This window comes from Pelagibaculum spongiae, assembly GCF_003097315.1.
Classification (GTDB): Bacteria; Pseudomonadota; Gammaproteobacteria; order Enterobacterales; family Pelagibaculaceae; genus Pelagibaculum; species Pelagibaculum spongiae.
Window position 1 is genome coordinate 1 of the sequence record NZ_QDDL01000008.1, and the last position, 115,343, is coordinate 115,343.

General features: G+C 43.4%; 92 protein-coding genes and 3 pseudogenes. 42 read left to right on the forward strand and 53 right to left on the reverse strand.

Going from position 1 to position 115,343, the window contains the following annotated elements:
• A pseudogene (locus DC094_RS16230) lies at nt 1-217 on the forward strand (IS66 family transposase); the annotation flags it as partial.
• Nucleotides 218-349: 132 nt separating this feature from the next.
• Here DC094_RS16230 and DC094_RS16235 read toward each other — a convergent pair.
• Nucleotides 350-835 carry a YajQ family cyclic di-GMP-binding protein gene (locus DC094_RS16235; protein ID WP_116688181.1) on the reverse strand — a complete coding sequence of 162 codons (486 nt, stop codon included), beginning with the start codon at nt 833-835 and terminating at the stop codon, nt 350-352.
• A 244-nt stretch (nt 836-1,079) separates the two neighbouring features.
• Between DC094_RS16235 and DC094_RS16240 the strand changes: the two genes are divergently transcribed.
• A complete protein-coding gene (locus DC094_RS16240) occupies nt 1,080-2,501 on the forward strand; it encodes a carbon starvation CstA family protein (RefSeq protein ID WP_116688182.1) in 1,422 nt (473 codons plus the stop codon).
• 83 nt (nt 2,502-2,584) lie between these two features.
• Here the strand turns inward: DC094_RS16240 and DC094_RS16245 are convergent, their stop codons facing one another.
• Both DC094_RS16245 and coq7 read right to left on the reverse strand, forming a co-directional pair.
• Nucleotides 2,585-3,094: a DUF1543 domain-containing protein gene (locus tag DC094_RS16245; protein ID WP_116688183.1), complete on the reverse strand. Its 510-nt coding sequence runs from the start codon at nt 3,092-3,094 to the stop codon at nt 2,585-2,587.
• 101 nt (nt 3,095-3,195) lie between these two features.
• A complete protein-coding gene (gene coq7, locus DC094_RS16250; protein WP_116688184.1) occupies nt 3,196-3,834 on the reverse strand; it encodes a 2-polyprenyl-3-methyl-6-methoxy-1,4-benzoquinone monooxygenase in 639 nt (212 codons plus the stop codon).
• A 205-nt stretch (nt 3,835-4,039) separates the two neighbouring features.
• Here coq7 and DC094_RS16255 point away from each other — a divergent pair, with 205 nt between their 5' ends.
• Complete coding sequence (locus DC094_RS16255) at nt 4,040-4,456, forward strand: secondary thiamine-phosphate synthase enzyme YjbQ (RefSeq protein ID WP_339374129.1); 417 nt, start codon at nt 4,040-4,042, stop codon at nt 4,454-4,456.
• A gap of 37 nt (nt 4,457-4,493) precedes the next feature.
• Here the strand turns inward: DC094_RS16255 and DC094_RS22305 are convergent, their stop codons facing one another.
• Complete coding sequence (locus tag DC094_RS22305) at nt 4,494-6,896, reverse strand: hypothetical protein (RefSeq protein ID WP_178030916.1); 2,403 nt, start codon at nt 6,894-6,896, stop codon at nt 4,494-4,496.
• A gap of 95 nt (nt 6,897-6,991) precedes the next feature.
• A complete protein-coding gene (locus DC094_RS16265) occupies nt 6,992-7,861 on the reverse strand; it encodes a phosphoribulokinase (protein ID WP_116688185.1) in 870 nt (289 codons plus the stop codon).
• Nucleotides 7,862-8,027: 166 nt separating this feature from the next.
• Between DC094_RS16265 and DC094_RS16270 the strand changes: the two genes are divergently transcribed.
• Nucleotides 8,028-8,627, forward strand: a complete 600-nt coding sequence (locus DC094_RS16270; protein WP_133245582.1) for a hypothetical protein — start codon at nt 8,028-8,030, stop codon at nt 8,625-8,627.
• 3 nt (nt 8,628-8,630) lie between these two features.
• Here DC094_RS16270 and DC094_RS16275 read toward each other — a convergent pair whose 3' ends face one another.
• The 12 genes from DC094_RS16275 to cutA all read right to left on the reverse strand — a co-directional run bounded on the left by DC094_RS16275 (nt 8,631) and on the right by cutA (nt 20,791).
• The gene (locus DC094_RS16275; RefSeq protein WP_116688187.1) at nt 8,631-9,116 is read right to left on the reverse strand and encodes an arsenate reductase ArsC; all 486 of its coding nucleotides are present in this window, start codon (nt 9,114-9,116) and stop codon (nt 8,631-8,633) included.
• A gap of 154 nt (nt 9,117-9,270) precedes the next feature.
• The gene (purD, locus tag DC094_RS16280) at nt 9,271-10,557 is read right to left on the reverse strand and encodes a phosphoribosylamine--glycine ligase (RefSeq protein ID WP_116688188.1); all 1,287 of its coding nucleotides are present in this window, start codon (nt 10,555-10,557) and stop codon (nt 9,271-9,273) included.
• A 187-nt stretch (nt 10,558-10,744) separates the two neighbouring features.
• Nucleotides 10,745-12,331, reverse strand: coding sequence for a bifunctional phosphoribosylaminoimidazolecarboxamide formyltransferase/IMP cyclohydrolase (gene purH, locus DC094_RS16285; RefSeq protein ID WP_116688189.1), 1,587 nt, complete (start codon nt 12,329-12,331; stop codon nt 10,745-10,747).
• Nucleotides 12,332-12,408: 77 nt separating this feature from the next.
• Nucleotides 12,409-12,672, reverse strand: a complete 264-nt coding sequence (fis, locus tag DC094_RS16290; RefSeq protein ID WP_116688190.1) for a DNA-binding transcriptional regulator Fis — start codon at nt 12,670-12,672, stop codon at nt 12,409-12,411.
• Nucleotides 12,669-13,682, reverse strand: coding sequence for a tRNA dihydrouridine synthase DusB (gene dusB / locus DC094_RS16295; RefSeq protein WP_116688191.1), 1,014 nt, complete (start codon nt 13,680-13,682; stop codon nt 12,669-12,671). Before dusB ends, fis begins: the two co-directional genes overlap by 4 nt.
• 52 nt (nt 13,683-13,734) lie before the next feature.
• Nucleotides 13,735-15,285: a zinc-ribbon and DUF3426 domain-containing protein gene (locus DC094_RS16300; RefSeq protein WP_116688192.1), complete on the reverse strand. Its 1,551-nt coding sequence runs from the start codon at nt 15,283-15,285 to the stop codon at nt 13,735-13,737.
• 3 nt (nt 15,286-15,288) lie between these two features.
• Complete coding sequence (gene prmA, locus DC094_RS16305) at nt 15,289-16,182, reverse strand: 50S ribosomal protein L11 methyltransferase (RefSeq protein WP_116688193.1); 894 nt, start codon at nt 16,180-16,182, stop codon at nt 15,289-15,291.
• 67 nt (nt 16,183-16,249) lie between these two features.
• Nucleotides 16,250-17,590 carry an acetyl-CoA carboxylase biotin carboxylase subunit gene (gene accC, locus DC094_RS16310; protein ID WP_116688194.1) on the reverse strand — a complete coding sequence of 447 codons (1,341 nt, stop codon included), beginning with the start codon at nt 17,588-17,590 and terminating at the stop codon, nt 16,250-16,252.
• Nucleotides 17,591-17,611: 21 nt separating this feature from the next.
• Entirely contained in the window at nt 17,612-18,055 is a 444-nt protein-coding gene (gene accB, locus DC094_RS16315; protein WP_116688195.1) for an acetyl-CoA carboxylase biotin carboxyl carrier protein, read from the reverse strand.
• Between the two features lie 11 nt (nt 18,056-18,066).
• Nucleotides 18,067-18,513 carry a type II 3-dehydroquinate dehydratase gene (gene aroQ, locus DC094_RS16320; protein ID WP_116688196.1) on the reverse strand — a complete coding sequence of 149 codons (447 nt, stop codon included), beginning with the start codon at nt 18,511-18,513 and terminating at the stop codon, nt 18,067-18,069.
• A gap of 158 nt (nt 18,514-18,671) precedes the next feature.
• Nucleotides 18,672-20,471 carry a protein-disulfide reductase DsbD gene (gene dsbD / locus DC094_RS16325; protein ID WP_116688197.1) on the reverse strand — a complete coding sequence of 600 codons (1,800 nt, stop codon included), beginning with the start codon at nt 20,469-20,471 and terminating at the stop codon, nt 18,672-18,674.
• Nucleotides 20,468-20,791, reverse strand: a complete 324-nt coding sequence (gene cutA, locus DC094_RS16330) for a divalent-cation tolerance protein CutA (RefSeq protein WP_206605685.1) — start codon at nt 20,789-20,791, stop codon at nt 20,468-20,470. The genes dsbD and cutA overlap by 4 nt, the downstream gene beginning before the upstream one ends.
• 252 nt (nt 20,792-21,043) lie before the next feature.
• Here cutA and DC094_RS16335 point away from each other — a divergent pair, with 252 nt between their 5' ends.
• The 5 genes from DC094_RS16335 to DC094_RS16355 all read left to right on the forward strand — a co-directional run bounded on the left by DC094_RS16335 (nt 21,044) and on the right by DC094_RS16355 (nt 25,646).
• The gene (locus tag DC094_RS16335) at nt 21,044-21,334 is read left to right on the forward strand and encodes a co-chaperone GroES (protein WP_116688198.1); all 291 of its coding nucleotides are present in this window, start codon (nt 21,044-21,046) and stop codon (nt 21,332-21,334) included.
• Nucleotides 21,335-21,404: 70 nt separating this feature from the next.
• Nucleotides 21,405-23,051 carry a chaperonin GroEL gene (groL, locus tag DC094_RS16340; protein WP_170114602.1) on the forward strand — a complete coding sequence of 549 codons (1,647 nt, stop codon included), beginning with the start codon at nt 21,405-21,407 and terminating at the stop codon, nt 23,049-23,051.
• 168 nt (nt 23,052-23,219) lie between these two features.
• A complete protein-coding gene (gene msrA / locus DC094_RS16345; protein ID WP_116688200.1) occupies nt 23,220-23,819 on the forward strand; it encodes a peptide-methionine (S)-S-oxide reductase MsrA in 600 nt (199 codons plus the stop codon).
• A 360-nt stretch (nt 23,820-24,179) separates the two neighbouring features.
• Nucleotides 24,180-25,073, forward strand: a complete 894-nt coding sequence (locus tag DC094_RS16350; RefSeq protein ID WP_116688334.1) for a Tim44 domain-containing protein — start codon at nt 24,180-24,182, stop codon at nt 25,071-25,073.
• A 255-nt stretch (nt 25,074-25,328) separates the two neighbouring features.
• Nucleotides 25,329-25,646 (forward strand): putative quinol monooxygenase, encoded by a 318-nt coding sequence (locus DC094_RS16355; protein ID WP_116688201.1) that lies wholly within the window; start codon nt 25,329-25,331, stop codon nt 25,644-25,646.
• A gap of 25 nt (nt 25,647-25,671) precedes the next feature.
• Here the strand turns inward: DC094_RS16355 and DC094_RS16360 are convergent, their stop codons facing one another.
• The 6 genes from DC094_RS16360 to DC094_RS16385 all read right to left on the reverse strand — a co-directional run bounded on the left by DC094_RS16360 (nt 25,672) and on the right by DC094_RS16385 (nt 33,537).
• On the reverse strand, nt 25,672-26,223 hold the full coding sequence (locus DC094_RS16360; protein ID WP_116688202.1) for a carboxymuconolactone decarboxylase family protein: 552 nt from the start codon (nt 26,221-26,223) through the stop codon (nt 25,672-25,674).
• Nucleotides 26,214-26,753 (reverse strand): anaerobic ribonucleoside-triphosphate reductase-activating protein, encoded by a 540-nt coding sequence (nrdG, locus tag DC094_RS16365; protein ID WP_116688203.1) that lies wholly within the window; start codon nt 26,751-26,753, stop codon nt 26,214-26,216. Before nrdG ends, DC094_RS16360 begins: the two co-directional genes overlap by 10 nt.
• 20 nt (nt 26,754-26,773) lie before the next feature.
• On the reverse strand, nt 26,774-28,918 hold the full coding sequence (nrdD, locus tag DC094_RS16370) for an anaerobic ribonucleoside-triphosphate reductase (protein WP_116688204.1): 2,145 nt from the start codon (nt 28,916-28,918) through the stop codon (nt 26,774-26,776).
• A gap of 608 nt (nt 28,919-29,526) precedes the next feature.
• Nucleotides 29,527-30,150, reverse strand: coding sequence for a glutathione S-transferase family protein (locus DC094_RS16375; protein WP_158527362.1), 624 nt, complete (start codon nt 30,148-30,150; stop codon nt 29,527-29,529).
• A 350-nt stretch (nt 30,151-30,500) separates the two neighbouring features.
• On the reverse strand, nt 30,501-33,338 hold the full coding sequence (locus DC094_RS16380) for a DUF2339 domain-containing protein (protein WP_116688206.1): 2,838 nt from the start codon (nt 33,336-33,338) through the stop codon (nt 30,501-30,503).
• Nucleotides 33,328-33,537 (reverse strand): hypothetical protein, encoded by a 210-nt coding sequence (locus DC094_RS16385; protein WP_116688207.1) that lies wholly within the window; start codon nt 33,535-33,537, stop codon nt 33,328-33,330. Before DC094_RS16385 ends, DC094_RS16380 begins: the two co-directional genes overlap by 11 nt.
• A 168-nt stretch (nt 33,538-33,705) precedes the next feature.
• Here DC094_RS16385 and DC094_RS16390 point away from each other — a divergent pair, with 168 nt between their 5' ends.
• Complete coding sequence (locus DC094_RS16390) at nt 33,706-34,263, forward strand: hypothetical protein (protein ID WP_116688208.1); 558 nt, start codon at nt 33,706-33,708, stop codon at nt 34,261-34,263.
• Nucleotides 34,264-34,455: 192 nt separating this feature from the next.
• Here the strand turns inward: DC094_RS16390 and DC094_RS16395 are convergent, their stop codons facing one another.
• Both DC094_RS16395 and tusA read right to left on the reverse strand, forming a co-directional pair.
• The gene (locus DC094_RS16395) at nt 34,456-37,383 is read right to left on the reverse strand and encodes an insulinase family protein (protein WP_116688209.1); all 2,928 of its coding nucleotides are present in this window, start codon (nt 37,381-37,383) and stop codon (nt 34,456-34,458) included.
• 376 nt (nt 37,384-37,759) lie between these two features.
• Nucleotides 37,760-38,020: a sulfurtransferase TusA gene (gene tusA / locus DC094_RS16400; RefSeq protein ID WP_116688210.1), complete on the reverse strand. Its 261-nt coding sequence runs from the start codon at nt 38,018-38,020 to the stop codon at nt 37,760-37,762.
• A 98-nt stretch (nt 38,021-38,118) separates the two neighbouring features.
• Here tusA and glnE point away from each other — a divergent pair, with 98 nt between their 5' ends.
• From glnE to DC094_RS22285, 4 genes and pseudogenes are all read left to right on the forward strand, one after another.
• The gene (gene glnE / locus DC094_RS16405) at nt 38,119-41,118 is read left to right on the forward strand and encodes a bifunctional [glutamate--ammonia ligase]-adenylyl-L-tyrosine phosphorylase/[glutamate--ammonia-ligase] adenylyltransferase (RefSeq protein WP_241504076.1); all 3,000 of its coding nucleotides are present in this window, start codon (nt 38,119-38,121) and stop codon (nt 41,116-41,118) included.
• A gap of 81 nt (nt 41,119-41,199) precedes the next feature.
• Nucleotides 41,200-42,120, forward strand: coding sequence for a branched-chain amino acid transaminase (locus tag DC094_RS16410; RefSeq protein ID WP_116688211.1), 921 nt, complete (start codon nt 41,200-41,202; stop codon nt 42,118-42,120).
• 292 nt (nt 42,121-42,412) lie between these two features.
• Nucleotides 42,413-42,553: pseudogene (tnpB, locus tag DC094_RS22890) on the forward strand (IS66 family insertion sequence element accessory protein TnpB); the annotation flags it as partial.
• A 5-nt stretch (nt 42,554-42,558) separates the two neighbouring features.
• Nucleotides 42,559-42,810 (forward strand): annotated as a pseudogene (locus DC094_RS22285) (transposase); the annotation flags it as partial.
• Nucleotides 42,811-42,872: 62 nt separating this feature from the next.
• Here the strand turns inward: DC094_RS22285 and DC094_RS16425 are convergent.
• The 4 genes from DC094_RS16425 to DC094_RS16440 all read right to left on the reverse strand — a co-directional run bounded on the left by DC094_RS16425 (nt 42,873) and on the right by DC094_RS16440 (nt 45,904).
• Nucleotides 42,873-44,069: a hypothetical protein gene (locus DC094_RS16425; protein ID WP_133245584.1), complete on the reverse strand. Its 1,197-nt coding sequence runs from the start codon at nt 44,067-44,069 to the stop codon at nt 42,873-42,875.
• 32 nt (nt 44,070-44,101) lie between these two features.
• Nucleotides 44,102-44,485 carry a DUF2306 domain-containing protein gene (locus DC094_RS16430; RefSeq protein ID WP_116688214.1) on the reverse strand — a complete coding sequence of 128 codons (384 nt, stop codon included), beginning with the start codon at nt 44,483-44,485 and terminating at the stop codon, nt 44,102-44,104.
• Nucleotides 44,486-44,624: 139 nt separating this feature from the next.
• On the reverse strand, nt 44,625-45,353 hold the full coding sequence (locus DC094_RS16435; protein WP_116688215.1) for a helix-turn-helix transcriptional regulator: 729 nt from the start codon (nt 45,351-45,353) through the stop codon (nt 44,625-44,627).
• Nucleotides 45,354-45,670: 317 nt separating this feature from the next.
• The gene (locus DC094_RS16440) at nt 45,671-45,904 is read right to left on the reverse strand and encodes a hypothetical protein (RefSeq protein WP_116688216.1); all 234 of its coding nucleotides are present in this window, start codon (nt 45,902-45,904) and stop codon (nt 45,671-45,673) included.
• A gap of 50 nt (nt 45,905-45,954) precedes the next feature.
• On the opposite strand from DC094_RS16440, the gene pflB reads away from it, so the two are divergent.
• The 4 genes from pflB (at nt 45,955) to DC094_RS16460 (ending at nt 50,011) form a co-directional block, all read left to right on the forward strand.
• Nucleotides 45,955-48,243: a formate C-acetyltransferase gene (gene pflB / locus DC094_RS16445; protein WP_116688217.1), complete on the forward strand. Its 2,289-nt coding sequence runs from the start codon at nt 45,955-45,957 to the stop codon at nt 48,241-48,243.
• Between the two features lie 192 nt (nt 48,244-48,435).
• The gene (gene pflA / locus DC094_RS16450; RefSeq protein ID WP_116688336.1) at nt 48,436-49,164 is read left to right on the forward strand and encodes a pyruvate formate-lyase-activating protein; all 729 of its coding nucleotides are present in this window, start codon (nt 48,436-48,438) and stop codon (nt 49,162-49,164) included.
• Between the two features lie 89 nt (nt 49,165-49,253).
• The gene (locus DC094_RS16455; RefSeq protein ID WP_116688218.1) at nt 49,254-49,538 is read left to right on the forward strand and encodes a hypothetical protein; all 285 of its coding nucleotides are present in this window, start codon (nt 49,254-49,256) and stop codon (nt 49,536-49,538) included.
• Nucleotides 49,539-49,651: 113 nt separating this feature from the next.
• Complete coding sequence (locus DC094_RS16460) at nt 49,652-50,011, forward strand: DUF4844 domain-containing protein (protein WP_158527363.1); 360 nt, start codon at nt 49,652-49,654, stop codon at nt 50,009-50,011.
• Nucleotides 50,012-50,541: 530 nt separating this feature from the next.
• Here the strand turns inward: DC094_RS16460 and DC094_RS16465 are convergent.
• The 5 genes from DC094_RS16465 to hemB form a co-directional block, all read right to left on the reverse strand.
• Nucleotides 50,542-51,636, reverse strand: a complete 1,095-nt coding sequence (locus DC094_RS16465) for a hypothetical protein (RefSeq protein ID WP_116688220.1) — start codon at nt 51,634-51,636, stop codon at nt 50,542-50,544.
• Nucleotides 51,637-52,095: 459 nt separating this feature from the next.
• Entirely contained in the window at nt 52,096-52,560 is a 465-nt protein-coding gene (locus DC094_RS16470; protein ID WP_116688221.1) for an FKBP-type peptidyl-prolyl cis-trans isomerase, read from the reverse strand.
• Between the two features lie 149 nt (nt 52,561-52,709).
• Complete coding sequence (locus DC094_RS16475; protein WP_116688222.1) at nt 52,710-53,939, reverse strand: formylglycine-generating enzyme family protein; 1,230 nt, start codon at nt 53,937-53,939, stop codon at nt 52,710-52,712.
• Between the two features lie 218 nt (nt 53,940-54,157).
• Nucleotides 54,158-56,230 (reverse strand): polyphosphate kinase 1, encoded by a 2,073-nt coding sequence (ppk1, locus tag DC094_RS16480; protein ID WP_116688223.1) that lies wholly within the window; start codon nt 56,228-56,230, stop codon nt 54,158-54,160.
• 60 nt (nt 56,231-56,290) lie between these two features.
• Nucleotides 56,291-57,304, reverse strand: a complete 1,014-nt coding sequence (gene hemB / locus DC094_RS16485) for a porphobilinogen synthase (protein WP_255420941.1) — start codon at nt 57,302-57,304, stop codon at nt 56,291-56,293.
• Between the two features lie 152 nt (nt 57,305-57,456).
• Here hemB and DC094_RS16490 point away from each other — a divergent pair, with 152 nt between their 5' ends.
• Nucleotides 57,457-57,936 carry a thioesterase family protein gene (locus DC094_RS16490; protein ID WP_116688225.1) on the forward strand — a complete coding sequence of 160 codons (480 nt, stop codon included), beginning with the start codon at nt 57,457-57,459 and terminating at the stop codon, nt 57,934-57,936.
• Between the two features lie 77 nt (nt 57,937-58,013).
• Here the strand turns inward: DC094_RS16490 and DC094_RS16495 are convergent, their stop codons facing one another.
• Nucleotides 58,014-58,607, reverse strand: coding sequence for a hypothetical protein (locus DC094_RS16495; protein WP_116688226.1), 594 nt, complete (start codon nt 58,605-58,607; stop codon nt 58,014-58,016).
• A 275-nt stretch (nt 58,608-58,882) separates the two neighbouring features.
• Between DC094_RS16495 and DC094_RS16500 the strand changes: the two genes are divergently transcribed.
• Nucleotides 58,883-59,500 carry a hypothetical protein gene (locus DC094_RS16500; RefSeq protein WP_116688227.1) on the forward strand — a complete coding sequence of 206 codons (618 nt, stop codon included), beginning with the start codon at nt 58,883-58,885 and terminating at the stop codon, nt 59,498-59,500.
• Nucleotides 59,501-59,534: 34 nt separating this feature from the next.
• Here the strand turns inward: DC094_RS16500 and DC094_RS16505 are convergent, their stop codons facing one another.
• Nucleotides 59,535-60,485, reverse strand: coding sequence for an SRPBCC family protein (locus tag DC094_RS16505; protein ID WP_133245585.1), 951 nt, complete (start codon nt 60,483-60,485; stop codon nt 59,535-59,537).
• A gap of 298 nt (nt 60,486-60,783) precedes the next feature.
• Between DC094_RS16505 and DC094_RS16510 the strand changes: the two genes are divergently transcribed.
• Complete coding sequence (locus tag DC094_RS16510) at nt 60,784-64,467, forward strand: hydantoinase B/oxoprolinase family protein (protein ID WP_116688229.1); 3,684 nt, start codon at nt 60,784-60,786, stop codon at nt 64,465-64,467.
• Between the two features lie 66 nt (nt 64,468-64,533).
• Here DC094_RS16510 and DC094_RS16515 read toward each other — a convergent pair whose 3' ends face one another.
• A complete protein-coding gene (locus DC094_RS16515; RefSeq protein ID WP_133245586.1) occupies nt 64,534-65,367 on the reverse strand; it encodes a hypothetical protein in 834 nt (277 codons plus the stop codon).
• Nucleotides 65,368-66,105: 738 nt separating this feature from the next.
• Nucleotides 66,106-67,608, reverse strand: coding sequence for an aldehyde dehydrogenase (locus DC094_RS16520; protein WP_116688231.1), 1,503 nt, complete (start codon nt 67,606-67,608; stop codon nt 66,106-66,108).
• Nucleotides 67,609-68,048: 440 nt separating this feature from the next.
• Here DC094_RS16520 and DC094_RS16525 point away from each other — a divergent pair, with 440 nt between their 5' ends.
• On the forward strand, nt 68,049-68,693 hold the full coding sequence (locus DC094_RS16525; protein ID WP_116688232.1) for a glutathione S-transferase family protein: 645 nt from the start codon (nt 68,049-68,051) through the stop codon (nt 68,691-68,693).
• 99 nt (nt 68,694-68,792) lie between these two features.
• Here the strand turns inward: DC094_RS16525 and ggt are convergent, their stop codons facing one another.
• Nucleotides 68,793-70,541, reverse strand: coding sequence for a gamma-glutamyltransferase (gene ggt / locus DC094_RS16530; protein ID WP_116688233.1), 1,749 nt, complete (start codon nt 70,539-70,541; stop codon nt 68,793-68,795).
• Nucleotides 70,542-70,831: 290 nt separating this feature from the next.
• Here ggt and DC094_RS16535 point away from each other — a divergent pair, with 290 nt between their 5' ends.
• From DC094_RS16535 to DC094_RS16545, 3 genes are all read left to right on the forward strand, one after another.
• A complete protein-coding gene (locus DC094_RS16535) occupies nt 70,832-71,974 on the forward strand; it encodes a hypothetical protein (RefSeq protein WP_116688234.1) in 1,143 nt (380 codons plus the stop codon).
• 575 nt (nt 71,975-72,549) lie between these two features.
• Nucleotides 72,550-74,043 carry a uracil-xanthine permease family protein gene (locus tag DC094_RS16540; RefSeq protein ID WP_206605686.1) on the forward strand — a complete coding sequence of 498 codons (1,494 nt, stop codon included), beginning with the start codon at nt 72,550-72,552 and terminating at the stop codon, nt 74,041-74,043.
• A 284-nt stretch (nt 74,044-74,327) separates the two neighbouring features.
• Nucleotides 74,328-76,397, forward strand: coding sequence for a prolyl oligopeptidase family serine peptidase (locus DC094_RS16545; protein ID WP_178030918.1), 2,070 nt, complete (start codon nt 74,328-74,330; stop codon nt 76,395-76,397).
• A gap of 92 nt (nt 76,398-76,489) precedes the next feature.
• Here the strand turns inward: DC094_RS16545 and DC094_RS16550 are convergent, their stop codons facing one another.
• The 3 genes from DC094_RS16550 to DC094_RS16560 all read right to left on the reverse strand — a co-directional run bounded on the left by DC094_RS16550 (nt 76,490) and on the right by DC094_RS16560 (nt 79,172).
• Nucleotides 76,490-77,140, reverse strand: a complete 651-nt coding sequence (locus DC094_RS16550; RefSeq protein ID WP_116688235.1) for a carboxylesterase family protein — start codon at nt 77,138-77,140, stop codon at nt 76,490-76,492.
• A gap of 142 nt (nt 77,141-77,282) precedes the next feature.
• On the reverse strand, nt 77,283-77,963 hold the full coding sequence (locus tag DC094_RS16555; RefSeq protein WP_158527364.1) for an MOSC domain-containing protein: 681 nt from the start codon (nt 77,961-77,963) through the stop codon (nt 77,283-77,285).
• A 75-nt stretch (nt 77,964-78,038) separates the two neighbouring features.
• Nucleotides 78,039-79,172 carry a pyridoxal-phosphate-dependent aminotransferase family protein gene (locus DC094_RS16560; RefSeq protein ID WP_116688237.1) on the reverse strand — a complete coding sequence of 378 codons (1,134 nt, stop codon included), beginning with the start codon at nt 79,170-79,172 and terminating at the stop codon, nt 78,039-78,041.
• Nucleotides 79,173-79,393: 221 nt separating this feature from the next.
• Here DC094_RS16560 and DC094_RS16565 point away from each other — a divergent pair, with 221 nt between their 5' ends.
• The 3 genes from DC094_RS16565 (at nt 79,394) to DC094_RS16575 (ending at nt 83,583) form a co-directional block, all read left to right on the forward strand.
• Nucleotides 79,394-80,053 carry a DMP19 family protein gene (locus tag DC094_RS16565; RefSeq protein ID WP_116688238.1) on the forward strand — a complete coding sequence of 220 codons (660 nt, stop codon included), beginning with the start codon at nt 79,394-79,396 and terminating at the stop codon, nt 80,051-80,053.
• A 486-nt stretch (nt 80,054-80,539) separates the two neighbouring features.
• Nucleotides 80,540-82,294 carry a bifunctional isocitrate dehydrogenase kinase/phosphatase gene (gene aceK / locus DC094_RS16570; protein ID WP_116688239.1) on the forward strand — a complete coding sequence of 585 codons (1,755 nt, stop codon included), beginning with the start codon at nt 80,540-80,542 and terminating at the stop codon, nt 82,292-82,294.
• A 695-nt stretch (nt 82,295-82,989) separates the two neighbouring features.
• Nucleotides 82,990-83,583: a TetR/AcrR family transcriptional regulator gene (locus DC094_RS16575; protein WP_116688240.1), complete on the forward strand. Its 594-nt coding sequence runs from the start codon at nt 82,990-82,992 to the stop codon at nt 83,581-83,583.
• Nucleotides 83,584-83,601: 18 nt separating this feature from the next.
• Here the strand turns inward: DC094_RS16575 and DC094_RS16580 are convergent, their stop codons facing one another.
• From DC094_RS16580 to DC094_RS16590, 3 genes are all read right to left on the reverse strand, one after another.
• Nucleotides 83,602-84,663 (reverse strand): ABC transporter ATP-binding protein, encoded by a 1,062-nt coding sequence (locus DC094_RS16580; RefSeq protein WP_158527365.1) that lies wholly within the window; start codon nt 84,661-84,663, stop codon nt 83,602-83,604.
• 115 nt (nt 84,664-84,778) lie between these two features.
• On the reverse strand, nt 84,779-86,437 hold the full coding sequence (locus DC094_RS16585; protein ID WP_116688242.1) for an ABC transporter permease: 1,659 nt from the start codon (nt 86,435-86,437) through the stop codon (nt 84,779-84,781).
• Nucleotides 86,437-87,462 carry an extracellular solute-binding protein gene (locus DC094_RS16590; protein ID WP_116688243.1) on the reverse strand — a complete coding sequence of 342 codons (1,026 nt, stop codon included), beginning with the start codon at nt 87,460-87,462 and terminating at the stop codon, nt 86,437-86,439. Before DC094_RS16590 ends, DC094_RS16585 begins: the two co-directional genes overlap by 1 nt.
• A 276-nt stretch (nt 87,463-87,738) precedes the next feature.
• On the opposite strand from DC094_RS16590, the gene DC094_RS16595 reads away from it, so the two are divergent.
• The 3 genes from DC094_RS16595 to DC094_RS16605 all read left to right on the forward strand — a co-directional run bounded on the left by DC094_RS16595 (nt 87,739) and on the right by DC094_RS16605 (nt 93,806).
• On the forward strand, nt 87,739-89,436 hold the full coding sequence (locus tag DC094_RS16595) for a sensor histidine kinase (RefSeq protein ID WP_116688339.1): 1,698 nt from the start codon (nt 87,739-87,741) through the stop codon (nt 89,434-89,436).
• Nucleotides 89,426-90,154, forward strand: coding sequence for a two-component system response regulator BtsR (btsR, locus tag DC094_RS16600; protein WP_116688244.1), 729 nt, complete (start codon nt 89,426-89,428; stop codon nt 90,152-90,154). The genes DC094_RS16595 and btsR overlap by 11 nt, the downstream gene beginning before the upstream one ends.
• 178 nt (nt 90,155-90,332) lie before the next feature.
• Nucleotides 90,333-93,806, forward strand: coding sequence for an autotransporter outer membrane beta-barrel domain-containing protein (locus tag DC094_RS16605; RefSeq protein WP_116688245.1), 3,474 nt, complete (start codon nt 90,333-90,335; stop codon nt 93,804-93,806).
• 31 nt (nt 93,807-93,837) lie between these two features.
• Here DC094_RS16605 and DC094_RS16610 read toward each other — a convergent pair whose 3' ends face one another.
• Nucleotides 93,838-94,722: a helix-turn-helix domain-containing protein gene (locus DC094_RS16610; protein ID WP_116688246.1), complete on the reverse strand. Its 885-nt coding sequence runs from the start codon at nt 94,720-94,722 to the stop codon at nt 93,838-93,840.
• A gap of 244 nt (nt 94,723-94,966) precedes the next feature.
• Here DC094_RS16610 and DC094_RS16615 point away from each other — a divergent pair, with 244 nt between their 5' ends.
• Nucleotides 94,967-95,869 (forward strand): DMT family transporter, encoded by a 903-nt coding sequence (locus tag DC094_RS16615; RefSeq protein WP_116688340.1) that lies wholly within the window; start codon nt 94,967-94,969, stop codon nt 95,867-95,869.
• Nucleotides 95,870-95,925: 56 nt separating this feature from the next.
• Here the strand turns inward: DC094_RS16615 and DC094_RS16620 are convergent, their stop codons facing one another.
• Nucleotides 95,926-96,381, reverse strand: coding sequence for an OsmC family protein (locus tag DC094_RS16620; protein WP_116688247.1), 456 nt, complete (start codon nt 96,379-96,381; stop codon nt 95,926-95,928).
• 246 nt (nt 96,382-96,627) lie between these two features.
• Here DC094_RS16620 and DC094_RS16625 point away from each other — a divergent pair, with 246 nt between their 5' ends.
• From DC094_RS16625 to DC094_RS16635, 3 genes are all read left to right on the forward strand, one after another.
• Nucleotides 96,628-97,353, forward strand: coding sequence for a hypothetical protein (locus DC094_RS16625; protein ID WP_133245587.1), 726 nt, complete (start codon nt 96,628-96,630; stop codon nt 97,351-97,353).
• Between the two features lie 171 nt (nt 97,354-97,524).
• Nucleotides 97,525-98,991, forward strand: a complete 1,467-nt coding sequence (locus DC094_RS16630) for an ATP-binding protein (RefSeq protein ID WP_116688249.1) — start codon at nt 97,525-97,527, stop codon at nt 98,989-98,991.
• A gap of 15 nt (nt 98,992-99,006) precedes the next feature.
• Nucleotides 99,007-99,678 (forward strand): response regulator, encoded by a 672-nt coding sequence (locus DC094_RS16635; protein WP_116688250.1) that lies wholly within the window; start codon nt 99,007-99,009, stop codon nt 99,676-99,678.
• Nucleotides 99,679-99,792: 114 nt separating this feature from the next.
• Here DC094_RS16635 and DC094_RS16640 read toward each other — a convergent pair whose 3' ends face one another.
• Nucleotides 99,793-100,578, reverse strand: a complete 786-nt coding sequence (locus tag DC094_RS16640) for an RluA family pseudouridine synthase (protein WP_116688251.1) — start codon at nt 100,576-100,578, stop codon at nt 99,793-99,795.
• Between the two features lie 143 nt (nt 100,579-100,721).
• Here DC094_RS16640 and DC094_RS16645 point away from each other — a divergent pair, with 143 nt between their 5' ends.
• The gene (locus tag DC094_RS16645) at nt 100,722-101,129 is read left to right on the forward strand and encodes a hypothetical protein (RefSeq protein ID WP_116688252.1); all 408 of its coding nucleotides are present in this window, start codon (nt 100,722-100,724) and stop codon (nt 101,127-101,129) included.
• Between the two features lie 42 nt (nt 101,130-101,171).
• Here DC094_RS16645 and DC094_RS16650 read toward each other — a convergent pair whose 3' ends face one another.
• The 5 genes from DC094_RS16650 to upp all read right to left on the reverse strand — a co-directional run bounded on the left by DC094_RS16650 (nt 101,172) and on the right by upp (nt 107,952).
• Nucleotides 101,172-103,469, reverse strand: a complete 2,298-nt coding sequence (locus DC094_RS16650; RefSeq protein WP_133245588.1) for an FG-GAP repeat domain-containing protein — start codon at nt 103,467-103,469, stop codon at nt 101,172-101,174.
• A 107-nt stretch (nt 103,470-103,576) separates the two neighbouring features.
• On the reverse strand, nt 103,577-104,953 hold the full coding sequence (locus tag DC094_RS16655; protein ID WP_116688254.1) for a nicotinate phosphoribosyltransferase: 1,377 nt from the start codon (nt 104,951-104,953) through the stop codon (nt 103,577-103,579).
• Between the two features lie 350 nt (nt 104,954-105,303).
• On the reverse strand, nt 105,304-105,612 hold the full coding sequence (locus DC094_RS16660) for a c-type cytochrome (protein WP_116688341.1): 309 nt from the start codon (nt 105,610-105,612) through the stop codon (nt 105,304-105,306).
• 233 nt (nt 105,613-105,845) lie between these two features.
• Nucleotides 105,846-107,126, reverse strand: a complete 1,281-nt coding sequence (locus DC094_RS16665; protein ID WP_116688255.1) for a uracil-xanthine permease family protein — start codon at nt 107,124-107,126, stop codon at nt 105,846-105,848.
• Between the two features lie 199 nt (nt 107,127-107,325).
• The gene (gene upp, locus DC094_RS16670) at nt 107,326-107,952 is read right to left on the reverse strand and encodes a uracil phosphoribosyltransferase (protein ID WP_116688256.1); all 627 of its coding nucleotides are present in this window, start codon (nt 107,950-107,952) and stop codon (nt 107,326-107,328) included.
• A 371-nt stretch (nt 107,953-108,323) separates the two neighbouring features.
• Here upp and DC094_RS16675 point away from each other — a divergent pair, with 371 nt between their 5' ends.
• From DC094_RS16675 to oppF, 6 genes are all read left to right on the forward strand, one after another.
• Nucleotides 108,324-108,884, forward strand: a complete 561-nt coding sequence (locus tag DC094_RS16675) for a hypoxanthine-guanine phosphoribosyltransferase (RefSeq protein WP_116688257.1) — start codon at nt 108,324-108,326, stop codon at nt 108,882-108,884.
• Nucleotides 108,885-109,626: 742 nt separating this feature from the next.
• Nucleotides 109,627-111,258, forward strand: coding sequence for a peptide ABC transporter substrate-binding protein (locus DC094_RS16680; RefSeq protein WP_116688258.1), 1,632 nt, complete (start codon nt 109,627-109,629; stop codon nt 111,256-111,258).
• Nucleotides 111,259-111,380: 122 nt separating this feature from the next.
• Nucleotides 111,381-112,307 (forward strand): oligopeptide ABC transporter permease OppB, encoded by a 927-nt coding sequence (oppB, locus tag DC094_RS16685; protein ID WP_116688259.1) that lies wholly within the window; start codon nt 111,381-111,383, stop codon nt 112,305-112,307.
• A 3-nt stretch (nt 112,308-112,310) separates the two neighbouring features.
• Nucleotides 112,311-113,255: an oligopeptide ABC transporter permease OppC gene (gene oppC, locus DC094_RS16690; RefSeq protein WP_116688260.1), complete on the forward strand. Its 945-nt coding sequence runs from the start codon at nt 112,311-112,313 to the stop codon at nt 113,253-113,255.
• Nucleotides 113,256-113,266: 11 nt separating this feature from the next.
• Nucleotides 113,267-114,250: an oligopeptide ABC transporter ATP-binding protein OppD gene (gene oppD, locus DC094_RS16695; protein WP_116688261.1), complete on the forward strand. Its 984-nt coding sequence runs from the start codon at nt 113,267-113,269 to the stop codon at nt 114,248-114,250.
• Nucleotides 114,247-115,245, forward strand: coding sequence for a murein tripeptide/oligopeptide ABC transporter ATP binding protein OppF (gene oppF / locus DC094_RS16700; protein ID WP_116688262.1), 999 nt, complete (start codon nt 114,247-114,249; stop codon nt 115,243-115,245). Before oppD ends, oppF begins: the two co-directional genes overlap by 4 nt.
• Nucleotides 115,246-115,343: the final 98 nt, after the last annotated feature.

The following is a 115,343-nucleotide window of genomic DNA, read 5'->3' on the forward strand; positions in this document are numbered from 1 at the left end:
CAATAATCAGGGTGAACGGGACTTCCGTATGAGCAAGGTTCAGCAGAAGATATCAGGCTGCTTCCGCTCATGGGATGGCGTGAAAGCGTATTGCAGAATCCGGAGCTATATATCGACCTGCCAAAAACATGGGGTCGGTGTTGGGGAGGCTTTGTCGTTATTATTTGCGGGTAAATGGCCGGACTTTATTCAGGAGAAATTGGATCGGTTGGTGTGACATGCTGAATGGTTACTGTAACTTTTATATTCTATACCAGCATAGAAAAATATTTCAGATTGACAAAGTTATTGAAAAAGCGATGCCCACATCAGAATCAGCAGGCACAGCCATTTAATTATTAAGATCAGATCAATCTTTGAAATTCTTGAACTGCAGTGGCAGTGCAATTTGCTCGCTTTCTTTTAGCAGGCTCATAACTTGTTGCAGGTCATCGCGGGCCTTGCCGGTGACGCGAACCTGGTCACCCTGCAAAGCAGGTTGAACTTTAATCTTACTTTCCTTGATCAGCTTGACCACTTTTCGGCCGAGATCTTTATCAATACCACATTGCATAGTGGCAACCGTTTTCATTTGCTTGCCGCTACCTTGAGGTTCTGAGTATTCCAGGCAGCTGACCTTGATGCCGCGTTTGATCAGACAAGGCTCAAGTACTTGCTTCATCTGCTCCAGTTGAAACTCTTCTGCAGCCAACAATGTAATTGCCATGTCATTCAGTTCAAAGCTGGCATCGACACCTTTAAAGTCCCAGCGGGTAGTCAGCTGTCGCTTGGCTTGATCCACGGCGTTAGTGGCTTCCTGCTTATCGATTTCTGATACCACGTCAAAAGAAGGCATGTTGGTTTTTCCTGTGTTCAAACAATAACGCTAGTGTATTCAAGCTAGCGAGCCTTGACTACTCTCGGCCGCGCTTTGTTTTGCGCTAAAACAATCAAACCCGAGTAATTTTATCAGGCTTACCACTCAGGTTCTGCCATGACCACTAAATAGAGCAGCCGACCACTGACTGTAAATCCGCTAGAGCAGTTTTCAGCAATAAAGAATAATCGCCGCAGATTTTACATTCAGGCGGAGAAACGTCATGAGCTGGTTTTTATTATGTGTGGGTATCCTACTCGGTGGATATTTTATTTATGGCAGGTTTGTAGAGAAGGTCTTTGGGCCAACTCCAGAACGCGACACGCCAGCAATTAGCATGCCTGATGGCGTTGACTATGTTCCTATGTCGAACAAGAAAGTCTTCCTAATTCAGCTATTAAATATTGCTGGTCTGGGTCCTATTTTTGGCCCAATCCTTGGCGCCTTATACGGCCCAATCGCGATGATCTGGATTGTGATCGGCTGTATTTTTGCCGGTGCGGTGCATGACTATTTCTCTGGCATGTTATCGGTTCGTGCCGGTGGTGCTTCAGTGCCTACAGTAGTCGGTAATCACTTAGGTAAAATTGCCAAGCACTTCATGAACTTCCTGTCGGTTGTTCTATTGCTGCTAGTGGGTGTGGTATTTGTTTTAGGCCCAGCTAAATTACTGGGTAATTTAAGTGAAATGAGCGTTAGCTTGTGGGTTGGCATTATCTTCGCTTACTACATTATCGCAACCATCGTTCCGGTGGATAAGATTATTGGCCGCTTGTATCCATTCTTTGGTGGCTTGTTAATGTTCATGTCTATTGGCTTGATCGTTGGTTTAGCGGTTAGTGATAACAGCTTCTACAGCCAAGGTTTGGATTTCGCAGCTAACCTGCATCCAAAAGAATTACCTTTATGGCCACTGCTGTTTATTACCATTGCTTGCGGTGCAATCTCCGGTTTCCACGCAACTCAGTCTCCTTTAATGGCGCGTTGCATAAAAAACGAGAAAAATGGTCGTCAGATTTTCTATGGCGCAATGATTGGTGAAGGCATTGTCGCTTTAATCTGGGTAACTCTGGGTCTGTCTTTCTACGAAACAACTGATGCGCTGCAAGCAACATTATCTAACGGTGGCCCTGCTGCAGTAGTTCATGAAGTTTCAACCAGCCTGTTGGGTGGTTTAGGTGGCATTCTGGCGATATTAGGTGTCATTATTCTGCCAATTACTTCCGGTGATACGGCTTTCCGTTCAGCCCGTTTGATTGTTGCTGACTTTGTAAAAATGCCCCAGCAAGCTTTACCAAAGCGTTTATTAATTGCTATTCCTATGTTTGCGATTGGCTTTTTAATTACTCAGGCGGAGTTTGGTGTGATCTGGAGATACTTCGGCTGGGCTAACCAAACCACTGCAATGATGATGCTTTGGGCAGCAGCGGCTTACTTGTTGCGTGAAGGTAAACTGCACTGGATCTGTACCTTGCCAGCAATGTTTATGACAGCGGTTACTTTTACTTACCTAGGAAGTGCGCAAATTGGTTTTGGTCTGGATATGACGACTTCCACCATCATTGGTTTATCGGCAACCGTTATCGCAACAATCACTTTCTTTTTGAAGGTTCGTCCTGCAACAGCAGTAGCTAGCGTCAAATAAAATACGATTGCGAGTCGCTTTAAAAAATAAAATCCCGTTGACTTGACTGAGTCAGCGGGATTTTTTTATGTTCTTTACAGGGTTTATCCAATCACTCGATAACCATACCAATCAGGCTTTAGCTTTTTAGTTTGACGCTCAAACAATTCGTTTAAATGAATGTAATATTGCCCAATTTTTCGAATGCTTAAGCAATCATCAACATCATATAAATTATCTTTGTGCTGAAGTTCAGAGTTATTTAATAAGCTTTTTAAGGCTTTCTGCTTAGCATTGACCGGCGTGTCTGCGACAAATAAATCGAATTGGTGTAGCTCGGCCATGCTTTCTGGTTGATAGCCGCCAATGTTTACAAAGTATAAATGTGGGCCATCGGTGGCTGGCTGTTCGCTAAGGCTGATTTGATAGCCATCAGCAGAAGCGATGTGGCAGTAACTATCCAGATGCAAACCTTGCACAGTGCCAAACCAATTTTGTTTTAAGGTATCGAAAGTATCATCGATTGATTCACCGACAACGAATTGAATATCATGCAATTCGATATTTGCTTTGGGCGCTTTTCCACCGAGATATACCATAAACAGCTTTGGCATTTTCTATCCCTAAATATTGTTTTTTTATTAGAGGCTAGATAAACAAAACGGCAGAAAAAAATTTCTACCGTTTTAGGTATCGATTCATTGCACGCAAGGGTTTAGATCTTGTAAGTGCTTGTGGTCATCACTTTGCTGATTAAGCCCATGCCGAGACGAATCGGTAATGGTAAGTCTGCACCACCGGCTTGTTTGGCAACTTCTTCGTGATGGGCTTCGTCTTCTTTCATTTGTTCTAAAATCGCCCGGCTTTTTTGATCTTTGCTAGGCATTTGTGACAGATGACTATCGAGGTGTTTTAGTACCTGGTGCTCGGTTTCAGCAACAAAACCAAGGCTCCATTTATCACCCGCTTTACCGGCAAGCGCACCCATTCCAAAAGATAGTGCATAGAAAGCTGGGTTGAGAATGCTGGTATGGCTATCGAGTTCTTCAATTCGAGATTTACACCACTGCAAGTGATCATTCTCTTCAACGGCCGCTTGCTCCATTTGCGCTCTGACTTCAGGTAGCTTGGCGGTTAGCGCTTGGCCTTGGTACAAACCCTGGGCGCAAATTTCACCGGTATGATTAATTCGCATCAGTCCTGCAATGTGCTTTTGTTCCTGATCGGTTAAATCATCACAGGTTTCATCTTCCGCTGGATTGGGCCGTGCGGTGGTTGCTCCCTTGGTTTTCAGGGTAAGCAAGGCGCTATCCAACTGGCTGATCAAATGATCTAAAGGGCTTAAACGACGCATGGGATAACTCCTTGAAAACCGGTCAGGCAACTAATTTTTTGGCTGCAAAGCTGTGGACTAGCTGTGTTGCAGATATCTAGACCGAATAGGATAGGCGGATTCGGCCTCAGGTCAATATCATTGATGAGGTAGTTGATGATAAGTGGCGAGCATTGATTAGACTTCAGCCTACCAATATCTCTAGCTACTTTGTATTAAGAGGGTAATGATTCGCATGATTGAGCGTTTCTCTATCAAGGTTACAGGGCAAGCGCTACATGGGTTTACTCGGCAGCTTGAACACATAGTGATCGATAGTGATCTTGGAGAAGGCTTATGTACTTTGTTCATTCGTCATACTTCAGCCAGCCTTTTGATACAGGAAAATGCCGATCCGAGCGCTAAGTATGACCTTGAACAATGGCTGAATCGGTTAGTGCCAGAAAATGACCCGCTCTACACGCATACATTGGAAGGCTCAGATGGCATGCCTGCGCATATTAAAGCGGCATTAACGGCCAGCAGTTTATCGATTCCATTTCAGCGCGGACGATTATTACTAGGTACCTGGCAGGGTGTTTATTTATGGGAACATCGATATTATTCAGGTGCAAGAGAAGTGGTGATGCATTTAAGCAATTAAAACTAAAACACCATCCTTGGTGTTTTAGTTTTAATAATTAATAAATTTCTAGTTTTACATCACCGGTTTTAAGATAAAAGCTCTCGGCATCCCAAGCTCGGTTTCCTGCACTGTTATATAAGCGGCGAATCGCGCGGGCAACTTGTAATCGTAAATGGGTTTGGCCTGGCTGAATATATTTACTGATATCTAACCAGTAATCTTTAGTTGAATTACCACTCACGCGGATCTCACCGACAAATTCACCCGCTAATCCTAAGCCAGACGTATAATTTTGTGGGATTTCAGATAATACGGTGCTGCTAGCCAAAAAAGTGTTTACCAAACCGGTTGCAGCATTCCAATTAATATCATTTCCAGTCCAATCGCGATCACCTAAATCACGGATCTGTAACACAGGGTCTGCATGGTTACTAGTCGATACTCGTAATGGCAGCTTTACCAATATCTTGCGCGCATCGCTTAAATCGATTTCAGAAAGATCAAACTCTAAGACTGCAAGTTGACGATTGTTAGTTGAGCGCGTTTGAATTCGTAATTCACCGTTAGAAGAAGTAGCACTACCTTGATGAACTAACGCACTTCGATTAAGTGATAATTCACTTGGATTATTTTGCTGCCATTGCCAGATGGCAACTGAATTACTAGCAACGGTTAATCTAGAAACATTGCTGTTAATTTTTGAGGTGAAACCACTGTGGTTTGCACTAATTGTTCCTGACAGAATTTGTGGTAACAAGTTCGCTGCAGGCCAGATTTCATTTCTGTTTAGCGTTAAGTTATTGTTGGTCGGATTGGCTGCGATGATCGTCATGGCTCCATCTCGGCTATCACGACAAGCTAAAGCTTCGGCTGTTCCTGATAATTGCAAAGGATATATTCGACTGGCTTGGCCACAATAAGTATGTACCCAATGCAGCGCCCATGCTGAGCGAGTTAAACCACCAACAAATGATAGACCTTTATTATTGCCGGTATAACCATTCCGATGCAGCCAAATTAAACCATTAGAATTGTTGGTCCAATTAGGTAAGTCACTAATTACAGTATCTCTATGAAGCCCTTCATGACGACCTAACTGAAATGCATAATAACCACCATTTCCAAGGTTTTCACTGTTTGCTGCCAAAATAGAAGAAGCAAAGTTTGCCGCATCGCGGGGCTGATCATTGTCAGTTTCATGGTAGCGACTATAACCATGAGAAATAGAATTTAATTCTGATAAAACAATTGGCAATGGATCACTGTCGCTGTCATTCATTGCTGTTTTAAGATCACGGATATCTTGTTGTAAAATATCACCCCAACGGTAAATGTGATAATCAAATAGATCGAATAATTTGCCACCTTCAACTGCACCGTCACCGAAGGTTGAAGTGTTGTTTTCAAAAATATCTTTTCCCCAAGTAATACCATTTTTAGTGTTGGAGAAATAATTGTGTGCAGTGACTGGTGCAGCAATTTCTGCGATTAGGCTTTGGCCTGTTGCGGTATTGTGATCATTAACTGCGGCATGAATTGCATCACGAGCAATCTGCAGAGCTGCTTCCCAGTCAGAATAACTCCATCTAGAAAGTTGTGGCTCATTTTTAATTTCAATTCGGCTAATACCAAAGTTTTTTGCTAACCAAAAAGTAGAAGTGTAATACTGGTTCCATAATTGCCAGCGGGCATTCCATTGGGTGGCGCTATCATTTGAATTAATAGAGCGTTGCACACGATCAATCGTTGAATTAGCAATTAAAAAAACATTAACGCCATTGTTTTTCAAACTATTAATGACTTGTCTGGTTTGCTGGGTTGCAAAATAATCTTCTGCACGATTTTCTCTACTGCTTCCAAATTGCTGCCATGGATTTTGTCTGACTTGTTGCTTTCTGGTATTAAAATCATTTTGATTATTTGCTGAATAACTAGAACCTGGGAAATAATCAGGCTCAACTCGTATTCTGCTGGCGTTAGCACCAAGGAAATTTATAGCGTTTAAAACACCAGGATCATTAAGCTCATAAGTTCGTAATGCCGATAAAGCGATACCTTGGTGTAAAGGGGCTGCAATATTAGCAACGCTTGGAGCTGGAACAGGCGTAGGCTCTGGGTCAGGCGTAGGCTCTGGATCAGGCGTTGGCTCTGGATCAGGCGTTGGCTCTGGATCAGGCGTTGGCTCCGGTTCAGGTGTAACCTCGGGTTCAGGTGTAACCTCGGGCTCAGGTGTAACTACGGGCTCAGGTGTAACTACGGGCTCAGGTGTAACTACGGGCTCAGGTGTAACTACGGGCTCAGGTGTAACTACGGGCTCAGGTGTTACTTCCGGATCTGGCTCTGTGGCTGGAGTTTCACTTCCGTGTAATCGGGTTCCAGGATTGCTTTCTGAAGGAGCGCTGCAACCTAAAACCATCAAAATTGATAAACAAACGAGTGAGTAAGAAGCAGGCCTCATAATGGATCTCCATATCTGTGTTGCTTCCAGATTAGGAATCTTGCTAGTTTTCCGCCTTGCCTGTTATCTATTTAGTGAACTGTTTCTAGACAGACTTAGAACCAATTCCGATCTTCCAGTAATTGGTGGACCATTGGCGTTAACATTAGCTCCATTGCAAAACCCATTTTTCCGCCTGGAACTACGATCGTATTGGGCTTTGACATGAAAGCGCCATCGATCATTTGCAAGAAATAAGGGAAGTCGATGCCCTTGGGATCTCGGAAGCGAATCACTACGAAACTCTCATCGGCGGGAGGGATTTCGCTCCAGACAAATGGGTTGGAAGTATCCACTGTGGGCACCCGTTGGAAGTTCACGTGAGTACGAGAAAACTGAGGCGTTATATAGTGAACATAATCAGGCATACGGTGAATAATCGTATGGGCAATCGCTTCCGGAGAGTAGCCGCGAGTATTTACATCGCGATGGATTTTCTGAATCCATTCTAGATTGACGATCGGTGTCAGGCCGATTAGCAGGTCGACATATTGCGCTGCATCGATTGATTCGGTCACTACACCGCCATGTAATCCTTCATAAAACAACAAGTCAGTATGCTCAGGCATTTCCTGCCAAGAGGTAAATGTGCCTGGTTGTTGTTTGAGTGGAATGGCTTCTTCGAAGTTGTGCAAATAACGACGAATTTGTCCGGTACCTGTTTCGCCGTAGCTTTTGAATAGCGTTTCTAGCTTGTCCCAGCAGTTGGCTTTAGGACCAAAATGGCTGAGCGTTTTGCCTTCTTGCTCTGCCTTGGTCAGCTGCTGCTCCATTTCCACTCGGTTATAGCGATGAAAGCTATCGCCTTCAACAATTGCCGCATGAATACCCTCACGCACAAAGATTCGTTCAAAGGCTTCTCGAGTGGTGGTGGTACCTGCACCAGATGATCCAGTAACAGCAACTATGGGGTAACGTTGAGACATTAGAATTTATAGGTATCGATGGGTCATAGAAAAACATTATGCCATAACCAACGATTACTCCATGTTTTTCGTAAAACGAGTATTCAAAGCAGCAAGGAAGTTAGGGAAACGCTAGGCTTTGCAGTAGCTAATAAAAATGGTTTGCAAGGGAGCTGCAGGTAACCAAATGAAAAAAAATCTATTTTTTAACGGATTGCTAATTATCATAACTAGTTTTGTTTCTCAGGTTTTTGCTGACTCGCCAAGTATTGAATACCGTCAAGCAGAGTTTGGCTATTTTCAACAAACTCTCAAAGATGTTGAGTTGGGCGATGATTTATCGGGGACCAGCTTCAATTTGATGTTTTCTTTAGCCGAAGATACCTACGCATGGGTGGGACAGCGGACATTCTCAGTTGATTTCACTGAAAGCGGTATCGGGCAAACTAGAGCAAAAGAAGAGTATCGTTTTGGTGCTATGAGGGTGATCCATTTTAATGAGTTTGATCTATTTGCCGGTTTTGGTGTTTTTCGACAGTTGGATAAAACGAATGGCATTCGTTTTTCTAACCAAGGCAATGAGGTTTTAGTGGGCGCCAGAACACTCTTAACTTCATGGAATCTACAAGCAGAATTGTCATTTGGGCATCGAGAAGCGCTGAGTTCGGCTATTTATACTCGAGCAAGTGTTGCCTTGCCACTGGGTCAAAGGTTCTCTTTATTAGCAGCAATTGAAAGTGATGACTCAAACCCAGGCGCAATGCTGGGCTTAAGTTTGAATTATTAGTCTTTAGCTAGCCAGCAGCATCTGTTGGTGAATCTGCAAGCAATGTTGCTGACGCTGTTGTTGATTGAGTTTTGACCAATCGAGCGTTAGCAACTCTTTGATTCGTGCTTCTAGCTCAAAATAAGTTCGATCAAAAGCAGTAGCTATCTCTTCAGCCGTTCCCGTTGCATGTGCTGGATCTTCTAATCCCCAATGAACTGATAATTTATCGGAATTAGGAACGGGGCAGTTTTCTTCTGCAGCGTTGCCACATACGGTAATAATTAAATCAAAATCCTGCTGATACTCATTCCAGCTCTGGCTTGAGAAGTTTTCAATTTGAATGCTGTGGCGTTTTAATACATCAACCGCATTAGGATTGACCTGACCAAGTGGCTGGCTTCCTGCACTAAAGGCTTGCCAGTGAGTGCCTCCAAGATGATTTAAAAGTGCTTCACCGATAATGCTGCGACAGGAATTTCCTGTGCAAAGAAATAGAGCACGCGGCAAGAGATTATCCTCGGTTATTCTTTTGATTATTTAGCAGACACCAATATAACGCTAAGGTTCGCTATTTCTAAGGAAATGTGGTCTTTCAAATGTAAAAAAAAGCCCAAAAGCAAAATGCTTTCAGGCTTTTTTAATTGACAAAAAAACAGTTGCTTTAGCTTTCAGATGTTTCCCGGGCAATTGCCCGATAACCGATATCCTTACGGAAGAAAACATTTTGCCAGCTGATGCTGCTAGCTAATTGATAGGCTGATTGCTGCGCTTGCAACACCGAGTCACCCAGGGCAGTGGCACAAAGTACCCGTCCGCCACTGGTCACTACCTGATCATCAATTAAGGTAGTGCCGGCATGAAATGTTTTTTGGTCAGCGCCTTCCTGGCCGAGGCCAGAGATAACATGCCCTTTGCCATAGTCAGCAGGATAACCGCCGGCAGCGAGAACAATACCGACCGCTTTACGAGGATCCCACTTAGCGGTTGCCTGATCTAATTTGCCATCCAAAGCCAAGTTGCACAGCTCAACCATATCGGATTGCATACGCATCAGAATAGGCTGGGTTTCTGGATCACCAAAGCGGCAGTTGTACTCAATCACTCGAGGTTGACCATCTTCGATCATTAGTCCGGCATACAAAAAACCGGTATAAGGCATACCTTCTGCGGCCATTCCTTCGACGGTTGGAATGATCACCTGCTGCATGATGAGCTGATGGATTTCATCGGTAACCACTGGTGCTGGAGAATAAGCCCCCATGCCGCCAGTATTTGGTCCCATATCACCATCGCCAACGCGTTTATGATCTTGGCTAGTTGCCATAGGTAAAATATTTTTACCATCAACCATCACGATAAAGCTGGCTTCTTCACCCTGCAGGAAGTCTTCGATGACGACCCGACATCCCGCGTCACCAAAAGCATTACCAGACAGCATATCCACAACGGCGGCTTCTGCCTGTTGTAAGGTTTCAGCAACGATAACCCCTTTACCTGCCGCTAAGCCGTCGGCTTTGACAACAATAGGCGCGCCCTTTTTCTTCAGATAAGCCAGTGCTGGTTCAACTTCTGTGAAGTTTTGGTAATCGGCGCTAGGGATGTTATGACGGGCAAGAAAGTCTTTGGTAAATGCTTTAGAGCCTTCCAACTGAGCTGCTGATTGGCTAGGGCCAAAACAACGTAAACCGGCTTTTTGGAAGGCATCGACTACACCAATAACCAGCGGCGCCTCTGGGCCAACAATGGTTAAATCAACCTTATTGGCTGCAGCAAATTCAACCAATGAGGCGACATCTTCTGCGGAGATCGCAACATTCTCAGTTTTACTTTCTGTTGCAGTGCCGGCATTTCCCGGTGCAACAAAAACTTTTTCTACCTGATTATTTTGTGCAACTTTCCATGCTAATGCGTGTTCGCGGCCACCACCGCCTATGATCAACACCTTCATGTTCTGCCTCCGCAATGAATAAGGACGGAAAAAAATCACCATTTAAAAGATACGTAGATTGGATTAAACCGAAAATGATCGTTTCATTTCTCGGTAATTCCACCATTCTTGGCAGTCACCTGCGCCATCTGACTTATTTAATTGTCAGAAGGCGCAGATGTTTTTCTAACCTACATTTTGCATTTTATTAATGACGGAAGTGACGCATTCCAGTGAATACCATCGCCATGTCATGTTCATCAGCTGCAGCAATTACTTCTTCATCGCGCATTGAGCCACCGGGCTGAATGATGGCATGAATACCAGCTTTAGCTGCTGCATCTATGCCGTCTCTGAATGGGAAGAAAGCATCAGATGCCATTACTGAACCGGCAACTTCAAGGTTTTCATCAGCCGCTTTAATACCTGCAATTTTCGCAGAATATACCCGGCTCATTTGACCTGCACCGACGCCGATAGTCATACCGTCACGGGCGTAAACTATTGCATTAGACTTAACAAATTTGCCTACTTTCCAGGCAAACAGTAAGTCAGCAATCTGTTGTTCAGTTGGCTTGCGCTTGGAAACGACTTTTAGATCGCCTTGGGTAATTTCACCCAAATCACGATCTTGAATCAGTAAGCCACCATTGACCTTTTTAAAATCATAATCAGCGGTGGTAGTTTCCCATGCGCCGCATTCCAGCAGACGAAGGTTGGCTTTAGCTGAGACAATTTCTCTAGCTTCAATCGAGACTGATGGAGCGATAATCACTTCAACAAATTGCTGGGAGATGATTGCTTGGGCAGTCGCCGCATCTAATGGTTGGTTAAAAGCAATAATGCCGCCAAAGGCTGAGGTTGGATCAGTTTTAAAAGCCCGTTGATAAGCTTCTAACTGATTTTCACCCGTAGCAACTCCACAAGGGTTGGCATGTTTGACGATGACACAGGCCGGCTCAATAAAGCTCTTTACACATTCCAAAGCAGCGTCGGTGTCAGCAACATTGTTATAAGAAAGTGCCTTACCCTGAATTTGAACTGCGGTAGCAACCGAAGCTTCCTGATGGCCCGCTTCAACATAAAAAGCGGCTTTTTGATGCGGGTTTTCACCGTATCGCATATCAGAATGCTTGGTATATTGGCGGTTAAAGGTACGAGGAAAGTCAGAGGCAGGCTCTTGAGGCTCGCCATTTTGATTGGCACGACAACCCAGATAATTCGCAATTGCTGAATCATATTGAGCAGTATGCTCAAAGGTTTTGGTCGCCAAATGGAAGCGAGTTTGCGAGCTTACTGCGCCGCCATTGATCCGCATTTCTGCCAGAATTAAATCATAATCTGTCGCATCAACCACAACGCTGACATCTTTATGATTTTTAGCCGCAGAGCGCAGCATAGTCGGCCCACCAATATCGATGTTTTCGATTGCCATTGGCAAATCGCAATCATCGCGGGCGATGGTTTGCTGGAAAGGATATAAATTGACCACCACCAGATCGATCGGATTAATGCCATGTTCTGACATGATCTGATCATCTGTGCCACGACGGCCTAATAAGCCACCATGAATTTTTGGATGGAGGGTTTTCACCCGGCCGTCCATCATTTCAGGAAAACCTGTGTAGTCAGATACTTCAACTACAGGAACGCCTTCCTGTTGCAGCAACCGGTAAGTGCCTCCGGTTGATAGCAGCTCAACGCCCATTGCTGCTAAATCTCGGGCAAAACTGACCAGCCCGGACTTGTCTGAAACACTTAATAGCGCACGTTTTATCGGTTTCGCTGAAGACATGGGATACTCCTTTTAACCACTAAGATGGCGAACTGGAGTGGTCCTCTACTGCTCTGTCTCTTTTTTAGAAGTAGAGGTTACTCCAGATCGTAAAGCTTCATTTTTTTTCTGAATGTGCCCCGGTTGAGTCCTAAAACTCGCGCGGCTTTACTCTGATTGCCACCAGTATATTCCAGTGTTTCCTCAATCAGAGGCGCTTCAATCTCTGCCAGTACCATTTGGTAAACTTCGACCGCTTCCTGGCCATCCAGGTGGTGGAAATAATCTTTTACAGCGGCGCGCGCCTGCTCACGTAAAGTGAGAGGGCGGCTATCGGAATGTTGGGTCTTGGCTTTATTCATGATCTTTCAAGGCTATTGATCCATGGTGCTAACTGCTGAGCAGCCAGCGCTTGGAAGAAATTGGTCAAAAGCAGCTGCTGCGCTTCTGTCGTTTGTAGTTGGTTAAAGTGGCGGCGAACTTCGCTACCAAAAGGCTGTTCAGCCAGATACCAACCAACGTGTTTGCGTGCAATACGAGGTCCCATTACTTCACCGTAGTGGTGGTAAAGACCTTCCAGGTGCTGAGTCATTAACTGGTGGATGTGCTCAGGCGCTGGTTCTGCAAGCAATGTATTGTTTTCTAAATAATGATTGATCTGTTGGAAAATCCAAGGTTTCCCCTGGGCGGCACGACCAATCATCAAACCATCAGCGCCGGTTTTTTTCAGCACTTCGGCTGCTTTTTTTGGGCTGTTGATATCACCATTCGCCACTAATGGAATGCTAATACTGCGCTTTATTTCGGTAATGGTGTCATATTCTGCTTCGCCCTTATATAGATCTTCTCGAGTTCGTCCATGAACTGCCAACATAGCGATGCCTTCCGCTTCGGCGATTCGAGCAATATTCAAAGCGTTTTTGTTTTGACGATCCCAACCGGTGCGAATTTTTAGCGTGACCGGCACATCGACTGCTGCTTTTACTGCTTTTAAAATATCAGCAACCAGCGCTTCATCTTTCATTAAGGCCGAACCGGCAAGCTTGTTACAGACTTTCTTGGCCGGGCAGCCCATGTTGATATCGATGATTTGCGCGCCCTGATCGACATTGTATGCGGCAGCTTGCGCCATCGCTTGTGGATCAGTACCGGCAATTTGAATTGAGACAGGCTCTAGTTCGTTATCTTTGGCAGTAATTCGCCGTAAGGTGCTTTTTCTGGAGTTTTTAAGGCTAGGATCTGAGCTGATCATTTCTGATGTCGCCAGGCCTGCACCAAAGTCACGGCAAAGCTTACGAAAAGGACGGTCTGTTACCCCTGCCATAGGAGCGGCAAGTAATTGGCTGGATAGCTGGAAAGGGCCAATTTTCATGTCGTCTAGCGCCGGGATTTTAGGGACGCGCACTATAACCGAATGCGCGAGATCAGAAAAGTGTTGTTCGCTCTGGCTCGATTAGCTTGAGCTCAAAGTTGACTGCGCTTTCACCCGGATCTTTAAGCTCTAGCTGGATTTGCACCGGTAAATCTGGCTTCATCATTTTATTTAACAAGCCTTTGTCACGTAAATATTCTTCTGGTTTGAAGATCCGTTGGGCGATTACTTGCTGCTTGATATCTGAAAAACTTAAGTCGAGCTCTGGTAATTGTTGGTGCCATTGCGCCTTGTTTGTCAGCAATGCATTTAGCTGCAAACCTTGAGGGTCGTCTGGGTGACTGCGCATGTCGCGGTTGCTGATGGCGATTTTTTTCAGATTGCGATAAGCCGGTACTTCACAGCCAATCACGCCACACATGGTTTCTAACCAAGGTCGGCGGTTATCTTGATGAGCAAAGGTATCTCTTTGCAGCCAGATCCATTCACCCGCACCGACTACCACGATAATCGTGGCGAGTAGCAACCAAATTAATGGTCGGACACTGCTGCGTTTTTTGGCAGTCTCTTCACCCATTAACTGCTCAAGTACCTTGTCTCTTTCTTCGTTGCGCTGACGATTCTTAGCGCTGATTGGTGATTTGAGCGGTGCATTAGCCGGTTGAAGCGATTCGCCGTCTTGTTGGTTAAAAAGGTCAAAGTCATCGAGGTGAATATCTTCGTCTTCAAGGCTCAGGTTAGATGCAAACGCTGGATTAGTAGCAAACAAAGCTTCTGCTTCATCGTTGCTTAATTCATCGCTATTTAGATCATGGAGGTTGATATCTTCAACCTGACCCAGAGCAGGGTCATCTTCATTGGACGACTGGTTAACCAAAGCAGCCATATCATCGCTAATATCTTCGGGTGCGGTATTTAAAGAGAAATCAAGATCAGTTTGATCCAATGCATCTGGCCCAACTGTGGCGCGAATATCTGTTTGCTTGCTGGCGGCCATTTTTTCTGTAGCGATAACCGAAGCTTCTTGCTGTGTCGTATGATCGAGTGATTCTTCTGCGTCTAACTGGGCTTCCAGAGCGGCTATTTCCGCTTCAATTGTTGGCTTAGATTTCGCTTTAATCGGCGACTGTTGTACCGCAGCAGGAGTTAGCTTAGGAGCCTGCTGCGGAGCCGCTTTCGGCCGCTTAGGGGCGGCTGGTCGTACTTTCGGATCGGGTTGAATCTGTGTGGTAGGGCTGGTTTCAGCTTCAGACATGACTGGTTCGATACGGTCGTTGTCTGATTTTGTTTGAGGCTGTTTTGGTGTTTCAGGCTGGGGTTCAGGATCTTTAGCAGAGAAAGAAAAGTCTGCCGACAGATCCAAATCACCCAAGCCTTGAGAAGGGGAACCTAGCTCTGTTAATGCATCCAGCTGGTATTGATCAACAATACTTTCTAGCTGGCTGTTGATATCAGAAGGGACATCAATCAGCCAAGCACTGGCATTAAATACCTGTTTACAGTCTCCACATTTGGCTCGGCCATTAGCAATATCCAGTAATTCGGCATCAAAACGGAATGCACTGGAACAGTGAGGGCAACGAGTGTGAAGCTGTTGAGACATGAGCTAGCGGTTTCCTTTTCTGATTCCGTCCAGTCGAGCCCAACCTTCATGGTGGATTTCTGGCTCGGACATTTCAAACCATTGGCTATAACAATCGAGCATTGCCGGTACTTGATGTTCAAGTATACCGGATAACACCAGTTTACCACCTGGTTTTACTCTAGCTGCCATTTCAGAGGAAAGCTCTATCAACGGGCCAGCTAAAATATTGGCGATTAACAGGTCAGCAACCGAATCTGGAGCATGTTCTGGCAACCAGCTACGGATTTGCTGTTCACTCAATGAATTCTTTTCAGCATTATCGCGTGTAGCGAGCAAAGCTTGAGGGTCAATATCAATACAATCAACTACGTTTGCACCCAGTAGTGCAGCGGCTACAGCCAGTATGCCTGAGCCGCAGCCGAAGTCTATTACCTGTAAATCTTGTGGGGGATGATCGGCTAACCATTTTAGACAAAGGAAAGTAGTTGGGTGAGTACCGGTACCAAAAGCCATGCCAGGGTCTAATCTGACATTGACCGCTTCAGGGTGAGGCGCATCAAGCCAGCTAGGGCAGATCCATAACTCACCGCCGCAGTGAACGGGGTGATATTCATCCATCCAAGCGCGATGCCAATCTTTGTCTTCCAACGCTTCAATTTTCAGGCCGGGTAACGGGTCAACTGCAACCTGCTCTTTTAGGAAATTTGTGACCTGATTCACATCGATATCTGCTTCAAACAGGCCGATTACCCGCAACTTCCCCCATAACGGCGTTTCGCCAGGCAATGGTTCCAGAATGGGGGCATCACCATTGTTTTGCAGCGTGACAGAAACCGCACCAGCAGCCAGCAATAAATCTTCAAACTGTTCTTGCTGTTGTTCGGTGGTGGATAATTGAATTTGGATCCAGGGCATTACTACTTCCTAAAACAAAAAAAAGGCCCGGTATAAACCGGGCCTGAGATAATAGCGAAAGGCTCGATTAAAGTCCGAGCTTTTTCTCAAGGTAATGGATGTTAGTGCCACCTTGTTGGAACTGGGTGTCACGCAAGATTTCCTTGTGAAGATCGATATTACTTTTGATGCCTTCGATAACCGTTTCATCCAAAGCAATAAGTGCTTTGCGAATCGCGGCATCACGATCGGTGCCGTAGCTGATGAGCTTACCGAGCAGTGAATCGTAATACTGAGGCACCACATAACCGTTATAGATATGGGAATCAAAACGGATGCCCGGCCCACCAGGAGCATGGAAGAAATCAATCTTGCCAGGGCTTGGGATAAAGGTAACCGGATCTTCTGCGTTGATACGGCATTCGATCGCGTGGCCCTTCACCTTAATATCAGACTGCTTAAGTGATAATGGATGGCCAGAAGCAATCAAAAGCTGCTCGCGAACCAAATCCACACCAGTGATTTCTTCAGTGATCGGGTGCTCTACCTGAATTCGAGTGTTCATTTCGATGAAGTAAAATTCACCGTCTTGGAACAAGAACTCAAACGTACCGGCACCGCGATAACCAATTTCTACGCAAGCTTGTGCGCAACGACCACCAATGCGCTGTCGCACTTCTTCACTAATGCCAGGTGCAGGTGCTTCTTCAACCACTTTCTGACAACGGCGTTGCATTGAGCAATCGCGCTCTGCCAGATGAATTGCGTTGCCTTGGCCGTCAGCCAGTACCTGAATTTCAATGTGACGAGGGTTTTCAAGGAATTTTTCCATGTAAACCATGTCGTTACTGAAGAAAGATAAGGCTTCGCTTTTGGTCAAGGAAATGGCGTTTAATAATGCCGCTTCACTATGAACTACTCGCATGCCACGACCACCGCCGCCACCAGAAGCCTTGATCATCACCGGATAACCAATCTCACGGGCAACTTGTATATTGCGTTCAGGATCATCACCCAATGGGCCGTCAGAGCCTGGTACGCAAGGTACGCCCGCTTTATTCATCGCCGCAATCGCGCTGACCTTATCGCCCATTAGGCGGATGGTTTCTGGCTTAGGGCCGATAAATGTAAAGCCACTTTTTTCTACCTGTTCAGCAAAGTCAGCATTTTCTGCCAAAAAGCCATAGCCAGGGTGAATCGCAACTGAATCAGTGACTTCAGCGGCGCTAATGATCGATGGGATCTGCAAATAGCTGGCAGAAGAATCTGCAGGGCCAATACAAACCGTTTCGTCTGCCAAGCGAACGTGCAGCAAATCACGATCTACATCTGAGTGAACTGCAACAGTTTTAATGCCGAGTTCCCGGCAAGCTCGCAAAATTCGCAGAGCGATTTCGCCACGGTTGGCGATAACTACCTTTTCAAGCATGGGTAGTGAGCCTCCTGCGATTTATTGAATGGTAACCAGTGGCTGGCCGAACTCGATTGGTTGGCCATTTTCAGCCAATACCGCCATCACGATGCCAGATTTGTCTGCTTCGATCTGGTTGAGCATTTTCATCGCTTCGATGATGCACAAGGTGTCGCCTTTTTTGACTTTCTGACCTTCAGTAACGAAAGGCTTAGCACCTGGAGATGGCGCAGAATAGAAAGTACCCACCATTGGGGATTTAACCTGGTGGCCTGCAATGACTTCAGCCGCTGGAGCTGCTTCAACAGCAGCAGGTGCTACAGCAGCAACCGGAGCCGCCGCAACAGGTGCAGCTGCATAATGGGTCGGTGCTGGAGAGTAGCGAGAGATGCGAACAGATTCTTCACCCTCAGAAATCTCAAGTTCAGCAATGCCAGAATCTTCAACCAAGTCGATCAGTTTTTTAATCTTACGAATGTCCATTGATATATCTCTTAACTTGCCGGTTTAGCCAAGCGCTCCAGCGCAGACGCCAGCGCTAGTTGATAGCCTTTGGGACCCAGCCCACAGATCACGCCGATTGCGATATCAGAAAACCATGACTTATGGCGGAAACTTTCCCGAGCATGCACATTAGAAAGATGCACTTCGATAAACGGAATAGAAACCGCCAGCAGGGCATCCCGCAGCGCAATGCTAGTGTGGGTAAATGCAGCTGGATTAAAAATTATAAAATCGATTTCACCGTGGGACTGGTGGATTCGGTCGATCAATAGATGCTCGGCATTGCTTTGAAATGCCTCAAGCTGATGACCTGCCTGCTTTGCTGTGTTAATCAAACCCTGATTAATACTATCCAAGGTGTCCGCACCATAATGACCAGGTTCTCTAACACCCAGCATGTTTAGGTTTGGTCCGTGAAGCACCAGCAATTTGGCCATGAATATTCGTCCCGATGATCCGATTGCGACAAATTTTGCACCAAAGGCTAGTTTTTGTCCAGAAAACCGAAGATCGCTGCACGTTCGCAACATATGCTGACCGTTTGGACAGTCTTTTTGGGCCGCAAAAGGTTGTTTTGCGGCCGTAGAAGGAGGGGCTAAAGAACTGAGTTGAGTTTTTTCAGGTGAGATAAGAACTGCTCACGATCTTTTTCGCCCGTTATGCGAAATTGGCGAAGTTCCATCCCATTTGCATCAAAAAACAGTAATGTTGGCGGCGCGATCACTCCAAAGTTCGACATTAGCCCTTGATCAATTGCATCGTTGGCAGTCACATCGCTACGCAACAGCTTGTAGCCTTGCAGTGCCTGTTGTACCTGAGGGTCGGGGAATACATCTCGCTCCATGACTTTGCAGCTGACACACCAATCGGCATAGAAATCGAGCATTACTGGCTGGCCGTTGCCTACTTCGGCAAGTAGTGCATCTAGTCCCCGAATATCCTTAAAATTTGCATGATCAGCAGTGATTGAAATTGAATTAGCAGGATTAGAAGCGCTACTTGAGTAGGTTTGAGGTACAGAAGTTAAAGGTGCAAGCGGATCTCTATTGCCCAGCGCACCACCGGTAACCATAACGCCGCCCCAAAGCAGAATCAGAATCGCGATGCCTTGGCGGAATCGGCCATTAACTGTGTCGGATTTTTCCAAACCTAACTGACTGGCCAGTAGTACTAATAAAATACCCCATAACACCAATGCAGTCGGGTCACTAATTAATCGGCTGATTAACCAAACCGCAACACCGAGCAGGCCAAAGCCAAGAATCACCTTTATCTTGTCCATCCAGTTACCGGATTTAGGCATTAACTTATTGCCACCGATCGCCAGAACGATCAGCGGAATCCCCATGCCAATACCCATTGCATAGAGTGCAGCCATGCCGGTCGATGCATCACCTTGCGTGCTGATATACAACAGCGCACCAGTTAATGCCGGTGTGACACATGGACTAGCAATGAGTGCTGAAGCCAGTCCCATCACAAAGGCACCCAACAAACTGCCGTTATCACCGATTTGCTGCAATTTGGCTTGAATCGCTGCCGGCATTTGTAGCTGGTAAAAACCAAACATCCCCAGAGCTAAAATGACAAAAATAACGCTGAAGACAATCAATACAACTGGATGCTGCAACGCGCTTTGTAAATTTGCCCCAGCCAAACCAAATACCAGGCCGATTACTGCATAAGCAACTGCCATGCCCTGGACATACATCAGGCTCATGACCAGCGTTTTGCTAAAGGATTTTTTGTTACCGCCCGCAATCAAGCCAGCCAAAATAGGCATCATTGGAAATACGCAGGGGGTAAATGCTAAGCCAATACCGATTAGGAAAAAGATCAGTAAGGTTGAACTCAAGCTAGAATCAGCCAGTTGGCTAGAGAAGAACAAGTCATCGGCATTCGATAATTGATCCAGCGAATAGTTTGTGTTTGCTAGAGCAATCTCACTGGCAACTCCTACAAATTTATCCAGTTCGAAGGTTTTGCTAGCAGGTGGATAACAAAAGCCTGCTTCAGCGCAGCCTTGCCAATGCAAGGTAAACTTGATCGGCTTATTTTCGGCACCACTAAATGGAATGATGATGTCGACTTCTTGCAAGTAAGCATTGAACTCACCAAAGAAATCATCCTTTTTCGGTTTACCTGGAGGCAGAATCAGTTTGCCCGGTTGAATCTGGCTACCTTCTGATACCGTTGCCTTAAAGCGAAAATCGTATAAATAGTAGCCAGGCAAAATGGTAAAACTGGCTTTAACCTGATTTTGCGATATTCGCAGCAGATCAGGAATAAATACCTGCTCCTGAGGCAAAATTTCAGGTTCGTCAGAAAAAAAATTGGCTTGGGCTGCAGGCAGCCAGCCAAGGCTAATAATTAGGAGCAGTAGGCGAACAATCATTGTGTATGCTTTTCTATCCAGCTGAGATAATCGGGAATTCCGTTGCTAATATCGACTGCAATAAGTTCAGGTAGTTCATATGGGTGTTTGTCGAGAATCAGTTTTTCTAATGATTTCCAATTGGCTTTGGTGGTTTTAATCATCAGCATGACTTCTTGGGCATGCTCGATTTCATCTTGCCACTGATAAATCGATTCGATTCCCGGAAATAAACTGACGCAAGCGGCCAACTTTTCTCTTACCATTTGATCGGAAACCCTTCGAGCAATTTCAATGTCGGGGCAGCTGCAAAAAGCAATCATCGGATCTTTAACAGTCATTGCGAACTCCTGTCTACAAGCGGGCTAGTGACCTATCGACTATACCACTTTTAATTTGCAGATATGGTTGCAATTGAGAATCGTTATCACCGATATTTTTTTTTGTTCAACTATTGAAATGGTTTTACATACCCCCAACATCGTGGTGTATCTGGCTGATAGACAATGGCCAAATTTGATATAAACCTGCATTGTCAAGTTAACTAATTACTTAACAAGCAGTTACTGAATATATAGAACCAGGAGATAGAAATGAAAATTCGTCCGTTGCATGATCGCGTAGTAATTCGTCGCAGCGAAGAAGAAGCAACTTCTGCTGGTGGAATTTTACTGCCAGGTTCCGCGACTGAAAAACCTAACCAGGGCGAGATCGTAGCAGTTGGCGCTGGTCGTATTTTGGATAATGGCGATGTGCGTGCGCTGGCTGTTAAAGAAGGCGACAAGGTTTTGTTCGGTGGCTACGGCAGTTCAACCGTTAAGGTTGATGGCGAAGAGTTGCTGGTAATGAGCGAAAGCGACATTTTGGCCATCGTTGAAGGCTAAGCTGAAAAGCTAATCGCTTCGTATTTATTTCATTCCCGTTTTGAACAAAATTTTTTAAAGGATTTTTATCATGGCTAAAGAAGTCAAATTTGGTGATAACGCTCGTAGCCGTATGGTTGCGGGTGTAAATATTCTGGCTGACGCAGTTAAAACAACGCTGGGGCCAAAAGGCCGTAACGTTATTTTAGAAAAATCTTTCGGCGCACCTACCGTAACTAAAGATGGTGTTTCAGTAGCCAAAGAAATCGAACTGGCAGACAAGTTTGAAAACATGGGTGCGATGATGGTTAAAGAAGTCGCTTCCCAGACTTCTGATGTTGCTGGCGACGGTACGACTACTGCAACGGTTCTAGCTCAATCTATCCTGAGCGAAGGCATGAAAGCCGTTGCTGCTGGCATGAACCCAATGGACTTAAAGCGCGGTATTGATAAAGCTGTTAAAGCTGCTGTTGTAGAATTACAAGCGATGTCTAAGCCTTGTAATGATGATAAAGCGATTGCTCAGGTAGGTACTATCTCTGCAAACTCCGATGAAGAAATCGGCAACATCATCGCTGAAGCGATGGGTAAAGTGGGTAAAGAAGGTGTTATCACCGTTGAAGACGGTTCAGGCCTAAACAACGAGTTAGATGTAGTAGAAGGCATGCAGTTTGATCGCGGTTACCTGTCTCCTTACTTCATCAATGATCAGCAAAGCATGACTGCTGAACTAGAAGCGCCTTTTATTCTGTTAGTAGATAAGAAAATCGGCAACATCCGCGAAATGCTGCCATTGCTGGAAGGCGTTGCTAAAGCGGGCAAGCCATTATTAATCGTTGCTGAAGATGTTGAAGGCGAAGCGCTTGCAACATTGGTCGTTAACTCAATGCGCGGTGTAATGAAAGTTGCCGCGGTTAAGGCACCTGGCTTCGGCGATCGTCGTAAAGCTATGCTAGACGACATTGCAGTTTTGACTGGCGCAACCGTAATTGCTGAAGAAATTGGCCTGTCATTAGAGACAGCGACACTTGAGCATTTAGGTACTGCTAAGAAAATTCAGGTTTCTAAAGATGAAACCGTGATTGTTGATGGTGCAGGCGAAGGCTTGGCAATTGCTGGCCGTGTTGACCTGATTCGTCGTCAAATCGAAGAAGCTTCATCTGATTACGATCGTGAGAAGTTGCAAGAGCGCGTAGCCAAATTGGCTGGCGGTGTTGCAGTGATCAAGGTTGGCGCAGCAACTGAAGTTGAAATGAAAGAAAAGAAAGCGCGTGTTGAAGATGCATTACATGCAACTCGTGCTGCAGTTGAAGAAGGCATTGTTCCTGGCGGTGGTGTTGCTCTGGTTCGTGCGCAAAAAGCAATCGAAGGTTTGGTCGGTGACAACGAAGACCAAAATGCCGGTATCGCATTATTGCGTCGCTCTATGTCTTCTCCTTTGCGTCAAATCGCAGCTAACGCTGGCGACGAAGCTTCAGTAGTACAAAATGAAGTCGCTAACGGCGAAGGTAACTACGGTTATAACGCTGGTAAGGGTGTATACGGCGATATGGTTGAAATGGGTATCTTGGATCCTACTAAGGTAACGCGTTCAGCACTGCAGCACGCAGCTTCAGTATCGGGTCTTATGATCACTACTGAGTGCATGGTTGCTGATGAACCAGCTGATGCTGCTGCACCTGCAATGCCTGATATGGGCGGCATGGGTGGAATGGGCGGCATGGGCGGAATGATGTAGCGCTAAACTCTACTTCTTCTTAGCTCGACCCATTTTATAAAAAACCCCGCTTAGGCGGGGTTTTTTAGTTTTTATCAGAACTAAAAATGTTGAATGAACTAATCTTGAAAAAATAAGCCCAAGTACCTATAAGCAAGATTGTTCCATAGAACCACTGAGAATTATAAGATGCTGAAAAAGATTTCCTTGTTGCCCGTTTTATTACTCATAAGCACTTTTTCTGTTAATGCCCAGGAAAAAGCTGAAGCGATTTTCGCCAGTGGTTGCTTTTGGTGTACCGAATCTGATTTTGAAAAAGTTGAGGGTGTGATTGAGGCGGTGAGTGGCTATACCGATGGAAGACAAAGCAATCCAACTTACAAACAAGTCTCTGCTGGTCGTACTGGGCATACTGAGGCGGTAAAGGTGACTTATGATCCGTCCAAAGTGAGTTATGAGAAGTTATTGAGTGTGTTCTGGCATAATGTCGATCCTACTGTAAAAAATCGCCAGTTCTGTGACTCTGGCTCTCAATATCGCAGCGGTATTTATTATCTCAACCCAGAGCAACAAGCAGCAGCAGAAAAAAGTCTGGTTGATTTAAAAGCGAGCGGGCGTTTTGAAAGAATTTATACCGAATTAAAGCCCGCTAGCAAGTTTTATCCAGCAGAAGATTATCATCAGGATTATGCCAAGAAGAACCCATGGCGCTATAAGTATTACCGCAGTGGTTGTGGCCGTGATGATCGACTAAAAAGACTTTGGGGCGAGCTAGCGTTAGAACATTAAGCCAAATTCCAAAAAAAAGCCGAGATGAGAATCTCGGCTTTTTTTGTGAAAATGATCAATGCTAAAACCTAGAAAATTTCAAGTGCGCCAGCCACCGAGAGCTGCTGTTATATCAAGAAAATTAAGTCGGAAAATCTAAATGCTCGAATTGTTAATTAATTCCATATAGTAACCTGATGAAATGTTTCAACTGAGTGATCTCCTGGTGTTGTCAAAAGATGACTTCTGTTTGACGCTAGCTTAGTATGGTTGACTTAATATGTCGGCCAGAGAATTTGAAAAGGCCGTATTGTCCATAAAATTTCTAGGCTTTTTTATATGACTGCTTCCAGTTCTTTTAGGTTATTTTCATTAAAATCAATGACTATAGTTTTTACTAGTTTCTTTTTTATTTTCGCTATGGCAGGCGAGGCTAATGCCAAACGTTTGGGCGGCGGTGGAGGCTTTGGCAAGAGTCAAAAAACTTCACAATTTCAAAATAGCACTCAAAAAAAGCAAGCCACTACTAATAATGCGGCAAATCAATCGTCAAAGAAGGGTTTGCTGGGTGGGTTGCTAGGCGGTTTGCTAGCGGGTGGTCTGATTGCAGCACTGTTAGGTAGTGGTGCATTCGAAGGTCTGCAAATGATGGATATGTTGATGATTGCAGCGATTGCTTTTATTGCCTTTAAAGTTTTGCGAGGTTTGAAAGCGCGTTCAGCCAGCCAAGGCAGGCCCGCATTTGCTGCAGCTGGACAAGGTGCTGAAGCAGGACAAGGCAATTCAAATAATCAGCAGCGACAGGCATTTGAAATGTCACCAGAGAATTCTGAAAGCAATCAATCCCAGTCTTCAACGGCAAATAGTTCGGCAATAGCTGAAAATGAACAAGTACCATTTAATATGCCTGAGGGCTTTGATCAAGCCGCTTTCATTGAAGGTTCTTTAGAGCATTACCGTACGGTGCAAAATGCCTGGAATTCAGGCGAGTTAGATGTGATTGAAACCTATGTCAGTCCAGAGATTTTTGCTGCGCTAAAACAGCAGCGAGATAAGCTGATGGTGGCACCGCAAACTGAAGTAACTCAATTGTCCGCTGAAATTGTTCGTGCCGATCAAACTGGGGATACCGCGGAAATCAGTATTTTATTCCGTGGCGTTTGTAAAGACGTACTGGAAAAATCAGAAGACGGTATTTTTGATACTTGGCATCTTGAGCGAGATATTTCTGTTGAAGGTGCTAGCTGGATTATTGTTGGTATTCAAACCGATTAATTATTTGGCTGTTTGATTAATATAAAAAAGGCGTAGCTCTGGCTACGCCTTTTTTGTAACTGACTGATACAGATGCTAGTTATCGATTACATACCGTAAAAGTTCAGCAGGTCGATTCGCTATAATTACTTGGTTGCAAACAAAGAATGACCTGTATCTAATGTATTCAAAACGCTAAACAGAATATTTTTAGCGGTGCTGTTATCATTCTTAGCAGCAGATAATGCCAACATTCATTAATCCAAGAGTATTGTTATGTCAGATATTAAAATTAACCGTCAACAGATCGTGTGTGTTGCTACCTTTGTCGCCAATCAGGGTAAAACAGATCAGCTGGTTGAAGCGCTGGCATCACTGATTCCTGATACCCGTCGTGAAGAAGGCTGTATTCGATATGAGTTAAATGTAAGTCGCGATAATGACCACAAGGTAACTTTTGTTGAGAAATTTGTTAACTTGGCTGCATTTGAAGCTCATTGTAATAAGCAATCAATCCAGGATTACTTCCATCAAGTAATGCCTGAATTGGTCGCGTCTAGTCATGTTGAGACTTATCATGAAGTAATTGCTTAATAGTGATGCTTGCTAAAAATGCCGGTTACTTTTTAACCGGCATTTCACATAAACCCTGAGACGGTAAGTCCAATGCAGCATTAAAACGGGCTGACATATTTTGAAAAGAGATCAGGGCAGTTAATTCCATAATCTGTTGCTCAGAAAAATGTTGCTTTAAAGTGCTGTGCAACTGATCATCAATTTGACAGCCTTCGCCAGACATGGCTTTAGTCCAGGCCAGCGCAGCTTTTTCAGCTTCAGACAGTTTTGAGCTGTTTTGCCAGTCATCTAGTTCATGTAATTTTTCTTCTCCACCCGATTCGCTAATCAGTGTCAGGCTGTTTAAATCGACACAAAAATGGCACCAAGTTAATTTGGCGACATATACTTGAATTAAAGCGCGTAAATCTGCAGGTAGTGCAGAAGACTTATGGCTTAATCGCGCCCACATGCTGGCAAATAAAACAAACAATGAAGGTTTTCTAGACCAAACTAGAGCGGGTTGAAGCATCTGGCCATATTTTTTTTGCTGCTTGTTAAAAAACCAGCGTAACCAGAAGGGAAGCGATTTAATTTCAGCGGGAGTTATGCGCACTTTCTTTCTCCAGAATATAAATTTGATAGCACTTGCTGGCTACTAACTGACTGAGTACTAATCGGCTGTGTCAGCTGATGAATCTGTTGGTTGCTACTGCCACGCCAGAGTAATTTCGGATTAGCCAAATCTTGCTCAAAGCGTCCATCAATTAATACATCAACCAGCGCTAACAATTCCTGTTGTTTGCTATTGAGTTGATTTAACTCATAACCGGTCCAGCACCAGATATCCTTGTCGGGCAGTTGTCGTTTTACCTTTGAGCATAGTGCAATTAGGGCATCCAGATTAGCGGGATGCATTGGGTCGCCACCACTTAGCGATAAGCCTCGGCGTTTAATTCGATTATCTGATAAATCAGCCAATATTCGATCTTGCAACGATTGATCAAATAAATGCCCTGACTCAGCTTGCCAGGTTTTTGCGTTATAACAGCCTGGGCATTTGTGCTCACAACCTGAGACAAATAATGTACAGCGAGTACCCGGGCCGTTAATAACATCAACTGAAATATATTTGTGATAATTCATTTCGTAGTCAACTCAGCAGGTTACATATGCTTAACGCGACGTTTAACTTCTTCTTGTTTGCCGAAATTAAAAGGGCGTGCATCAGGGCTGCCTAAATAGCCGCAGACTCGACGAGTCACTGAAACTCGGGTTGGCTCATGATTGCCACAGTTTGGGCAGGTAAAGCCTTTACTGGTGCATTCAAATTCGCCGGTGAAACTACAGTCGTAACATTCGTCAATCGGCGTATTAGTACCGTAATAAGGAACTCGGGTATAGGAATAATCCCAGACATTTTCCAATGCTTCGACATTGTGTTGAATATTGGGATATTCGCCATAACAAATAAATCCACCATTTGAAATTTCCGGATAGGGCATTTCAAAATCGATTTTATCGTAAGGGTTAACTTGTTTTTCAACATCTAAATGAAAGCTGTTGGTGTAATAACCTTTATCAGTGACACCGGCGACTGCGCCAAATTCTTTGCTGTCGATAGCACAGAACCGGCTGCATAAGTTTTCACTCGGTGTTGAATAAAGGCTAAATCCGTAGCCGGATTCATCTTTCCATCGATCGACTGTTATTTTTAAATGGCAAACAATATCAATGGCTTTTTGGCGTAATGCTTCATCATCATAAATATGCTGCGATTGATCTGGGTAGAGTGCGTTGATGGTTTCATGCAGGCCAATGTAACCTAATGAAATAGACGCACGACCATTTTTGAAAATATCTGCAACATAATCATCAGCTTTTAACCGAACACCACAGGCGCCTTCCATATAAAGAATCGGAGCGACCCTAGCTTGTACTTTTTCCAGTCGGGAAATTCGGCTATCGAGTGCTTTTTTAGCCAGTTTTAGGCGTTTATTCAAAAGCTTCCAGAATTTGCTTTCATCGCCTTTGGCTCGAAGGGCAATTCTAGGCAAATTCAAACTGACAACACCAAGGTTATTTCGGCCTTCGTGAATCAGCTCGCCATTTTCTTGGTAAGTACCTAAAAAGCTACGACAGCCCATCGGGGTTTTAAATGATCCGGTAATTTCAACGACCTTGTCGTAGTTTAATATATCGGGATACATTCTCTTCGAAGCGCATTCTAAAGCCAGCTGCTTAATGTCGTAATTCTGATCATCGGGCGATCGATTTAAACCTTCTTGTATTGCAAAGACTAGTTTTGGAAATACAGCTGTTTTTTTGTTTATTCCCAATCCATTAATACGATTTTTCAAAATAGATTGTTGAATTAAGCGAGATGCCCAGCTTTCACCAAGACCGAAGCCAAAAGTAACAAAAGGTGTTTGCCCATTAGCTGTATGCAAAGTGTTTACTTCATACTCTAATGACTGAAATGCATCAAAACATTCTTTTTCGGTGCGAGCTTTAGCAAATGCTTCTGCTTGAGGAATTTGCCATTCCAGAGCGGTTTTTAAATGCTTTTCATAACTGCTCTGAACATAAGGCGCGAGTACTTCATCGATTCGATTAATGGTCGTGCCGCCATAAATGTGGCTGGCGACTTGGGCAATGATCTGAGCAGTAACTGCAGTCGCAGTTAAGATAGATTTTGGCGTATCTATCTCGGCATTTCCCATTTTAAAGCCGCCGGTCAGCATGCCATCTAGATCGATTAACATGCAGTTAAACATTGGGAAAAACGGCGCATAGTCTAAGTCGTGGTAATGAATGTCACCACGCTCATGGGCCATTACAATATCGCGAGGGAGAATATGTTGTTTAGCATAATGTTTCGCAATAATACCGGCGAGTAAATCTCGCTGGGTTGGGATAACCTTGCCATCTTTATTAGCGTTTTCATTAATTAATTCTGAATTACTCAAGTCGAGTAATCCTTCAATTTCATTATTTAAACGGCTAGATTTTTCTCTGGAAATATCTCTATCGTGACGATACTCAATATAAGCTCGCGCAACAGATTTGTAGTGACTTACCATCAATAAATCTTCAACGATTTGTTGAATGCTGCTGATATCGACCTGCGACTGGTATTGCTTAGAATATTCGAGTGTGATTAAAGTCTGGCTGCTGATCTCATCAGCTAAAGCCTTGGCTTCCACGTTATCTACTTCGGCTGCAATTGCTGCTGCAAAAACTGCATTGTGGATACTGGAAAGATTGAGAGGTGCCAGTTTACCGTCTCTTTTAACCACAAACTCTGTCATCTGTTTCCCTTGCTATCGTTTTGGCCAAATTTTTTGGCAAAATCGTTTTTTACAGACATAGCAGTACCTACCAAAATGTCGGGCCATTGCTGATTAAAGCACTGAACTTAACGCGGCAATAGATGCTGTATAGATGTATCAATGGTTGTAGAAATTGTTCAGATATGGGCTGCCAAGTTAGTGATTACTTAATCACCAAAAAAGTAATGAATCGAGTGCTTGCAGCTGACTGATTTATCAAATTACCCTATATCTAGGGGTGAGATTATGCGGAGGCTACAACATCTGGTCTACAGCTAATTTCGGCAATCAGTCGTGCGATGATGTAAATCATCTTGCTGGCAGATCCATTGTTATAAATGTTGATCACAGGGTAACTTTCCGACCAACGAACCTTGATTGAATTTTGCTGATTTTTTGAGCATGCGAAAAGAATGTTTAAGAAATAACTTTGAGTTAAATAAGATATGTGATGTTGCTATTGCAGTATTAGCTGGTTAATGAAATGCAAAAGTTAGAGTTTGTTTGGTTGTATTTGTTTTTCTATAAAACTAAAAAGGTAATTTTGGTTTTAAAATTACCTTTTTAGGCTGGCGCAGAATTTGTGTTTAAGCGTTGACGATTTCCAGTGCTTTTATACAGGCTTCTCTTTGATACATCCGGTCACGGTACTTTAGCAGTTTTTCGGGGAGTTCGAATTCAAAGCGCTCAGCCCAATTTAGAGTTTGCGCTAATAAAATATCAGCACAACTGAATTGTTCACCTAATACAAAAGGCTGGTCTTGAATAAAGTTATCTAACGCAGCTAAAGAGCGTTTGAATTCCCACTTCGCGGTTTCAAACATACCATCAAGTCGATGTTCTTCTGGTAAAACAAACTTATGTTTACCTTTGCTCCAAAGCGGCTGTTCTAGGTCGCTCATCATAAAGAAGCAGAAGTCGTCATAGCGCGCTTTTGCTGCAGGATTGTTAATTGGCATAAGCTGTTTTTCTGGAGCGAGTGCCGCAATATAGTTAACCATGGCAGCACTTTCTGTAAGGATTAATGCACCATCAACCAGTGTTGGTGCTTTGCCCTGACAGTTAATCTTCAAATATTCTGGATGCCGAGTGCCGCCTGCATCACTGCTGCCAATTTTGACCTCTTGATACTGGTATTCAACAGCTGCTTCTTCCAAGGCCCACAGCGCACGAAATGAACGAGACTGGCCTGATCCATATAAAGTGATCATTGTTTTTCCTAAGATTGAAGTCGGTTGCATCTTATCGGTTTTGCCGGTAGTTGCCTATAAGAGAGCGCTCAGTGTTCAGAAAAAATTGTGAGGTATGAATCGCTGTGTATGTAAAGCATTTGTTAAACAAATACTTGCAAGTATCGCAATAAAATAAAACTTATGAATGAGTTGGCTGTTATTAACTAGGAGAGGTGGTGTTTATAAAAAACCTTCGACTGGAAAGGTTTTTTGCTAACCTTTGTTTCAAGCTCGCCAAAACTATAGTTTTGACGAGCCTGCATTTTTTGCTATGCCTAGCAAAGTAAATAATTAAGTATAAAGTTTATATTCTATAAACTTGATATTGTTTAACTGTTAATAGCATCATCTTCAGCCACATCGTTTACACTTCGTTTGATAATTTTTTGATACCAGAATGTTGCAGCTAAAATAAAGATACCGATCCCCATAAATAGCATGACTTTTTGCCATAGCAGTACATTTTCAGCATCAATTAATGCTAGTTTCATAATGCCTAGGAAAATAAGACCAAAGCTAAACTTAACGGTGGTTAACCGGCGATCTTTAAGGAACAAAATAAGCGCTCCATGAACAGCAAGTACCGGTGCAATCAATATATCCATGCGATAACTGGTAAGAGTAACCAACAGGCAGGTATAAGTAATAACACCAATAACATGAAGAGATAATTCGCTATTCTCACCTAAAAACTCACCAACCATCGAAAATTTGAAACGTTGTTCCTTTTGGTATAGAGCCGCGGCTATATAGATGATGGGAACCAATACATAATAGAGACTATCGGATAACAACAACCATGAGCCTAAAATAAGCCCGCAGCTTATCAGATGTGCCGCCAAAGTAAGGCGCTTAGCATAGCTCCAAATGTTAACTAGATTAAACAATCCGCCCCAATATAATGCGGCAAAGAGCATTGCTAAAACCATATCGCCATTCACGTTTACTAGCCAAACTGGCCATGCCAGTCCCAGTGCGAATAATCCACAAATGAATACGTACCGATACATGCTATTGGCGCTGTGTTTATTTAATAAAAACGCTACGCCATAACAAATCATAAATAATCCTAGGGTGATTATGCCAGCGAAGTTTGGCAAAAAGCTGAGTCCTAAGATTAATAGCGCACTCGCTAAACCCACCAAAATTTTGGCTTGCCAGACAATAAATTCATGTTTGATTTTTTGGGCGAAGAATAAAGCGATCATGGGTGGTAACCACGACACCATTAAGACATATTCCTCTAGATGACGTATTGCAGATCCAAACCAGCAGATAGGTATAATCAAATAAAAGGCGATCCTTGCACCTTCAGCAACCTTTACCATGGTGCTGTTTGGTTGGAAGCGGCGGTAGTACTCTGCGAATAGCCATAGCTGCGTCAAAACAGAAATTACGGCACATTTAGCTGCAACTGGTAGTGAGTAAAAGTGAAAGCTATTGGTGGTAACTGCAATCTGTAGAACATAAATCACCGGTACCAAAACTAATAAGGCGGCAAAAATTTCAATGCTGGCCTGTTTGCAGGCTGTTGCACGTAATAACAAAGTAAACTGAAGTAGTAGTACTAGCGGTGCAGTCCAGGTACCGAGCCATATGTCGGAGGAAGAAATCAATAAAACAGCTAGCCAAACGGACTCTAGAAGCTGTAATAGCGGCTTTATTTTTTGCATTGTGAACAGATCAAACGGCTTGCTGCCGTCAATTAAGCGTAACCAAATCCCCATGATTAACGCCAAACTAATTGATAGTGTCCAGCCATCAATAGAGGTAAGGGCCGGTAATGGGAAGTAGGGAATTAATGCCATTGCGCCATAAGTCAATGAAATTGCAGCCAGCAATTGCCCTTGGTTAATCACCATTGGTAAGGTGTGGCGTCGGCCTAGGTATAATAAGAATAATCCTTCGACTGCCCATGCAATGCCCCAATAAGCCTGACTTATTGCACTGACAATGGCAAAAGCCGCCCAGATTGCAGCAACTAAAATGATGAAATGGGTTAACGCATGTTTGATTTTATAGAAAATATAACCAGTAGCAGCAGTAATCAATGCGTTGGCAGCAAACACCACACTGACAGAATCTGAAAACAAAGATGTTGCTTGTATAAGGAATAACAGGTTGGTGCCTACCAAGGCTGCTAAAAACAATAACGACTGTTGCTGGGTGTTGCTGTTTTTGATTATGTTAAAGCTGACATAGGAAAAAAATATCAAGTAGAACAGGTTAATAAAGAGCGCAGATAAATGAGTATCATTGACGCCTATTACCCATTCAAGTGCCATCAATACAAAAGCTAAGCTTAAATTAGCCAACCAGGGGCCGACATAACGATAACTAATAATTAAACTACTAATGGTAACAAATAGCAGTGAGACTAGATAATAGCTCGGTTGCGCAACCGTTATATTGGATATTATTGGCATCAGTGCAATGCCAGCAATGCCTAGTGCGGCTACCGTCTTTGTGTCTAACCATAATGTAATCGCGTGGGATGATAATGCGATAAGCAAATACAACATCACAACCACTGTGTAAGGGATTGTATTATAAACGCTACCAGCGAAGTAAACGGTACTATAGAGAAGTAATAATCCTAATGAGACGATGGCAGCGGCAAACTCATGAAATGATGTTTTCTTTTTAAGAACAATACCTATGCCAATTACAGATAGCGCACCAGCAAAAATTAATAGCGATTTGGCGCCCGCGCCGAGCTGATCGATTAACAACTGCATTAAGTAACCAAAACCAGCCAGTGTCAGTCCGATACCTGCTAGCGTTAAAATAAAAATGCCTAGCATTCCACGGTCTTTATAAGATTGATAGATTTTAGTTACCGGTGTAAACCAATCAAATATTGTCGACATTAATGTACTAAAGAGCATTTCGAAAGCAGATGGCTCTTTTGGTATTTCAACTTCAACAGGATTGCTTGCTATCGTTGCTGATCTTGCTTTATTAGGTAATGGCGAAGGTGGTGCGTTGCTATCAATAACTGACGTTACCGCTGATGAAGCAACATTGTTTGCTAGGTTGGTTTTTGAAGTGATGTCAGGTTCGGTGAATTCATTGATCTTAGTTTCAAGGCGGTCAATGCGATCGGTAAACTGAGCCTTTATTTGGCTGAGTTCTGATTTAAGTGCATCAATATCATTATTGTTCAAAGGTTACGTCCTGTAATTCAACAACTCGTGTTGGTGCTTTACCTTGGCAATTAATCAGCAGAGATTCTGGATGGTGGCTGCCGTCTGCGTCACTACTATCAATTTTGCCACCTTGGTAATGGTCTTCAACAGCTGATTTTTGTAAAGCCCATAGCGCTTGAAATGAAGGCAACTGGCTGGATCTATACGGAGCCATCATTGTTTTTTTCCAAAAAATGAACTTGATGACATCTTATCGGCTTTGTCTTTAGCTGCCCAGAGCGGTTAGGTCAATGTTCAGTTTAAAAATTCCATACAGTATTTACACTGTATGAAACACTGTATATGATTACAGTAAAGCAGCCTAACCAACTGACCAGAGGCCATAATGATCACCATCAACTCGGTTCGTCGCCAGCATCAGGGCTCGATTTCCATCTCCGGCTTGTGCAAACCCAGTCGGCTGAAGGCGCGTTGGTTATTGCAGGAAGCAATGATAGCCGCAAGGAGCGGCGGGCTGTTACTTATTGCACCACCACGTTGGGTACAAGAGCTTTTGGCAGAAATGCCCGCATACCGAGATAAGGTTTTGCAGGTATTTAGTCATCCAAAATATTCTCAATCTGACTTGTTACACAAGGCATTACAGCAATCGCCTTGTCGAAATATATGGGTCTGGGGTGATCAATTTTCTGAATACTCAGATTCACGACTGATTTGCTTTAGCCAGTATTTAACCGCGGCTGCGACTGATTGTTTACAACTGCGAGAAAGTGCAGCTGGCCTGCGAATTAGTAATGAAATTAGTGGCAGATTCTTTTTGATGGCAAGAGAGCCTAGAGGCGTAAAGAATCCAGCCATTAAAACTGCTCGAAGGCCTGTGTTTCGGTCAATATTAGCGCCAGTATTAACGCCGCTATTACAGCAGAAGTATATGGCGCTGTAATTTTCTGGGAGCGCAGGCGGCTCAATACGATAGTATTTAACTTTTTCCGACAAGGATGTGCTTTTAGCACTATGCAGGCGAGTCGCCCGCGCTCCCAGTGCTTTGTATTTGTCACGGTGAAAATTAATTACAAAAAAACGGCCTATTAAAAAATAGGCCGTTTTTTTTGTTACTGATTGCTAATAAGAGTAATTACTTATCTTTTGGCAATCCATTAAAACAGCTGGAATCAAAGCAAACTGCAGCGCTGCCTTTCAACTGTTGGTACTGAGGGTTATCGCGGAATTTTTCTCCCCAGCTTGAAACATCCAAAGGAATCACTTGTGGGTTGGCTAATAGTTGTTGATAACTTTCGACTAGCTGATCTTTAGTGACCGCTTCGACTGCCTGAGCAATTCTTTCTCGAAGATCAAAGCTGTAATCTTGCTCTTCGATACTGCCAAACAAGCGCCCATTTCTAGCAGCTAAGCTAGTGTCTTTCTTGCGAAGGTCGCCGATTAAGCCTTGCTTGTATTGCATTAAATCTGCATCTGAAAGCTCGCTCATTGCTTGGCTTTGCTGCTCAAGGAAAGCATCAATTCGTATAGTTAGTTCTTTCGGATCAGCCACTGGTGACTGAATTACAAATACCATACCTGGGCGATCTTCATAAGGACGAGGGCCAGCAAATACCACATAACCTAACTGCTGCTCAGTACGTAGTTGATTAAAGAATGGGCTGCGTATCATGCGGCCTAATAAACCAATTTCAGCACGTTTTTCAATGCTTTTAACTGGGCTCTGGTAATAGCGAATTAGTGTTGAATCAGCATGTTTAATATCTAAATCTAACTGATATTGACCGCGGCCTTGCAGTAAATTCAGTGATTCATCAAATCGTTCAGCTGGCTGGCTAGCTAACCAGCCATTGATTTGCTGCGCCTGATCTTTTGCTGTGTCAGCATCGATATTGCCAAAGAACAGCATTTCTTGATGCAGTTTTGAAAGCAATTGCTGGCGATATTTTTCAATTTGCTCTGGTGTTACCTGAGCCACTGCTTTTAGCAACTTGCTAGAATCCCAAGCGCGATTAAATAAAGCATCTCGCAAGCCTGACGAAGCCTGACGGAAAGGTTTATCAAAGGACTGGTTGTTAATATCTTCTTCCAGCTGATGACGTTCTAGCTCTAGAATTTCTGGATTAATCGGAGTGTTTTTTAGTGCTTCAACCACTGCTTTCATTAATACCAGCTGTTTATCGCTATAACCTGAAACTGATAAATTCAAACCTTCTCGACTAATAGACAACCCATAGCCAAGCCCTGCTTCGGCTGCTGGATAAGCGTATTCATTGAGACTACGGCGAACCAGAGAAGTTAATAATGAACCGTAAACTACATTTTCTGGTGATGCTGAAGCAACCGGTGTTGAAAGGCGTAGATTAATATAAGCCCGTGGTCGCTGGAATTTATTGTCATGCATAAACCAGGCAGTTAATCCCGGCTGATTAATTAATTGCTCCGGTTGTTGCTGGTCAGTAGCATCAATTACCTTGAGGTTTTCTGGTACAAACGGGTTAGCCTTAGCAATATCTAATGCTTGGTCTGGGCGCGCTTGCTCTAATTGCTTCAAATAGCTATTAGATAATGGTTTCATTGAAAATTTAGTGCCGTACCACTGCTCGCTTTGGTCGGTTTCAAGCCCTTTAGCAACCACAACTTGCCGCAAGTTTTGCGGGGTCATTCGCTCCAAATAATTATTAATTAATGCAGGAGAAAATGTTTCGAAGCGATAACCTTGTTTTAGCAGGTATTTGGCTGGGGTATTTTGCATTGCAGCCGCTAAGCCAGATGCAGTTCCAGAAGGACTGCCCTTGGATTGGAATTGAAAGCTTAAATCAGAAAGCTTGGTTTGTTCTTGGAAAATTGATTCTCGAATACCGCGGCTGTGAATTAAATGTAAATAGCCAAAAACTGTTTCAGTAATCGCATCGATATTTTCCAGCCCTGCAGGTGTCAGGCTCATATTAATGCTGAAGTTACTATATTCACCAGGAACATCACGACCACCAGCGCCTAAAGAATCAATCCAGCCTTTGCTTTTTAATAAACTGTGTAAACTACCTTGCCCTTCATGCCCTAACAGCTTGCCTAAATACTGCAATGGCTTTTCAGCTTCATGGCCAACTAATGTTGGTAGCGGAAATTCCAGTAATAAATCTCGAGTATCAGCAAGTGGCTCTAGATTAATTCGAACCCCCTTTTGTTTTGCGGTGTAAGGCTCAATACCAATTGAATTATCGGTTGATGGGCCTTCAGGCACACCTTTAAATGAAGCCATTGCCCAGCTTTCTAATGTATCTAAATCTTCTTTACCGGAGATCACAACACTCAGGTTGCCTGAAACATAATAGGTATCGTAAAAGTCTTTCAAGTCCTGCCACAGTGAAGTGCCATCTTCATTATTCAGTGTTTGCAGGTTACCAATCGAAAATTTGCTCGCTGGGTGCTCAGGGTTAGCGGTTTGGCCAAGTGCGAGGTAATTTCTCCAGCCATCTTCTTTGGCATGCAGTTTATATTCGGAATCGACTGCATTTCGCTCACGATCTACATATGCAGGGTCTAGCTTAGGCGATACGAAAAACTGAGCTAACTGATCGAGTGCTGGCTGTAATTGCTGGGCATTAATATCGAAAAAATAATTGGTGTGGGTGCGTGAAGTAAATGCGTTGGCCCCACCACCATTTGCCTGAATAAATTTGAAGTAGCCATCAACTTCTGGGTACTTGGCATTGCCAAGGAACAACATGTGCTCCAGAAAGTGCGCTAAACCATTGCGGTTATCAGGGTCTTGCCAACTGCCTGCTGCCACATTAACTGCCGCTGCGGCCTTATCGGCTTCTTCATCTGAAATGAGTAACAGCTGCATGCCGTTATCCAAGCTCAAATAACGATATTGACGCATATCCGCCGGACTTTTAATCACAATCTGGTCGGCTGGATTGGCTGCTTGGGTGACTGAATCTGCAACAGGATCCGCTGGATAAATTAGGTCAGTGACCGTTTTAATCGGGTTTTGTCCACAACCTGATAAAACCAGTGCACCGGAAATAACTAAAGGTAAAAGTCGAAGTTTGGGCATTCTGGATCCTGTCAGAGTTTAAATGTTGTTGAAAATTAATTGTTAAATGTATGGCTGATTTGCTGTGGCCAACACACCTGTTGGCACAACCTTTGAGCATAGCTATCTGTTTTGCTCTTGGCTGATACGGATATATGCCGACAATCAATCAGACTCAAGAATCAACCAAAATAGTCAAAGGGTAGTTTTAAATAGCGCTTTCAGATAACGGTTTAGACAAGGACGGTAACCCAAAGGTCAGGGCTTGTCTGTTATTTGATAATAGCGAGAAAAACAGAGCAACCATCTGCTGAGCAATCTATGGCTTTTATCTATAGCAGATGGTGCAACCGAATTAGAAGTTGTTCGATGGTTTTTTAGCGATGGTAATAAAAAATTATTGTTTTTTAATGAAATAGAGCAGCGGCTCAGACTCGATATCGCTGAAGATCATGTCATGACCAAGAAAATTGCAAAATTTAGGGATGTCACGCGTGGTCGCCGGATCGGTGGCAATCACTTTAAGAATTTCACCAGGCTGCATATCGCGCACAGCATTGTGCAGCATCATCACCGGTTCCGGGCAGTAGAGTCCCGAAGTGTCTAAAAGGTGCTGGTGCTCGGGCAAGTGGGTCGGTGATTCAGGTGTTGTGCTCATAGGGTGACAGTTTTTCTGCAGCAGTTTCAAAGTTGCGACTTATATTACACCACGAACGCTGTCTCGGCTGCCAATTGCTGCTTTGGGTGCTGCCGGTTATGATCCTTGTCATGCCCGCCAGCCACGTGGTTGTTATGACGCTGCAACAAAATCAGACTCAACAGCAAAACAAAAGCCAAACCCACCGTACTCTGCTATCAGAAAAAGCCTTACCGGCTGAACTTCAGCAACAGGCCGAGCAATCTTGGCAGCGCCTGCAAGAGCAGCATAGTGCTTTCGTACTATCAGAACAGCTACCGGAATCCTTGCACGAACCGCTATTAAAGCTGCTCGCTTTAAGTGATTTCGCATTGGAAACCTTGCTTAAGCATCCGCAGTTGCTCGAGCAATTGCAGCAAAGTGGTGAGCTCACTGATTCACCGTCGCCAGAAGTCATGGCGCAGCAAATGCAGCAGTTATTGGCGGAAGTTAATAACGAAGCCGAGTTAATGAAAGCACTACGTCAATATCGCACCCGTCATATGTTGGCGATTATCTGGCGTGACCTCCTAGCCGATTCACCGCTAAATCAGGTCTGCTTTGATTTATCGACCATGGCACGAATCTGTGTCGATCAAGCTCTGCAGTTGTTATATCAATGGCATTGTCGTGACTGGGGAACGCCGATTGGCGAAGAGTCAGGCTTACCGCAGCAGATGGTTGTGCTGGGTATGGGCAAGCTAGGTGCGGCTGAACTGAATTTATCTTCTGATATCGATTTAATCTTCAGCTGGCCAGAGCCGGGCATGACTCAAGGTGGTCGTCGCCAATTGGCTAATGAACAGTTTTTCACTCGGCTGGGTCAGGCATTAATTCGATCAATCAATACCCACAATGCCGATGGTTTTGTATTCCGGGTCGATATGCGACTTCGTCCCTATGGCGATAGTGGCGCCTTGGCCATGAGTTTTCCGGCAATGGAAACCTACTACCAAGAACAAGGGCGTGATTGGGAGCGCTACGCCATGATCAAGGCGCAGCCCATTAGTGGCCAAGCTGAAGATCGTGCAGAGCTCATGGCTTTACTGAAGCCTTTTGTATTCCGCCGTTATGTGGATTTTTCTGCGATAGAAGCGCTGCGCGACATGAAGCAGCTCATCAGCCGAGAACAGCGCCGCCGCGGCATGACCGATAATATTAAACTCGGCCCGGGTGGCATTCGAGAAATTGAATTTGTCGGCCAAGCTTGGCAGCTAATTCGCGGTGGTAAAGAGCCTGACCTGCAAGAACCTCGCTTACGAAAAATTCTGGCAATGCTGGCTGATAAACAAATTATGCCCACCGATGCGATTGATCAGTTGGACTCAGGCTATGAATTTTTACGCCGAGTTGAACATCGAATTCAAGCGATTGCCGATAAACAAACCCAGCAGTTACCCGACAATGAAAAAGACCAAGCGCGGATTGCCTATGCCATGGGTTTTGATAATTGGCCAGAATTTCGTCAGCGGTTAGAACAAATCACCAGCCAAGTGCACCTGCATTTTAATGATGTGATTGGCACGCCGGAGCCGGCACAAAAAGAAGCAGCAGATTTAGAACTGCGTTTGTTATGGCAAGAAGATACCGATGCCGAAAATGCCGTGCCATTAATGGAGCAGCTTTGCATTCAACAACCAGCTGAAGTGTGGCAGCAATTATTGGCACTAAAAGAAAGTCGTGGTTGCCGCTACATGGGTAAGCGTGGCCGAGAAAGAATGAAGCAGTTAATTCCCATGCTGCTGGCGGAACTGGGCCACCAAAAACAAGGTAAAGAAACCGCTGGGCGTGTATTCCGAGTGCTCGAAGCAATTTCTTGTCGTACTGCATATATCGAGCTGCTGGTGGAAAACCCGCAAGCGCTGGTTCACTTGGTTAGCCTGTGTAACAACAGCCTGTGGATTACTGAGCAATTAGCTCGCTTTCCAATGCTGCTTGATGAATTACTCGATACCCGAAATTTATACGCACTGAAAGACCGTAAAACTTTGTCCGATGATTTACGCCAGAGTTTATTGCGGGTGCCAGAAGATGACCAAGAGCGCCAGTTAGATGCCCTGCGCCAATTTAAATTGGCCCATGTGCTGCAAGTTGCTGCCGCCGATGTTACCGGCCACCTACCGATTATGAAGGTTTCAGACAGGCTGACTGACATTGCCGAAGTAGTGTTGGAATCGGTGCTGGAACAATCGGTTACTCATTTGTCACAACGGCATGGTTTGCCACAAAAAGCCGATGGTAGTTATGGCGTTGAATTTACCGTGATTGGTTATGGAAAAGTCGGTGGTTGGGAATTGGGTTATAGCTCAGACCTTGATTTGGTATTTGTTTCCGATGATTTTGCCGGTGTCACCAATGGCGATAAACCAGTCGACAACCAAGTGTTTTACACCCGACTTGGCCAGCGAATGATTCACTTGATGAATACTCGCTCGGCACTGGGTGAATTATATGAAGTGGATATGCGACTTCGGCCGTCAGGTAATTCCGGTTTGTTAGTCGCGTCATTAGAAGGTTTTGAAACCTACCAATTTAATGATGCCTGGACTTGGGAGCATCAATCACTCACTCGAGCTCGACCAGTTGCCGGTTCAATTGAATTAGCCCGGCGTTTTGAAGTAGTCCGCCAAAAAGTGCTCAGTCAAACGCGCGAGCCAAAAGTATTAAGAGAAACCGTGTGTGAGATGCGTGAAAAAATGCGTAAAGCATTAGGCTCGAAACCCTCATTGGCTGATGCAAAAGCTGCCAGTCAGTTTCATTTAAAGCAAGATCCAGGCGGTATCGCCGATATTGAATTTATGGTTCAATACTGGGTGTTATGCTGGTCAAATCAGCATCCACAGCTGATGCGCTGGACCGATAACATTCGGATTTTGGAAACCCTAGCGCAACAACAATTGTTGCCAGAACAAACTTGCGAGGCATTATCTAATGCTTATTGCGCGTTTCGCGCTAGGGGACACCGGCTGAGTTTGCAAAACCAGCCAGCACGGGCCGCGGCCGATGAATTTACTCAGCAAAGAGCATTAGTCGCTGAGCTTTGGACAAATGTCATGATTAATGGCGTGGTCATTAAATAGAAGTAACAAACTGTTCATTTTCGGGGTGGAAATGAACAGCACAAATAATTTATTTAACGATGCCTTTTTAGGAGAAGAAAAATGTCAATGGCGGATCGTGATGGCCTGATCTGGCTCGATGGTGAAATGGTTCCTTGGCGCGAAGCCAAGGTTCATGTGCTAACCCATACGCTGCATTATGGTATGGGGGTTTTTGAAGGTGTTCGTGCCTATGAAACACCAAAAGGGCCGGCAATTTTCCGGTTGCAAGACCACACCAAGCGTTTATTTAATTCTGCAAAAATTCTCGGAATGGATATGCCTTTTTCCGAAGATGAATTAAATGCTGCGCAGTTAGCAGTGGTTAAACAAAACAATTTATCTTCTGCCTATTTGCGCCCTATGTGTTTTTACGGCTCAGAAGGTATGGGTTTGCGAGCCGATAATTTAAAAACTCATGTAATGGTTGCTGCCTGGGAATGGCCTTCCTACATGGGTGAAGAAAATCTATCGCATGGTATTCGAATTAATACCAGCTCCTACACCCGCCATCACGTCAACATCACCATGTGTAAAGCCAAAGCGAATGGCAACTACATGAACTCGATGTTGGCGCTGCAAGAAGCACTGCGTAATGGTTATGACGAAGCACTGCTGCTAGACAACGAAGGTTACGTTGCAGAAGGCAGTGGCGAGAATATTTTTGTGATTACCAATGGTGAATTACATACGCCAGAGCTAACTTCCTGCTTAGACGGCATTACTCGTCGCACTATTATTCAGTTCGCTGAAGATTTAGGCATTACGGTTAAAGAGCGTCGTATTACTCGCGATGAAATTTATATTGCCGACGAAGCCTTCTTTACCGGCACCGCCGCCGAAGTCATGCCGATTCGTGAATTAGATGGCCGTAGTATTGGTTGTGGTTCACGCGGGCCGATTACCGAAAAACTGCAAAGCATGTATTTTGACCAAGTTAAAGGGCAAAGAGAAGAATATGCTGATTGGTTGGCGGTGGTTTAACACAGCTAAGTTAAAGTCAGTTTAAAATTGAAAGCCAGAGTGATTGCGATTTATCGTTAATGCTCTGGTTTTTTTGTGACCGGAGCGAGTGTTTTTTTGTAAAGGTTTCTGTTCAGCAGAATTTTGATGACATTTCAGCTAATTGATATCTTCAGAATCAAAACATAGTGTCATCTATAGGGCGTGAAAGATAAGCAATACCGCTAGAACAGAGGCTTCATGGCAAGGGAAAGCGGAGGTTGGCTTTCATGTTCACGGGGGAGGGTATGGAAAAATTTCCGTTGCCGTCTGGCTGTATAACGATGTGGTTGATATGCGCAAATCAATTAATGGCTTGTCAGCGCTGATCGAGCAACAATTGGAGTTGTCGCCAATGAGTGAGGCGCTGTTTGTGTTTTGTAATCGTCAACGAGATAAAATTAAACTGATAAAACATCCTACGAAACACATTATTATATCTGCAGTAGTAATCAGTTATCAGCAAAAGAGATACTATCAGCAGCCTGTCAGCATTGGCAGGTTGAGATCATGCATTGGACGCTGGACATGTATTTTAGAGAAGACGAGCAGCGAGCTAGAAAAAACCATAGTGCAGCAAATATGACAATTATGCGGCAAGTATCTATCAATTTATTAAAGCACGATAAAACGCCACGATTGAGTATGAAAAGAAAACGTTTGGTAACTTGAATGAAAGAAAGCTGCCTCGAAAAGTTGTTGTTTTTAAACATCTGGTCATGCGTTTACCCTGCCTACCATGGGCACTCAAATGACTTGTAGTAGGTCGCTTTCATTGATCGGTGATCTAATTTTGGACGGGTAAATGATTCAAAATTCCTTCTTTCCAGAAGTAACTTTCGGTTAACTATGCTGATTGGGTCAATTCCATATGAGATTAAAGAGAGCCAGCATAAGAAAATATACAATCTTTTCTGTGTATTTATGGTTGTAAGTTTTTTAGATAATATAAAAGCTTCTTCCGCAATCAAACTGATTAGCTGCCCGTAACTGGTTCTTTCGTTAATTAGGCTTTTGTCTATATGGGCATTTGGTTCAAAAGCAAAACCCATGCCTGTCGCGGGGGTGTCAAGAAAAGGTACAGTGCCTAGAGGGACGGTATCGTGAATGCAAAATGATAATGCATGATTTAACCTATGTGCTAGGTCTATTAAATCAGATAGTTTTTCAGCGTAAATGACGATAGCAACAGGATTGATTGGCAAACTGTAGAGAGGATTGCTGGTTGCTTTTAATCGAAAATCACCGCAATCTTTTTTAAGAAAAACTAAAGCTTCTCTTATAACTATCCCGATGCTAAACATCTTTGCTGATATGTACAGGCGGTGGCATAATACTTGGTTGTGATGGTAATTGAAGAGGATCCATGCGCTGCCTTTATAATAATCAAAAGATCTAACTTCTGTTGATTGATCTGTAGTTGAAAAATATTCAGATAATTTAACAAAGATATTCTTTTTAGGATAGTGTGTTATACCTTCTGAGATATCCTTAGTTGAAGAATGGATTCTAAAAAAATGCTCGTGGGAGGCGGCGGTTAAATATTTACCATTGTGTTGTGCATGTATATCATGATATGCACGAGTGTTTGGTTTCTTTAATTTTTTTTCAATAAAAGTTTCAAAAAAAATAGATAAATGATTATCTATGAGTGCTTTATTCCAAAACGTGCATGCCTCAGAAAGAAAATTCAAATCTTCTTTTGATCTGACTAATTGATACAGTACGGGAACAGAAAAAGGTATAAGTGGTTCGTGATGTATCCCGCTAAAGATAGAAGTTTTTTCAAGGAATGACAGTAGCTTAGCTAGTATAGGATGCTTAAAGTATGGCTTGACCATTTGATGTAAACCATTACTTCCAGAAACTGCAGCTGGCAAATGGTTTTGAAGTGTATCGCTATTTTCTCTTGGTAGATCGGTTATGTCCATACGGTTAAAGTCCATTTTGCCAATAATTTTTTTTAAAACCGAGTAATCCAATCTAAAATCGCTTCATTTAAAAACCGACCTGGTAATAACGCCGCTAATCCACCGGTTAACAGACTTAGACCGTAAGCACTTTTCATTAGTCGCTGGTGCCATTGGACTTTCTTTAATCGAATTGCAATAAATGCGCAGCTGGTGGTGGCTAAAATGAGCGTTGCTAGAATATGAATCCAGCTTAATTCATTGTTTTGTTGAATCCAGAAAGAAGTGATTGCGGTTGTTGTCATTAAAACAACCCAGCACCGCCCTAGCAGTTTGTGCACGGCAGTGCCTTTTGGTTTTGATAGCACCACTGCACCGGTGATGATCGCTAAGATGGCGACACAAAGATGAAAAAGCACTAGAGGAGGGATCAGCATTACTAACAACCTTAATCAAAATACTGTGGTTAAGGTTAGCTGACTGTTTTGATAATGATGAAATCGATATGAAAAAAAGCGCCAGTAACTAGAGCTACTGACGCTTTTTTTACATTAACGGTCAATCAATGATTAAACATTAGATGTTGTCGTTATTCATTGAGCCCATGTCATCTAGCTCAGCAACCGCATTATGGCGACGCTCACGAATGTATAAGTAAATGGTATGGCGAGATACTGACAAACGCTGAGCCACCATCGCAACAGATTCTTTAAAGTTGAAAGTACCGGTGTCGTACAAGCGGTAAACGATTTGACGGTTCTTTTGCTTGCTTGGAATTGACGGATCCTTGTTCACTTCATAGATCGTGTCACGGATATTCTTTTCCATCTGCTCTTCAGGGCTTTCTAGCAACATGCCTTCATCGCTACGAATTTCACCGGCAGGACCTGGGGTGAAGTTCTTGATGATGCTAGAGAAAGGCGCGTCTAGGTTGATGTTAATGCACATCAGAGCAACGATTTTGCCGTCAGTATTGCGAATCGCAATACTGGTACATTTCATTAACTCGCCGTTTTTGCTGCGAGTGAAATAGCTCTGAGAGAAGTGAGCACCCTTAGCGCGCATCTGATGCAACATGTGCAATGCCAGATCGGTAATCGGTGCGCCTTCGCCACGACCTGTTACATGACCATTGGCGATTTTAACAATCGAATGATCCAGATCTTCCAACGAGTGAAGGACGACTTCGCAGGTTGGGCCTAATAAATCACCCAGCGCTTCAACAATCGGCCCTGCGGATTCTAATACTGCTTTATCTGTAATTGTAAAATTAACCACTTGATTAAGATCGACTTTACCAAACATTTGCTACTCCAGATTAACAATGCCCTCGGCTTTTATGCTCTGTAGGGCTGATAACTATGATGATTTTAGTGGCGGTCAATAACAGCGACACGCCTTAATTTACTAAAGTGATGTCACCAAAAATCCCAATAGGATCGTAGCGACTAGAATATCGCTGAAAATATCATCAACCTTGATAAAGGTCACCCAAATTCAACAAATGATTATTGTGAAGCAAAATAATTTGAATTTATCACTTTAGAGATAGGTTCTGGGCTCAGAATATCCGTTTAAGTAAGTGGTTATTAACCATTTTGATAATGTGTTCTAAATAAGGTTCAACTTTTATCTGTTGCTGATAATTCAGTTGATTGTGGAGTGTTTGTCGGTTTTTTTGCATCGCGACCTGTTATAGGCTCAACAGAATTTAAATTTGAGGTCAAAAAATTAAACAAAGGCTGAGAAACCATCTCTGTTTTCTGATTCAGGTCATTAAATTTAGGAGCGTGTTGAATAGACTCAGTTGCTAAAGGGTTTTCTATATTACGAAGCGCATCACCGGTATACGGCATTGGATTAATTCGCTGGCTCGGTGAGGCACAAAGTTTAGAGGTTAGTCACTATGAACGCCGAATCCGGTATCGTCCCAGCAGCATGGCAAGGTTTTACAACCGGCGAATGGGTTGCTGAAATTAATGTTCGCAACTTTATCCAGCTTAACTACACCCCATATGAAGGCGACGAGTCTTTCTTAGCAGAAGCAACCGAAGCGACCAACAAGCTTTGGGAAGCGGTGATGGTTGGTATCCGTCAGGAAGACAGCACACACGCTCCGGTCGATTTTGACGAAAATACCCCTTCTACTATTACTTCGCACAAGCCTGGTTATATCAATCAGGATCTGGAAACCATCGTTGGTTTGCAGACAGATGCACCTTTAAAGCGTGCCATCATGCCTTACGGTGGTATCCGCATGGTTGAGGGTTCTTGCAAAGTTTATGGCAAGGAAATCAACCCACAAGTTAAAGAATTCTTTAATGCGCACCGCAAAACGCATAACCAAGGCGTGTTTGATGTTTACACCCCTGAAATTATTGCTTGCCGTAAGTCTGGCGTATTAACTGGTTTGCCTGATGCATATGGCCGTGGCCGTATTATTGGTGATTACCGTCGTGTTGCTCTGTACGGTATTGACCGCTTGATGAGTGATAAGCAAGCACAACACGCTTCTTTAGATGCGGCTGATTTTGATGCTGAATTAATGCAGCGTCGTGAAGAAATTGTCGAGCAGTACCGTGCGCTGGGTCAGTTGAAAGAAATGGCAGCGTCTTACGGTTTTGATATTTCAGTGCCAGCAGCTAATGCTCAAGAAGCTGTTCAGTGGACTTATTTCGGTTACCTGGCTGCAGTAAAAAGCCAAAACGGTGCCGCAATGTCTCTGGGCCGCGCTTCTACATTCATTGACATTTACATCGAGCGTGAATTAGCTGACGGTTCTTTGACTGAACAAAAAGCTCAGGAAATGATCGACCACTTCGTAATGAAGCTGCGTATGGTTCGTTTCTTGCGTACCCCTGAATATGATGAGTTGTTCTCAGGCGATCCTATCTGGGCAACGGAATCAATCGGTGGCATGGGCGTAGACGGACGTACTCTGGTATCAAAAACCAGCTTCCGTTTCTTGCATACCCTTTACACCATGGGCCCAAGCCCAGAGCCAAACATTACGGTTTTATGGTCTGAAGAGCTGCCAGTTGGCTTTAAAGAGTATTGTGCAAAAGTTTCTATCGAAACCAGCTCTATTCAATATGAAAACGATGATCTGATGCGTCCAGACATGGACAGCGATGATTATGCAATCGCTTGCTGTGTATCACCGATGGTGGTGGGTAAGCAGATGCAGTTCTTCGGTGCTCGCGCTAACTTGGCAAAAACTCTGATGTACGCCATCAACGGTGGTGTGGATGAGTTGAGCAAAGCTCAGGTCGGACCGAAGGGTGATGCAATCTCAACGGAAGTTCTGGAATTTGACGATGTAATGGGTCGTTTGGATAACTTCATGGATTGGCTGGCGACGACTTATGTTAAGGCCTTGAACTGCATTCACTACAGCCATGATAAGTATTCATACGAAGCCGTTCAGTTGGCGCTACATGACCGTGACGTTAAGCGTACTATGGCTTGTGGTATTGCTGGATTGTCTGTTGCAGCTGACGCGTTATCTGCGATCAAGTTTGCCAAGGTTAAGCCAATCCGTGACGAAGACGGCATTGCGACTGACTTTGAAATTGAAGGCGACTTCCCTAAATTCGGTAACAACGATGACCGTGTTGATGGATTAGCAGTTGATCTGGTTGAGCGCTTCATGGCTAAGATCCGTACTCACAAGATGTACCGTGATGCGACGCCTACCCAGTCAGTTTTGACCATCACTTCTAACGTGGTTTATGGCAAGAAGACTGGTAATACTCCAGACGGTCGTCGCGCTGGCGAACCATTTGGTCCAGGCGCTAACCCAATGCATGGCCGTGACACTAGCGGTGCGGTAGCTTCTTTAAGTTCTGTTGCAAAACTTCCGTTTGCCTCAGCACAAGATGGTATTTCTTATACCTTCTCTATGGTGCCAAAGGCGTTGGGTAAGTTTGAGCAAGAGCAAAAGCAAAACCTGGTTAGCTTGATGGATGGTTATTTCTTCAATGATACTTGCGGTCCAAAGCCGGGTACTCGTGAAGGTGGTCAGCACTTGAACGTTAACGTGTTGAACCGTGAAACTCTGGTTGATGCCATGGCACATCCTGAAAATTATCCAAGCCTGACTATCCGTGTTTCTGGCTATGCAGTGCGCTTTAACTCACTGACTGATGCACAAAAGCAAGATGTAATTAGCAGGACCTTTACACAGTCTATTTAATTTTAGATCGTGTAAATGTTTCGAATCTCAGCTGGCGGTGTTCTTTCTAAAAGAAACCGTCACCTGAAAGATTACTTACCTGCTAGCATTCGCTGTTAGCAGGTATTTTTTTATTCGAAACTATTAAAAGTACTTGCGGTGTAAATGCCAGTATTAGAAACAGTAAATATTAGATGGTTAAAGGTTGCATTTATGATTAAAGGTCGCGTTTATTCCACAGAATCTTTTGGCGCCGTTGATGGGCCAGGCGTTCGCTTTATTGCATTTTTACAAGGCTGTCATATGCGTTGTAAATATTGTCATAACCGCGATAGCTGGGATCGTAAAGGCGGAGAAGAACGAGACGTTGAATCATTAATGTCAGAAATTATCTCGATTAAACCTTTTCTAAGAAAAGGTGGAGTAACCGTTTCTGGTGGTGAGCCATTATTACAACCTGAATTTGTTGCTGAGATTTTTCGTCGTTGTCATGAGGAAGGTTTGCATACTTGTCTGGATACTAACGGGCTAGTGATGCGCCGAACGCCGGCAATAGTCAAAGCGATTGCTGAATCAGATCTGATTTTGCTCGATTTAAAACAAGCCGATGCAGCAAAACATAAAGAATTAACACTAACCAATAACCGCCCAGTATTAGAATTTGCCGAATACTTAACTTCTATTAACAAGCCAGTTTGGGTGCGTTATGTGGTGGTTCCGGGTTGGACCGATTCTTTAGAAGATGCCGAAAAACTGGCAGATGTACTACTGAAAATGACCAACCTCGAGCGACTAGATCTATTGCCTTATCACAGCATGGGGGAATGGAAGTGGGAGCAGGCAGGTGTCGAAAATCCATTGCTTGGTGTTAATCCACCGCCCGCCGCAACGATGAATCGGTTGAAAGACTTTTTTAAAAGCAAAGGTATTCCGGTGAGTTAAATCGCTGCAAATGCTGGTTGATGTTCAATTAACCAGATCAAGAACTAGACCAGACGATAGAAAGTCTACGCGGGCAAATCGGCCAAAAAATGTTCGAGAGTTGGCAGTTAGATACAGAACTCGCTGACGTTTGTATCGGTTCGGGCAATTGGATGCGAGATGAAACCGCACAGCTGGATTATACCGATTTGATCAATATCGCTGAGTTATTCAGTTTTATTGGACAACCAGAACAGTCTAATTTGCCACCACTACATCAAGTGCCAGCGATGGTGAGGTTTGGTATAGCAGCTCCCTCTCTGGAAACCAGCATGATCATACTGGAGCAAGCCAAAGAAGATATTGCAGAGGTTGAGCAACTACTTCGAGGTTGATACGTTTGCAATAAAGCGAATGCTTTTAAAGCATCCGCTTTTTAAAGTGGGTGTTTTGCTATGGAGTGAGCGATTGTTTATATTTGTCGAATCAATGTTTATCAGGAGTTTCATTGGACATCAATTCCCATGCCATTCAGGCGCTTCAGGTTTTGCGACAACAAGAAAAGTTTATTGAAGATAAACAACTTTTTTACTCTGGCGCACCTGATGAGGCAACACGAAAGAAGGTTGAAGCGATCATAAACAAAACGCTGTACTTTCTAATCGCCGCTAAAAGTGAGCAATTTACCGAGGCACAGTTTTGGGCAGTGTTGGAATTTGTTGCGAGTCAATTTGCTTCGATGGATTCAGAAGAAATGGATCGAGCGCTAGGCTACATGGAGCAGATGATGCAAATCGTCGGCATTGAAAGCTCGCAGGGGCGACTGAACGAATGGCGCTATCGCTTTGATCCTGAGGTATTGTGGTAATTGTAAAACCCATATCCAAAATTACACCGCTACAAAGCTGCCTGTAAATTCAAATGTATTGGGTTGGATAATGGCTGGGTTTTTAGAGGATTTGTTATATTTCCCTTTAGATTCTTATCACCTACAGTCTGCTGTTAATATTTGATTTTAATATATTGTTTTTGTTTTGAACAAGTTTTGAAAAATAAGTCTTTAACAAGCTCTTAGCTCAGACTTTATTCGCTGTAATCCCCATTAAATTTAAACCAATTAAATGTAGTTCTATCTATTTCAATTAAATGGTTAGATAAAAATATAGTTAACCATTGTTACGGTGTTTCTGGCTCCAGAGTACAAGTGGATCGTAGTGAATATCTTGAAAGTAGTGAGTTCGTTACATAATTAGATTTAGCGATGAAATTAACAACAGTAGTATTGTTGATGGTGATTCTGTTGCTATATCGATCGCAGGTATTTCATACAGGTTTTAATTATTTTCAATAAAAAGCCCCGCTGGTATTAATCAGCGGGGCTTTTTATTGGAATAAAGACTACATCATATGATTGTGCGGACGCGGGTCTTCATTAAAGTCTGGCTGGCGATCATTTTCATCTTCGTAATAGTCGTCATCCTCATCATTGTCCAAATCCAGTACCATCGGTACGGTATCAGCTTCTGAATAAGGTTGAGGCGCTGTCGTTTGATGATTCGCCTGAGCCAATGCCTGCTTTTGTTCTTCTCGAACTCGGTAGCGAGCTTCTTCGAGAATCGACTCATAGTCGTGCTCAGCTAGGGCTTCTCGCGCCGCTTCCATAAAGCGGGTCGACAAATTCTTCAGCTGATCGTTTTGCTCATGGCAGTGACGAATCAAACGATTCATGTGCTCGAGCCGTTGCTTAAGCTGGCCCTGTGCAAAACGGAAACTACGATAAACATTGGCTGGTAAGCGTCCGCCAGCGGCATTCATACGACCACGGAAGAAATCATCCAACAACAGCGATGCTTGTTCGACACGAGATTTAGCTGGAATCAGTCGGCGTAATTCAGACTCAGGAGAGTCGCCGCGTAATTTCCATTCAGGCAAGCCAAGCAGCTCAGAAACTTCGCGGGGCATTAGCGTAGATTCACGAACCGGACGACCCACATCAACTTCAGTTCGGACAACCGTCCAACTAGAAGGTGCATGAATTGCCAGTTTGACAATACCTGGTGAGACGACTTCATCGAGATAGATGAAAATGCCGAACTCTTGCAGATCTTCACAAGCTTTTTCTGGCGAAACCTGCTCTGCCGGACGGAAGATCAGACTTTGGCCTTGTTGACGGGTTAAGTACAACTTGTGATGACGAGCGCCGGGGCCACTTTCTATATCAGCATGTCGGTCTGGTTGCCAAGTACGAACAAAGCATCCATCAGGTACCCGAAAGCGATAGCGGAAAAATTCTTCTTCTTCGTTATCTGAAACATCAGTCACGGTGACATTCAGATCAGGATGGTTTCGCAGGCTTAACGCCGTACCCGCGGGACTCATGCCATTTTTCAAGGTCAGCATAATATGACGTTCACTGTCGATATATATGCCTCGCTTACGAGGAGCAGACTGCCAGGACTGCTGTTGCTCACCCGGTTGAGTATAGTTATTCAACGCTATCTCCTGTCTATCTAACATATGACTCTCATGGAGCCGTACCCTGACAACTTTGCCACGATGGGCTGTTGTTTCTTTTGTTCACGATTCGGGCACTTACTGCAACGGATTCTGCCACTGTCAAGCGATGATCGCTACTACTAAGCGCAGTTTGACTGATGATTACGAACCAAGCTATATGAACATATTCTCATATTTTGCCGGTTTGGCAACCAATTCCAATAGCTTAATAACACGTTTGTTATTTGCATCAACCGGCTTGATTAGTGGCCGGGTACAAAAAAGCCGATCATAAGATCGGCTTTTTTTTAACGTTCGATGCAACTAAAACGCATCAAGCGACATAAATATGCAGATCCAATCTACCTCTAAATTTCTGATAGATTGATTGCGGATTGTCACTTTTTAGCCATTTCCAATAACTTTTTGAATGCTATCGGTTAATCTGAATTCAGATTAGTGAGCGTGGCCGTGCTCGATTTCTTCAGCAGTCGCTTCGCGAACACTTAAAACCTTCACTTCAAAAGTCAGGGTCTTGCCAGATAAAGGATGGTTTGCATCAACGGTGACTTCATCACCTTCAATTGCAACAACCATAATCATCTGTGGACCTTGAGGGCCTTCTGCTTGAAATTGCATGCCTGGCTCAATTTGGTCAACACCTTGGAAAGCTTCACGAGGTACAACCTGAACACCTTCTTCATGACGCTCGCCATACGCCTTTTCAGGTGCAACATTAACCGTCAACTCTGCGCCATCGGTTTTACCAACTAAGGCTTCTTCTAAACCAGGAATAATGTTGCTAGCGCCGTGCAGATAAACTAAAGGCTCGCCTTCTGGTGATTGGTCAACTACTTCGCCAGATTCTAAAGTTAATTTGTAATCGATGCTGACGACCGAGTTGTTTCCAATTAAAAGCATTTGGTTTTCCTTTATCAGGATGAAAAACAGCCACAACCGCGATGTGACCCAGTGCTACACATTGCACCAGTTCTCGAACCAGAACACAAATCTGATTCAAAAAATCTGCAGCTTTTTCTATTTTTGATTAAATGCAGCAGAGATAAAATCTACAACACTTGTACCAGACGAATCCCGATATCTGCTTGTTTGCTGGTAGGAACTGCCAAGCTTCTGTATAGCTGGCGAGTAGTTGCTGGTGCGGTTTGCCATGACCCGCCTCGAACTACGGTCATGGTCATCTCACAACGAAAATTCCATGGCTTGCCATCTTCCGGCAACCGATCAAGCTGGTTATGCCAACAATCATTGGTCCATTCCCGAACATTACCCGGCATGTTGAAAATGCCGAACTGGTTGTATTTTAAATGCCCCGCTACTGCAGGGTGACGATCTGTTGCTGGCACTTTGCAGCCGTTACATACCGCTAGGCCTGTTTTGAACTTATCACCCCACCAAAATTTTTGATGAATTCCAGCGCTAGCGGCATAAATCCATTCTGACTCGCTGGGCAGTCGATAAACTTCTCCAGTTTTTTTACTTAGCCAGTTGGCGTAAGCCATTGCTTCAGCCTGGGAGATGCAGGTGATCGGTAATTTGCTGGATACCTGTTTGAAACAGCTGGGCATTTCTTGCTGGGTCGCCCTAGCAAATTCAAACCATTGATTACGACTGACTTCGCGCCGGCTAATCGCAAAAGAGGGTAGGGTGACAACACGGTCTGGTTGTCCAATAACGGGAATGACCAGAACACCAGGCGGCAGTCGAATCATTTCTGGTGCAAGAATGTCTTTGCCATTTTTATCTTTGCCGAGCTTGTCGGAAAAACTCAGTTTATTTGCCAGCTTTTCTGGTAATTGAATGCCGGGCACTAATGTTTGTGCTGCTTCTATATAGCCATCGGTTTTTGCCGGTGATTTTGGCCAAGCTGAAGCGGCCAGAATGAAATATTTCATGGCAATCTGTCGGATGCCTTGCAAGGCTTTATTATTTTCTGGCTGTAATTTTAAAACTTGACGATATTTTTCCAGTGCATTTCTGCCACGAGGGCTAGTCAAGCGAACAGCTTTAACGTCTGCTCGTGCTGCTTGCAGTAAACTAGCAATTTGCTGTTTTTGTTCGGCGCTAATTAGTGGTTTTTCTGGTACAGGATTTTCAATCACAGCGGGTTTATTTGAAGCGGTCGCAGCAAGTGAAATAACGGGGATGGCACTAAAAAGCAGGCAGCCTAAAAATAAGATTGGCTTGAGCCAGCTGCCACTAACAGGTGCATTGTTATCAGGCCGGTAGTGTGTGCGGTTGTTGGTCATAGCAATAAATGTAGTGGATTGGCTAGGCATATGGTGCTCGCGGTAAATCTTCTGTGTTTATCTTGCCCAGCCAAAACAGGCTGGGCAAGCAAATTTATCAATACTCACAAAGTGTGCAGATTTGCTTAAGTGAATTAGAAAATCTGCAGATCGTAACGGCATCCAGCCTCCATGCGAAATACAGGATATCTCTATAAATAAAAAAGCCACGTTTGATTAAACGTGGCTTTGATTTTTTAGTGCAAGGATTAACCAGCCAGTTTTTTAATCAGATAGTCTTGAGCTGACATCCGCTCTTCACTTTCATTAGGTTGATTTCTAACATAACTACCATCAGGTTGAAGTACCCAACTCATACAGTTATCGGCCAAGAATGGCGTTAAACCAAAGCGAATGATCTTTTCTGAAATTCTCTGGTTTTCAAAAGGAAATAAGATTTCTATTCGTCGATAGAAATTTCGTTCCATCCAATCGGCGCTGGAGGCGTAGACCAAAGGTTTTCCATCATTATGGAAATAATAAATTCGAGTGTGCTCTAGAAAACGACCGGCAATTGAGCGCACGGTGATATTTTCAGAAACACCTTCAATACCTGGGCGAAGGCTGCAAATACCCCGAACAATCAAATCAATTTTTACACCGGCTTGAGAGGCCTTGTATAAAGATTGAATCATTCGCTTATCTGTCAGCTGATTCATCTTAGCGATAATTTTACCCGTTTTGCCGTTAAGGGCATTTTCGGTTTCTGTATCAATTAGTCGGCTGAACTGTTTGTGCAAGGTAAAAGGCGCGCTATAGAGCTTCTTGAGGCGAGTTGCCTTACCCATGCCGGTTAATGTCTGGAAAACATAATGCATATCTTCGCCGAGTTGCTCGTCGCAACTCATTAAGCCGACATCTGTGTATAACTTGGCGGTACTAGTGTGATAATTGCCAGTTCCCAGGTGGACATAGCGGCGTAATTTATCGCCTTCACGGCGAACTACCATCATCATTTTGGCGTGGGTTTTATGGTTAGAAACGCCATAAACCACCATCGCACCGGCTTCATGTAGTTTGTCAGCCAGTCGGATGTTATCGGCTTCATCAAAGCGTGCTCGAACTTCGATAACAGCAGTCACTTCCTTGCCAGCTCTTGCTGCTTCAACCAAGGCCTTTACAATTGCTGAGTCAGAACCCGTCCGATACACCGTTTGTTTGATTGCTAAGACTTCTGGATCACGAGCCGCTTGCCGCAGCAATTGCACCACCGGATTAAAGCTGTGATAAGGGTGATAAAGCCAGATGTCCTGCTTTTGAATCGCCTTGAAAATATTATCTCGACGATCTAGCGGTTGCGGCATCGACTGGTGCAGTGCTGGATATTTTAGGTCCGGGCGAGACATCATATCGATCACAGGCATTAGACGAGACAGGTTAACTGGCCCCTCTACCTGATAAAGGTCGACTCGACTTAGGTTGTATTTGCTCATCAGGTAATCAGAAATTTCTGGCGGGCAGTTATCTGCGACCTCCAGACGTACCGCGTCACCATAATGGCGCTGTGCTAATTCACCGCGTAGGGCGTGAGCAATGTTATCAATTGAGTCTTCATCAACGAACAGGTCGCTATTTCGGGTAACCCGGAACTGATAACAGCCGTTGACCTTCATGCCGTGGAATAAATCATCGGCAAAAGCGTGAATCACCGAAGATAAAAAGACAAAGCGATCACCGCCGCCGCTGACTTCATCTGGCAAACGAACCGCGCGAGGTAGCGAGCGAGGCGCATGGACTATAGCCAGTCCTGAGTCACGACCGAAAGCATCTTTACCTTCCAGCGACATCATGAAGTTCAGACTTTTATTGACCACTCGCGGAAATGGGTGAGATGGATCCAGCCCAATAGGAGTGACTACCGGTAAAACCTGTCGTGTGAAGTAACTCTTGATCCATTCTGTTTGTTGTTCGGTCCAGTCACGGCGACGAACAAAATGAATGTTTTCTTTTTCGAGTAGCGGGAGTAGTACTTCATTTAGCGCTAGGTACTGCTCGCTGACCAATGTATGGCAGGTGTCGCTGACTTTCTGCAATGTTTCTTCGGGTGGCATGCCATCAGCACCAATTTTTTGAGTATTGGTAATGATTTGCTGCTTAAGGCCTGAAACTCGAACTTCAAAAAATTCATCAAGGTTACTAGAGCATATTGCCAGAAATTTAACCCTTTCCATTAAGGGCAGGCTTTCGTCGAGTGCTAATTCAAGCACTCGACGATTAAATTCCAGCAGGCTCAATTCCCGATTAATGAATAGCTCTGTGCTGTGCAAATCAATTGGATCCATGGCCCACCTGGCTCTATTTAGTATTATTTTAACGTATGAATTTTTTGCCTGCTGGGGGTTTTATCCCTGTTTCAGCCAACGAGCAACATCTTTGGCGAAATAAGTCAAAATGCCATCACAGCCGGCACGCTTGAATGAAACCAGTGATTCCATCACTACAGATTTTTCATCTAACCAGCCATTAGCAAAAGCTGCTTTATGCATCGCATATTCGCCGCTCACTTGATAGGCAAAAGTGGGCACGCCAAATTCATCTTTAACTCGGCGAATAATGTCTAGGTACGGCATGCCCGGTTTAACCATTACCATATCTGCGCCTTCTTGCAGGTCCATGGCGACTTCCTGAAGTGCTTCGTCAGAATTGGCAGGGTCCATCTGATAACTGTATTTGTTCGCGCCAGCTAAATTACCTGCGGAGCCAACCGCATCACGGAAGGGGCCGTAGTAGCTAGATGCATATTTTGCCGCGTAAGACAAAATTCGCACATTGCGATGACCTGCTGCTTCCAATGCTTCGCGGATTGCTCCGATGCGGCCATCCATCATGTCTGATGGCGCCACAATATCAGCACCGGCATCGGCATGGGATAGCGCTTGTTTTACCAGAACTTCTACCGTTTCATCATTGATGATGTAGTTGTCTTGATTCATTAAGCCGTCTTGACCGTGAATGGTAAACGGATCTAATGCAACATCAGTAATCACACCCAGCTGAGGAAATTTCGCCTTTAATGCACGAACTGCACGCTGGGCCAACCCATTGGGATCGTAAGATGCTTCGGCCATTTCACTTTTGGCTTCTGACGGTGTGACTGGAAATAATGCAACCGCAGGCACGCCGAGTTCAACCAATTCTGCTGCTTCTTCTAGTAATAAATCGATACTTTTTCTTTCAACACCAGGCATTGAAGGTATCGCTTCGAGTCGCTGTTCGCCTTCCAGAACAAATACCGGATAGATCAAATCATCAACGGTTATCTGGTTTTCACGCATTAAGCGGCGGGAAAAATCGTCAGCACGCATGCGGCGTGGACGGCTGGCTGGCCAGCTACGATCGGTCAAAATTCGGGCCACAGTTAACTCCTTGCAACACAGGGTGTGACGGGGCAGCATTCGATGTAGGATGCAGCAAAATATGATAGGTGATCATGGATCAACCTTGATTCTGTTGCGGATATACTCACATTATGCCTTCGAACAACAACAAGTAAAACTGGAGTAGTCAAATGACACACACCCTTGAGCAGGTTTTGGACAATCTTGCGCTGAGCTTCACCGAAACTATCCCATTTCATCAATTGATCGGGCTAAGGGTCAATCATCTGGATGCCAATAGCATTGAAATGGAGCTGCCAATGAGCGACAAGCTGATTGGTAACTATACCATGGGGATATTGCATGGCGGAGTGACTGCATCTGTATTAGATGTCACAGGTGGTTTATTGGGCATGGCTCATGACATGGGACGAATGGTTAATGAAGAAGGTACAGTCAATGAAGAGCATTTAATGCGACTGGCAAAATTTGCCACGATTGATATGCGAGTGGATTACCTTCGCCCGGGTCGCGGTGAGAAATTCATAGCAACAGCTAAAGTAATTCGAGCTGGTAGTAAACTGGTAGTCTGCCGTATGGAAATGAAAAACGAAAAAGAGCAGCTAATTGCAACGGGTACTGCTAGTTATATTATTGGTGAGGCAGGGTAAATACTAAATTTAAACTGGCTGTTTCTTCGCGGGAGTGCAGCCGTTTTTTTTTTTTTTTTTTTTGCAGTTATAGTTGCTTATTTCAGGTAGTCGCTCCATGGCGATGGTGGGTTTTTAACTACTAATTGAGTATCTAGCTTTTCAGAAAATCCAGAGAAACCTTTCGGTCCTACTTGACGATTGCCACTTTTTTTATGCTGTAGCCAATCTCCCAAGTGTGCGACCTTGTCTAATAAACCAGTACTAAATGCGTGACGTTCAGCTTGAAACCAAGTCCTGCTATCACGGATACCAAATAGCATACATCCCATGTTAGGTAACACTACTTCATATTGAGATCGGTCTGAGTGATGGGATGACTGACCATCACGACAAGCACCTCGAACTTTGTTTGTCAGAACATAACTTTGCCAAGTCGCATAAAATAAACCGCTATCTTCAACTTCTACATGACCGCCAAATAAAAAGGCACAGCCACCTAGTGCGTTAGTCCCTTCAGTTAATAGTAAGTGATTGTTTTCTATAGAGGCCTGAAAGTATAAGTGACGAGCATCATTCAATACTCTGTATTCGTAATCAGGGAAACCAGCTTGTTCTAGTTCGTTGTAAATTTCATTTGCCTTATATGAAGGGTTTGCTTCAAAAATATCAGGTTCACTCAAATTAGACATAATCAATCATCATTAACTTACAGCGACTTTGCAATTTACGCATTATGAAACATTCAAGCAAGAGTTAGAGGTTGTCAGTTCCTTTTTAATGAAAAAAAATCATATTGTTCCGTTTGTTAAGTTAACTACCGCCCAGCTGTTGTTTCTCTACGCTGTTCTTTTTTTATCAAAGAATATCGCTTGCTATGCATTTGACTATCTATGTTATTTATAGGGCTATAAAAATAATTTATTGATAGTTGTTGGCTAGTAAGTATTCGAAGAGGAAAAAGGTAATGGGTTTTCTAGTTTTGTTGCTTGGTACAAGCATAATAATGACATTTTATCTTTATTCTTCAAATAGAAGAATGAAGCGTCGAGAGGATGATGTAAAACGCTATTATCAAGAACGGATTAAAGAAATAAAAAAAGAGTGCGCAAAGAATTTAAAAGATGAACAAGGCAGGATTTTTTTAGATGCAGTCGAAAAAGTTAAAGGGCGTTATTTGAAACAATGGCAGCAAGAATGGGAACGCTCAAATAAAAATATGGAGCAACAAACTGCAACAGCAAGCCAAATTTTAAAGTTGAGTGCTACTGTGGGAAAACCTGATGCTTACTCAGCGGTTGAGTTGCCACCAGTAGAAATGTCTGAAGCCGAAATGGAACAGCTTGAAGCGCAACATGTTGCTGGTAAAATCTGTTTGTTTGATAGTGGGTTGAATAATTTTAGGTCAATTATATTGAAAGATTTGCAGGTGAAGCCAACCGAACTTGGTCAAGAGCGATGGAAGAAAATGGATCGATATATCGAACGTTCTTATTCAGAAAACAAATCGCCTGAAATAATTATTAGTTTATTGCGAAAGCAACTAAGTTTTAAAAATAAAAAAGAAAGAGGAATGCTGTTTTAATTGATTTATAGCCAATCAATTGTCGGCAAGCTTCTCAAGCATTAAAGTGCTTAGGCTGGGTGCAGTTTTTCATGTTAGTAGCCTCTAATAATAATGCATGTTGTTTGAATAAAGCCTTGTATTCATTAGTTGGCCAGACTGTTTCCCTTTCTTCTCTGATCATCCAAGCACCGCGTTTTGGTGGTGGTGTTTTACGATCGATACGGATTTTATCTAGCAAATCAGAATATTCATTATCAGATGCCGATATTTGTACGTCGGCTACTGGGCCGATGTTTAACCATTTATCGAGCGTTTTTGAAGTATAAATTCTATGTGGCATATTTTTTTTGAACCAGAGATAGGCTAGGCGCTTTTGTTCAATCAGCCGGCTAGCAATTTCATTTTGCTTCACAATCAAATCACTATATTTGGGTAATAGGTTGGATACTAGATCTGATTTTTTCTTTATCCAAGCGATTTCTATATCTAAATAAGCAAGGTATTTTTGATCAAGACAAATCATGTAAGCTTTTTGTTCGGTAAATTTTTTTAGTGCAACGCTGGTGCTGGCTAGTTTATCTGATAGTTGAGTGCTTTCTGTAAAAACAACACCTAGCCCCGACAAGGTATTCTGTTGAATGAACTGGGAGGAGCCGTCAGGTAACCGATGGATATTGATCTGATAGCGAGCATTGATAAAAGTACTTGCCTGATATTCTAAAACCAGTTGTTGTTTGGGTAATAGTTTAACTACGGTCGCTGTATAAGCGACAATATCTTCTGATTGATTGGCGGAATCTGAATAGCTAATTAATATTTCAGTACCTTGTTTAAGCTCGCCATCTAACTGGCTAAACCAAGGCTTCCATTGTTGGTTGTCTTGTTTATTGGTTAGTGAGCTCCAAACCAAATCTGGCTCAGCAGCAATAACTATTTCGCTATTAAAGTGTTGTTCAGGCGAAGAGCAACCATTCATTAATAAGCCAAGTAAAACCAGTTTCAAAGCTAGTATTGACCTGCGATACCGGTTGATGAAATTTGTGTAATGCACTTGAAAAAGCGCATTGGAGCGGTTATGTGAATTCTCGATCCAAGTCATTGATATTCCGGTGACAAATAAGAGCATGCGAACCAACTATTACTTTGCATTGAATCTAGCTTGCTTGGCGATTGCATGGCTGTGATCTGACTCGGTTTTACTGAGATGCAAAGTGTTCAGCTTCGCGGAATTGTAATTTTCCTGTGGAAAGATAAGCTGATGCTACTTGCTGTAGCGGATAGACAAAGTTGGTTTGAAGCAGATGAATAACAATATCCAAAGTGCCAAGAGCGCCCAACCATTAATTGAAATCTCCATCGACCGTGGCGGCACCTTTACTGATGTTTATGCTCGGATGGGGCATCAGGAACAGGTTTTCAAATTACTTTCTGAAGATCCCGATAACTATCCAGATGCACCTTCAGAAGGGATTCGGCGCACTTTACAAAATTTTGGATTGGCTGCAAGTGCGTTAGAAAATATCAAAAGCATTCGCATGGGAACCACCGTTGCCACCAATGCACTGCTGGAGCGAAAAGGTCAGCGCTGTGCGTTATTGACCACTGCTGGGTTAGAAGATGTTTTATCGATCGCCAGTCAGGCTCGGCCGGATATTTTTGCTTTAGATATTCAGCTACCGAGTAACTTGTTTGATGCAGTATTTGCAATTGATGAGCGGATACTGGCCAGCAATGATGGTGAGCAAACGCGTTATCTGGTTGAGAAAGCAGCAGATCAACAGCAAATTATTCAACAGTTAACCAAAATTAAACAGGCCGGTTTTGAAAGCATCGCAGTGCTATTTATGCATGCTCATGCCTACAGTGACCATGAATTATTAGTGGGAAAAATTGCCAAGAAAATGGGTTTTTCTCAAATCAGCTTGTCTCATCAAGTGTTGCCAGTTCGCAAGTTGTTGCCACGAGGCAATACCACGGTGATGGATGCTTATCTAACCCCAGTCACACATCAATACTTACAAGGATTTGCCAAAAGCCTTGGCCAAGTTGAAGCACCGCTTTGGTTAATGCAATCGGATGGTGGTTTAACTGCAGCGAAAGATTTTGGTGGGGCCGGGGCGGTATTGTCAGGCCCAGCAGGTGGCGTGGTTGGTTACGCATCATTGTACGCAGCTCAAATTGTTAAAAAACCGTTAATAGGTTTTGATATGGGCGGCACCAGTACTGACGTTTCTCGTTTTGATGGCCATTTTGAAATCAGCTTTGAAAATGAAATTGCTGGTATCGCAACGGCTGCACCAAGGCTGGATATAAAAACGGTTGCTGCAGGTGGTGGTTCACGCCTTTTTTATCGTAATGGCCTGCTACACACCGGCCCAGAAAGTGCAGGTGCCCACCCAGGACCGGTGTGTTATCGCAAAAATGGTTATTTAACGGTGACTGATGCCAACCTAGTGTTGGGTAGAATTCAAGCTGATTTCTTCCCTGCTATTTTTGGTGAAAATGAAAACTTACCATTAGATGTAAAAAGTAGTCGTGTTGCATTTAAGCAATTACTAAAACAAGTCAACCTAGATCTAATCGATAAAGGTCTGGCTGAAAAAACGATCGAGCAACTTGCTAGTGATTTTTTAGATATTGCCAACGAAAATATGGCAGCTCCAGTGCGCGAAGTGTCGGTGGCGCAAGGTTATGATGTTCGACAGCATTTATTAGCAGCCTTTGGTGGTGCTGGCCCACAGCATGCAGTAGCCGTTGCAAGCAAGTTGGGAATTAATCAGGTTGTGGTACATAGATTCGGTGGCGTTTTATCGGCAGTTGGGCTTTCATTTGCAGAAGTATCTCGCCGTTATTTAACCCCTATGGGCGGTTTGCTGAATGATGATTATGTGAAAACAATTATTGCTGCATTTTCTACCATGCAGCAGCAAGCAAATAGAGAAATGCAGCAAATTTCGGCTGAAGTTGAACGGCTGGAATATTCATTAAGTATTCGTTTGCAAGGTTCAGTTACCACGCTAGAAGTGATTGGCCAATTAGATTGGTCGGTCATGCAATGGCAACAATCTTTTACACAGCTTCATCAGCAAAGGTTTGGTCATGTTGACCCTTCACGGCCGCTGGAAGTTGAAGAAGCCCGGTTGTTAGCAACATCAGGCGGAAAGTCTCAGCAGCTTGAGCCGATTGTTTCAGGTAATCATCAAGCTAAAGCTGAAGTGCAGAGTTGCTTCAGCGGCGACTGGTTTGATACGCCAGTTTATGATTTAGATAATTTAATTATCGACCAAGTTATTACTGGCCCAGCATTGGTGATGATTGGCACTGCAACAGTGGTAATTGAACCGGGCTGTAATGCGAAAAGAAAAAATGACGGCCATTTGTGGATCGATATTAATTTACAAAACAAACAATCGATTAAGCAATTAGATAAACAATCTAGTCTGCAAGAAATCACTCTAGATCCTGCTCAGCTATCTATTTTTCAACATCGCTTTAGCTCGATTGCCAATCAAATGGGTGAGATGCTTCGACGCACATCCGTTTCGGTTAATATCCGAGAACGGTTAGATTTTTCCTGTGCATTATTCGATAGGAAAGGCAGCTTAGTGGCCAATGCACCGCATGTGCCGGTGCATTTAGGTGCAATGTCTAGTTGCGTTAAAGCGGTTATTAAACAGCTTGGTGATCAATTAAAAGCAGATGACTGTGTGCTGGTGAATGATCCGTGCTTTGGTGGATCGCATTTGCCAGATTTAACCACAGTAACCCCTGTTTTTATTGACAACGAATTATCATTTTTTACTGCAAGCCGAGGCCACCATGCAGATATTGGCGGCATAGTGCCCGGTTCAATGCCGGCATTTTCGACATCGATTGATCAAGAAGGTGCGAGATTTGAGCCAGTAAGAATTATCAAACAGGGTGTATTTGACCAGCAGACATTTGTATCAATATTGAAAAAAAGTGGTGCCAGAAAAATTGCTGAAAACATCTCAGATTTACAAGCTCAAGCTGCAGCAGACCGAAAAGGTAGTCAATTAATTCAGCAATTAATGAAAGAGCAGGGTGAATTGACAGTGCTATCGGCGATGGCGCAAATTCAGAAAATTAGCCAGCAAGCAGTTGAAAACTTTTTAAAGCCTTGGTTAGGTAAAAAGATCGCGGCGAAAGATTTTCTTGATGACGATTCTGAGATATCAGTTGAAATTGAAGTTTATCTGGCACCAGATAAGCAGCCAAGAGCGCGCTTTGATTTTTCAGGATCTAGCGATCAACAAGCTGGAAATCAGAATACTCCCCAGGCGGTCACTCGCTCGGCGGTAATGTATGTATTACGAGTGTTATGCCAGCAAAGCCTGCCATTAAATGAAGGCTTTCTAGCACCACTGGAATTATGTTTCAGGGAAAATAGCATTCTATCCCCCGGTGCTGGAGCGGCAGTGGCCGGTGGTAATGTCACCACATCACAACGCATTGTTGATGTGTTATTTCAAGCGTTTAATGCCGCAGCGGATAGCTGCGGTTGTATGAATAATTTGGCTTTTGGTAATGCAGATTTTGGTTATTATGAAACGCTCGGCGGCGGTTCGGGTGCCAGTGAAAATCAAGCAGGTGCTGATGGTGTTCATACTCATATGACCAATACTCGCTTGGCCGACCCTGAAGTACTTGAAAGGCGCTGTCCGGTTATTTTGCGTCAGTTTGGCTATCGCAAACATTCAGGCGGTCAAGGTGTTCATAAAGGTGGTGATGGCTTAACGCGCACATTAGAGTTTACCCAGCCAGTACATGCTAGTTTGATGACAGAGCGGCGAGATATCGCACCACATGGTTTAGTAGGTGGCAGCGACGGTTTACCGGGAGTTAACTGGAAAATTATCGATGGAATAAAAGAATCTTTATCAGGCCGATGCTCTGTAGATTTACAAGTTGGGGAAAGTTTGCAAATCAATACACCGGGAGGCGGTGGTTGGGGTAAGCTTTAATTAATTTGTAAAATGAAAAAGGCTGAGTTTATCAGCCTTTTTGCTATGTCGAATGTTGAATAAAACTTACTGACTAGAAAGCATGTAATCAAACAAATTTGCCATAAATATATCATTTTGATTATTAGAATTTATTGTCTCGCCATGACTTAATGTAATATCTGACACATAATCAACATCTCCAAGCAGCATAACGATACCACTGCCCAACTTGTGCTCCATGATGGTTGCTTGACCAGAATCTGCTATGGGTAAAGTGTAACCAAGAATGGTTGTGTTATCGGTATTGGCGAAGAATGACTTACTACTAGAAGTACGAATTTCTGTTAATGCAATAGAGGCATTGTTTATGTCTTTAGCATTAAATAAACCATTTAATACTGGATGCAATGATTGGTCTAAAGCTGGCACTGCAAAATTAAAATTTGCGGCTGTAACAGGGTAACCAAAATGACTGCAGGTCGCGTCAAAGCCAGTAGAGTCGCAAGTAATTATCAGTCGACCACCTTCCATAACCCAGCTAGTCATTGCATTTAGTTCTTCAGTTGTTAAATAGTTTTCGGCCCTTTCGTCCCAATAGCCAATGAATAGCAAATCGAAGTTTCGCAGACTCTCTAATGTAAAAGTTTCATCACTATCAATAATATTAATAGTTTTACGTGATGTTCCTTGAGGGCCAAAATTGTCAAGTGAGAGCAGTTTCAGCCTAGTTTCAGTTAGAGAACCACCATCAAGAGTCCAAGCACTTGAAATTCTTGATCGAGCAACACTGGCCACTTGGCAAGTATTATCATCGCCGCACAATTGGGAGCGAAGAGGAGGGTGAGGAGAATCATTACCATTATGGCATGAAATTAGAACGAAACTGGCAAGCAAATAGAATGATTTTATATATTTCAAACTGTCCTCCGGAACATCTGGTGCAGCTTTAGTAAGGATTGCGGAATAAAATAAATACCTTGTTTCCAGGGGCACTGAACTTTATGTTGCATAGTTTGGTAAGCCTTTAGCGCAACCAAACGCTTTTAGAGCGTATCGCTAGATAGTCTGGTTTCTCTGGTGCTCATCAAACCTATAATATCTGGAATAATTTAAAATTTAGGCCACTGACTATTAGAAGGGCTCTAGCACCCTCTTTTGACAAGGTAAGAGTCAAATAATGTTGTGCTTATCTAATCTACTCGGTATCGATTAAATCTCGAAAAATAGGCGTGTTATTAGTTCCTACGCCCTGATAAATAAAGACAACAAAAAATGACGATAGATAAAATGCTTAGCACAAAGTAGTCTTTGTTAGCGATTTATTATAGATCAGCGTTTTTATCGCCATAAGACAAGCTTTTCAATGAGTGATAAACGGGTGATTTATTGGAAGGGTTGGGCGATTGTCAGTCGATTCGTTGAAAGTAATATTGGTCTATCAGTAAACTAAATTACTGATAATATTTGGATATCATTTCTAGATTTTCTTTCTAATTAAATGATAGGGTTAGTTTTAGAGTTAAAAGTTAAAAGTTAAAAGTTAAAAGTTAAAAGGTGAGGTAGTGCCAGTGCATCGCATCGCATCGAGAAAAACAATCAGGCTCAGAGCTGACAATTCGCCAACTCTGATGTGTGCAATTTTATTAAATTTTGCAGTTAATCCGCCAAATTAATCCATACCGTTTTATATTCGGTGTATTTTTCCATTGCATGAATTGATTTATCGCGACCAAAACCAGACTGTTTAAAACCACCAACCGGAGAGCTGATGTCGCCATGGTCATGGCTATTCACCCAAATCACACCGGCTTGTACTTCGGCGGCAACTCGTTCCATCTTCTTTAAATTGATAGTCCAAACTGCAGCGCCTAAACCGTAAATAGTATTGTTGGCCACTTCGATTGCTTGGTCGATATTATCAACAGTAATTACCGAAAGTACCGGGCCAAAAATTTCTTCTTTAGCAATGCTCATTTCAGGAGATACTTGGTCAAAAATAGCCGGCTGTAAATAACTGCCACCATCGACTGGAGTGATACGTTCGCCGCCACATAATAGTGTTGCGCCTTGCTGTTTTCCAACATCGATATAACCGATTACTCTAGACAGCTGACTTTCATCAACCAATGGCCCCAGCTTGCTTTGTGGGTCTAACGGATCGCCGGGCTTTTCAGTTTTGGCTTTTGCTAGTATTTTTTCAATTAATTGATCACGAATCGAACGTTCAACAATTAATCGTGATCCAGCATTACAAATTTGCCCCTGATTACCAAAAGCACCTAATACAATTGCATCGGCTGCAGCATCCAAGTTGTCGCAATCGGCTAACACGATATTCGGAGTTTTTCCGCCGCATTCCAGACTGATTCGTTTCAGGTTAGATTGCCCTGAATATTGCATAAACAGTTTGCCGACATCGGTTGAGCCGGTAAATGCAATGGCATCGACATCCATGTGCAGCCCCAGCGCTTTACCGGTGATATGACCTGGGCCGGGCAATACGTTGAAAACGCCATCTGGGATACCGGCTAACTTGGATAACTCACCTAACTTAATCGCAGTTAAAGAAGATTGTTCCGCAGGCTTTAGGATTACCGAATTACCGGTGGCTAATGCTGGGGCAATTTTCCAGCAAGCCATCATCAACGGGTAGTTCCAAGGTACAATGGCAGCGACTACTCCAACTGGAACCCGGTGAATTCGAGTGATTGCATTGGGCGAAGTCGGTGCGATTTCGTCATAACGTTTGTCTGCTAACTCAGCAAACCAGCGCATACATTCAATAGCACCCGGCAAGTTCATATTGACGCTGTCGCTAATCGTCATGCCCATTTCGAGACTTTCCAGCAGTGCCAATTCCTGTGAATGCTGCTCAATTAAATCAGCAAATTTTAATAACACTTGCTTGCGTTGTTTAGCGCTGGTTCTTGACCAAATACCATTTTTAAAAGCTTGTCGTGCAGCATTTACTGCTAAATTAACATCTTCAGTTTGGCAGCTAGTAATTTCAGCCAGTTTTTGTCCGTCTCGCGGTGAAAAAGCATCAAATTTTTGGTTGGATATTGCAGGCTGATATTGACCATTAATATAAGCCAGACCAAGCGGTTGAATCTTTAAGGCTTTGGTTTTCCAGTCTTGAAAAGTATTGCTATGAGTCATATGAAGGCTTTTGGCTATTGAGTCGATGAATTAACAGGGTTGACTAGCGCTTATTTGGCAAGCCATCCGGTATACGGAGCATGCTAGAACGTTCGAATCCTTTTGATAGATCCTACCTTAAAAGATTCCATTCTGTTTCGGATGATTTTAATGAATTAACAGGATAAGCGGTGGTCTATAGCCATTCTGGCTTGCTATGCTGCCTTACAAGGCAGTTGAACTTGATCGCTCGGCGCAAGTGTAGCTTTCGGGGCCTCAGTTAAAAAATTTGAGCAATTTCCGATGATCTGAATGTGGCTATTATTTGAGCGCGACGGGTGCTCAAGTTAAGTTAGGCTTTGATCAGTAAATATAAAGCCTAGCTAAATGCCTTTGGTTGTTAGTCCTGACTATAGTGCTAAAACCAAAAGCACTGTAATGAAAAAAGTTTTGGAGTATTTATGGAATTATTCTCTCTACCGGTCAGTAGTTACAGTGCCAAAGTGCGTATTGCACTGGAGCTGAAAGGGATTGACTATCAGGCCAGCCCACCTCCAGGTGGCTATAGCACGCCTGAATATATGCAATATGTCCCTTTGGGTACAATTCCGGCGATTCAAATTGAAGACCAATATATTTCAGAATCTGATGTGATTATGGAATATCTTGAAGACAAGTTTCCGCAAAACAGCTTGTTGGGTAGTGATCCGCATAAAAGAGCATTGCATCGTTTTTTAGCGCGTTATCATGATATTTGGTTAGAACCTCATTTACGTCGAACTTTTGCCCATTGTGATCCGGCAACCAGAGTGCAATCTGAACTCGATGATCACTTAGATAAATTTGAGCAGCGCTTGCAAAAGCTGGAAGAGTTATTTGAGCCAACGCCGTTCATGGTTGACGAAACGATTGGCTACGCAGACTGTGCCTTTCCTGCGACTATCGTTTTAGCTGAAATATTATTTCCATTGTTTGGCCGCGAAGTAGTATTGGGGCCGAAGGTTTCTCGTTGGTATGAAGCGACAATGGCAAACCCGGTGGTAAAAAAAATCACCGATGAGAGCCGACAAGCAACATTGGAGTGGATGAATTCAGGTGGCGGTTAAATATCGGCAGGCTGATATTCAAGAAAATGCCGGCATTAAATATAATTAATGCCGGCATTTTTATAGAGCGATAAAGCAAAATCTAAAATAGAAGAAAGGTTATTCGGCCAACACCATGCCTTCACGGCGCATATCAGCACCACCATGTAGCCGGTTGTTTTTAATGATTATGCCATGCAGCCCACTATTTAAATCGCGAATTTTAACTTTATGTCCTAATCGCTCAAGTGTCGGCTTTAATTGCTCAGCTACAGTGCCTGCTTCTAGATCAGTGCCGCCATTGCGGTTAATGAAATGCGGTAAGTTGATAGCCTGTTGAATATCCAGATTCCAGTCAATTACCCCAATAATAGTTTTTAAAACATAGCCAATAATCCGGCTGCCGCCAGGTGAGCCAATCACCATCATTAATTGTCCGTCTTTGTCGAATACCATCATTGGAGACATTGAGCTGCGAGGCCGTTTGCCTGGTTGCACGCGGTTGGCAACGCGTAATCCATTTTTTTCAGCTAAGAAAGAAAAGTCAGTTAATTGATTGTTAAGTAAAAAGCCACGAACCATCAAAGTCGAACCAAAAGCCATTTCGATTGAAGTAGTCATCGACACAGAATTTCCGTCAGCATCGACAATTGAAAAATGACTGGTAGAAGGTTGTGAAGGCGTTTTGCCGGTCATTTTATCCATTGAAGCCCCTGCTGGGCGACCGGCTTTAGCTTTACCCATATCTTGGGTAGTTTGAATCAGTCTAGAGCGATGATTGATATAGTCATCATCCAATAAGCCTTCCACTGGCACAGATACAAAATCACTATCGGCCATATAACGATTGCGATCAGCAAATGCCAATTTGGAAGCTTGGCTAATTAAATGCACAGCTTGTGGATCTAATGGTTGAGTTTTATCTAGAGGGAAGCGTTCAAGCAGCTTTAATGTTTGCAAGACGGTTGCACCGCCCGAGCTAGGCATACCCATGCCACATACTTTATAACTACGATAATAACCACAAACTGCAGGCCGCTCTTTAGCCTGATAGTTGGCAAGATCAGATTCGGTTAAAACACCGGGGTTATCTTTTGCGTCATGCACCGTTTTTACAATATCAACCGCAATATCTCCGCGATAAAATGCGTCGGCACCTAATAAAGCAATTCGCTTAAAAGTGTTGGCTAGCGGTGGGTTTTTCAAAACAGTGCCAGGAGTGATTGCTTGGCCGTTGGGGAAAAAGTAATCCCAAGCGGCATCATAACGCCCCATTGCTGGGTTAAATCGTTTTACTAATAGCTGATTCAAGCGATCTGAGACGATAAAACCATTCTCAGCAACTCGAATGGCTGGTTGAAACAGTCGTTCCCAAGGTAATTTACCGTGCTTTTTATGGGCTTGTTCCAACATACGAAGCACACCCGGAACACCAACTGAGCGACCACCAGCTAAGGCAAGCCACCAGCTCATAGGGTCGCCATTGGGCTTAATAAATAGCTCAGAAGTTGCGGCCATAGGCGCAGTTTCACGACCATCCCAAGTGGTTAGTTGCTGGCCATCTTGTTGCCAGTGCAGCATAAATGAACCGCCACCAATGCCTGATGATTGTGGCTCGACCATGGTTAAAACCATTTGTACAGCAATAGCAGCATCAATTGCACTGCCACCCGCCTGGAGTATTTCAAAGCCAGCCTTGCTTGCATATGGATTAGCCGTAGCGACCATTTGCTTGTTGCCGATAATCTGCTGCCCAGTTTGAGCTGTTCCAGTTGCGGCTTCAGGGTCGCGCGCTTCTTGGGCTATAGCCGCGCTATTACCAATCAGTAGTAATGCAGCGAGAAGTGAAGGGAATATCATTTTTTTCATGATTTTTAGCTGAGTATTGAGGATTACTCAAAGTGTCTGATAAAAGTACAACTAACTCAAGTGCTAGCCAGTCAGTTGCAAAAATATAACCTTGAGTAAGAAGCCCTTATCTGCCAAATCTAACAATGACAACCGAGTGATTGGCGCATTGTTTTTGTTATTAAATATGATGAAATGCGGGCTTTTGTCATTATTTTGCGTACAAATCATTACAAAGCAATAGTAACATTTCCATAAATAGCCAAGTAGTATCGCACCAATGTTGAGTGGTTGTTTGGAAATAAGATTAAATGAAAAAAATCAATTTTTTGCTGTTGTTGCCTGCAATGTTTTTAATGGCTTGTGGTAGCAACAATCATACTGAGACGCCTGTTAAAGAAGAACCTGTTATAGAAGAACCTATGGATGATGGTGCGCTAAAAGCTGAAGACGTAGCAGAATATGTAACTAATTTTAAGCAACAACAGGAAGACGTGACTTTTCAGTTTGGCGACATCTCTACTGAGATTGGTCCATTCTCTACTGAGTTGCGCTTTCTCGAGAATAACGCTGAAGCTGGTACGCTAACGTTTGGATTTGAGGATAACGTTATTACGATTGTCACAGATTCAGAAACTCAAGAGCCAACGGCAGCTATAACTTTTGAACTGTTCGATGATGGTAGTGAAGGCACTTTGGGTTTTGAACCGCCGCTACAGATTCTAAGCTCGGATGATATCGTTTCATCTGCTGAGACGGGAGACGTAAGTGCGCCTCGTATCAAATTTACGGCTGACTCGAATGCTATGTTCACTGTAGAGGGTGAAAACTACAAGTATTCTGGTCAAGCGGTTAATGAAAACAGCGGTACAGCATACAATTACAACCTTGTTTTTAACTCAAGCCTTATGATTAAAGGTAGTGCAGATTTTGATGTGCAAAAAAATGGGGAAGTAGCAGTTGTTACAGGTGATCTTGGTGTTTCTAGCTATGTTAAGCTGAAGCAGTTAATCGAAGATAATCCTGAATTAACTACATTAGAGCTGCGTAATATTTCAGGCTCAGTTGATGATCGAATTAATGTTTACACTGGCCGTTTAGTTCGTGAAGCAGGCCTAACGACTATTGTGCCAGTAAATGGTGACATTGCTTCCGGAGGCGTAGATTTATTCTTGGCAGGTGAAAAGCGAGTTTACTATCGTGGTGGCAAGGTTGGTGTTCATTCATGGTGCTGTTTTGAAGGTAAAACCGCAGATAAACTGCCTAAAGATTCACCAGCGCATAATTCATTAATTAAATATTCACAAGAAATGCTGGGTGAGGTTTTAGGAAAGAAATTTTACTTTTATACGCTAGCAGCATCGCCATTTACTACTGTGCATCACATGACAGAAGAAGAGCTGTTGGAATACATTGTTTCAGAAATTAAGGTTTTGCAATTAGAAGCGTCCTAGGGTTAATTAATTATTTCTGGTCAGTGATCGATTTAAGTTTCACCATGTAATGTTATTAAGAGGTCGCCCAAAGGCGGCCTTTTTTATTTTGGTAATTTTTGATAAGCCAATGAGCGACAGCAGTTAGATTTAGTATGGCTATTTTTCTTGACTTAGGCTATGCGTCTTATGGTTTTAACTGTCGGGTTAAGCCAGAGTTAGTGACAAATCTTCGCAATATCATTTCGATAGTTTTTTGTTGATATTTATCATTATTTTTCTGATGTCTATCCTTAAAAGTTATTGCAAGCGAATAGATTGACTTGAATTAGTTATACTAGTCACATCTTATATTGCAGCACATAATAGATTGATTTTGGTCAATTATGAATCTGTCAGGCCTCATATATTGAAATTAGCTTCAGAAATAAAACAGACTTTCTGAGCCGTTGTCGATGCAAAAAAATGGTATTGCTGGTTTGGCTGTATATTGAAAAATCGCTCGACCATAATGCCTGTTAGCCCGAAGTTTATTTGAAGCTATGTTCAAATTTATAGGGCATTTTTATCGAATTGGCCGCTGACAGGAGCCTTTTATGTCTAGTGAAAATCATGTTAAAAATTCTGTTACATCTAAAGCAGTAAGCACTCAGAGCATGAGCGATGCGAACGCAGTGGATGCTGAGCAAAATGATTCGGAACTGATTTACCATCTCGAAGACAAACCACCCCTTGGCCAATCTCTAATAGCAGCAGTTCAACATATATTGGCGATGGTTATTTCGGTTATGGCACCTCCGGCAATCATTGCCACAGCTATGGGTGTTCCGGCTGATGCGGTTGCTTATCTGATCAGTATTTCCCTTATGTTTGCTGGTATAGGTATTATCATTCAGGTTCACCGCGTTGGCGGCTTTCTTGGCTCTGGAATGCTTAGTATTCAAGCGGTCAGCTTTGCCTTCCCTAGTGCGATGATTGCAGTAGCAATTTCTTTAATGAAGCAGCAAGGGTTAGACTGGCAAGCTGCATTAAATGTATTATTTGGTGTTAGCTTTGTTGGTGGGTTATTGGTAATGCTTGGCGGTAGAATGGTGCCATTATTGAGAACCATTATTACGCCAACCGTTTCTGGAATAACCGTATTAATGATTGGTGCTTCATTAATTAAAGTCGGTGCAATTGATATGGCGGGCGGCTTTGGTGCGATGGGTGACGGCAGTTTTGGTGATCCGATCAATCTGGCATTAGGCGGCTTAGTCATCTTTAGTATTGTTGCATTTAGTGCCAACAAGCGGCCAATGATTCGGATGTGTGCTTTGGTTCTGGGTATTTTGGCTGGATTTATTGTTGCTGCAATGATGGGACGAGTTGACTGGAGTATTTTAAGTCAGGATCACACATTGTTTATGCTGCCTGTACCGTTCAAGTTTGGATTCTTTGCCTGGGACTGGAATGCATTTTTCGTATTAAGCTTCCTGTTCCTGGTGGTAGTTATTGAAGCGATTGGCGATTTGACTGCAACATCAGCAGTTTCTGAGCAACCAGTTGAAGGTGAGCTATACGAGTCACGTTTATCTGGCGGCATTATGTGTGATGGTTTGATTTCATCATTGGCAGCAATTTTTGGTGGCTTTCCAATGGCGACCTTCTCTCAGAATAACGGAGTGATTCAACTTTCCGGTGTAGCAAGTCGAAAGATTGGTTATTTCTGCGGTGGTCTATTTATTCTGTTCGCATTGTTTCCGGTTGTTGTTGTGTTATTCCAACTTTTACCCAAGCCCGTTCTGGGTGGTGCGCTGGTTGTATTGTTTGGCATGATCGCCTGCTCTGGCGTTAAAATTTTACTTCAAGAAGGTGTTGACCGCAGGGAGTCAATTATTATCGCAGTGTCTGTAGGTATGGGCATTATGACCATGGTTGTTCCTGATGCCTTTGCTAAATTGCCGCAAATGGCGCAAATGTTTTTCCATTCATCAATCGTTACTGCCGGTGTAACAGCAATGATTGTTAATCAAATTCTTCCTCGTAGAAAACATACTATGCCAAAGAGCCAGGTTGAGTTTTTACATGGCCGACCAGCTAAAAGCTAGAGCAGTTATTTAATGTTAGAAACGGCGCTAGTGACAGCGCCGTTTTTTATGATTCAGGCAAGTAGTTTTTTAGCATGTTTTTGCAAGCGTACTCACGGCGCACTTTACTACCCCTGTAAATATTCACATTTTTCTTGACGAAAATAACCAGTGATGGTGGTACTGCTGTCGTTGTGAACAGAGGTTTCCGAAGGCTTGCTGAAAATATAAAAACTTGGATAATGCTAAAAATTGTCGCAATATTTGAGTCTATGGCGTTGTATTTTGGGTGCACTGGTAAGTATATGTACAAAACAAAGAAAAATCAGCAGTTTAAATATCCGAAAGCTCATGTTGGAGATCAAATTGACCAGTATTTTTCAACAGAAGTTGCCGATCCATATCGCTGGTTAGAAGATGACTGCAGTCAGCAGACTGGAAATTGGGTTAAAGAGCAAAATCAGTTCACCAAGTCAGTATTAGGTCAGCTCTCTGGGCGTGAGGTGATAAAATCGCAGCTGAAAAAACATCAGGATTTTGAGAGACTGGAAGTTCCTTTTATCAAAGGGAAGTATATTTGGTTTTTTAAAAATAGTGGATTGCAAAACCAAAGTGTCTTGTATCGTCAGTCATTAGACCAAACTGAGGAAGCAGAAGTATTTTTAGACCCTAATCTGTTTAATTCCAATGGAACCGCTTCACTTGCTGGTTATCAGTTCTCTGTAACCGGAAAGTATCTGGCATATCAGGTTTCTGAAAATGGTAGTGACTGGAACCGGATTTATGTTGTCGAAGTTGCTAGTGGAGAGCGCATCAACTCGACAGGAATCGAAAGTAAGTTCTCTGATTTGGCTTGGGTTGGAGATAAGGGGTTTTATTATTCCCGTTATGACAGGGGTTGTAACGATAGTTTTTCAGTGAAAAACGATCAGCACAAGCTTTATTATCACCTCCTAGGTGGCAGAGAAGATACTCTGGTATTTGGCAATACTGATGAGCAGGAAAGTCGATATGTTTCTGCTGAAGTTAGTGAAGATGGTCGCTACCTGTTTGCTTATTCGTGCAAAACAACATCAGGTAATCGACTTTTTATAAAAGATTTATCTCAGCCAGATCATGGCTGGGTTGCAGCCGTAACCGATGAAGGTAGCTCGGTGTGGTATTTGGTAAGTGATCAGGGGTGGATCTATTTTTACACCAACCTCGATGCTGTCAACGGCAAAGTTGTACGCTGTCGTGCGGATAAATCGCAACCAGAGTATTGGGAAACGGTTATTGCTGAAACTGATCATGCAATGGATTGCAATATTTCAGGTAAATATTTTTTTGCGCATTATGTCGTCGATGTCTGCTCTCGAGTAAAGCAATATGATTTTTCAGGCAATTATATTCAGGACATAGCACTTCCTGGTTTAGGTTCTGTAGAAGGGTTCGCAGCTGAAAAAAATCAGAAAAAAACCTTCTTTGGCTTTAGCAACTACACTACGGCAAAAGAAATCTATTGCCTAGATCTTGATACGCAGGAAATTGAATTATTCAAGTCTTCATCTTCGCCATTTAAAGGCACTGATTACCTTTCCGAGCAAGTATTCTACCCATCGAAAGATGGTACGTGTATTCCTATGACGATTGTTCGGCATAAAAAAACTCAGTTAACCAAGAAGAATCCAACCATTCTTTATGGTTATGGTGGTTTTCAGGCAAGCTTGCTTCCTGAATTCGATCCCAATATTGCAGCATGGCTTGAACTAGGGGGGATATATGCGGTTGCGAATCTTCGTGGTGGTAGTGAGTATGGTAAAGCATGGCATGATGCGGGTTGTCGCTTAAACAAGCAAAATGTTTTTGATGACTTTATTGCAGCGGCAGAATTTTTAATTGATAAGCAATATACCAACAGTGATTTTTTGGCCATTAATGGTGCATCTAATGGTGGCTTGCTTGTGGCGGCAGTAATGCTGCAACGACCAGAATTATTTAAAGTGGTTGTTCCTGAGGTAGGGGTTTTGGATATGTTGCGTTATCACACCTTTACTGCTGGTGCCGGTTGGTCATATGACTATGGAACAGCAGAAGATAGTCAGGAAATGTTTGAGTATTTAAAAGCATACTCTCCAGTACATAATGTTATTTCGGATGTAAATTATCCTGCCACGCTAATTTTGACTTCTGATCATGATGATCGAGTGGTTCCTGCACATTCTTTTAAGTTTTCTGCTGCACTTCAGGCTCACAGTAATGGAACCAATCCACAACTGATTCGTATTGAAACTGATGCTGGTCATGGAGCGGGAACGCCGACGAGCAAACGGCTAGAGGCCAAGGCTGATGTATATGGTTTCATTTTACAGCAGATGGATTTTTCTTTGCTTTAGTCGGCTAATGACCTGTTAGGCTTTATAACCTGCACCAAGCGTAATTAAAGTTATGCTTGGTGCAGGTTATAAATGAAAGCCACTCAATAGTACTATATCGTTTTTTTCTGCCGCAATATCCACCTATACAATTCTGGATTAGCATAAGTCTCGCTCCAGCTATCATGGCCTGTTTCTGAATAGATAGTGAACAGGATATTATTCTGGCGGAATTTATTATTTTTTTTCACTGCATCGACCATTTTCCGGGTTTCAGATAAAGGAACAAGATCATCTTTTGCACCGTGAAAAGTCCAGATTGGCAGGTGGGTCAGCTTGTGGGCACTTTCCGGGTCACCACCGCCGCAGACAGGTGCTATTGCTGCAAATAATTCAGGATAACGGCAAGCCATTCGCCAGCAGGCGTAACCTCCCATGCTCAGCCCGGTGGCATAGATTTTGTTTCTGTTGATGGCGTATTGCTGGCAGATACCTTCCAGGAAATGATACAAGGCTTCAATGTTCCACCATTCTCCTTTAGGGCATTGTGGAGCAACTATGATGGCTGGAAAATCGGCATCTTCTGAAATTTCTTTTAATGGACCATGTTGTTTGACTAATTCAATGTCATCGCCGCGTTCACCGGCTCCGTGCAGAAATAGAATAAGTGGTAATTCACCAAAAGCCGTGTGCCTTGGGTGATACATTAAATAGTCAAAATCAACTTGTTGGGTTACCGATTTTTCAAAGTGACCATGGTCCATAACAGCACCTCAATATGATGAATGTTATTTTCCGGTTATTTGTTGAAAAGTAAGAAAATAACAAGCAAAGCATCCGCTGAAATGCATGCTAGCATGGCATATTGAGGTTAGCTATTTATGTTATGAGCTTTAATTTTATAGTCTATCCCACCAACCGTTCTTGCCAGTTTTCAACTTGCTGCCGTTGCATGCGTTTTTCAAAAACGCTTTTGGTTTCTTTTGCTAGCTGTGGCAATTCAAGCAGCTGCTGCATTGCTGTTTGGTTTTTCAGATCGTGGTAGAGGTAATACTGAACTTGAGCAATCGTCCATTGGGGTAATGGGCGAGCAATTAACTCTAGTGAGTCATCGGTGGAAATTACGCCAGGTTTAATCACGCGGTAAAACCAGCCCGTGATGCTGTTATCTTGGGAAAATTGCGAAAGTGATTGCTGCTTAAATCGATAGTTTAATTTGAAACAAGGCTGGCGAGGTTGGCTGACTTCCAGTATTACACTGCCAATAGAAATTTGATCGCCAATACAAATATTGTGCTCGTTAAATCCTTGTGCAACTAAGTTTTCACCAAAGCCACCATTTTTAAAATAGGTTTCTGATTCAGGAAACTGTTGCTTTAATATGGCGTAGTGATCGCAGTCAAACTGTAATAAGGCACGTTCGGTACCACCATGGAAACTTTCGGCTTGCTGGTCGCCGACTAGGCCCAATGCATGCACCTCAACTTGTGAAACAGTTTGCTTATCAATTGCAGTTAAGCTGTCTATTTCAAAAAGCTTTTGGTTTTGGCCAAGGCGAATTTCCAGCAGAGATGTTGATAAATTCATAGCGAGCCTGTTGTATTTTTTGCGCCAAAATAAAAAATGGCCAGCAATACTGGCCATTAAATGGTTTGAGCGAAATTAACTGCGCATTTCAGCCAGTGTTTCTTTAATTGCGCCTAAACAGAGCTGGATATTTTCTTCACGCGCGGCATAGCCCATCAAACCAATTCGCCATGCTTTGCCAGCAAAGGCACCTAGTCCTGCGCCAATTTCCAGATTGTATTTTTCCAGTAATTGTTTGCGGAAGGCCGCGTCGTCAATTCCTTCAGGAATCTTGACTAGGTTTAACTGCGGTAGCCGTATACTGCTATCAACGATTAACTCAAGGCCAAGTGCTTCCAAGCCTTGCGCCAATTTTTGATGCATTGCTGCATGGCGCTGCCAGCTATTTTCTAGCCCTTCGTTTTTCAGCATGACTAATGATTCATGCAAAGCATAAATTGAGTTAACCGGCGCGGTGTGATGGTAAGCACGCTTGCCGCCAGTACCTTCGCTATCTAGCCAATAATCCATCACTAGCGTTAAATCTAAAAACCAACTTGGCACAGGGTGAGTGCGCGCCTTGATCTTAGCGATAGCGCGATCATTGAAGGTCACCGGTGATAAACCCGGCACACAGGACAAGCACTTTTGGCTGCCGGAATAAACGGCGTCTAATCCCCAACCATCAACGTCCAGCTCAATACCACCCAAACCAGTGACTGTATCGACGATGGTTAAACAGTCATGTTGACGCGCTAAATCAGCAATTGGTTTAGGGTCACTGCAAACACCGGTAGAGGTTTCGGCATGAACAAAAGCGACGATGGCGATTTCTGAATCGGCTTTTAATGCTTGTTCTACTTTCGCTGGGTCAACGGCTTCACCCCATGGGAATTCCAGTACCACTGGAATGCCACCAAGGCGAGTGACGTTTTCCAACATCCGCTTACCAAATACACCATTAATACAGACTAGAACCTTGTCTCCTGGCTCCATCAGGTTGGTAAAGCAGGTTTCCATGCCAGCGGAGCCGGGGGCTGATACTGCCATAGTTAAAGGGTTTTCAGTTTTGAATGCATAGCGAAGCAGCACTTTAACCTTGTCCATCAAGGCAACAAACTGAGGATCCAAGTGGCCAATGGTCGGACGCGCTAACGCCTGTAGTACACGAGGATGAATATCGGAAGGGCCTGGCCCCATTAGTGTTCTTACTGCTGGATAATCAGACATGGGCAACTCTTCGGGTTACTTCAAAAAGGCAGGGGGCTATTGTGCGAAGAAATCAGCCAAAAAGCCATTGTCTCAAACACTTTTCATTCTCAGAATATTAAGAAAAATATCGATAGCAGTTGGTAACTTTAGTGAAAGCGGCAGCTTTGTTATCCAGCGACTAAGCTTTTATCACTACAGCTTTTGCTGTCTGGATTAATCGTTTTCTATGGATAGATATTATGCAAGCAAGTACGCTGACCGATGCAAGTAAACTGTCTAATGATTCGATGGGGCAAGACCCTCGTCAGTTGATACAACAGTTACAAGAACTCGCCCAGAGTTTACCGAAAAAAAAGCTACAGAAATTCCAGCAAACTTGTGATCAATTGATTACTTGTTTGCAGCTACCGGCGGATCCCTTCGCTGAGCTGAAATCTTTTGGTTCAAGTCTTGATGATATCTTACCCCATCGCACCGATGCCGAGCCGTTATTAATTCTATCGACGATCGCTTTTCAGCTGGAATTGCGTGGAGAGCCGCATAATCCGGTTGAGCAAACAGTCTGTGCAATCAGCGGCTTGTTATCGGAAATGTCGTCAGGTGGCTTTATTGAATATCTGGAAAGTGCCGCAGGTGATTATGCCGCTGTTTTATCGGAAATTTTGCATAGGCTCGATGCTGTAGCTCATTTGAATCTGTTGGATCAGGTATTTGGTTTGCTAGGTGAAATGCCGTCAACAGACCATGACCTACGAGTGGCCATGATGGATCGAATGATGGCCAACCAAACGGTAGAGCAATGGCAGATGCTGAATCTGCAATATCAGCAGCTGCAAGAGCCTTTGGCAATGATCACCATGCAGTATGTTGAGCAAAATAAGCAGAAAATCCGACTATAGATTTTGTAAATAGCGCTGTTTGACCTTTTTGATTCACCGCTGAAGCTCATTATCGTCAGCGGTTTTTTTATGCCCAGGGATGGGCAGTATGTCGCAAGGAGCCAGGATGGCGGTGCGACGATGTCTCTAGGGATGGGCTGTATATCGCAAAGATCCAAGGTGGCGGTGCGACGATGTCTCTAGGGATGGGCAGTATGTCGCAAGGAGCCAGAGTGGCGGTGCGACGATGTCCGGTGCAAATTCTAGTCAAAAACTCATCAATTTCGATCTAGCCAATTATCTCATCTGTCAATTAAAGATAGCGCTTGTCATTTGGCAGTCAGATCGTAAAACTGTCGGCAGGGCATAGGTAAAACCAGCCGAGTCTGCCTTCGGTGCTTCTGGCATTGAAACAGGACTCGATTGATCGCTACCGTTGGTACTACCTGCCACCAAACAAGCGCCATAGAGTGCAGTAGATTAAGAACAAGAATTAAGGGTGACCTGATGAAAAACCCAAAAAAAATAGCCAGAGTGATCCTCAAGGGATTCCGCCGACACTACCGACTGTTCCAAGAAATTACAGCAACGGTTAAAGATCATTACAAGAACCAAAATTGGCAAGAGATTCACCAAGCTGCAGCCAATCGGATTTCCTATTACGACTCTCGAGTGAAAGAGTCGGTGATAGAGGTAAAGCATTTACTAATAGATCAGCAGATGGATCCATCTTTGTGGAGTCAGGTAAAGCAAAATTACCGTGAATTCCTTAGTTTTCATCCACAGGCTGAATTGGCCGAAACTTTTTATAACTCGGTTTTTTGTAATTTGTTTCATCGTGGTTATTACAATAATGAATTTATATTTGTTGAAACTACATTACAAAACCGAACCCCGGTTCCCATAGATTCTGAATATCGCAGTTATTTTCCGGTAGAAGACCCAGGGTTAGGTATTGTTGAAACGGTTAAGCGGATTATTCTCGACTTTGATTTCGGTAAGAAATTTGTTGATATCGACCGTGATGTTGAAATACTGCAACAAGCTTTTTTCAAGCAAGCGCCACATACTCATCATCAACCTTATCAAATGCGTTTTGATATTTTAAAAGCACCATTTTTCAGAAACAAATCGGCTTATATTGTTGGCAGGGTGGTTTCATTGAGCGGTATTCAACCGTTTATTATACCGGTTTTGCATAACGCTAAAAAGGGTTTGTTTCTTGATACCTTGCTAACAGACCCTCGTCAGTTAACTATTTTATTTGGTTTTGCGCGTGCTTATTTCCTAGTAAAAACCCATGCGCCATCGGCACTGGTTCGCTTCCTTAAAGAATTAATGCCGAAGAAAACCATCGCTGAATTATATAACGCAATTGGTTTGCATAAGCAGGGTAAAACCGAGTTTTACCGAGAGTTATTACTTCATCTTACCACCACGACGGATCAGTTTATTGTTGCACCTGGTGTTAAAGGTATGGTGATGGAGGTATTTACTTTGCCGTCATTTCCGTATGTTTTTAAAGTGATTAAGGATAAGTTTGCCCCAAGTAAAGGTTTTGGCCGAGATACGGTTCTGAAAAGATATCAGCTGGTAAAAGAGCATGACCGGGTAGGGCGGATGGCCGATACTTTGGAATACAAAGAAGTCGTATTTCCTAAGGAGCGTTTTTCACAAGAATTAATTGAGCAGTTTCAGCAGACTATTGCCGGTTCATTTTCTATTGAAGGTGAAACAGTCGTCATAAAGCATTTGTATATTGAACGGCGGATGATCCCGTTAAATATATATTTAGATAATGCCAACGAAGAAGAAACCGCTGAAGCGATTGATGAATATGGTAAAGCAATCAAAGAAATGATCGGAGTTAATATTTTCCCCGGCGATATGCTTTTAAAGAATTTCGGTGTAACTAATAATCGGCGCGTGGTTTTTTACGATTATGACGAAGTTCAGTATATGACTGAGATTAACTTTAGAAAAATTCCCGAGCCACGCTGCTATGAAGATGAAATGGCCGCAGAGCCTTGGTATTCCGTTGCACCAAATGATGTATTTCCTGAAGAGCTAGGTACTTTCGTCACGACCTTGCCGCATGTTCGCAAGCTGTTGCGTACTTTGCACCCAGAAATATTGGAAGCTAGCTATTGGCAAGAAATACAGCAGCAAGTAGCCAAAGGCGAATACATAGATGCTTATCCGTACCCAGATCAACAGCGGTTTTATCATTTGTGGAAAAAACGAATCAGTGAGGTTGGATGATAAATTTTTTGTTCTGGTCTGAATGAAGATATTCATTTCGCGAGGTAGTGAACTTAAAAATCATCATCCCTGATGTATGAGTTGTCCATATTTAAATGTGACTGACTGGCTATTGTTGTGCTTTCGATAGTAGTTCTTAAGTTAAACTTGCATTCATTGGTGCTGACATCAGGGTAATTAAATCCTGATGCCAGCGTTGCTCTCGGTATAACCTTTCTTTTTTTACAGCGATTTAATCAAACTTTCTGACTCTGCTCGCTGGGTGCAATCGGCATCGGTAAATGCGTAAGCAATATTACCGTTGCTGTCGATTACATAGGTTGCCGTAAGTGGCAATTCTTTTTCTGATTGCCATTCTCGGCAATCAGATCTAAACCGAATTGATGGTAAAGAAGTTCAAATCGACTATCTAGTTTAAACGCCAGCCTAGTTTAAGCCCCAATCCAAACGACCTCACTTGGTAGTCATCATCGCTGCGTACTTAAAATTCCAAAGCGTTCTTTTTTCAGTATTCAGACTGTTATCTGGTATTTGCGCAGAGACTATAGTCAGCTGAATATCGGCAGCTTTAATCTCAGGTAGTAGAGACATAGCTTTGTTGCCAACTATCAAATTAATTGTTTAACGATCATTAAAGTACAAACTCATGGTAGAATTTTCAAGAGAAAATTTTAGAAAAAAGGTTTTTTGGTCATATGGGTAGACCGACTAGTTACAATAAGCAGCAATTACTAGATCAAATTGTCGAGCAATTTTGGCAAAATGGGCTGCTAGCAACACCCGTTAGCCAGCTGGTTAAAATAACAGGAGTTCATGCTGTAAGCCTTTACAGCGCTTTTGGCAACAAGCAGGGCTTGATGCTTGCTGCGATAGATCACTACGGTGAAAATGGCTGTATGCAGATAGAGCAGCAATTAAATCAACAGGCTCCGGCATATCAAAATATTAAATTATTGCTGACAAGTTTAATGGACCGTTCTTTAGATGATCATGCAGGCAAAGGCTGTTTTTTAGTTAATAGCGTGATGGAGGCAGCTAATTCCAACCCACAATTGGCGGATCGAGCTAAATTATATTTGGAGCGGGTTTGTCACGCTTTGCAACTATTGCTAGAGCGAGCGCAGCAAGCAGGTGAGTTGGAGCAATCGATTGATTGCAAAGATGCTGCGGTATTTATACAAAGTATTATGTTTAGTTTGCGGGTGATGGCTAGAACCAGAGGAACCCGAAAAATGCTGCAAACCACTATAGATTATGGCTTGCAGGCAATATTCAACAAACGTGACTAATTTAAGATTTATTGAGTGTTACTGGGTGTTGTTAATTTTTATACCAACCATTTTCTGTAATTCTAAATTGGTACTTGTTTGCCATGGCGTTTTGCACAATAGATTTTTTCCAACTAGTTCAAGCGTTAGTAAATAATTACCACCTTGATAAACCTTGCGAATTAATTTGGCTTGGTAACGACTTTGATCGTCTAGTTGTAACTGTTCCGGGCGAATTAAAATTTTGGCCGATTGACCGCTGTATTGTTTTAACGCTTCCGGCGAATCAAAACATAATTGCTGCTGATCAGGGCATATAACGCCTGACAATTCACCCAGTGATGTTTTGATGGTTCCGACATTGGTTAACACACCTTCTAGCCAACTTCCTTGGCCAACAAACTCAGCGACTGCAACTTGCGCCGGTTGCTGATATAGAGTTTGTGGGCTGGCCATTTGTAGTAATTCACCGGCTTGTAACACTGCAATTTGATCGGCCAATGCAAAGGCTTCTTGCTGATCATGGGTAACTAACAGGGCGGCGGTTTCTCGCTGTTTAAGTATTTCAGATAGATCACCCACCAGTCTTTCGCGCAAGCTGGCATCCAAATTGGAAAATGGCTCGTCTAATAACAGCAATCGAGGCTCAGGCGCTAATGCTCTTGCGGTAGCAACTCGTTGTTGTTGGCCACCTGATAATTCGTGGGGAAAACGATTTCTGGTATCTTCCAATCCCACCAATTCCAGCATCTCGGCAATCATATTTTGTTGCTGACTGGGGGTGCGGTTTTTTAAACCAAAAGCGATATTTTGCGCCACGGTTAAGTGGGGGAATAGCGCATAGTCTTGGAATACCATGCCGATGCCGCGTTGCTCTACTGGCAAGCTGTAATTCGCACGGGAAATACTCATGCCATCAAGACGAATTTCACCTTGGCAAATCGGTTGAAAACCAGCAATCGCGCGCAGCACGGTTGTTTTTCCACATCCGCTGGCACCGAGCAAACATGCCTGGTGTGCTTGGTCTAGATTAAATGATAAGTCTTTAACTACTGGCTGTTGGCCAAAGTTGCAGCTGATATTATCCAGTTCAAGTAGCAACTTATTCTCCCTAAGATATGCAGATTTTCTTTCAGCAAGCGTAGCGCCTGCTAGAGAAATTTAAATAGATGGGCTTTGATTTCTAGTGACAAGCTAACATTGATTGCTGCTGGATTTAAATTGCTTGAGGTAACCCTTGTGGATCCGTCTGCTCAGCGGCAGTACTTGGCAAAGGGCTACTGGATTGCTGAGCAGCTTTGGCAGATTTTCTAACCAGAATAATCACCGGTAATAAACCCACCAGAATTAGAGTAATTGCTGGCAGCGCGGCCATTTCCCATTCACCTTCGGAAGTCAATTCGTAAATTCTGACCGCTAAAGTGTCATAACCAAAAGGGCGCAATAACAAGGTTGCTGGCATTTCTTTCATTACATCCACCACAACTAATAGCATTGCAGTAAATAAACCGGGTTTGAGTAATGGCAACCAAATCTGTCTCATGCGTTCGCTGGATGTTGCACCGAGCGAGCGAGCTGCTTCGGGAATACTGGGGCGAATGGATGCCAAGCCCGCTTCCAATGGCCCATGGGCCACCGCAAGAAAACGCACCAGATAACCTGCCAGTAATGCCAGCAAGCTGCCTGTGAGTAATGACTTACCGATCCAGTTATCTAGTTGAGTGAAACTGAGCATGACACCGACGGCTAATACTGAACCGGGTAATGCATAACCCAGTGCCGCAATTCGGGTAATTAATTGTTGCTGCCAGGCATTGTTGCGACCGGCAAATGCCAAGGTTAAACCTGCTAATAAACAGACAATCGCACTCATTACGCCGAGGCTGATGGTGTTTCTGAGTAGTGACCAGTAACTGCTATCGAGTTGCTGTTCTATATTGCTCCAGCCCCAAACCAGTAATTGAATCACCGGTAAAATAAAAGCTAACAGCAGCACTAAACAAGCCGATGCGCTGGCCAAAAATGCGTACTTGCCGGAAAGCTTTACAGGAATTACCGGGCGACCTTGTTGACGGAAATCGGCCTTGCCGCGAAGTAATCGCTCACCACTGAGGGTGAGAAATACCACCAATATAAGTAAAGTGGCTAATTGAGCGGCAGCACTGAGGCTAAATAAACCGAACCAGGCTTTATAAATTGCAGTAGTGAAAGTATCGAAATTAAACACGGCAACCGTGCCAAAATCTGCCAAGGTTTCCATTAATGCTAAAGAAGTACCGGCAACAATCGCAGGGCGGGCCATTGGAATAGCAATTTTAAATATGGCCTTGTTACGGCTCATGCCGAGCATTTGTGCTGCTTCAAGCGGTGCCGCGCCTTGTTTTAAAAATGCTGAACGGGCCAGCATATAAACATAGGGATAAAGCACTAGCGACATTACCAGCACGACACCAGGAAGGTTTCGGAAATCGGGGAGTTGTACAAAGTGCCCAGCCATTTGATTGGCAAAGGTTTGTAATGGGCTGGAGTAATCGGTTAATCCCAAAATGACGAAACCCAGCACATAAGCCGGAATTGCCAAGGGCAGCATTAATCCCCAGTCGAGATACTTTTTACCGGGGAAATCGTAAAACACTACTAGCCAAGCCAGACCAACACCGAGCACCAAAACACTAATAGCCACGCCGATTAATAGCAGCAAAGTATTGCTAATTAATTCGCCTAATAGGTTTTCTGCAAGATGGGCCCAAATCTCTGGCTGCGGATCGAACCAGCTAAATGCCAGAAACAGCAAAGGCGCTGCAACAAGCAGCGCCAATAGAATCGAAGCAAAAACTGGAGGGCGTCGAACAACCGACGCCGCAGCATAATTCATTACTTATAACCTGCCCTGTCCATCAGCTTTACAGCAGTTGTTTGTAATTCGCCGGCTTTGATGACGTTGATGCTATCGCCAATAAAGGTGCCCCAACTTGCCACTTGTGGATCAAGCTTGGTGACTGGGTTAACCGGATATTCTTGGTTACGGCCTGCGAAAGATTGTTGGGCTTCATCTGAAGATAACCATTCCAGCAATTTAACGGCCGCAGCTCGATGTGGCGCATATTGAGTAATGCCGGCACCGGAAATATTAACGTGAACGCCGGTGTCTTGGCCTGCTTTAGCGCTGCCTGGCTGGTTTGGCCAGAAGATGGCTAAAGCAGCGTTTGGATCTTTCTTTTGCAAACGACCGAAGTAGTAAGTGTTCACAATGGTCACATCACACTGGCCAGCAGCCACTGCTTTCATTGCTTTGGTATCGTTTGAAAATGGCTTGGTTGCTAAGTTAGCCACCCAGCCTTGAATAATTTGTTGGGTTTTTGCTTCGCCATGGCGGGCAATCATCATCGCAACCAATGACTGGTTATAAACTTTTTTAGATGTTCTCAGGCACAAGCGGCCTTTCCATTTTGGATCTGCTAGATCTTCGTAGCTAGATAACTCGGAAGGCTGAACACGCTCGGTGCTATAAACCATGGTTCTAGAGCGAACCGATAACCCAAACCAGCGATTCTGCGGATCTTGCAAATGCTGAGGAACATTGCTTTCCAGTTGTTCTGACTCGACCGATGCCAATACACCTTTATTCGCTGCTTGCCATAAATTTCCAGCGTCGACAGTGATCAACATATCGGCAGGGCTGCGTTCGCCTTCTGCTTGTAAGCGGGCAATTAGTGGTGCTGCCTTGTCAGTAATAAAGCGAACATTCACTCCGGTCTTTTTTTCATAAGCCTCGAACAAAGGCTCAATTAAGTGGGCTTTTCGAGATGAATAAACCACTACTTCGTCGTCAGCAGACTGAGCTATTGCAGGTAATAAAAGACTGGAACTGATCAATAAGGCAGAGATACGTTTTAGCATTAATAACAACTCAACATGGAAGGCCAAACAACGAAGCGAATGTTACTAATAATGATTCGCAATTGCAAAGGATCCAAATCAAGTTTGGTGATTGCCTCTCAAACTGGACAAAAGAAAAGGTTCAGCAACTCAATCGGAATATTGGATGCATCTTTTGTTGGGTGGAATAGAAGATCAAATACACCTTGATCTATGACAGAAACTGAAACCTTCAACAGCTTATCCTGCGGCCTATACTTTGATTCCTTAAGATTTTTTGTGTTTGCCCAATTCTCTATGCAGTTAGTTCTCGAGTTACTCCAACAGCTCAGCGTCTATTTGGTGATCGCTTGGTTGCTCAGTAAAACCCCGTTATTTCGCCCACTGGTGAGCGTTAATGTTCAGTTGCCACGCAAGTTAGTGGTCTATTTGGTGTTCTCTGGTTTTTGCATTATGGGTACCTATTTTGGTTTGCAGATAGAAGATGCGATTGCTAACACTCGAGCGATTGGTGCCGTACTTGGCGGTTTGCTTGGTGGACCTGTTGTAGGTTTTGCAGTGGGATTAACCGGTGGTTTGCATCGAATGTCGTTGGGTGGGTTTACCGCTGAAGCCTGTGCAATTTCCACCACGCTGGAAGGCTTGATTGGTGGCTGGCTGCATTGGCAGCTGGTTAGAAAAGGGCGAACCGATTTGTTGTTTCGCCCTGAAGTCACTTTCGGCGTCGTTCTATATGCCGAGTTAGTGCAAATGGCAGTGATTTTGATTTTTGCCAAGCCTTTTGATGAAGCTTGGCGACTGGTACAGCTAATTGCTTTGCCAATGATTATCGCCAATAGCATTGGTGCGGCGATGTTCACCGCGATGATTCGTGATCGGCAAACTCTCTATGAACAATTCACCCGAACATTTAGCTCCAGCGCTTTAAGAATTGCCGAGCGAACGGTTGGCATTCTTGCCAGTAGTTTTGATGAACAGAGCACTCGCAAGGTGGCAGAAATTGTCAGGGAAGAAACCGGTGTTGCCGCGGTAGCGATTACTGATCGAGAAAAATTACTGGCATTTATCGGTAAGGGCGATGACCACCATCAGCCAGGTACTTTAATTGCATCAGAGCAAACCCGTGAAGCAATAGATAAAAACCAAGTGGTATTTGCTGATGGAATAGAAAAACAGTATCGCTGTTCTTTATCAGATCAATGCCCTTTGGGCTCGGCGTTGATTATTCCTCTATGTGCCAGTGAAGATGAAGTGATTGGCACGATTAAACTTTATGAGACCAAAAATCAGTTATTTTCACGGTTGAATAAAACCCTTGGCGAAGGGGTGGCTCGTTTGTTATCCAACCAAATTCTTTATGGTCGAGTACATCAGCAGCAAGATTTGCTCATGCAGGCAGAATTAAAATTAATTCAGGCACAAATTAATCCACATTTTTTGTTTAATGCTTTAAATACCATCAGTGCCATCACTCGCAAAAGCCCTGGTCAAGCGCGCACTTTGTTACAACACTTGTCGACTTTTTTCAGAAAGAATTTAAAACGGCGTAGTGATGAAAGTAATTTGCTGGAAGAACTAGATCACATCCAAGCTTACCTAGAAATTGAAAAAGCTCGTTTTGGTGACCGGTTACAGGTCGAGTTTGATATCGACCATCAGCTAGATCAACTGAAATTACCCACTTTTACCCTGCAGCCATTAGTAGAAAATGCAATCAAACATGGTGTTTCAACGCTGTTAGAAACAGGAAAAGTAATTATTAGAGCCAGAAGATGTGAAAATAAAATATGCTTAGAAGTAGAAGATAATGCCGGTACTTACATTACGCCGAAAGAAGAAGGTAGTGGCCTAGGAATGAATATTGTGGATAAACGTTTGAAAGCACGTTTTGGTGAACAGTTCGGAGTGAAAATTTTAGTTGAATCCGATGTGTTTACCCGAGTGACCATCATGATTCCGCATGACCTGATGTCTGGAGAAAATGATGAACAATAATTTAATTTCAGCACTGATTATTGATGATGAACCCTTGGCGCGGGAAGAACTGCAAATTTTACTTGATGACAGTAAAGCTTTTAATATTAAAGGACAGGCCAGTAATGCGATAGAAGGCATTGCAATGATTCACAAGCTTAAACCACAGGTGGTGTTTCTTGATATTCAAATGCCAAGAGTTAGCGGTTTGGAAATGGCGGGCATGCTGGAACAAGAATCAGCACCGAGAATTGTTTTTGTTACCGCCTATGATGAATACGCAATTAAAGCATTTGAAGACAATGCGTTTGACTATCTATTAAAGCCGGTAGAAAAACAGCGGCTAGAAAAAACTATTGAACGATTACAGCAAGATTTAACGCCAAAATCGGTTGCTAACTTCACCCCAGAAAAACTAACAGTGGTTCCCTGTTATTTTAAAAATTGTATTCGGCTGGTTAAAATTGAACAGCTAGAAGTGGCTTTTACTGACTTATCAGGCGTTCATGTACAAACCGCTGAAGGCCAGTTCCATACGCACCTGACGTTAAAAATCCTCGAACAAAAAACCGATTTACTTCGCTGTCATCGGCAATATTTAATCAATCCAGATGCCATTGTGGAAATTAACTTGCTGGAGGGCGGGTTAGGCGAAGTGACGACGCATTCTGGGCATAAGGTTCCGGTCAGCAGGCGCTACTTACGTGAATTAAAAGACAGGTTTGGCTTTCAGGGTTGACTGTTTCGGCTTTAATTTTTTATAAAATCACTATCGCTCAGGAAGACTGAACAAACTGTGTCTAGTATTGATGAGTAACAACCCTGAGAAAATAGGGGAGATACCGGTAGGCAATCTGCCAGTAATAAAAAATATCCCAATTTGGTTATCAAACAGTTATGCATAAGGAGATGCTACTGTGAATTTCATATATAAGCGTATTTTTCGTTTCTTGTCAGTTTTTCTTGTTCTAATCTCTCTCGCCAGCTGTGGCTGGTTTTTTGGCTCAAATAATGATTCTGAAATGGATCTCAGAATTGAAGTGAATGTACTTGATGCAACCGATGGCAGTGCAATTGCGGGTGCTAATATTGAAGCGATCATGATTGTTGCCGATGGTGCGCCTGATGTAGCAATGGAACTTCAAAGTTTGTCCCATCAACCGGTTGGATTAATGGAAGATGGGCAGTTTGAAAAACTGGCACCGTTAGTGTCATCGTCATCAGGCAGTATGGGTATGTTTTTGCATATGCAAGGTGCCTCTGAGGAAATGCAGCAAATTGTTAAGGGTCATACCCTATTGCAACTATTGGCATCTAAAGAAGGATATTTTGCCAGTGCTGCAATTGTCCAACTGGAAGAGCAAGAAACACCGAACCTGATTACCGCAAATATCTATCTCACGCCAAATGTTTCCTCTGAGTTATCTGCAGATTTTCCGGTTGCTTTAAAAACAGCCACATTAGCGGTAACTAACGGTATAACGAACTCACAGCTTTCTCTGACAACTGATGTCGTTGCAACAAGCACTACCAGAGGAGCGATTCTTGATTATGCAACAGTAAATCTTAATATTCCCTCTGGGACAACCTTACTTGATAAAGATGGACAAGCCATTACTCCGATTGGTGCGTTGACAGTAAAAATTATGCTGTTTTCTGCTGACCCAACAGGCGTCAGTGATATTTCTAATAATCCACTGTTAGCTTTTCCTGGTGGTTTATCTATTGAAGGGTTTGAAGGGACACCACCCGATGGCCTGACTAATAATTCTCAGTTTGAATTTATCAGCGCTGGTCTGGTGGCAATAGAAATATCAGATTCTGAAGGTAATCAAGTGCGAGGGTTTCAAGGCATGGGGAATGTCTCATTAACTTTTGAAGTTCCTGATTCGACGGTCAATCCATTGACTGGAAATCCAATCGAATTATCTGATGTTTCGATCCCCATGTGGAGTTTTTCTGAAACAACCGGTAATTGGAGTTACGAAGGGGCAGCTTCGATTGATGCAGAAAATACCAATACCTTCACGGTAACTAAAAATATTACGCATTTATCTTACTTTAATCTGGACTGGTTTCAATCTCAGCGATGCAAGTTAGAAGTGGACGTTGTTGATTCAAATGGTGATGCGAATAATCAACAATTACAGGTTTATTTTTCACGCGCTAGTGGCGGTTGGGCCAAACAAAAATCTGGTTGGGGCGACCCATTGGATAAATTGGAAATTTATAATGTTCCTTCATTTGGTGGAACATTTAATTTATTAGATAATTGGGGTGATGATCTATTGGCTTCAGTTGAAATCGAAGGTGATCCTGATAGTCTATATACCGTTGCCCAAGGCGAAACTGGAGTGTCACTGCCTAATTTTTGTGGTGATGTAGCAGACCAAGAAACTTATAAAATTAGAGCGATATTAAATGCGCCAAATCCTACTTTAATCGATGTGAACCCGGACCTTGGATTGGCCTGTGAGATAGATAATTCTATCACCGGCACGATTCAAGATGGTTGGTATTCAATTCGTGCAGGAAAATCCTATATTGGTTGGGGAGAAGTAACCTCTCCACTCGCAATTAGTGGATTAATTGATGGTAAAACCTATTCAATTTATTATTACGCTCAAAGTGATCGAGCAAGCACTGATTTTACCGCTTCATCAACGTTGAGTGTTATTAACCTGGAATCATTAAGTCTTTGTCCTAAAATCACCCAATCCATTACTACCCAGAGAGTATGTCGAGACGAAAATGAAGCCATTATAAAGCAGGGTGGTGGTTTCTCGGCACGCTATGGTATTAGAGATACCGGTTATCGACAGTCTTTCTGGGGTGAGACAGATGTTGATGGTAATGGCACCATTACTGAAATGGTCGATACGGTAAGTTATGAAGGCTATGCCTATTTGCATAACTCAGATCCACACTATTTTATTTATGACCGGTTTGATGCGACATCGAATAACCCGGTATTTGTTAATTTAACCATGGCTGCCGATTCAGAATTTTGTACTTCTGAAGATCCGATCAGCTTAACTGAATCGACCTTAACTGCCAGTAAAAACCCGGCAGCAGCAACTACTGATATTACGCTGACATTGCAGGAAAAATCAGCTAATGGTGATGATCGACTTACTGATACCACTTCCGAATGGGGGCTGGTGATCACATCGCCTGATAATCCAGACGTTACAATTCAATATACTGATCCTGATGAAAATGATGGTAGACATCTGGCAACTGTAACTTCCAACTATGTTGGAGATGTGACTTTCCAGGCAACTATTGGAAGCCCAGCAGAAAATGTTGGTGATGAATTAACAGTTACTTTCACCCAGGCACCTGCACCAGAAAACACCAGCATCACAATGGTTGAGTCATCCCCAAGAGCGAATGGTGTTAGGTTTCCATTAACCATTCAGGCAAAAGATATCAATGGCACAAATCTAACAACATCAATGGGAGTTTTACGCCTGACCGCAACAAACTCTGCCCTGTTAAGTACTGCAGCCAGTGGTGGCACACCCGCCACAACCATTACAGCAGTTGATAATAATAACGGTACTTATACGGCCTACGTCTCTAACTCAACGGCGGAGCAAATTAATATCAGTGGAGTGGTTGATCCGGATGGTGAGAATATTGCAGTCGCTCAAGCATTGTCGGTGACTTTTATTACGCCAACGCTAGTTTTAGCATCCACAACAGCTGAACTTTCTGATGTAACCAGTAATGAGTTGGCGGCAGGGTCAGTCGCAACATTAACAGTCAGTTTGTTTGACCAGGATGGCGTCGCACTTTCCGGTAGTACTGAAGAGGTTAAAGCCGTTCTTACCAAAACGGGTGTTCAGGAATTAAGTACGGATGGTATGTCTGACTCTGCGCTCACTGCAGATTACACTCTGATCAACAATAATAATGGTACTTACACGCTAGCTATTAAGTCAGATACTGGTGGTGATATAGGTTTTACGAGCATTACGGTTGATAGTAATAATGTTCCTTCTAGCCCAGACGACTTCAGGTTTATTATTGCCAGTGATGTTACCAACACCACTTTTACCGCCAATAGCAATCAAACAGTAACTACAGTTATAAAGCCAACACTCACTTTGGCCCTTAAGGATGCCAATAATGCATTGGTTGGATATAGTTCAGCAACTGATCTCGCTGTCGTTTTTAGCAATAAAGATACTCCAGGCGGTATTGAAGATACTTGGAATAGTGAGAGTATTCTAGATAACTCTGATGGTAGCTATTCGTTCAGAGTTAGTTGTGCCAGAGGAGATAATGCTACTGGTCAGGGTCCAGTAACCATTACATTTAATTATACCGTCGATGGATCAAGCGAAAGTAAAAATGTGACAACCGTTTACTGTGATGGTGGTTAATTAATATTTTTGAGTAGTACGGGGGAGGAGCTTACTCCCCCTTGTTTATTTTGTTTGGTGTTTTTTGATATTTTTGAGAAAACCGCTTACTGAAATGACTGGCACTGGAAAACCCACAATTTAATGCCACCTGTTGCACTGATAAATTACCTTGTAGTAAAAGTGTTTTGGCAGTTTCCAATCGTTGCTGCATGACAAATTGCTGCAATGTTTGTCCCGTCGATTGTTTAAACATCCGACACAAATGATATTCACTTAATTGCGCAACTTGTGCCAGCTCAGTAACCGTTAATTTCTGATCCAGATACTGATCAATATAATCGGTGAGTTTACGCAGCACGCTCGGCGCTAAACCACCACGTACTTGCGGTGTTTTCCAATCGATATTTCCGTATTGTTTAATTAAATGCAGCATTAACATTTGGCTGGCATTTTCTAGTGCTAACTGATCTGATTTGTCCTGCCAATCTAGCGGTAAAATCAGCTGCTGGCATAAGTTACTAATCCATAAATCATCGGTAAAAGTTAAATCTTCTAGTTGTAAATATCGGCATTCTTTATCAGATATTTTTTCTGCCAATTGCTTGAGATGCCGCCCTTCAAAATACAAGTGCATGAAATCAACCGCATCACCAACCAACCATTCAGATTCATGGTCTTCTGGCATTAAGCAGATTCTACCGGGTGCGCCACCTTTTAAACCCTGACCGCGTTTCACTCGCTGCATCTGATAGCCACCATCCAGGTAGCAACTCAGCGTATGGTGGCCTGGTTTGTGATAATGAGTATGGTCATGATTATTTTTCCAGCGTGCCAGTTGCATCTGATCACCAAAACCAGCAGATGCTGCCAGCGTGGCACGCGAGCTGTGCAACTGCTGGAAAACATGTACAGATGCTTTTGATGGTTTGATCACAATGCAACTTCCTACCGATGAATCAGGCTAAATTAACTGGGTTAAGATAGAGAGGTTAAGCCTTGTGATAGTAAAGGGGCACGAGGGGAGCAGCAAGTATTCCTGCAAAACAGACAAATACAAACAAGCAAGTTTCAGTTGTTAAATCATAAAATCGCAATCTCAGAACATTTACGCAATTCCAGACAAGCATTGAGTCGCCAACCCGGTAAGCTTGCCTGATTAGCAGCTTATGGATAGTCTGATGTTTAACGGTTTTTTGTATCTGGCAACGGTACTGATTTGGGGAACCACCTGGTATGCGATCAAATTGCAGCTGGGTGTGGTCGATATTGAAGTATCGATGCTCTATCGTTTTGCACTGGCATGTATCGTGATGTGGCTGATTATGGGCAGACGGCTGCAACCGATTAATGGCAAAGATCACTTGTTTTGTTTCGCTCAGGGCGCCACTTTATTCAGTTTTAATTTTTTATGTTTTTATACCGCAACTCAAACTATTACCAGTGGTTTGTTGGCGGTGGTGTTCTCATTTGCAACAGTGATGAACGCATTGAATGGTTGGTGGGTTTTTGGCCAAAAACCTTCGATAAGAGTTTTGTTAGGGTCAGCGATTGGTTTAACCGGAATTACCGCTTTGTTTGCACCTGAATTTTCTGGTGAAATGAAACCTGAATTATTGCAAGGTTTGGGATTAGCGACTTTAGGTACTTGGCTGTTTTCAATGGGCAATATGATTTCAGTTCGCCATCAAAAGAAAGGGCTTCGACCACCAACCACCAATAGCTGGGGCTTACTCTATGGTGTGCTAATTCTTTTGCTGTTAACAGGTTTGGGAGATGCGCAATATAACTTTGATATGAGTTGGCAATATAGTGCGTCATTAGGCTATTTAGCTGTATTTGGTACCGTAATAGCTTTTACGACTTATTTATTATTAGTCGGTAGAATTGGTGCCGATAAAGCGGCTTATTCAACGGTACTGTTTCCGGTGGTGGCTTTATTGATGTCTAGCTGGTTGGAAGGTTACCAATGGTCAATGATGGCTTTTGTTGGATTGGCGTTGGTAATTGCGGGAAATTTAGTGATCTTTGCTAAAATTCCAAGCCGTCTGAAATTTTTAAAAAGAAACCTTCCGGCAACGTAGGTTTTTAGCGATAAAATATGGGAGCACAGATAGGCTATCTGCGCTCTCAATAAAGATTAAGCCACTTCGGTTTCTGGCGATAAGCCATGGCTTAATTTGGCAGTGCCGTGCAAATTGTCATGCACCGGACAACGGCGACAAACCTCATCAAGAAAAGCCTGCTTTTCTGTATCAGATAAATCAGCATTAATTTCTGCCTGAACATCAATGCGTTTAAAGCCGACAGGGTCGTCAGTGTTTGCGCCCATTAATCCTGCTGGATTCATTTCACCGGTCACTTGAACATCCATGCCGCGCAAATCGATTTTCTGTTGCTTGGCAACAATTCGGCCAATGCTGGCTATGCAGCCGCCGAGTGAAAACAAAAAGTATTCTAAAGGACTGGGAGCGCTGTCATCACCGCCCGCTGGCTTTGGCTGGTCGATGGTAACCTTGTGGCCTCGAATATCGCTAGATATTAAACAGCCGCTACCCATGCTTGCTTGAATTTGTATGGTTTTAAGTTTGGCCACTATGACGATGCTCTCTTGATTAATATTGAATTAGATATTGCTAATATATAGTTGGTGGCGACAATTTTCAATCCATAAATTCACTTCTATTGCTATATATCCAAGCCACTTCAAAGTGCAGGAATGGGCATGTTAAAGTGGCTTGGGCATAATCTTCTGCTCAGACACCAGCGAAAATGCGTTAAGGCTTGAGGCAGTTATACTGCTTTGGAGCGTTTTTTTTTGATTGCTTTTAAGTAGTTTGCAGTGAAATTGGAGATGGATATGTTAGTCGGTGGTTTAATTTCAACTCAATCAGTTCGAGCGGAGTGGGTAGTTAAGGACTTGAGTAGTTTGCTGAAGTATTTCGCTGCAATTTTTTTACTGTTGCCACTGACCGGTTGCCAATCGGTGAAGCCAACTAACACGAGCTTGGCTAAGATTGATCAGCCTGAAGTGGTACAAGCCGAAGTGGCTCTGGATATTAATCGATTGCTGGATAACGGCATTAGTCATATTCCATGCGATAACCTGCTGATGTTTGATGTTGAGAAAAGTGATCAGGGTTTTGCATTACGAGTCAATTTAAATGGCTTGTTTCCAATTGCAGATGGGCCTTCATTGGCGATGGCTTATCGACTGGCGGATGGCAAGGCGCAAGAGCTATGGCTGCACACTAATGACCCGCGAAGCATGATTGAAACCGATTCTCGATATTTTGATCGTCGCTCTGGCGATTGGGTGACTCGGGTGCAAAGCAAGCGATCTAGCCGTACTTATCAACTTTCATTGCAGCAATTGAAAACATTGCAACAAGTCGAGCAGCTGGTGGCTGTTGTTGAATTGAAACAAGGCAGGTTAACCCGCCAATGTTTGACCCAGCGTTCGGTTAATCAACAAGCTAAATTGTTTGGCTTAGCAGCGGGCTCGGCTTTGCTGGGTCAGAGTTTTAACCAAGGGCTGCAGCGGTTTATTAATTATTTTGTTGAATAGAAAGTTGACCGGGCATTGGGTGTAGTGCGCAGTTGATTTCAAACAATCGGTAATTTTTAGCAAGTAGATGCACTGCTAATAATGATAAAAAAATGTGCAAATGATCGGTTTGCTCTGTCTTCCAAAAACTAGCTGGTTACAATTTGCTCTGAGACAGAGACGAATCGACTTATGCCCAACCCAAGTATCCGCTTTAAGCTTGCTATTTTCCTCGGGATTTTCTCCCTAATGCTGTGTGCCGGAATTTATATCGGTGTCCGAGAAAGCTTTCAACAAGGCTTTATTGGATATTTGAATACCGCCCGGGAGCAACAGTTAGAAGATTACGGCCAAGCACTCACTGAAATTTATCCAGATCCTACGCAATGGCCAAGTTTTAGTCTGGCAGATAATTGGCGCTTGGTCAGTCGGCAATTGTGGGTGCGTGTTCGAAGTATTGAAGGGGAGCGTCGTGAGCAAGGGCGTGAACGTTGGGGGCATAGAAAAAAACGTCAGGTAGGTAAGTTACTGCCGGTACGTTTAATGTTATTTGATGCTGCCGGTCAGTTAATTGTTGGCCGCCGCCCGCTAGTAGGACAGCCGTTAATTAAAACATCATTGGTTGACAAGGAAGGGCGATTGCTTGGCTGGTTGGCTGAGCCGAGGTTGCTTCAGGTTGCTAGTGAAGTAGACCGATTATTTATCGAACAGCAAAATCATTTGTTCCGGGTCGTGGCGCTGATTGCGCTAGCCATTAGTTTGTTAATTTCTTGGCCATTATCAACCTTGTTGGTAAAACCGGTGCAACGAATTTCTGCTGCGATGAGTCGACTTTCCAGCCGCCGTGATTATCAAGCCCGAGTTTCAATTACTAGCCGTGATGAATTAGGTCAGCTAGCGGATGACTTCAATCACATGGCAGAAACGCTTGGCGAGTACGATGATAGCCAGCGTCGTTGGGTTGCCGATATTGCCCATGAGTTACGCACGCCATTGGCGGTAATGAAAAGTGAAATGGAAGCGTTGCAAGATGGTGTTCGAGATCTAGATTTATCGGCAATTGATTCGCTTCATCAAGAAGCCAGCCAGTTGGCTCGATTAATTGATGATTTACATCAGCTCAGTAGAGCCGATCAAGGCAGCTTAAGTTATGAACTGGAGCCGCTAGATATCGATAGTTTGGTAAGTCAGGTGATGGATCGTTTTGCCGCTTCATTCTCTGAAAAAGGTTTGACGCCAAAAATGGAAATTCTAGGTAAACCACGAACCGTTAATGGCGACTATCAGAGACTGGTGCAGTTATTTTCTAACCTGGCTAGTAACTCAATTCGCTATAGCGATAGCCCAGGTCAAGTACAAGTAATCCTCGATTTTGAACAGTTTAAATCCTCCAAAGAGCTGGAAATCAGCTGGCAGGATTCATCGCCTGGAGTGGGTGATGAACATTTGGAAAAATTGTTTGAGCGATTATTCAGAGTCGATCGCAGTCGTAGTCGAGCACTCGGCGGCAGTGGTTTGGGGCTAGCGATTGCTAAAAGTATTGTAAAAGCGCACCGGGGCGATGTTGTTGCCCAGCACTCGGAGTTAGGTGGTTTGGCGATAAAAATACGCTTGCCATTGAGCGAAGTTAAGCGCGAAAAACGCGAATCTAAACATTAATAATTGGTGAATCACATGGAACCATTAATCTTGATCGTTGAAGATGAGCCAAAACTGGCTGAAGTACTGATTCAATATCTGCAAAAAAATAATTATCGCACCCACTGGATTGATGAAGGTTTGAGCGCAGTAGATTGGGTAAAGGAAAATCAGCCAGATTTAGTGCTGTTAGATTTAATGTTGCCGGGTAAAGACGGCATGGAAATTTGCCGGGAAATTCGTCAGTTTTCTCAGTTGCCGGTGTTAATGACCACTGCAAAAGTTGAAGAAATTGATCGTTTGCTAGGTTTGGAACTAGGCGCAGATGATTATATTTGTAAGCCATATAGCCCGCGCGAAGTGATCGCTCGAGTTAAGGCAGTGCTGCGCCGAGTTCATATGTCTCCTGAGCCAGAGCACCAGTTGCAGTTAGATCCACATCGTTTTCAAGTTAGCTGGCAGGGTGAGTCATTAATCTTGACCACAGTTGAATTTCACTTGATTGAGAAGCTGGCTAAAGAGCCAGGGCGTATTTTCTCTCGCCAGCAATTAATGGATAGTATTTATAATGACCATCGAGTGGTCAGCGATCGAACTATCGATAGCCATATTAAAAAGTTACGCCGCAAGCTAGATGCAATTACTGCAGGTAAAGAACTAATTCGTTCGGTATATGGTGCTGGTTATAAAATTGAATACCCAGAGTAATTAATCAGAAATTCTGACGATAAATAAAACGGCATGCCATTAGGTGTGTCGTTTTTTTAACTTAGTTTTAAAATATTTGTTGGTTGTCACTAGATAACCAGAAAGCGTTGGTACTTATACGCAATAGTGTTCATCGCAATGAAACCGAGCAGGGCAAACAAAGTGCATGGTTTCTCCACTCACTGGGTGATGAAAACTCAATTCACTGGCATGCAGCATTAAACGCGGCGCAAGCGCATGTACTTCAGAACTTGCATATAAATCACAGCCTAATATTGAATGGTCAATCGCTTGACTATGTATTCTTAGTTGATGTGTACGACCTGTGATCGGCTCGAATTCGACCAGAGTAGAATCAGGATTACTAAAGCGCTTTATCACTTGATAACGACTTTGTGCTGGCTTTGGGCTGGGCGCTTTCTTTTGGTACTTTTGATTGCCGATGTTCTGCTGCTGAACACTATCGAGCGCTGCTAGATTATTATCTCCTTCGACAAATACCTTATGCCGTGGAAACTCATCTTTAATAATCGGTAGGTCAATCACTCCTGCATCAAGCTCAAGTTGCCCAGCTAACATTGCGATATAACGCTTACTTACTTCACGATGGCTGAACTGATGGCATAGTTGTTTGTTGGCCGGTTTATTTAATGCCAATAACATAATACCCGATGTACCTAAATCTAAACGGTGAATCATGGTGCAGGTTGGAAATAGCTGGCGTAGTCGATAGTGCACAGAGTCTAGATTTTTAGGGTTTTTGCCGGATAGGCTTAATAAACCACTCGGTTTATTGATGACTAAAATATCGTCATCTTGATACAAAACTTCAATTTCAGCCTTACATTCAGGTGCGACAAAATCATCAGCATTAATTTTTTTTAGTGCATCGGTCGGCATTTTAAGATGGTTTCCTAATGAATGTAGTTAATTGTTGATTAAATATTTGTTATATTCATCTTTGCTACTTAATTGCTGCCAATTAGTGTTGGATTATTAGGTTGTCGGAGCAAGATTTAGCTAATAAGCGTGAGGGTAGGAAAATGAGAAAAGCAATGATGGCAGTTATTGCTAGTGCAATGATCGGTGTAGCAGCAATGAGCGGCACTGCAATGGCCCAAGGTTTTGGTGGTGGTCATCATAATGGCACACCAGATTTTGAAAAAATGGCCAGTTGGATGAATGTTGCACCAGAGAATCGTGCAGCTTTCATTGAAGTAATGCAATCTCAGCACGATAAACGTGTGGTGTTAAGAAGGTCAAATCGCGATGAGATGCAGCAGCTAAGAAGTGAAACGGCATCTAAGCTACAAGGTTTGATTACTGCAGAGCAATTAGAGCAATTTAAAAGCATCAAGCCTGGTCAAGGAAAGCGCGGACACTCTGGCAGGCACTCAGGTGGGCATGGTATGAAAGCCGGCTATAAAGGCTGCCAGCAAAACAGTATTTGATTTCCTGTTTGAATGCGATCTTCAGGATAAAAAAATCCCCGATTAATTCGGGGATTTTTTTGTTCGAAGTCTGATGATGATCAGCAGGCTTGTCAGAAAAGTTAAGAATATTGCCACGCGAGAAATTGAGCCTCCACCACTTGATGCCGCTAGTGATTCTTCGGTAGTGAGTGGAGTTGGCGCAATTAAAGGTTCTGTGATCAACGCCGTTTTGATCATTCCGTCAGTTTGAAGAATTAATATGTCGGGGGTTAAATCATTAGTGAGTCGCCCAACCAACAATTGGCTACTAGTTAATGATACCAAACCCAAGTTGGGATTTTGATAAGTACCCCGATGATTTTTTAATAAAAGCACTGCACCGTTAGATGTATGAATGAGCAATTCGTTGTCTTGGTCGTTATCCATGTCGACCGCTAAAGCATTATGCACATCTGGTATTAATAGAGAATCTTGTAGTGTTAAAGATGAGTCATTATTTTTTAATAGTTTAATGTTGCTATTTCTTTCGATGTTTTTTCTTTCGATTAATAAATCGATGATGTGAAAGTCTTGATCTTGAGTGTTTTTCTCAGATCGAGCAATTAAGATAACATCGTCGAAGCTATTTTTATCGACATCATCGATTAATAAAGTTTGAAAGAAACTATTTTCATTAGAAAGTAAATCTGAAATGTCTAGCGAATTTGCGTTGCCATTACCAGGATTATTGAACAGTTGAATGTTGCCACTTAGGTTGTCAGCAATCAGTTCATTGAACAGCGTATTATTCAACTGCCCAGTCGCTAGGCTAACTCCTGAGATGTTGGATCCGAACCAGTCATCATTTGCTGGCGTTTTGAGTAGGCCATCATTATTTTTATAGCGAGCATAAAATGCATCGCCAGTAACATAAAGCTCGCCATTTGGATTGTTGTTTAAATCGACGATGATTGCTGAAGTTACATGGGCTTGGTTGCGACTCCATTGATGTTTGGCTGTTTGTAAAACGAGCCTTGTTCCTTGTTGTTCGTATTGTTGAAATTCACCGTAACGCCCAAGCAACACAACGTCTGGGTTGCTATCACCGTCAAGATCACCTTTTACAATGACTTGTGCGTCAATTGGAGCAAACAAAAAGTTACTGGCCGTAAATCCACCGTTGCCATTATTCAAGTACCAACGAGGTTTTCCGAAGCTGGCAGGTGCAACTAAAAGATCGTCCAAGTTGTCGTTGTTAATATCTAATAGCAAAGCTGGGCCCGGAATAAAACTGGTTTGAACGTTACCAGATGGGCTAACAATTTGATCAACTACAGGTAATGACTGTTCACTAATGTTGTCGAAGTGGCGGATTTCATCGTTTGCAATTGGCAAACTAGCACGGCTGATAATAATGCCTTTAGCCCCGGTAGTGAGCGGAACATCGATTTGTAAGCTTGTGTCATGAGGAACGGTAACTTCGCAGGTTAAAATTTTTCCGGTAAAATTGACCGCGTTAGTCATATCACAAGTTTCGGGTAATTCATCTAAAGAAAAATCACCTTCTAATTCAATTGTTAACTGGCCGTTGTAATTGCTTTCAACGAAAGGATTGTTCTGGGAAAGGTAATATTTAAATGTTTGTTCTTGAGAAGGCAGGCTAATCGCTGGGATTGTTTGTGATATGGCGGTGTCGGATATTCGACCGCCATAAACATTGATTAAAGTGGTCGCTATGTTGGGTGCAGTGTCTCCCTGCGTAGTGACTAAGCTGAAAGTTTTTTCTATGCCTCTGGCATTAGCCACTAGGGTTAAATTGTGTGGATCATAATAAGTATTTAAACTGATATCGCGAATGACACCAGCGTTTTGATGACTACCTGAGACTGATATTATCTCACTGTTATCTGGATCATTTACCAACGGTACCCAGTTTCTGGAAAAGTTTGCGTTGAAAAGATGCTCTTCTAGAGGCACCGTGACTTCGGCTCTTTGGTTGACGGGTTGAACATGAACCAAGTAGAAGCTCTGATCTGAATTTCCTTCTGCATCTTCAGCTTGAAAATCAAAAGAATAGCTTTCTGAATAATCTGGAGCCGGCTGGAAAACCACCTTGCCATCAACTACTTCAATCTGATAGCCAATATTGCCTTGATGTGAGGTAGGGTAAGGGGTGAATACTCTTTGAGAATAGGTACCAGCTCTAGGTTGCTGGCTGATGCTCAATGTACTAGGTAATGCACCGCTTGCATTATGCAGCACGTCAATAACAACAGGCGTATTTTCGTATGCTTCGATCGCTTGCGGATAAAGTTCGATTGAGTACGATGCAGGAGAAAATAATACTAGTAGAAAGTACGCAAGGTATTCTTTTTTCATAATTTTGATAGCCATTTTCAGAAACTATCAAAATTATAGATGGGGTTTTGCTATAGGTTGTTAGTTTATGGGATACAGCCTTCAAGTGAAAAGAAGGCCATTTTGCACTATTTACTAGCGGCTCTCTTACGAACATCAGAAAAAGTTATTTGATTGAATAGCTTACCGTTGTGGTAAACGGTCCTCAGCTGGTTGTCAGCAAGCACACTTTGGTCTTCGCGAACCGTGGTATAAACGCCATCTTTTAAAATCAGTGCTAATCGACCGGCTTTGGATTTTTTACCTGGGTCAGTAATTGGATCTTTAAAAATGTCTCGCCAGCCATTTTGATCTTCAATGGCAGAAGCTTTCATAGCAAAACGCTGGGTATCTCGGTTTACTTTTTGCAGTAATTCGGCACCCATACCAAACGTTAGGTTGGCGGCGCTTAAACCACGTTGTTTCATTGACTCTAAAATGCAGCGAATCGTTTCAGGTGAAACACCATCGCCTTGGATTAGGCGAATAAACTTAGGTAGTAATTTATAGCCTTTGCTATTAGTGGTGTAACCGAAGATATCCATCAGCTTTTCCACTGCTTCAGGCACCAAAGACACTGGGTTGCCAGAATCTGGGCGAACCACCAGTGTACCGCCGCTGTTGATAACTTGTTCTTTTAACGATTTGCCCCAGATGTTATCAATCGCATTCCACAAGTCGTAGGAATCACTGACCACGGCAACCAGTTTTCCTTCGCCACCAAATTGCTTGAGCATATTGGCATAGGCATCTTGTTCGCCTTCGCGGCCCCAACTGGTAATGGTGCTGTGTTCGGCAGCCGGAATCGAAAACCCAGCCATTGGCTCGTCATAGTAACGGCGAGCAGCCATGACACCGGATAAATTATCGCTGCCCATAAAGCTCACTAGATGGGCGATGCCACCTAAAGCAGATGCTTCTTCAGAGCTAGCACCGCGGGCACCAAAATCATGCAGTTTGAACGCCAGATCGTCACTGTTTTCGGCGGTTGACTGTAAATAGCTGTCAATGGTGTCTTTGCAGTAATGAGAAATGGTTGCAACGGTGGTGGGATACCACACCGCGCGGATCAAAGCGGTTTCGATATAGCTGGTGAGCCAGGCGCTATCAGGGTCGGTATTAATTACCTGAACCAGCACATTACTGACAGGTACCAGTTCGCCTTCTGCTACTGCTTGAATTTCAAGCGGTAAGTAACCCTGATGCTGATCAATGATTCGCTGCCAGCCTGCCGTATTGAACGGGACACCATGCAGCTGACAAACTTCTACTGCTTCATCCAAGTCTTGTTGAGTGACTGGCTTGCTTAGATATTGTTTTAAAAACATCTGCAAACCGAAAAACAGCGTAGCTGGGTACTTACCGCCTCTGGACTCTATATAGCTGGAAATTCTACCAATCCCATGTGGGTATTGCAGGTAGTGAGAAGTTTTGTAGGAGTCTGTATTCAGTATCAGATTATGCATTTTGGCTCTGCTGAGGCTACTGCTCGATGGCAATAGTTAGCTAACAGTTATCTGGCGTATCACGAAAAATAAGGGGGTGGATGGTCTACCTATGCGGTGACAGAGTCAAATCTGCCAGATGAGCCAGATCAACGGAATCAGCATTCCCCTTGAGTGCGCAAAGTTTGCAAAACCTTGTTAGTGTAAATCTTGGCGCAAAGCTCGATGGGATAGTCTGTGTAGCGAGACGTGATAGCTAAAAGAAGCAATCAAAAATAAGCTTTAGCAAGTGACTGAATTATTGAGTTAGACAAAGAAAAAGGAGCCTGGCAGGGCTCCTTTTTAATTCGATCTGGCAAGGGACTAATCGATTACTTTAATCCACTGTAATAAGCAGCCAAATTTTTGATATCTGCATCGCTTAACGGTGCTGCCATGCCGTACATAGTTGCAGACTGCCCGCCTTTTCTAGATTTGTTTTTGTATGCTTTCAGTGAAGATTCAATATATGCCGCCTTCTGACCAGCCAAATTTGGGTAGGTCGGGATAGCTGAAATACCTGCAGCGCCGTGGCATGCAGCACAAATGCCTGCTTTTGCTTTACCTGCAGCAGCATCACCGGCAGCGTTTGCAATAAAAGGGGTCAAGGCCAGTGCAAGAATCATCGCAGCTTTTTTCATTCTAAAGTCTCCAATCACGGAACAAAATTCATTAATGCCGAACAGTTTAGCAATCACTATGCCAACTGCGAAGCTTATTCTAGCAAACACTTGTCCAGCTTAATGCAATGAAGTGTTCAGTGCCAGTTGAACAGTTTGACTAGTAGCTGCTTAAGTCGTTAAGCATTAATGTTGAAAAGGCGAGCAACTATTGACCGATTGCTCACCACCTAATGATATTAGTTTGAATAAAATTAGTCGGATGAATTTTCCTGATGAGATTCAGGACGGGTTGCTAAGGTATGGCGATCGGATTGCGGCAAAATCAGGTTCAACAAAATACCGACAACACCACATAAACTGATTCCGCTTAGGCTGAATTCAGCAGTGCCAACCACCATACCACCAATACCCAACACCAGAACCGTTGCAACAATGCACAAGTTACGCTGTTGAGTCAGGTCAACCTGATTCTTGACCAAGCTGCTCATGCCAATTGCTGCGATAGATCCAAACAGCAAAATAAGAATACCGCCCATTACCGGAGTAGGAATTGACTGTAGCAGTGCGCCTAACTTACCGCAGAATGCCAGTAAAATGGCGAAGCCAGCAGCCCAAGTCATAGTGACTGGGTTGAAGTTTTTGGTCAGCATTACTGCGCCGGTCACTTCTGAGTAAGTCGTGTTTGGTGGTGCACCGAGGCAAGCAGCAAAGCTGGTTGCAATGCCGTCGCCGGTTAAGGTGCGGTGTAGGCCTGGTTTTTTAACGTAATCTTTACCGGAAACATTACCAATCGCCATTACATCGCCAATGTGTTCAATCGCTGGAGCAATTGCTACTGGCAGCATGAATAAAATTGCCTGCCAGTTAAATTCTGGCGCAGTAAAATTAGGCATGGCAAACCATGCCGCTTCAGCAATTTTGCTGCCATCGAGCATGCCAAGGAATGCAGCTACAAGAGAGCCAACCAGAACGCCACACATAATTGGCATTAAGCGGAATAAGCCCTTGGCCAAAGTAGCAACGGCTAAAGTGGTTGCCAGCGCCGACATTGATACGATCAAGGCATCGTTATAAGCAAATAGTTCGAGTGAACCATCACCGGTTTTACCCATCGCCATTTGCACAGCAATCGGTGCCAAGTTTAAGCCAATCACCATAATCACTGGGCCGATGACTATTGGCGGTAAAACGCGCTCGAGCATTTTAGTTCCACGCCAGCGAACTACTTGGCCAAGGATCAGATAGACAAAACCAACTGCCATTAAACCGCCCATGGTAGAGGCAAGGCCCCATGACTGAACGCTGAAGGTAATCGGTGCAATAAAAGCAAAGGATGATGCTAAAAATACCGGCACCATTCTTTTGGTAACCAGTTGAAACAGTAAGGTGCCTGCACCTGCGCCAAACATGGCAACGCTGGGATCCAATCCAGTTAATAACGGCATTAATACCATTGCGCCAAAGGCGACAAATAGCATTTGCGAACCAGCTAATGCGTTATGGAAAGTCGAAGTGTTATTTTGTTGGCTCATAGTCTCGGTGTCTTTTGTCAATTGTTTTGGTTTGGATCGTCCACTGATCGTTATTTTGAAGATTCTGTTTTGAATCTTTCATTGATGGCAATTTTTCGGCTGATGAACGAAAAATCACTATTTTTAACTCTATAGATAGTGCGGGTACTTTTTTCAGGTTAAAAAAAACCCCGTCAACGACGGGGTTTGATAAAACGTATTACCTCGTGCCAAATATCTTGTCACCGGCGTCACCGAGCCCTGGGAGGATGTATCCCTGCTCGTTGAGGCAGTCATCGATGGCGGCGGTAAAGATTTCTACATCTGGGTGCGCTTCAACAACTTTGGCGATGCCTTCAGGTGCAGCAACCAATACCAGTGTTTTAATGTGCTTGCAGCCAGCCTTCTTTAGCATGTCGATGGTGGCAATCATGCTACCGCCAGTCGCTAGCATTGGATCGACGATTAAAGCTAGACGCTGGTCAATGTCTTTACACAGTTTTTCAAAGTAAGGTACTGGCTCAAGTGTCTCTTCGTTTCGGTAAAGGCCTACAACACTGATTCGAGCACTCGGAATTAATTGCAGTACGCCGTCCATCATGCCGATACCGGCACGCAGAATCGGAACAACGGTAACCTTCTTACCCTTGATTCTTTCTGCTTGAATAGGACCGCACCAGCCTTCCAATTCATAGGACTCTAGTTCCATGTCTTTGGTGGCTTCATAAGTTAGTAGTGCACCGACTTCGGCAGCTAACTGGCGAAAACTGCGAGTACTCAGATCTGCGCTGCGCATAATGCTTAACTTATGACGGATCAGCGGATGAGTGATTTCATTGACGCTCATATCGACCTCTGCGGTGAAAAAGATAAACCGTGGAGCGCATTTATGCGCACAAAATTCGCAGCATAGTAGCGGATTTATATCGTTTCGTCATGGCTTGGGTTTGACTCAGGTCGGTTTGTGCGTGCAATTTATATTTTTCTACTATTGACTCTTGTCACTTTTAAATCTCACCCGTATCTTAGCCCCCGATTTCTATGCCCAACCCATCTCAAGCTGCAGGATCCTGAACCCCTCATCTTGAAGTGGCTTGGTACAATGGCCGGAAGCTTTTTTTAATACAGTGATATGCTGTGAGCTCTGGAAGCTAAAATGCCTTGGGTCCCTTGCTACTTAAATATGTAGTCAGGTCCTTATTAATACTGGTGGTGATGATGTCTAATCCGGATTTGCAAGAGATTCGCAAGATTTACCAAGAAGCTGATCAGTTATGCAGTGCTGAGCAGGTCGATACGGCAATTACCGAAATGTCGGTAAAAATCAGCGAGCGTTTGCAAGATGCCAACCCACTGGCGCTTTGTGTTATGAACGGCGGCTTGATTTTTTCTGGTAAATTGCTGGCACAATTAGATTTCCCGTTGCAATTGGGTTATCTGCATGCAACACGTTATGGCGATAAAACCGTCGGTACAGAGTTGGACTGGAAAGTTCGTCCTCTAGTTGACTTTAAAGATCGTACGTTGCTGATTTTGGATGATATTCTCGATGAAGGTCATACATTAGCGGCAATTGTTGATTATTGCTTGCAAGAAGGTGCTAAAGAAGTACTGACCGCAGTATTGATCGATAAGCAGCACGACCGGAAAGCGCGCCCAGATATGAAATGTGATTTTATCGGACTTGAAGTTGAAGATCGATTTGTTTTCGGTGCCGGTATGGATTACCAGGGGTATTGGAGAAATGCGCCGGGCATTTTTGCAGTAAAGGGTTTGTAATCGGCAGAATTAAATTAAAGATCGGCTGTTGGCGTTTCGCTAGCAGCCGATTTTTTTTGCCTGAAATAAACTGGCCAACAAATTGGATTTGTAACAGGTTTTTCTTGAGTAAATTTACTTGTGTTGACGATTATTATTTTCATCAGTTTCATTGAGTTGCAGGAATCAGCCTGGCTGGCTATTTGTCTAGTACAAGTAAATGATGTGAATCAATTAATTCAGCCGCTGAATAAATATGCCGTCAAGATTGATTTATGTCTGGCTTTGGGTTGATTAATATGTGGCTTGTGACATAAATTGATTCAGTGCTGCAATGATTTGGTTTTGATTTTATTGGGTTATTTGAATCGGCAGATGATATCAAGCGCTACTGGATAACTTTTTCTTTGTAAGTGATGTTTCGCTAATTGCTTATTACTATTGATTAAAGTTGTTAGGTGATCTGTTGGTTATCTAGCGTAGCATCGAAAATTTTAGCAAATGAATTCATATCTATATCTTTTCGATATTGATTCCATTTAAGAATCGACGTTATATTCAGGCACCCGCTTTTTGCGATTACCAATATTGCACTGTCAGTACTGTATTTGAAGCAATCTTTGTCAGTTGCCCCAAGGTCAATATCGACTGAGGGTGACCTACCGCCGTTAATATTTGGGTAGCGTCTGGGCAACTGAATATTTGAACTAAAACAATAGATTTCACGCAATCTAATGCTGTTGAAATCGGGAGCAACATCACGATGAAAAAAGTGAATCCATTGAAGGCGCTAGCCATAGCCGCAGTACCAGCAATTGTACTGGCACTTTCTCCTGCCGCACACGCGGCAAAAGTACCTGCCGGAGCCAAGTTAGCCGATCAACAAACTCTGGTTCGAGGTAATGGCACAGAGCCTGCTTCTTTGGATCCACAAAAAGTGGAAGGCGTTCCTGGTTCTAACGTTACTAAAGATATGTTTGAAGGCTTAGTCACTCAAGATGCTGACGGTAATACCATTCCAGGTCAGGCAGAAAGCTGGACGGTTTCTGAAGATAACAAGGTTTTCACCTTTAAAATTCGTGATAACGCTAACTGGTCAAATGGCGAGCCGGTCACCGCACACGATTTTGTATTTGGTTTCCAGCGTGCGGTAGATCCTGCGACCGCATCTCGTTATGCATGGTTTATGGAAATTCCAACCATTGTTAATGCATCGAGCATTATTAATGGTAAAGCAGCTGTTGATTCGCTGGGCGTTAAAGCGATTGATAGCAAAACCTTTGAAGTAACGCTAGAGCAAGCGGTTCCTTACTTCATTAAAATGTTAGCGCATCAAACGATGTTCCCAGTACCGCAAAAAGTAGTCGAGAAACACGGCGACCGCTGGACTCGTGTTGAAAATATTGTTTCTAACGGCGCTTTTGTTTTAAACCAATGGGTAGTTAACGAGCGGATTGTTTTAAAAAGAAACCCTAACTACTGGAACAATAAAGAAACGGTGATTAATCAGGTGACTTATTTGCCAATCGTTTCTGAAACAGCTGAGCTGAATCGTTATAAAGCAAATGAGCTGGATATGACCCATGGTATTCCGCCTAAGCATTTTACTTCATTAAAAAAGAAGATTCCTGCTGAAATCAAAATTACTCCACAGTTAGGTACTTACTACTACGAATTTAATACCAAGGTTAAGCCATTTGATGATGTGCGGGTTCGTAAGGCGCTGTCTTATGCGATTAACCGCGATGCAATCACCAGAAGCATTACCAAGCGTGGTGAAATTCCAGCTTATACCTTCACTCCTGAAGCGGTTGCAGGATTTACTCCACCAAAAACTGACTACAGCCAGTGGACTCAAAAAGAGCGCATGAAAAAAGCACATCAGCTGTTAAAAGAAGCTGGCTACAGCAAGAGTAATCCGCTGGAGTTAAACTTGTTATATAACACCAGCGAAGCGCATAAAGATGTTGCGGTTGCGGTTTCTTATATGTGGAAAGCACTGGGTGTTAAAACCACCTTGGAAAATATGGAATGGAAAACCTTCCTCGATGTAAGAAACGACGGTAAATTCCAAGTGACCCGTGCCGGTTGGTTAGGTGATTATAATGAGCCGTCAACCATGCTCGATTTGAAAACCACCACTCACGGCCAGAATGACGGTAAGTATTCTAACGCTCGCTATGATGAAATTATGAAGTTATCACGAGTGGTTACTTCCGATGTCGAGCGTGAAAAGCTGTACATTGAAGCCGAACAAATTCTTGCCGCAGAAATGCCTTTGGCACCTATCTATCAATATGTAACAGGACGTTTGGTTAAGCCACATGTTGGTGGCTACCCAATGAATAACGTAGAAGACAACATTTATAGCCGGGATTTGTACATTACCCAGTAATTGTTTTCTGTTTTATTTGTCGATAAAAAACCAGGCCTGGTCTGTAACCTTCGTTAACTAAATAGTGTTAATAGAAGTGCAGCCAGGCTTTGGCTTTAATCAGGGTTTTAAAATAGCCATCTATGTTGAAATTTATAATCAAACGGTTAGCAATTGCGATACCGACACTTTTTATTCTGGTGACCTTGTCATTCTTTTTAATGCAAGCCGCACCAGGCAGCCCCTTTACCGGTGATTTTAATATGCCACCGGAAATTCTTGCCAATTTACAGGCGAAATATCATTTAAATGAACCTTTGTGGAAACAGTATTTAATCTATATTTGGGACTTACTGCAAGGTGACCTAGGCCCATCATTTAAGTATAAAGATTATTCGGTTAACGAATTAGTTGCTCAAAGTTTTCCTGTTTCTTTAACCATCGGCTCGCTGGCATTTGTTTTGACAGTAATTTGCGGCGTTAGCATGGGTACCTTAGCGGCGCTGCGGCAGAATACTTGGGTCGATTACTTCGTCATGACCTTTGCCATGCTCGGTGTTGTGCTGCCTTCATTTGTTATAGCGCCGGTATTGGTGTTGGTGTTTTCAGTTAGTTTGCAATGGCTACCGGCTGGTGGCTGGAATGATGGAAGCGCAGCCAATCTGGTATTGCCGGTAATTGCGATGGCAATTATGTATATGGCATCAATTGCCCGGATTATGCGCTCCAGCATGATTGAAACTTTAAACAGTAATTTTATTCGCACCTGCCATGCCAAAGGTTTGCCGCGGCGTTATATTTTACTGCGCCATGCGTTAAAGCCTGCATTGTTGCCAGTGGTTTCTTTTCTCGGCCCGGCATTTGTCGGCATTATCACCGGCTCGGTGGTCATTGAAACGGTATTTGGCTTACCCGGAATCGGCCAGCATTTTGTTAACGGTGCTTTAAATCGTGATTACTCGTTGGTGTTGGGCCTGACGATTATTATCGGTGCTCTGACAATCTTGTTCACTGCAATTGTCGACATCCTCTACGGACTGATCGATCCAAAGATTCGTCTTAAGGGATAATTCATGACATTAATTAAAAAAGAAACTGCCGAGGCGGTCGAAAACTTCTCCAGCAAACTGGCAGATAATGGTGGCGCAGTTGATCATTCGTTAGATATCGAAGGTCGCAGCTTATGGGCAGATGCCCGTCGCAGGTTTTTCCATAACCGAGCAGCAGTCGCTAGTTTAGTCATTCTTACTTTTATTCTGACGCTATTATTATTCGGCCCATGGCTCAGTCAATTCGCATTTGATGAAATCGACTGGGATTACATGGCTGCAGCGCCAGAAATGGCCAATGGCCATTATTTTGGTACCGACTTTTTAGGTCGTGACCTGTTTGTTCGAGTGTTAGAAGGCGGTCGAATTTCATTTTTGGTGGGCGCTTTGGGCGCATTGGTTGCGGTAGTTATTGGTACCGTTTACGGCGCAACTGCCGGTTTCCTTGGCGGTCGGGTGGATAACTTGATGATGCGTACTCTGGAAATTCTGCAATCATTTCCGTTTATGTTTTTGGTGATTTTAATGATCACCTTCTTTGGCCGTTCGATTTTATTAATCTTTATCGCAATCGGTGCGGTGTCTTGGTTAGACATGGCACGTATTGTTCGTGGTCAGACGCTGAGCCTTAAAAACAAGGAATTCGTTGAAGCGGCGATTATTTGCGGTGCCAGTTCATGGCAAATTATCTTCCGTCATTTAATTCCAAATTTGCTGGGTATTGTGGTGGTTTATGCTTCGCTGCTAGTTCCCGGAATGATTTTGTTTGAATCATTTTTAAGCTTCCTTGGTCTGGGCGTTCAAGAGCCAATGACCAGCTGGGGCGCTCTGGTGAACGAAGGTGCTAATGCAATGGAAGTTGCTATCTGGCAGCTGGCATTCCCAACCGCATTTCTGGTTGTAACGCTATTCTGTTTCAACTTTATTGGTGATGGCTTGCGCGATGCGCTGGACCCTAAAGATCGTTAATCGGAGCTGGTATGAATTTATTGGAAGTTAAAGACCTTGAGGTCAACTTCACCACTCCCGATGGAATGGTGACAGCGGTAAACAAACTGAATTTCAACTTGAAAGCCGGTGAAACTCTCGGTCTGGTTGGTGAGTCTGGTTCAGGTAAAAGCCAAACCGCTTTTGCTTTAATGGGCTTGCTGGCAAAAAACGGTATTACTGAAGGTTCAGCAAAATTTGAAGGTCAGAATATTTTGGGCCTTAAAGAAGCCGAATTAAATAAAATTCGCGCTGAACAAATTGCTATGATTTTCCAAGATCCAATGACTTCATTGAATCCTTATATGAAAGTCGGCCCACAGCTGATGGAAGTACTTCAGCTGCACAAAGGCATGAACAAGAAAGATGCTTTCGAAGCCTCTGTAAAAATGCTCGATGCAGTAAAAATGCCCGAAGCGCGTAAGCGGATGGACATGTACCCACATGAGTTTTCTGGCGGCATGCGCCAGCGAGTCATGATCGCCATGGCGCTTTTATGCAGCCCGAAACTACTAATTGCTGACGAACCAACCACCGCATTGGATGTAACGGTTCAGGCGCAAATTATGGTGTTGTTGAATGAATTGAAAAGTGAATTCAATACTTCAATTATTATGATTACCCACGATTTGGGCGTAGTTGCCGGAATTTGCGACAAGGTACTGGTGATGTATGCCGGTGCGACGATGGAATACGGCACAACCGATGACGTATTTTACGATCCGCGTCATCCTTATTCAGAAGGCCTGTTAAAAGCAATTCCACGACTGGATACGGACGGTGAAATTCTACCGACGATTCCTGGCAATCCACCGAACTTACTGAGTCTGCCAAAAGGCTGTCCATTCCAGGAGCGCTGTGGATATGTTCAGCAACAATGCCGCGAGCAAGCACCGGAATTAACCACCTTTGCAGCCGGTCGCCAAAAAGCCTGTTTTGTTGAATTGGCAGCAAACTCAGGAGGAGTCAACTCATGAGCAATCCTTCTGAGAAAAAACCGATTTTAAGCGTGCGTGATTTAAAAGTGCACTTTCCAATTCCTCAGGCACGTGACTGGCCATGGCAAGCAATACCACAATTAAAAGCAGTCGACGGCGTTAGTTTTGACCTGTTTGAAGGGGAAACACTGGGCGTTGTAGGCGAGTCCGGTTGCGGTAAATCAACATTAGCTCGGGCAATTATCGGATTAGCGCCGATTAAATCGGGCAATGTTGAATGGAATGGCAAAGATATCGCCAAGATGGATAAAACCCAGCTGATCGATATTCGCCAAGAAATTCAAATGATTTTTCAAGACCCACTGGCATCATTGAATCCACGTATGACCATTGGCGACATTATTGGCGAACCACTGCGTAACTATTATCCAAAATTGTCGAAAGATGAAGTGGTTAATCAAGTGCGGGAAATGATGGCGCGAGTCGGTTTATTACCTAATGTAATTAACCGCTATCCGCATGAATTCTCCGGTGGGCAATGTCAACGAATCGGTATTGCCCGGGCATTGGTATTAAAACCAAAGCTGGTGATTTGTGATGAACCAGTATCGGCGCTAGACGTTTCGATTCAAGCTCAGGTAGTGAATCTGTTAAAAGAACTGCAACAGGAAATGGGCTTGTCGCTGATTTTTATTGCTCACGATTTAAGCGTGGTCAAGCATATCAGCGACCGGGTTTTGGTGATGTATTTAGGCAACGAAGTTGAGCTGGCAAAATCAGAGCCGCTTTACGCCAACCCGCAGCACCCTTACACCCAGGCACTGTTATCTGCCGTGCCAATTCCCGATCCAAGGCTAGAGCGGGCTAAAGAAATTCAGTTACTGGAAGGGGATTTACCATCCCCCATCAGCCCGCCATCTGGCTGCGTCTTTCGCACCCGTTGCCCTAATGCCGATGATGATTGCGCCCAGCAACGGCCATCGTTAAAGGATTTAGGTGATGCGCATTTTGGGTCGTGTATTAAGTTGGGATAGTTAAACAGCGTTTGGATATAAGTCGCAGCACCGGCTTCCTGCCTCCTTGCTGCATACATTATGTCACCCTATAAATAAAAAGCCCCGCTGGTGATAAA

What these genes read in the sequence shown, in the direction of transcription:
- coq7 (WP_116688184.1), bottom strand. Translation starts at nt 3,834, where the DNA reads ATGCGTCGTTTAAGCCCTTTAGATCATTTGATCAGCCAGTTGGATAGC.
- DC094_RS16435 (WP_116688215.1), bottom strand. Translation starts at nt 45,353, where the DNA reads ATGTTTGGTAAAGTCGATCTTAATCAAGTGGTTAATTTTACAATTACA.
- oppF (WP_116688262.1), top strand. Translation starts at nt 114,247, where the DNA reads ATGAGCAATCCTTCTGAGAAAAAACCGATTTTAAGCGTGCGTGATTTA.
- aroQ (WP_116688196.1), bottom strand. Translation starts at nt 18,513, where the DNA reads ATGGCCAAATTGCTGGTGCTTCACGGACCAAACCTAAACATGCTGGGT.
- DC094_RS16235 (WP_116688181.1), bottom strand. Translation starts at nt 835, where the DNA reads ATGCCTTCTTTTGACGTGGTATCAGAAATCGATAAGCAGGAAGCCACT.
- msrA (WP_116688200.1), top strand. Translation starts at nt 23,220, where the DNA reads ATGCTGAAAAAGATTTCCTTGTTGCCCGTTTTATTACTCATAAGCACT.
- DC094_RS16555 (WP_158527364.1), bottom strand. Translation starts at nt 77,963, where the DNA reads ATGAATTTATCAACATCTCTGCTGGAAATTCGCCTTGGCCAAAACCAA.
- DC094_RS16490 (WP_116688225.1), top strand. Translation starts at nt 57,457, where the DNA reads ATGACACACACCCTTGAGCAGGTTTTGGACAATCTTGCGCTGAGCTTC.
- DC094_RS16510 (WP_116688229.1), top strand. Translation starts at nt 60,784, where the DNA reads ATGAATAACAATATCCAAAGTGCCAAGAGCGCCCAACCATTAATTGAA.
- pflB (WP_116688217.1), top strand. Translation starts at nt 45,955, where the DNA reads ATGAACGCCGAATCCGGTATCGTCCCAGCAGCATGGCAAGGTTTTACA.
- oppC (WP_116688260.1), top strand. Translation starts at nt 112,311, where the DNA reads ATGACATTAATTAAAAAAGAAACTGCCGAGGCGGTCGAAAACTTCTCC.
- DC094_RS16550 (WP_116688235.1), bottom strand. Translation starts at nt 77,140, where the DNA reads ATGGACCATGGTCACTTTGAAAAATCGGTAACCCAACAAGTTGATTTT.
- nrdD (WP_116688204.1), bottom strand. Translation starts at nt 28,918, where the DNA reads ATGACAGAGTTTGTGGTTAAAAGAGACGGTAAACTGGCACCTCTCAAT.
- tusA (WP_116688210.1), bottom strand. Translation starts at nt 38,020, where the DNA reads ATGAGCACAACACCTGAATCACCGACCCACTTGCCCGAGCACCAGCAC.
- DC094_RS16475 (WP_116688222.1), bottom strand. Translation starts at nt 53,939, where the DNA reads ATGCCTAGCCAATCCACTACATTTATTGCTATGACCAACAACCGCACA.
- DC094_RS16665 (WP_116688255.1), bottom strand. Translation starts at nt 107,126, where the DNA reads ATGAGCCAACAAAATAACACTTCGACTTTCCATAACGCATTAGCTGGT.
- DC094_RS16375 (WP_158527362.1), bottom strand. Translation starts at nt 30,150, where the DNA reads ATGATCACTTTATATGGATCAGGCCAGTCTCGTTCATTTCGTGCGCTG.
- pflA (WP_116688336.1), top strand. Translation starts at nt 48,436, where the DNA reads ATGATTAAAGGTCGCGTTTATTCCACAGAATCTTTTGGCGCCGTTGAT.
- DC094_RS16615 (WP_116688340.1), top strand. Translation starts at nt 94,967, where the DNA reads ATGTTTAACGGTTTTTTGTATCTGGCAACGGTACTGATTTGGGGAACC.
- DC094_RS22305 (WP_178030916.1), bottom strand. Translation starts at nt 6,896, where the DNA reads ATGAGGCCTGCTTCTTACTCACTCGTTTGTTTATCAATTTTGATGGTT.
- DC094_RS16240 (WP_116688182.1), top strand. Translation starts at nt 1,080, where the DNA reads ATGAGCTGGTTTTTATTATGTGTGGGTATCCTACTCGGTGGATATTTT.
- DC094_RS16540 (WP_206605686.1), top strand. Translation starts at nt 72,550, where the DNA reads ATGTCTAGTGAAAATCATGTTAAAAATTCTGTTACATCTAAAGCAGTA.
- DC094_RS16300 (WP_116688192.1), bottom strand. Translation starts at nt 15,285, where the DNA reads ATGTCTCAACAGCTTCACACTCGTTGCCCTCACTGTTCCAGTGCATTC.
- DC094_RS16525 (WP_116688232.1), top strand. Translation starts at nt 68,049, where the DNA reads ATGGAATTATTCTCTCTACCGGTCAGTAGTTACAGTGCCAAAGTGCGT.
- DC094_RS16495 (WP_116688226.1), bottom strand. Translation starts at nt 58,607, where the DNA reads ATGTCTAATTTGAGTGAACCTGATATTTTTGAAGCAAACCCTTCATAT.
- DC094_RS16335 (WP_116688198.1), top strand. Translation starts at nt 21,044, where the DNA reads ATGAAAATTCGTCCGTTGCATGATCGCGTAGTAATTCGTCGCAGCGAA.
- ggt (WP_116688233.1), bottom strand. Translation starts at nt 70,541, where the DNA reads ATGAAAAAAATGATATTCCCTTCACTTCTCGCTGCATTACTACTGATT.
- aceK (WP_116688239.1), top strand. Translation starts at nt 80,540, where the DNA reads ATGAAAAACCCAAAAAAAATAGCCAGAGTGATCCTCAAGGGATTCCGC.
- DC094_RS16535 (WP_116688234.1), top strand. Translation starts at nt 70,832, where the DNA reads ATGAAAAAAATCAATTTTTTGCTGTTGTTGCCTGCAATGTTTTTAATG.
- DC094_RS16425 (WP_133245584.1), bottom strand. Translation starts at nt 44,069, where the DNA reads ATGGACATAACCGATCTACCAAGAGAAAATAGCGATACACTTCAAAAC.
- DC094_RS16590 (WP_116688243.1), bottom strand. Translation starts at nt 87,462, where the DNA reads ATGCTAAAACGTATCTCTGCCTTATTGATCAGTTCCAGTCTTTTATTA.
- DC094_RS16265 (WP_116688185.1), bottom strand. Translation starts at nt 7,861, where the DNA reads ATGTCTCAACGTTACCCCATAGTTGCTGTTACTGGATCATCTGGTGCA.
- DC094_RS16630 (WP_116688249.1), top strand. Translation starts at nt 97,525, where the DNA reads ATGCCCAACCCAAGTATCCGCTTTAAGCTTGCTATTTTCCTCGGGATT.
- DC094_RS16545 (WP_178030918.1), top strand. Translation starts at nt 74,328, where the DNA reads ATGTACAAAACAAAGAAAAATCAGCAGTTTAAATATCCGAAAGCTCAT.
- groL (WP_170114602.1), top strand. Translation starts at nt 21,405, where the DNA reads ATGGCTAAAGAAGTCAAATTTGGTGATAACGCTCGTAGCCGTATGGTT.
- DC094_RS16500 (WP_116688227.1), top strand. Translation starts at nt 58,883, where the DNA reads ATGGGTTTTCTAGTTTTGTTGCTTGGTACAAGCATAATAATGACATTT.
- DC094_RS16575 (WP_116688240.1), top strand. Translation starts at nt 82,990, where the DNA reads ATGGGTAGACCGACTAGTTACAATAAGCAGCAATTACTAGATCAAATT.
- DC094_RS16470 (WP_116688221.1), bottom strand. Translation starts at nt 52,560, where the DNA reads ATGCTTTTAATTGGAAACAACTCGGTCGTCAGCATCGATTACAAATTA.
- prmA (WP_116688193.1), bottom strand. Translation starts at nt 16,182, where the DNA reads ATGCCCTGGATCCAAATTCAATTATCCACCACCGAACAACAGCAAGAA.
- fis (WP_116688190.1), bottom strand. Translation starts at nt 12,672, where the DNA reads ATGAATAAAGCCAAGACCCAACATTCCGATAGCCGCCCTCTCACTTTA.
- purH (WP_116688189.1), bottom strand. Translation starts at nt 12,331, where the DNA reads ATGTCTTCAGCGAAACCGATAAAACGTGCGCTATTAAGTGTTTCAGAC.
- DC094_RS16635 (WP_116688250.1), top strand. Translation starts at nt 99,007, where the DNA reads ATGGAACCATTAATCTTGATCGTTGAAGATGAGCCAAAACTGGCTGAA.
- DC094_RS16640 (WP_116688251.1), bottom strand. Translation starts at nt 100,578, where the DNA reads ATGCCGACCGATGCACTAAAAAAAATTAATGCTGATGATTTTGTCGCA.
- DC094_RS16645 (WP_116688252.1), top strand. Translation starts at nt 100,722, where the DNA reads ATGAGAAAAGCAATGATGGCAGTTATTGCTAGTGCAATGATCGGTGTA.
- DC094_RS16595 (WP_116688339.1), top strand. Translation starts at nt 87,739, where the DNA reads ATGCAGTTAGTTCTCGAGTTACTCCAACAGCTCAGCGTCTATTTGGTG.
- DC094_RS16355 (WP_116688201.1), top strand. Translation starts at nt 25,329, where the DNA reads ATGTCAGATATTAAAATTAACCGTCAACAGATCGTGTGTGTTGCTACC.
- DC094_RS16255 (WP_339374129.1), top strand. Translation starts at nt 4,040, where the DNA reads ATGATTCGCATGATTGAGCGTTTCTCTATCAAGGTTACAGGGCAAGCG.
- DC094_RS16455 (WP_116688218.1), top strand. Translation starts at nt 49,254, where the DNA reads ATGTTCGAGAGTTGGCAGTTAGATACAGAACTCGCTGACGTTTGTATC.
- DC094_RS16430 (WP_116688214.1), bottom strand. Translation starts at nt 44,485, where the DNA reads ATGCTGATCCCTCCTCTAGTGCTTTTTCATCTTTGTGTCGCCATCTTA.
- DC094_RS16675 (WP_116688257.1), top strand. Translation starts at nt 108,324, where the DNA reads ATGTCTAATCCGGATTTGCAAGAGATTCGCAAGATTTACCAAGAAGCT.
- DC094_RS16410 (WP_116688211.1), top strand. Translation starts at nt 41,200, where the DNA reads ATGTCAATGGCGGATCGTGATGGCCTGATCTGGCTCGATGGTGAAATG.
- DC094_RS16385 (WP_116688207.1), bottom strand. Translation starts at nt 33,537, where the DNA reads ATGATGGCTCCGTATAGATCCAGCCAGTTGCCTTCATTTCAAGCGCTA.
- DC094_RS16560 (WP_116688237.1), bottom strand. Translation starts at nt 79,172, where the DNA reads ATGTCTGATTATCCAGCAGTAAGAACACTAATGGGGCCAGGCCCTTCC.
- glnE (WP_241504076.1), top strand. Translation starts at nt 38,119, where the DNA reads ATGATCCTTGTCATGCCCGCCAGCCACGTGGTTGTTATGACGCTGCAA.
- DC094_RS16650 (WP_133245588.1), bottom strand. Translation starts at nt 103,469, where the DNA reads ATGAAAAAAGAATACCTTGCGTACTTTCTACTAGTATTATTTTCTCCT.
- oppD (WP_116688261.1), top strand. Translation starts at nt 113,267, where the DNA reads ATGAATTTATTGGAAGTTAAAGACCTTGAGGTCAACTTCACCACTCCC.
- DC094_RS16440 (WP_116688216.1), bottom strand. Translation starts at nt 45,904, where the DNA reads ATGCCGTATACCGGTGATGCGCTTCGTAATATAGAAAACCCTTTAGCA.
- cutA (WP_206605685.1), bottom strand. Translation starts at nt 20,791, where the DNA reads ATGACTGTTAAAGATCCGATGATTGCTTTTTGCAGCTGCCCCGACATT.
- dsbD (WP_116688197.1), bottom strand. Translation starts at nt 20,471, where the DNA reads ATGATTGTTCGCCTACTGCTCCTAATTATTAGCCTTGGCTGGCTGCCT.
- DC094_RS16585 (WP_116688242.1), bottom strand. Translation starts at nt 86,437, where the DNA reads ATGAATTATGCTGCGGCGTCGGTTGTTCGACGCCCTCCAGTTTTTGCT.
- ppk1 (WP_116688223.1), bottom strand. Translation starts at nt 56,230, where the DNA reads ATGGATCCAATTGATTTGCACAGCACAGAGCTATTCATTAATCGGGAA.
- btsR (WP_116688244.1), top strand. Translation starts at nt 89,426, where the DNA reads ATGAACAATAATTTAATTTCAGCACTGATTATTGATGATGAACCCTTG.
- dusB (WP_116688191.1), bottom strand. Translation starts at nt 13,682, where the DNA reads ATGAAAATTGGCCCTTTCCAGCTATCCAGCCAATTACTTGCCGCTCCT.
- DC094_RS16520 (WP_116688231.1), bottom strand. Translation starts at nt 67,608, where the DNA reads ATGACTCATAGCAATACTTTTCAAGACTGGAAAACCAAAGCCTTAAAG.
- oppB (WP_116688259.1), top strand. Translation starts at nt 111,381, where the DNA reads ATGTTGAAATTTATAATCAAACGGTTAGCAATTGCGATACCGACACTT.
- DC094_RS16565 (WP_116688238.1), top strand. Translation starts at nt 79,394, where the DNA reads ATGCAAGCAAGTACGCTGACCGATGCAAGTAAACTGTCTAATGATTCG.
- DC094_RS16390 (WP_116688208.1), top strand. Translation starts at nt 33,706, where the DNA reads ATGATCACCATCAACTCGGTTCGTCGCCAGCATCAGGGCTCGATTTCC.
- purD (WP_116688188.1), bottom strand. Translation starts at nt 10,557, where the DNA reads ATGAAGGTGTTGATCATAGGCGGTGGTGGCCGCGAACACGCATTAGCA.
- DC094_RS16655 (WP_116688254.1), bottom strand. Translation starts at nt 104,953, where the DNA reads ATGCATAATCTGATACTGAATACAGACTCCTACAAAACTTCTCACTAC.
- upp (WP_116688256.1), bottom strand. Translation starts at nt 107,952, where the DNA reads ATGAGCGTCAATGAAATCACTCATCCGCTGATCCGTCATAAGTTAAGC.
- DC094_RS16680 (WP_116688258.1), top strand. Translation starts at nt 109,627, where the DNA reads ATGAAAAAAGTGAATCCATTGAAGGCGCTAGCCATAGCCGCAGTACCA.
- DC094_RS16350 (WP_116688334.1), top strand. Translation starts at nt 24,180, where the DNA reads ATGACTATAGTTTTTACTAGTTTCTTTTTTATTTTCGCTATGGCAGGC.
- DC094_RS16245 (WP_116688183.1), bottom strand. Translation starts at nt 3,094, where the DNA reads ATGCCAAAGCTGTTTATGGTATATCTCGGTGGAAAAGCGCCCAAAGCA.
- DC094_RS16660 (WP_116688341.1), bottom strand. Translation starts at nt 105,612, where the DNA reads ATGAAAAAAGCTGCGATGATTCTTGCACTGGCCTTGACCCCTTTTATT.
- accB (WP_116688195.1), bottom strand. Translation starts at nt 18,055, where the DNA reads ATGGACATTCGTAAGATTAAAAAACTGATCGACTTGGTTGAAGATTCT.
- DC094_RS16270 (WP_133245582.1), top strand. Translation starts at nt 8,028, where the DNA reads ATGAAAAAAAATCTATTTTTTAACGGATTGCTAATTATCATAACTAGT.
- DC094_RS16395 (WP_116688209.1), bottom strand. Translation starts at nt 37,383, where the DNA reads ATGCCCAAACTTCGACTTTTACCTTTAGTTATTTCCGGTGCACTGGTT.
- accC (WP_116688194.1), bottom strand. Translation starts at nt 17,590, where the DNA reads ATGCTTGAAAAGGTAGTTATCGCCAACCGTGGCGAAATCGCTCTGCGA.
- nrdG (WP_116688203.1), bottom strand. Translation starts at nt 26,753, where the DNA reads ATGAATTATCACAAATATATTTCAGTTGATGTTATTAACGGCCCGGGT.